General features: G+C 38.5%; 116 protein-coding genes and 1 tRNA gene (2 of these 117 only partly in view). 10 read left to right on the top strand and 107 right to left on the bottom strand.

The features are described 5' to 3' along the window. The 12 genes from E7A03_RS01330 to recG all read right to left on the bottom strand — a co-directional run. Positions 1-763, bottom strand: partial view of an NAD(P)H-hydrate dehydratase gene (locus E7A03_RS01330; protein ID WP_105086746.1) — the start only. It extends 815 nt beyond the left edge of the window; the window shows 763 of its 1578 coding nt (coding positions 1-763); its start codon is at positions 761-763; the stop codon falls past the left edge of the window. A gap of 1 nt (position 764) precedes the next feature. Then, positions 765-1136 (bottom strand): holo-ACP synthase, encoded by a 372-nt coding sequence (gene acpS / locus E7A03_RS01325; RefSeq protein WP_105086747.1) that lies wholly within the window; start codon positions 1134-1136, stop codon positions 765-767. Positions 1137-1204: 68 nt separating this feature from the next. After that, entirely contained in the window at positions 1205-1996 is a 792-nt protein-coding gene (locus E7A03_RS01320) for a hypothetical protein (protein ID WP_105086748.1), read from the bottom strand. Positions 1997-2090: 94 nt separating this feature from the next. Further along, positions 2091-2174, bottom strand: a tRNA-Leu gene (locus tag E7A03_RS01315). Positions 2175-2228: 54 nt separating this feature from the next. After that, positions 2229-2990: a 5'/3'-nucleotidase SurE gene (gene surE / locus E7A03_RS01310; protein WP_004697320.1), complete on the bottom strand. Its 762-nt coding sequence runs from the start codon at positions 2988-2990 to the stop codon at positions 2229-2231. 17 nt (positions 2991-3007) lie between these two features. Continuing rightward, the gene (locus E7A03_RS01305) at positions 3008-4270 is read right to left on the bottom strand and encodes a glycosyltransferase family 2 protein (RefSeq protein WP_227037010.1); all 1263 of its coding nucleotides are present in this window, start codon (positions 4268-4270) and stop codon (positions 3008-3010) included. A gap of 19 nt (positions 4271-4289) precedes the next feature. Then, entirely contained in the window at positions 4290-4961 is a 672-nt protein-coding gene (pssA, locus tag E7A03_RS01300; protein ID WP_105086749.1) for a CDP-diacylglycerol--serine O-phosphatidyltransferase, read from the bottom strand. Next, positions 4954-5595 carry a phosphatidylserine decarboxylase family protein gene (locus E7A03_RS01295; protein WP_004696080.1) on the bottom strand — a complete coding sequence of 214 codons (642 nt, stop codon included), beginning with the start codon at positions 5593-5595 and terminating at the stop codon, positions 4954-4956. The genes pssA and E7A03_RS01295 overlap by 8 nt, the downstream gene beginning before the upstream one ends. A gap of 14 nt (positions 5596-5609) precedes the next feature. Then, positions 5610-6332, bottom strand: a complete 723-nt coding sequence (locus tag E7A03_RS01290; RefSeq protein ID WP_101928340.1) for a WecB/TagA/CpsF family glycosyltransferase — start codon at positions 6330-6332, stop codon at positions 5610-5612. Between the two features lie 15 nt (positions 6333-6347). After that, positions 6348-7802: an IMP dehydrogenase gene (gene guaB / locus E7A03_RS01285; protein ID WP_004696085.1), complete on the bottom strand. Its 1455-nt coding sequence runs from the start codon at positions 7800-7802 to the stop codon at positions 6348-6350. A 76-nt stretch (positions 7803-7878) separates the two neighbouring features. After that, positions 7879-8064, bottom strand: coding sequence for a 4-oxalocrotonate tautomerase (locus E7A03_RS01280; RefSeq protein ID WP_004696087.1), 186 nt, complete (start codon positions 8062-8064; stop codon positions 7879-7881). A gap of 132 nt (positions 8065-8196) precedes the next feature. Next, a complete protein-coding gene (gene recG, locus E7A03_RS01275; RefSeq protein WP_105086750.1) occupies positions 8197-10239 on the bottom strand; it encodes an ATP-dependent DNA helicase RecG in 2043 nt (680 codons plus the stop codon). A gap of 223 nt (positions 10240-10462) precedes the next feature. Between recG and rpmB the strand changes: the two genes are divergently transcribed. Continuing rightward, the gene (gene rpmB, locus E7A03_RS01270; RefSeq protein WP_008601135.1) at positions 10463-10651 is read left to right on the top strand and encodes a 50S ribosomal protein L28; all 189 of its coding nucleotides are present in this window, start codon (positions 10463-10465) and stop codon (positions 10649-10651) included. An 85-nt stretch (positions 10652-10736) separates the two neighbouring features. Here the strand turns inward: rpmB and E7A03_RS01265 are convergent, their stop codons facing one another. The 8 genes from E7A03_RS01265 to tyrS form a co-directional block, all read right to left on the bottom strand. Beyond that, positions 10737-11726: a deoxyguanosinetriphosphate triphosphohydrolase gene (locus E7A03_RS01265; protein ID WP_105086751.1), complete on the bottom strand. Its 990-nt coding sequence runs from the start codon at positions 11724-11726 to the stop codon at positions 10737-10739. Beyond that, a complete protein-coding gene (locus tag E7A03_RS01260; RefSeq protein WP_105086752.1) occupies positions 11723-12544 on the bottom strand; it encodes a pyruvate, water dikinase regulatory protein in 822 nt (273 codons plus the stop codon). Before E7A03_RS01260 ends, E7A03_RS01265 begins: the two co-directional genes overlap by 4 nt. Positions 12545-12554: 10 nt before the next feature. After that, a complete protein-coding gene (locus tag E7A03_RS01255) occupies positions 12555-13184 on the bottom strand; it encodes a helix-turn-helix transcriptional regulator (RefSeq protein WP_233189877.1) in 630 nt (209 codons plus the stop codon). 98 nt (positions 13185-13282) lie between these two features. Continuing rightward, positions 13283-15664, bottom strand: coding sequence for a phosphoenolpyruvate synthase (ppsA, locus tag E7A03_RS01250; RefSeq protein WP_105086754.1), 2382 nt, complete (start codon positions 15662-15664; stop codon positions 13283-13285). Between the two features lie 175 nt (positions 15665-15839). Next, a complete protein-coding gene (locus E7A03_RS01245) occupies positions 15840-16286 on the bottom strand; it encodes a hypothetical protein (RefSeq protein ID WP_008601144.1) in 447 nt (148 codons plus the stop codon). Between the two features lie 3 nt (positions 16287-16289). Next, positions 16290-16532 (bottom strand): Zn-dependent protease with chaperone function, encoded by a 243-nt coding sequence (locus E7A03_RS01240; RefSeq protein ID WP_278617554.1) that lies wholly within the window; start codon positions 16530-16532, stop codon positions 16290-16292. Further along, positions 16529-17146, bottom strand: coding sequence for an NUDIX hydrolase (locus E7A03_RS01235; protein WP_105086756.1), 618 nt, complete (start codon positions 17144-17146; stop codon positions 16529-16531). Before E7A03_RS01235 ends, E7A03_RS01240 begins: the two co-directional genes overlap by 4 nt. A gap of 234 nt (positions 17147-17380) precedes the next feature. Further along, positions 17381-18589, bottom strand: a complete 1209-nt coding sequence (gene tyrS, locus E7A03_RS01230) for a tyrosine--tRNA ligase (protein WP_316073598.1) — start codon at positions 18587-18589, stop codon at positions 17381-17383. Between the two features lie 162 nt (positions 18590-18751). Between tyrS and E7A03_RS01225 the strand changes: the two genes are divergently transcribed. Continuing rightward, on the top strand, positions 18752-20842 hold the full coding sequence (locus E7A03_RS01225; RefSeq protein ID WP_129823097.1) for a transglycosylase domain-containing protein: 2091 nt from the start codon (positions 18752-18754) through the stop codon (positions 20840-20842). A 139-nt stretch (positions 20843-20981) separates the two neighbouring features. Here E7A03_RS01225 and E7A03_RS01220 read toward each other — a convergent pair whose 3' ends face one another. The 40 genes from E7A03_RS01220 to nth all read right to left on the bottom strand — a co-directional run bounded on the left by E7A03_RS01220 (position 20982) and on the right by nth (position 60279). Further along, entirely contained in the window at positions 20982-23360 is a 2379-nt protein-coding gene (locus E7A03_RS01220; protein WP_302858229.1) for an endonuclease MutS2, read from the bottom strand. Between the two features lie 13 nt (positions 23361-23373). Further along, complete coding sequence (locus tag E7A03_RS01215) at positions 23374-25797, bottom strand: U32 family peptidase (RefSeq protein WP_316073596.1); 2424 nt, start codon at positions 25795-25797, stop codon at positions 23374-23376. A gap of 88 nt (positions 25798-25885) precedes the next feature. After that, positions 25886-28330, bottom strand: coding sequence for a phenylalanine--tRNA ligase subunit beta (gene pheT / locus E7A03_RS01210; protein WP_105086760.1), 2445 nt, complete (start codon positions 28328-28330; stop codon positions 25886-25888). 9 nt (positions 28331-28339) lie between these two features. Beyond that, the gene (gene pheS / locus E7A03_RS01205; RefSeq protein WP_004696116.1) at positions 28340-29362 is read right to left on the bottom strand and encodes a phenylalanine--tRNA ligase subunit alpha; all 1023 of its coding nucleotides are present in this window, start codon (positions 29360-29362) and stop codon (positions 28340-28342) included. A gap of 36 nt (positions 29363-29398) precedes the next feature. Then, on the bottom strand, positions 29399-29863 hold the full coding sequence (locus E7A03_RS01200) for a PaaI family thioesterase (protein WP_004696117.1): 465 nt from the start codon (positions 29861-29863) through the stop codon (positions 29399-29401). Positions 29864-30088: 225 nt separating this feature from the next. Further along, a complete protein-coding gene (locus E7A03_RS01195) occupies positions 30089-31300 on the bottom strand; it encodes an ABC transporter permease (RefSeq protein ID WP_004696120.1) in 1212 nt (403 codons plus the stop codon). Continuing rightward, positions 31293-32015: an ABC transporter ATP-binding protein gene (locus E7A03_RS01190; RefSeq protein ID WP_004696122.1), complete on the bottom strand. Its 723-nt coding sequence runs from the start codon at positions 32013-32015 to the stop codon at positions 31293-31295. Before E7A03_RS01190 ends, E7A03_RS01195 begins: the two co-directional genes overlap by 8 nt. A 12-nt stretch (positions 32016-32027) precedes the next feature. Next, the gene (locus E7A03_RS01185) at positions 32028-33110 is read right to left on the bottom strand and encodes an efflux RND transporter periplasmic adaptor subunit (RefSeq protein ID WP_004696124.1); all 1083 of its coding nucleotides are present in this window, start codon (positions 33108-33110) and stop codon (positions 32028-32030) included. Between the two features lie 159 nt (positions 33111-33269). Further along, positions 33270-34184, bottom strand: coding sequence for an ATP-dependent 6-phosphofructokinase (locus E7A03_RS01180; protein WP_060918893.1), 915 nt, complete (start codon positions 34182-34184; stop codon positions 33270-33272). After that, positions 34156-34998: a shikimate kinase gene (locus tag E7A03_RS01175; protein WP_060918894.1), complete on the bottom strand. Its 843-nt coding sequence runs from the start codon at positions 34996-34998 to the stop codon at positions 34156-34158. Before E7A03_RS01175 ends, E7A03_RS01180 begins: the two co-directional genes overlap by 29 nt. A 119-nt stretch (positions 34999-35117) precedes the next feature. Then, the gene (locus E7A03_RS01170) at positions 35118-35525 is read right to left on the bottom strand and encodes a hypothetical protein (RefSeq protein WP_042986426.1); all 408 of its coding nucleotides are present in this window, start codon (positions 35523-35525) and stop codon (positions 35118-35120) included. Then, a complete protein-coding gene (locus E7A03_RS01165) occupies positions 35515-35925 on the bottom strand; it encodes a fimbrial assembly protein (RefSeq protein ID WP_227065274.1) in 411 nt (136 codons plus the stop codon). The genes E7A03_RS01170 and E7A03_RS01165 overlap by 11 nt, the downstream gene beginning before the upstream one ends. A gap of 169 nt (positions 35926-36094) precedes the next feature. Further along, entirely contained in the window at positions 36095-36949 is an 855-nt protein-coding gene (locus E7A03_RS01160; RefSeq protein WP_004696134.1) for a hypothetical protein, read from the bottom strand. A 9-nt stretch (positions 36950-36958) separates the two neighbouring features. Beyond that, positions 36959-37366: a hypothetical protein gene (locus E7A03_RS01155; RefSeq protein ID WP_021148255.1), complete on the bottom strand. Its 408-nt coding sequence runs from the start codon at positions 37364-37366 to the stop codon at positions 36959-36961. Then, positions 37347-37991 (bottom strand): hypothetical protein, encoded by a 645-nt coding sequence (locus E7A03_RS01150; protein WP_120054853.1) that lies wholly within the window; start codon positions 37989-37991, stop codon positions 37347-37349. The genes E7A03_RS01155 and E7A03_RS01150 overlap by 20 nt, the downstream gene beginning before the upstream one ends. Further along, entirely contained in the window at positions 37988-38308 is a 321-nt protein-coding gene (locus E7A03_RS01145; protein ID WP_229039575.1) for a hypothetical protein, read from the bottom strand. The genes E7A03_RS01150 and E7A03_RS01145 overlap by 4 nt, the downstream gene beginning before the upstream one ends. 43 nt (positions 38309-38351) lie before the next feature. Continuing rightward, positions 38352-38813: a hypothetical protein gene (locus E7A03_RS01140; RefSeq protein WP_024061885.1), complete on the bottom strand. Its 462-nt coding sequence runs from the start codon at positions 38811-38813 to the stop codon at positions 38352-38354. Next, on the bottom strand, positions 38792-39334 hold the full coding sequence (locus E7A03_RS01135; protein WP_174892269.1) for a prepilin peptidase: 543 nt from the start codon (positions 39332-39334) through the stop codon (positions 38792-38794). Before E7A03_RS01135 ends, E7A03_RS01140 begins: the two co-directional genes overlap by 22 nt. Before the next feature lie 53 nt (positions 39335-39387). Next, positions 39388-39834, bottom strand: coding sequence for a competence type IV pilus major pilin ComGC (locus E7A03_RS01130; RefSeq protein ID WP_004697182.1), 447 nt, complete (start codon positions 39832-39834; stop codon positions 39388-39390). A 36-nt stretch (positions 39835-39870) separates the two neighbouring features. After that, positions 39871-41046: a type II secretion system F family protein gene (locus tag E7A03_RS01125; RefSeq protein WP_316073594.1), complete on the bottom strand. Its 1176-nt coding sequence runs from the start codon at positions 41044-41046 to the stop codon at positions 39871-39873. An 8-nt stretch (positions 41047-41054) separates the two neighbouring features. Beyond that, positions 41055-42074, bottom strand: coding sequence for a type IV pilus twitching motility protein PilT (locus E7A03_RS01120; protein WP_008601186.1), 1020 nt, complete (start codon positions 42072-42074; stop codon positions 41055-41057). Next, on the bottom strand, positions 42058-43068 hold the full coding sequence (locus E7A03_RS01115; protein WP_039964992.1) for a GspE/PulE family protein: 1011 nt from the start codon (positions 43066-43068) through the stop codon (positions 42058-42060). Before E7A03_RS01115 ends, E7A03_RS01120 begins: the two co-directional genes overlap by 17 nt. Positions 43069-43256: 188 nt before the next feature. Beyond that, positions 43257-44540 (bottom strand): phosphopyruvate hydratase, encoded by a 1284-nt coding sequence (gene eno, locus E7A03_RS01110; protein ID WP_008601191.1) that lies wholly within the window; start codon positions 44538-44540, stop codon positions 43257-43259. 117 nt (positions 44541-44657) lie between these two features. Continuing rightward, a complete protein-coding gene (gene gpmI / locus E7A03_RS01105; protein WP_316073592.1) occupies positions 44658-46184 on the bottom strand; it encodes a 2,3-bisphosphoglycerate-independent phosphoglycerate mutase in 1527 nt (508 codons plus the stop codon). Between the two features lie 13 nt (positions 46185-46197). Beyond that, positions 46198-46968, bottom strand: coding sequence for a triose-phosphate isomerase (tpiA, locus tag E7A03_RS01100; protein WP_060919726.1), 771 nt, complete (start codon positions 46966-46968; stop codon positions 46198-46200). Between the two features lies 1 nt (position 46969). Then, a complete protein-coding gene (locus E7A03_RS01095; RefSeq protein ID WP_038125415.1) occupies positions 46970-48148 on the bottom strand; it encodes a phosphoglycerate kinase in 1179 nt (392 codons plus the stop codon). 13 nt (positions 48149-48161) lie between these two features. After that, positions 48162-49172 carry a type I glyceraldehyde-3-phosphate dehydrogenase gene (gene gap / locus E7A03_RS01090; RefSeq protein WP_155086161.1) on the bottom strand — a complete coding sequence of 337 codons (1011 nt, stop codon included), beginning with the start codon at positions 49170-49172 and terminating at the stop codon, positions 48162-48164. A 67-nt stretch (positions 49173-49239) separates the two neighbouring features. Continuing rightward, entirely contained in the window at positions 49240-50265 is a 1026-nt protein-coding gene (locus E7A03_RS01085; protein WP_287507666.1) for a sugar-binding transcriptional regulator, read from the bottom strand. Positions 50266-50504: 239 nt separating this feature from the next. Then, on the bottom strand, positions 50505-51131 hold the full coding sequence (gene upp / locus E7A03_RS01080; RefSeq protein ID WP_008601199.1) for a uracil phosphoribosyltransferase: 627 nt from the start codon (positions 51129-51131) through the stop codon (positions 50505-50507). Positions 51132-51315: 184 nt separating this feature from the next. After that, entirely contained in the window at positions 51316-52548 is a 1233-nt protein-coding gene (locus E7A03_RS01075; RefSeq protein ID WP_004697326.1) for a serine hydroxymethyltransferase, read from the bottom strand. Positions 52549-52594: 46 nt separating this feature from the next. Beyond that, complete coding sequence (rpiB, locus tag E7A03_RS01070) at positions 52595-53032, bottom strand: ribose 5-phosphate isomerase B (protein ID WP_004696955.1); 438 nt, start codon at positions 53030-53032, stop codon at positions 52595-52597. Between the two features lie 11 nt (positions 53033-53043). Further along, the gene (locus tag E7A03_RS01065) at positions 53044-53490 is read right to left on the bottom strand and encodes a low molecular weight protein arginine phosphatase (RefSeq protein WP_004697098.1); all 447 of its coding nucleotides are present in this window, start codon (positions 53488-53490) and stop codon (positions 53044-53046) included. 112 nt (positions 53491-53602) lie between these two features. Continuing rightward, complete coding sequence (locus E7A03_RS01060; RefSeq protein ID WP_004697150.1) at positions 53603-54634, bottom strand: L-threonylcarbamoyladenylate synthase; 1032 nt, start codon at positions 54632-54634, stop codon at positions 53603-53605. A gap of 1 nt (position 54635) precedes the next feature. Further along, on the bottom strand, positions 54636-55505 hold the full coding sequence (gene prmC, locus E7A03_RS01055) for a peptide chain release factor N(5)-glutamine methyltransferase (RefSeq protein WP_004697198.1): 870 nt from the start codon (positions 55503-55505) through the stop codon (positions 54636-54638). Beyond that, entirely contained in the window at positions 55498-56580 is a 1083-nt protein-coding gene (gene prfA, locus E7A03_RS01050; protein ID WP_004697261.1) for a peptide chain release factor 1, read from the bottom strand. The genes prmC and prfA overlap by 8 nt, the downstream gene beginning before the upstream one ends. A 2-nt stretch (positions 56581-56582) precedes the next feature. Then, positions 56583-57488 (bottom strand): DUF1385 domain-containing protein, encoded by a 906-nt coding sequence (locus tag E7A03_RS01045; protein ID WP_008601206.1) that lies wholly within the window; start codon positions 57486-57488, stop codon positions 56583-56585. Between the two features lie 57 nt (positions 57489-57545). After that, positions 57546-57743, bottom strand: coding sequence for a 50S ribosomal protein L31 (gene rpmE / locus E7A03_RS01040; protein ID WP_004696185.1), 198 nt, complete (start codon positions 57741-57743; stop codon positions 57546-57548). Between the two features lie 79 nt (positions 57744-57822). Next, complete coding sequence (locus tag E7A03_RS01035) at positions 57823-58092, bottom strand: YdbC family protein (protein ID WP_004696187.1); 270 nt, start codon at positions 58090-58092, stop codon at positions 57823-57825. A 104-nt stretch (positions 58093-58196) separates the two neighbouring features. Next, complete coding sequence (locus E7A03_RS01030) at positions 58197-59642, bottom strand: hypothetical protein (protein WP_316073591.1); 1446 nt, start codon at positions 59640-59642, stop codon at positions 58197-58199. Position 59643: 1 nt separating this feature from the next. Then, positions 59644-60279 (bottom strand): endonuclease III, encoded by a 636-nt coding sequence (nth, locus tag E7A03_RS01025; protein ID WP_316073330.1) that lies wholly within the window; start codon positions 60277-60279, stop codon positions 59644-59646. Between the two features lie 123 nt (positions 60280-60402). Here nth and E7A03_RS01020 point away from each other — a divergent pair, with 123 nt between their 5' ends. Next, on the top strand, positions 60403-60672 hold the full coding sequence (locus E7A03_RS01020; RefSeq protein ID WP_316073331.1) for a DUF896 domain-containing protein: 270 nt from the start codon (positions 60403-60405) through the stop codon (positions 60670-60672). A gap of 116 nt (positions 60673-60788) precedes the next feature. On the opposite strand, the gene E7A03_RS01015 is transcribed toward E7A03_RS01020, so the two are convergent. From E7A03_RS01015 to E7A03_RS00860, 32 genes are all read right to left on the bottom strand, one after another. Then, a complete protein-coding gene (locus E7A03_RS01015; RefSeq protein WP_316073590.1) occupies positions 60789-61844 on the bottom strand; it encodes an ABC transporter substrate-binding protein in 1056 nt (351 codons plus the stop codon). An 86-nt stretch (positions 61845-61930) separates the two neighbouring features. Further along, positions 61931-62986 (bottom strand): ABC transporter substrate-binding protein, encoded by a 1056-nt coding sequence (locus E7A03_RS01010; protein WP_316073589.1) that lies wholly within the window; start codon positions 62984-62986, stop codon positions 61931-61933. A 2-nt stretch (positions 62987-62988) separates the two neighbouring features. After that, positions 62989-63789 (bottom strand): ABC transporter ATP-binding protein, encoded by an 801-nt coding sequence (locus E7A03_RS01005; protein ID WP_316073588.1) that lies wholly within the window; start codon positions 63787-63789, stop codon positions 62989-62991. After that, the gene (locus tag E7A03_RS01000) at positions 63789-64793 is read right to left on the bottom strand and encodes a FecCD family ABC transporter permease (protein ID WP_316073587.1); all 1005 of its coding nucleotides are present in this window, start codon (positions 64791-64793) and stop codon (positions 63789-63791) included. Before E7A03_RS01000 ends, E7A03_RS01005 begins: the two co-directional genes overlap by 1 nt. Positions 64794-65076: 283 nt before the next feature. Continuing rightward, complete coding sequence (locus E7A03_RS00995) at positions 65077-66324, bottom strand: aminotransferase class I/II-fold pyridoxal phosphate-dependent enzyme (RefSeq protein WP_316073586.1); 1248 nt, start codon at positions 66322-66324, stop codon at positions 65077-65079. 248 nt (positions 66325-66572) lie between these two features. Next, positions 66573-67142, bottom strand: coding sequence for an outer membrane beta-barrel protein (locus tag E7A03_RS00990; protein ID WP_004696198.1), 570 nt, complete (start codon positions 67140-67142; stop codon positions 66573-66575). Positions 67143-67222: 80 nt separating this feature from the next. After that, positions 67223-68263, bottom strand: coding sequence for a cell division protein FtsZ (gene ftsZ, locus E7A03_RS00985; RefSeq protein WP_004697140.1), 1041 nt, complete (start codon positions 68261-68263; stop codon positions 67223-67225). A gap of 138 nt (positions 68264-68401) precedes the next feature. Further along, positions 68402-68746, bottom strand: a complete 345-nt coding sequence (locus tag E7A03_RS00980) for a small basic family protein (RefSeq protein ID WP_004696202.1) — start codon at positions 68744-68746, stop codon at positions 68402-68404. Beyond that, complete coding sequence (locus tag E7A03_RS00975; protein ID WP_315296847.1) at positions 68743-69438, bottom strand: DUF881 domain-containing protein; 696 nt, start codon at positions 69436-69438, stop codon at positions 68743-68745. Before E7A03_RS00975 ends, E7A03_RS00980 begins: the two co-directional genes overlap by 4 nt. Continuing rightward, positions 69439-70320 (bottom strand): cell division protein FtsQ/DivIB, encoded by an 882-nt coding sequence (locus E7A03_RS00970; protein WP_120055307.1) that lies wholly within the window; start codon positions 70318-70320, stop codon positions 69439-69441. Between the two features lie 28 nt (positions 70321-70348). Beyond that, a complete protein-coding gene (locus E7A03_RS00965) occupies positions 70349-71281 on the bottom strand; it encodes a D-alanine--D-alanine ligase family protein (protein ID WP_316073585.1) in 933 nt (310 codons plus the stop codon). Then, positions 71278-72660, bottom strand: a complete 1383-nt coding sequence (murC, locus tag E7A03_RS00960; protein WP_119563020.1) for a UDP-N-acetylmuramate--L-alanine ligase — start codon at positions 72658-72660, stop codon at positions 71278-71280. Before murC ends, E7A03_RS00965 begins: the two co-directional genes overlap by 4 nt. Before the next feature lie 14 nt (positions 72661-72674). Then, positions 72675-73784 carry an undecaprenyldiphospho-muramoylpentapeptide beta-N-acetylglucosaminyltransferase gene (gene murG / locus E7A03_RS00955; protein WP_021148272.1) on the bottom strand — a complete coding sequence of 370 codons (1110 nt, stop codon included), beginning with the start codon at positions 73782-73784 and terminating at the stop codon, positions 72675-72677. Further along, positions 73784-75154: a UDP-N-acetylmuramoyl-L-alanine--D-glutamate ligase gene (gene murD / locus E7A03_RS00950; protein WP_316073583.1), complete on the bottom strand. Its 1371-nt coding sequence runs from the start codon at positions 75152-75154 to the stop codon at positions 73784-73786. The genes murG and murD overlap by 1 nt, the downstream gene beginning before the upstream one ends. Positions 75155-75237: 83 nt before the next feature. Continuing rightward, entirely contained in the window at positions 75238-76224 is a 987-nt protein-coding gene (gene mraY / locus E7A03_RS00945) for a phospho-N-acetylmuramoyl-pentapeptide-transferase (RefSeq protein WP_008601232.1), read from the bottom strand. A gap of 56 nt (positions 76225-76280) precedes the next feature. Beyond that, positions 76281-77639: a UDP-N-acetylmuramoyl-tripeptide--D-alanyl-D-alanine ligase gene (locus E7A03_RS00940; RefSeq protein WP_004696219.1), complete on the bottom strand. Its 1359-nt coding sequence runs from the start codon at positions 77637-77639 to the stop codon at positions 76281-76283. Position 77640: 1 nt separating this feature from the next. After that, a complete protein-coding gene (locus E7A03_RS00935) occupies positions 77641-79125 on the bottom strand; it encodes a UDP-N-acetylmuramoyl-L-alanyl-D-glutamate--2,6-diaminopimelate ligase (protein ID WP_316073582.1) in 1485 nt (494 codons plus the stop codon). A gap of 55 nt (positions 79126-79180) precedes the next feature. After that, positions 79181-79585 (bottom strand): cell division protein FtsL, encoded by a 405-nt coding sequence (gene ftsL / locus E7A03_RS00930; protein WP_004697156.1) that lies wholly within the window; start codon positions 79583-79585, stop codon positions 79181-79183. 21 nt (positions 79586-79606) lie between these two features. Continuing rightward, positions 79607-80539 (bottom strand): 16S rRNA (cytosine(1402)-N(4))-methyltransferase RsmH, encoded by a 933-nt coding sequence (gene rsmH / locus E7A03_RS00925; protein WP_316073581.1) that lies wholly within the window; start codon positions 80537-80539, stop codon positions 79607-79609. Positions 80540-80548: 9 nt separating this feature from the next. Next, positions 80549-80980: a division/cell wall cluster transcriptional repressor MraZ gene (gene mraZ / locus E7A03_RS00920; RefSeq protein ID WP_004696227.1), complete on the bottom strand. Its 432-nt coding sequence runs from the start codon at positions 80978-80980 to the stop codon at positions 80549-80551. A 403-nt stretch (positions 80981-81383) separates the two neighbouring features. Beyond that, entirely contained in the window at positions 81384-81704 is a 321-nt protein-coding gene (trxA, locus tag E7A03_RS00915; RefSeq protein ID WP_004696229.1) for a thioredoxin, read from the bottom strand. Positions 81705-81713: 9 nt separating this feature from the next. Next, positions 81714-82088, bottom strand: a complete 375-nt coding sequence (locus tag E7A03_RS00910) for a CoA-binding protein (RefSeq protein ID WP_004697233.1) — start codon at positions 82086-82088, stop codon at positions 81714-81716. Positions 82089-82220: 132 nt separating this feature from the next. Beyond that, positions 82221-83195, bottom strand: a complete 975-nt coding sequence (gene gluQRS / locus E7A03_RS00905) for a tRNA glutamyl-Q(34) synthetase GluQRS (protein ID WP_316073579.1) — start codon at positions 83193-83195, stop codon at positions 82221-82223. Between the two features lie 80 nt (positions 83196-83275). Then, positions 83276-86185: an insulinase family protein gene (locus tag E7A03_RS00900; RefSeq protein WP_316073578.1), complete on the bottom strand. Its 2910-nt coding sequence runs from the start codon at positions 86183-86185 to the stop codon at positions 83276-83278. Positions 86186-86325: 140 nt separating this feature from the next. After that, the gene (locus tag E7A03_RS00895; protein ID WP_004696238.1) at positions 86326-86643 is read right to left on the bottom strand and encodes a hypothetical protein; all 318 of its coding nucleotides are present in this window, start codon (positions 86641-86643) and stop codon (positions 86326-86328) included. 7 nt (positions 86644-86650) lie between these two features. Next, positions 86651-87880 (bottom strand): aspartate kinase, encoded by a 1230-nt coding sequence (locus tag E7A03_RS00890; RefSeq protein WP_004696945.1) that lies wholly within the window; start codon positions 87878-87880, stop codon positions 86651-86653. A gap of 319 nt (positions 87881-88199) precedes the next feature. Beyond that, complete coding sequence (locus tag E7A03_RS00885) at positions 88200-88589, bottom strand: class II SORL domain-containing protein (protein ID WP_004696242.1); 390 nt, start codon at positions 88587-88589, stop codon at positions 88200-88202. Positions 88590-88728: 139 nt separating this feature from the next. Then, entirely contained in the window at positions 88729-89271 is a 543-nt protein-coding gene (gene cobO / locus E7A03_RS00880) for a cob(I)yrinic acid a,c-diamide adenosyltransferase (protein WP_004697311.1), read from the bottom strand. 88 nt (positions 89272-89359) lie between these two features. Continuing rightward, a complete protein-coding gene (locus E7A03_RS00875; RefSeq protein WP_316073577.1) occupies positions 89360-90736 on the bottom strand; it encodes a cobyrinate a,c-diamide synthase in 1377 nt (458 codons plus the stop codon). 29 nt (positions 90737-90765) lie between these two features. After that, positions 90766-91473: a precorrin-2 C(20)-methyltransferase gene (cobI, locus tag E7A03_RS00870; RefSeq protein WP_195394683.1), complete on the bottom strand. Its 708-nt coding sequence runs from the start codon at positions 91471-91473 to the stop codon at positions 90766-90768. Between the two features lie 86 nt (positions 91474-91559). After that, positions 91560-92414 carry a sirohydrochlorin cobaltochelatase gene (locus E7A03_RS00865; protein WP_024061918.1) on the bottom strand — a complete coding sequence of 285 codons (855 nt, stop codon included), beginning with the start codon at positions 92412-92414 and terminating at the stop codon, positions 91560-91562. Between the two features lie 206 nt (positions 92415-92620). Then, the gene (locus tag E7A03_RS00860; RefSeq protein ID WP_004696252.1) at positions 92621-93502 is read right to left on the bottom strand and encodes a sirohydrochlorin cobaltochelatase; all 882 of its coding nucleotides are present in this window, start codon (positions 93500-93502) and stop codon (positions 92621-92623) included. Positions 93503-93962: 460 nt separating this feature from the next. Here E7A03_RS00860 and E7A03_RS00855 point away from each other — a divergent pair, with 460 nt between their 5' ends. Further along, positions 93963-94952: a sirohydrochlorin cobaltochelatase gene (locus E7A03_RS00855; RefSeq protein ID WP_004696254.1), complete on the top strand. Its 990-nt coding sequence runs from the start codon at positions 93963-93965 to the stop codon at positions 94950-94952. A gap of 51 nt (positions 94953-95003) precedes the next feature. Next, the gene (locus tag E7A03_RS00850; protein WP_195394682.1) at positions 95004-95945 is read left to right on the top strand and encodes an ABC transporter substrate-binding protein; all 942 of its coding nucleotides are present in this window, start codon (positions 95004-95006) and stop codon (positions 95943-95945) included. A 67-nt stretch (positions 95946-96012) separates the two neighbouring features. Here E7A03_RS00850 and E7A03_RS00845 read toward each other — a convergent pair whose 3' ends face one another. From E7A03_RS00845 to E7A03_RS00790, 12 genes are all read right to left on the bottom strand, one after another. Next, entirely contained in the window at positions 96013-96795 is a 783-nt protein-coding gene (locus tag E7A03_RS00845) for an ABC transporter ATP-binding protein (RefSeq protein WP_008714162.1), read from the bottom strand. Then, entirely contained in the window at positions 96795-97790 is a 996-nt protein-coding gene (locus E7A03_RS00840; protein ID WP_008714164.1) for a FecCD family ABC transporter permease, read from the bottom strand. The genes E7A03_RS00845 and E7A03_RS00840 overlap by 1 nt, the downstream gene beginning before the upstream one ends. 152 nt (positions 97791-97942) lie before the next feature. Then, positions 97943-98608 (bottom strand): precorrin-8X methylmutase, encoded by a 666-nt coding sequence (locus tag E7A03_RS00835; protein ID WP_004696261.1) that lies wholly within the window; start codon positions 98606-98608, stop codon positions 97943-97945. Then, complete coding sequence (cobK, locus tag E7A03_RS00830; RefSeq protein ID WP_128114217.1) at positions 98595-99383, bottom strand: precorrin-6A reductase; 789 nt, start codon at positions 99381-99383, stop codon at positions 98595-98597. Before cobK ends, E7A03_RS00835 begins: the two co-directional genes overlap by 14 nt. Then, positions 99380-100069: a precorrin-3B C(17)-methyltransferase gene (gene cobJ / locus E7A03_RS00825; protein ID WP_004697003.1), complete on the bottom strand. Its 690-nt coding sequence runs from the start codon at positions 100067-100069 to the stop codon at positions 99380-99382. Before cobJ ends, cobK begins: the two co-directional genes overlap by 4 nt. Positions 100070-100098: 29 nt before the next feature. Next, positions 100099-101244, bottom strand: coding sequence for a cobalt-precorrin 5A hydrolase (locus tag E7A03_RS00820; protein WP_195394681.1), 1146 nt, complete (start codon positions 101242-101244; stop codon positions 100099-100101). Positions 101245-101248: 4 nt separating this feature from the next. Further along, a complete protein-coding gene (gene cobM / locus E7A03_RS00815; protein ID WP_012864529.1) occupies positions 101249-102010 on the bottom strand; it encodes a precorrin-4 C(11)-methyltransferase in 762 nt (253 codons plus the stop codon). 1 nt (position 102011) lies between these two features. Further along, the gene (cbiT, locus tag E7A03_RS00810; RefSeq protein ID WP_009351736.1) at positions 102012-102599 is read right to left on the bottom strand and encodes a precorrin-6Y C5,15-methyltransferase (decarboxylating) subunit CbiT; all 588 of its coding nucleotides are present in this window, start codon (positions 102597-102599) and stop codon (positions 102012-102014) included. Beyond that, positions 102596-103222: a precorrin-6y C5,15-methyltransferase (decarboxylating) subunit CbiE gene (cbiE, locus tag E7A03_RS00805; protein ID WP_316073576.1), complete on the bottom strand. Its 627-nt coding sequence runs from the start codon at positions 103220-103222 to the stop codon at positions 102596-102598. The genes cbiT and cbiE overlap by 4 nt, the downstream gene beginning before the upstream one ends. Next, positions 103198-104316, bottom strand: coding sequence for a cobalt-precorrin-5B (C(1))-methyltransferase CbiD (gene cbiD, locus E7A03_RS00800; RefSeq protein ID WP_215675539.1), 1119 nt, complete (start codon positions 104314-104316; stop codon positions 103198-103200). Before cbiD ends, cbiE begins: the two co-directional genes overlap by 25 nt. 70 nt (positions 104317-104386) lie before the next feature. After that, a complete protein-coding gene (locus E7A03_RS00795) occupies positions 104387-104881 on the bottom strand; it encodes a YajQ family cyclic di-GMP-binding protein (RefSeq protein WP_004696277.1) in 495 nt (164 codons plus the stop codon). Between the two features lie 415 nt (positions 104882-105296). Beyond that, positions 105297-106892 carry a WG repeat-containing protein gene (locus tag E7A03_RS00790; RefSeq protein WP_316073575.1) on the bottom strand — a complete coding sequence of 532 codons (1596 nt, stop codon included), beginning with the start codon at positions 106890-106892 and terminating at the stop codon, positions 105297-105299. 224 nt (positions 106893-107116) lie between these two features. Here E7A03_RS00790 and E7A03_RS00785 point away from each other — a divergent pair, with 224 nt between their 5' ends. The 3 genes from E7A03_RS00785 (at position 107117) to E7A03_RS00775 (ending at position 110832) form a co-directional block, all read left to right on the top strand. Next, positions 107117-108091, top strand: coding sequence for an RluA family pseudouridine synthase (locus tag E7A03_RS00785; RefSeq protein ID WP_195394677.1), 975 nt, complete (start codon positions 107117-107119; stop codon positions 108089-108091). Between the two features lie 251 nt (positions 108092-108342). Continuing rightward, the gene (gene fba / locus E7A03_RS00780) at positions 108343-109272 is read left to right on the top strand and encodes a class II fructose-1,6-bisphosphate aldolase (protein ID WP_195394676.1); all 930 of its coding nucleotides are present in this window, start codon (positions 108343-108345) and stop codon (positions 109270-109272) included. A gap of 3 nt (positions 109273-109275) precedes the next feature. After that, a complete protein-coding gene (locus tag E7A03_RS00775; RefSeq protein ID WP_021148291.1) occupies positions 109276-110832 on the top strand; it encodes a putative polysaccharide biosynthesis protein in 1557 nt (518 codons plus the stop codon). Between the two features lie 96 nt (positions 110833-110928). On the opposite strand, the gene E7A03_RS00770 is transcribed toward E7A03_RS00775, so the two are convergent. After that, complete coding sequence (locus tag E7A03_RS00770; RefSeq protein WP_316073574.1) at positions 110929-111972, bottom strand: AEC family transporter; 1044 nt, start codon at positions 111970-111972, stop codon at positions 110929-110931. Between the two features lie 221 nt (positions 111973-112193). On the opposite strand from E7A03_RS00770, the gene E7A03_RS00765 reads away from it, so the two are divergent. Further along, a complete protein-coding gene (locus E7A03_RS00765; RefSeq protein ID WP_302146447.1) occupies positions 112194-112934 on the top strand; it encodes a gamma-glutamyl-gamma-aminobutyrate hydrolase family protein in 741 nt (246 codons plus the stop codon). Positions 112935-112949: 15 nt separating this feature from the next. After that, positions 112950-114257 (top strand): APC family permease, encoded by a 1308-nt coding sequence (locus tag E7A03_RS00760; protein WP_316073572.1) that lies wholly within the window; start codon positions 112950-112952, stop codon positions 114255-114257. 150 nt (positions 114258-114407) lie between these two features. On the opposite strand, the gene E7A03_RS00755 is transcribed toward E7A03_RS00760, so the two are convergent. Together E7A03_RS00755 and E7A03_RS00750 are read right to left on the bottom strand one after the other, a co-directional pair. Beyond that, positions 114408-115247, bottom strand: a complete 840-nt coding sequence (locus E7A03_RS00755; RefSeq protein WP_077708530.1) for a hypothetical protein — start codon at positions 115245-115247, stop codon at positions 114408-114410. Between the two features lies 1 nt (position 115248). Then, positions 115249-115343 carry the 3' portion of a hypothetical protein gene (locus E7A03_RS00750; protein ID WP_316073571.1) on the bottom strand. Its footprint extends 1249 nt past the window's final position, so 95 of the gene's 1344 nt are visible here — the last part of the coding sequence; its start codon lies beyond the right edge, outside the window — the gene reads right to left on this strand; it ends in the stop codon at positions 115249-115251.

The raw sequence follows: 115343 nt of genomic DNA, 5'->3' as shown, positions 1-115343 counted from the left end.
TGACACCTTTATGCGCCATTGGAGTACGATAGTTGATAATTTTTTCTGCTAAATCAGAATCAATGGTTATAGTTCTAACACGTTCACCCAGTACCTGCTGCCAAGGAGCACCCAATGGAGCAACCACAGCGGTTCCTCCTACAGCCTTTCCGGGATATAATAACAAACCTTGTTTGATAGCTCCAAAAGTAACAGTATAATCATAGGTCAGTGTGCCTTCTGCTACATGACCAGTAGTAGCATCCAAACCTGCAGGTACATCAATAGCCCACAAATCAAAATTATACTGACTACGCATAGTATCAATATCATTCAATATATCGATGGTCACCTCTCTTAACCTTCCAGTAAAGCCCGTTCCCATGATGCCTTCCACAGCGATGGCTACGTTGGACCAATCATTGAATTCATCATACATATCGATGCTACAGCCCATAGCTTTGCAGCGCTCAATTTGCACTGCAAAAAGATCACTACACTTGTTTATATCTCCTACTAGTACAATTTGTGCTGGTACGCCTTGCTCCATCAAATGGCGAGCCGCTACAAGGCCATCTGCCCCATTATTACCCGTACCACATATAAATAAAACAAAACTATTTATGGAACGGCCATTATTCAGGGAAAATAAATCGTACTCTCCCCATAAGGCATCTACGATACCACGTCCAGCATTTTCCATGAGGATTTCTAAAGAAATTCCTAATTGCTTAGGAACCTCTCGATCTATAAATCGAGCATCTTCTGTAGTTAAAATATTCATCTTATGCTCCTTCAAGTATAACTGTACTCATTGCATAATCCTTGCAATGACTAATCGATACATGAATATCAGTATAACCTGATGTTTCGTAAATATCTTTGAAAGTATCTTGTAAACGAATTAAGGGTGCGCCCCATTCATCATGATAAATCTCTATATCTTGCCATGATCCATACCTCATCCCTATACCTAAAGCTTTAATAAAAGCCTCTTTTGCAGCATATATACCTGCAAAGGATTCGTAGCATCCTTTATTCCGACTTTTACAATATTCAATCTCATGAATCGTATAAACGCGCACTTTAAATGAACTTGATTTCTCTATAGCTTGACGTATACGGTCAATCTCTATAATATCATTCCCTAATTTCATAATAGCTCCTAAAATACTCTAATACTATTATTATACACTCATAAAGGGGATTAAAACATAGGTAGTATCTAGACATTTACCGAAAATGGTAGGCTAGACAAACTATAAATTTCAACTTTACCTTTGCGATTGACCGCCATATACATTTGACCATTTCGACAATCCATGTCTTCTACTTCCATTCCAGAAGCATAAGGGCTAATATTTTTAACAACTCCCTCTTCATCGACGTATACAAAGGTTGTCAACGTCGTAAATAAAGTATTTCCATTAGTTGCGTAAGCACCGTTATTATTTAAGTTTGTATGATTAGCATCAATTTTATAAGAACGAATACGATTAAAATTGGAGTCGTAATAATTAATTGTCCGTTCAGAGTTTGTTAAAGGCACAATTGATACATATTCATTGCGTACTTTATCATATGCAAAATTAAAAACTTTCTCTTTTAGTTTAATCGGTGCTTCAACAATCATGCTATCCGCTTCAATAGGAGTAAGGTTATATCCATTTACAACAGCATTTGTTGTATAGTAACGATTATTGACAGAATTATAAGTTAAGGTATTCATATGACCTAATAAACTTTTATAACTATACTCATATTTTGCAACAACAGTAAAAGTTTTTGGATTAATTTCATAAATAATTTGCTTCGTATTATCTGAATTAATACAAGCTAAAGCAAAAACGTCTTTTTTGGAATTATAACAAAATCCTTGGCACTGATTTACAGATCCATCTAATGGTATTTCTGCCAAGCGAGATAATGGCAATGGCATCTGTACAGCGCTAACCTGTTGAGTAAGTTTAGGAATATCAAAAATATTTGTAATATAATCAATTATACCTTGATCCATACTGTCACCTCACGAAATTAATAATGTATATTATAGTATATAAATTCATAAATATAAAAATAGGCGGTAAGACAAAAGTCTTACCGCCTAATGTTGGTGCCGGAGGTGGGACTTGAACCCACACGGTGTTACCCGCTTGATTTTGAGTCAAGTGCGTCTGCCATTCCGCCACTCCGGCGTATCGGAACATTTGTTATTATACAGACATCCCTAAGCAATGTCAACATATTTTTTATATTTCATCTAAAATATTTTGAACCCTTTTCATATCCGTATCACATTGTTGTTTCCATGTAAGTGCGACACCTGTAATATAGCCTTTACGGGCAAATTCTACATCTGTAGGAACACTTTCAGCACCATAGTCTAGCTCGCCAGCTAACCAATAATAATCCTGTCCTCTTGAATTAATGCGAGCTTCGATAATATTACTGTAGGTTTGTAAGCCTTGGCTCACCATTTTAAAATGATCCCAATCACATGTGCCACGTAATGGGAAGTTCACATTTAGTAAACCGCTAAACTGACCCGCCACATAAATTTTCTCAATCAATTCATGTATAAATGGATGCATCTCGTCTCCCCGTTCAACAGAATATCTCTCAACAGATAATGCTAAACCGGGAATACCGTAAAAACCACTTTCCATAGCTGCCGAAACAGTGCCGGAATACAATACATCAGAGCCTAAATTAAATCCATGATTAATTCCAGAAATTACAAGATCTGGCATATCATCAGTCAATAAATAACTGAGACCGAACTTCATGCAATCGGACGGCGTTCCCGTTAGAGCATAAAGGCGAGGATTTTCATCCTCGCCATTGCAAGCATCTAATTTCAATGGAACCTCGGTCGTCAATGCATGGGATTTAGCACTTTGCTCATTAGCAGGTGCTACAACGGTAATTCTATAATATTGACTTAAATACGATGCAAGATGACGTAAACCATCTGCTAAAATGCCATCGTCATTACACATTAAAATATGCATAGTCACTCCTACAGATTCTATTTTTCATTCTTATTCATATTGCCCATACGTGTTAATTTAACATCATCTAAGCCCACAGCTCTCGTATGGACTGTATGAGACCATACCTTATTATGACGGCGGAACCACCCTAAAATATTTACTGGAATCCAAGAGTAAACAAATAATGGATATAGTAAATAGTAGAACCAAATCTTTGGTGGTACCTTGATTTTCAACAATACAATTAATGGGAATAGATATTGACCAACACCTATAATTGTCCATACAGACATAGGCATAATTTGATACAAAATATTTGTATAAATTGGAGTATACGCATTGATGTAGGATAACACCAAGTATACGGTTGTCAACAATAAGAAATAAGGTTGACTCACTTGGAATATACCATCCAAAATCATAATATTCCCTGTTTTGATACCAATAGCAAATAATTTAGGAATATATCGACCCGCACAGTCAAATTGCCCCTGAGCCCATCGTAAACGTTGTCTGCAAGAAGCCATCATAGTCGTAACCTTTTCATCGTATACGATAGCATCATGCCCCCAACAAGTACGGATACCATGAGTCAATAGTTTCATGGAAAATTCCATATCTTCGGTTAAGCTATTGCAATCCCAACCGTATTCGCGAATAATAGATGTACGAATACACATGCCTGTACCACCTAAAGCCGTAGATAATCCAAGACGATATTTTGCTAAATGCCACATATGGTTAACCATCCAAAAGGCGATAGAGAACGTACCGGCTACCCAAGAGTCAGTTGGATTTTTAGAGTTCAAGTAACCTTGAATTACAGACTCACCTTTTTCAAGATGATCATTCATTTCTAACATAAATTGAGGATGTACTAAATTATCGGCATCAAAAATCAGGAATGCATCATATTTCCGATCCATTTGTTTTACCCGATCAAACATCCACCCCATGGCATAACCTTTACCTATTTCTTGTTTATTTTCACGTACATGTACATTAGCGCCAGCAGCACTTGCTACTTCCGCAGTCTTATCTGTACAGTTATCGGCAACTACAAAAATATCGTATAGATCATCAGGATAATCTAGGCCACGTAAGTTTTTAACTAACTCACCAACAACAGCTTCCTCATTATGAGCGCATACAACGATGGCAAAGGAATTTTTAGGGGTATAATTTTTATGTACTCGCGATCGCCACATACCTACGACAGCGAGTATAAAATAATAAACCGTATAAATTACGATTATTACCTGCATAGGAATCAGTAATAGATCCAGTAGGTAATTCATACTATTCTCCTCCACACATCTATTTACGTACTATATTTAAAGCCCCGTTAATAAGCCCAAACATTACATAGCCAGCAAAAATCATAACGGCCCATGTATGCCAATCATACACGAGACAAGCTATAACAAATATGGCTGTGAGTACAATAGAAAGTTTATTGATATAAATCTCACTTTTACCTTTAAAATCGGGATATTTAACTTCACTAACCATAAGGAGACCTATACCAATCATACAAACTACCAACACAAATTGAGGTACCGATACGCCACACAATACGTAAGTCGCCGCTAAACATCCAGCGGCTGGAATTGGTAAACCTTCAAAATAGCCATGAACTTCGTCAGTTTTAATATTAAATCGCGCTAAACGAAATGCACCAAGCACTGCAAAGGCTAATAGTGGCACATATGCAATCCATCCTAAACCATATAATTCTTTCATATAAAGCATATACGCAGGCGCTACACCAAATCCCACTACATCAGACAGAGAATCAAGTTCCCGGCCCATTGGTCCTGCAACTCCTAAAGCTCTTGCTACACGCCCATCTAATCCATCTGCTACTAGAGACAATAATATACATATAGCTGCGCAGAAGGTATTATTTGTAGCAGACAACGTAATACCAAGAACACCAAATGCTAAATTTGCACTAGTAAATAAATTTGGAATAATAGATTTATTCATGTCGTAACCTCCCGATAACAGTATCACCGCCTGTAATATGTTGACCTTTTTCAACGAACAACTCTACATCCTTATCCATATAGAGCTCAGTACAGGAACCGAACTTAATCATCCCGTACAACTGACCGCGTTCAAGTACACTATCTAGGTCTGTCCAAGATACGATACGTCTTGCTAAAAGGCCCGCAATTTGCGTTACTAATACGGAAGTACGATCATTTTCAATACAAATAGTATGACGTTCATTTTCAAAACCTACATCATCTTTGAATGCTGGTAGGAAACTACCCATCGTATAGTGACGGTACGTAATTTTACCATCAATAGGCGCACGATTAGCATGCACGTCAAAAACAGATAAGAAAATAGTTACTTTTTTACACTCTTTATGTAAGTAAATATCTTCGTATACATCAGAAATATCCATGATTTTACCGTCCGCTGGGGATAAAATCAAATCTGGATCTTGAGGGATTACACGTTTAGGATTTCTAAAGAAATTAACGAAAAATAATGCCAGAATAAATGAAATAATCGCAATTACATAATGTCCTAAATATCCTAACACCACAGTGATAATGAGCATAGCTCCTATCAGAGGAAACCCTTCCTTAATTATTGGTCCTGTAGGCACGATTCAACACTCCTCTATTTATTTCTAATAACGGTCCACATAAACTTTGGAATAGCCAACATACGGCCAATCCGTTGAGGTTCTAAATATAATCGATACAACCATTCAAGTCGATTTCGTTGCATCCATTCTGGGGCCCGAGGAATATTACCTGCCAAGACATCAAAGGAACCACCAATTCCAATGGCAACTACGCCATCGAGGTGACTCAACTTTTCTGCAATCCATTGTTCTTGCTTTGGCACACCTAAGGCAACAAATACCAATTTTGCCTTAGATTCAGCTATAGATTTAATGATTTCTTGTTCCTCTGCACTATCAAAGAATCCGTCATGAATTCCTGCTATATTTAATGCACCTACCTGAGCAGATACATTATCAATCGCTCGTTGAGCAACACCAGGTGCCGCCCCCAAGCAGTATACAGGAATTTGATGAGTCGCCGCAACTTTAAACAATTCCATAGTTACGTCTACACCTGTTACGCGTTCAGGCACATGTTCTCCTTGACGCTCTGCAGCCCACAAAATGCCAGCCCCATCGGGAACGACGAGACTAGCATTATTCAATATGGAGTGCAATGTAGGATTTTCATTAGCCAACATAACCATTTCTGCATTAGCCGTTGCTACTAAATGTAGCCCCGGCTGTTCAGTTAATTGTAAAATACGTTGGACTGCCTCATCCATTGTGACACAATCGATAGGCACAGATAAAACAGAAATACGTTTATTCAATGTAATACTCCATTATCAACCACTATAATTTGGTGCTTCAACGGTAATGCTTACATCATGCGGATGACTTTCTTTCAAACCAGCCGCTGTAATTTGAATGAATTGAGTGTTTTCAATCATTTCTTGGATGTTATGACATCCACAATACCCCATACTTGCACGCAAACCACCAACCATTTGGAAAATTGTATCGGCCAGCATACCTTTATATGGTACACGACCTTCTATACCTTCAGGAACTAATTTCTTAGCTTCTGTTTGGAAATATCGATCTTTACTACCGAGTTTCATAGCCCCTAGACTACCCATGCCTCGATATACTTTATAAGAACGGCCTTGATAAATCACTGTTTCTCCAGGGCTTTCATCAGTACCCGCTAAAATATTACCCATCATAACTACATTAGCACCAGCCGCAATAGCTTTAGCAATATCTCCAGAATATTTAATACCCCCATCAGCAATGATAGGAACTCCATAACGACGCCCCACTTGAGCAGACTCATAGACTGCTGTAATTTGAGGTACCCCAATGCCAGCAATAACACGAGTTGTACAAATAGAACCAGGTCCTATACCAACCTTAACTGCATCAGCTCCAGCTTCGATAAGAGCCTCAGTGCCTGCTGCAGTTGCCACATTACCTGCAATTACAGGAATGTGAGGATACGCTTGTTTAATGTCCTTCAACGTTCGAAGAACACCTGCAGAATGCCCATGGGCAGTATCAACAATAATTACGTCAGCTTTAGCAGATACAAGCGCATCAAGTCTATCATACAAATCTTGAGAAACACCTACTGCAGCACCAACTAATAATCGGCCACTACCATCCTTTGCTGCATTTGGATATTTAGTCGCTTTTTCAATATCTTTAATCGTAATTAAGCCTTTTAAGTTACCGTCGCCATCTACAAGAGGTAATTTTTCAATACGATGTTCGCTTAAGATAGCTTTCGCCGCTTCAAGAGATGTACCTTCCGGTGCAGTAACTAGGGAATCTTTTGTCATACATTCCCCAATTTGTCGGCTTAAATCAGTTTCAAAACGCATATCGCGATTTGTAATGATCCCTACTAGTTTACCATGTTCTGTGATAGGTACACCAGAAATTTTATATTTTTCCATAAGTTCTGCTGCATCGGATAGTAAATTTTGAGGGCTTAAGAAAATAGGATCAACGATAACACCGTGTTCAGAGCGTTTTACCTTGTCAACTTCATGAGCTTGCTCTTCAATAGACATATTTTTGTGGATAACGCCAAGACCTCCTTCACGAGCCATAGCAATCGCCATCCGTGATTCAGTAACCGTATCCATCCCAGAACTAATCATAGGAATATTTAATGTAATGTCACGAGTTAATTGAGTTTTTAACTCTACTTGATTAGGCAGTATATCCGAAGCTGCTGGTATTAATAATACATCATCAAAAGTTAGTCCACGCATACCGAATTTATCGTCTCTCATATTTCTTTCCTTTCCGTATAATAAAACAAAACTACGACCCGCCTAGTCCCTATGGACTAGGCGGTCAGTCGTAGCCTTAGCGTTCAGACCGCAAAATGCCGCCTTCCATATAATCGTCTTTTTTCATATCTACGAAGATAACTTTTACTGCATCAGCAGGAACATTTACGATATCAACCGCAGCCTTTGTAATTGCTTCACCTAATTGTTTCTTTTGTTCTTTTGTACGCCCTTCGACGAGCTCTACATGAATAATTGGCATATTAACCTCCATAGATGAAAAAATGAAATAAATTGTTTGTTCTATTATACGGTATGAAGGACATATAAACAAGGAAAAAAGCCAGATAAAATCTAATATTATCGATGCTTATATACTTATTAATCCTACCTCTTAATTATACAATATTCTTAGAAATTTTTCACCAAATCTTTTTTCTAATTCTTCTTTCATGATAGATTCTAATTTTTCTATTCCGAATTGATTTGCAAAATCTAGCACATCCTTGCGAGCCTTTACTAAAATCTCAATATCTTTGATGATATTAGCAACACGCAAATCAGGTAGTCCTGATTGAGCTAATCCAAACAATTGTCCTGAACCACGAATCAATAAATCTTGCTCTGCAAGCTCAAATCCATCCTGGATTTGTTCCATCAACTTTAAACGCTCTTGACTTACATCATTTTTAGAATCACTAACAAGAATGCAATAGGACTGATGAGCACCACGGCCTACACGTCCCCTCAGCTGATGTAGCTGAGACAGACCAAATCGCTCTGCCCCTTCAACGCACATAATGGTCGCATTTGGCACATTAACCCCCACTTCGATAACTGTTGTAGAAACAAGTAATGAAATTTCACCCCTATGGAAGGCATTCATCACTTCATCTTTTTCACTTGGCTTCATACGACCGTGAACGAGGCCCACTTCATAGGTCTTATAAAAGTACTCTTTTAATTCTAGATACAATTCCTCAGCAGCTTGCAAGTCTAATTTTTCGGATTCTTCTACAAGAGGGCACACCACATAGACCTGACGCCCTTCCGCCATTTCCTTACCAAAGAAAGTGCGTAATCTCTCTTTATAAGAACTATCTACAGCATATGTTTTAACAGGTTTTCGACCTGGTGGCATTTCTTTAATTAAAGATACTGCTAAATCTCCATATACGGATAATGTCATGGTACGAGGGATTGGTGTAGCCGTCATGATAAGTACATGAGGATATGTTCCCTTCTGTTGCAATCTCGCCCGTTGATCTACACCAAAGCGATGTTGCTCATCAATGATAACAAGGCCTAAATTATGGAAATTAACCCCCTCTTGGATAAGGGCATGCGTTCCAATAATCATTTGGATTCTGCCATCTGCTAAGCCCTCATAGATGCATTCTTTCTCTTTTTTCGTAGAGGATCCCGTTAATAATTCTATGGTAATACCTAAATTAGCACATACAGTTCGTATCCCTTCGTAATGTTGAGCCGCTAGAATCTCCGTAGGGGCCATCAATGCCCCCTGATACCCATTTTCAATAGCTTTTAATAAACTCAAGGTAGCCACAATAGTTTTACCAGAGCCTACATCTCCCTGCAACAAACGTTGCATAGGTCGTTCATCTTCCATATCAATACGAATATCCTCTAACGCTCGTTGTTGATCACCTGTTAAGGAAAACGGTAAATTCTCTATACACTGAGCCATTAGTTCCCCATTTGGTCCCATTTTAGGCCCTCTATGGCATTGTTCTTTATTTCGCAACAAAGCTAGGCCAGCTTGCATGACGAACAACTCTTCATAAGCCAATTGATAACGAGCCTTTTCATAGAGCTCTGAGGAGTCTGGGAAATGCATCATCTTAAAAGCATCATAGCGACTCATATAATGATGATCTTCACGAACCTCCACAGGTAAAATCTCTGGTAATTCATGGTTAGCCGCGAACCAATTACGTACAGATGAACGAACCACAAACTGAGATACCCCATCAGCAAGTGCGTAAATAGGAACGATACCTCGATCTGGTTCACCACCGTCTCCTAAGTTTTCCATTTGCGGTGTATTCATTTGCATGGAACCATATTGAAACTCAGCCTTACCATATGCATATATACGCTGTCCTTTTTTGTAAAAGTTCTTTTTATACCCTTGATTGAACAAAACAATCTTCAAAGGTCCTGTGCCATCTGCAATGACTACCTCTAAAATAGACAATCGAGGGCGAGGGCGTTTCTCTTGTACAGCAATAACAGTACCTACCACACCACCTGTCATACCTGATTTTAAATCACTAATTCTATAAATCGTACGCCGGTCTTCATAGGTTCTGGGAAAGTAAGTCAATAAGGATGTAACATTGGTAATTCCCAATTTATGCAATTGTTTCTCGCGACCAGGACCAATTCCCTTTATAGTCGTCAATCGTTCATCCATAAAAACTCCTTTAAATATACGATAAACACATGAGATATATCCAATTTTTGTATATCCTTGTGTAAAAGTCCATTTATATCTTAGAATATGATATATAGTATACCTTATATTGTAGTATATTTCATAAAAAGAGCAATATATACGACAAAAATACTTGCTTTAAGCTATTCTTTATGATAATATACTTTTGTTATGTTATAGATTAAGCTTGGAGGTGGAAACTATGGCAAACCTTTGCGAAGTATGTGGTAAATCCACATCTAGCGGTATGAACGTGAGTCATTCTCACATTCGCACAAGAAAAACTTGGAAACCGAACATTCAAAGAGTACGGGCGGTTGTAGACGGTGCTACTAAAAAAGTAAACGTATGCACTCGTTGCCTTCGTTCTAATAAAGTTACACGCGCGTAAAATAAAAAGTACATGTACTCTTTGGGGTTCTAGAGCCCCAAAAAAAGCAGTTAGTTCATTTTGAACTAACTGCTTTTTTTGTTATTTATAATGTAATATTTGGAATATAATATTGCTTAAATAACTTAATAGCATATTGATCTGTTAAGCCTGCTACATAATCAACTACATCACGTGTAGAGTAAAACGCTTTACCTATTTCACAACCTTCCATATCATCAGGGTGTTCCATGAAGTGAGTAAATAGATTTTTTACCACATGGGATGCCTTTTTGCGATCCGGAATTAAAGCTGGTGCCAAATATACATGTTTAAACATAAATTGACGGAATAGATTCATCGTCATTTCCACATCAGCAGACATAGATATAGCTGGCTTATCCAAGGATTCGCGTACCATATCCTCTACCATTGCAGTAATCATACTGGATGGAGTCATACCAAAATGTTCGCGCACTTCAAAAGGCAACACCTCTGCCGTCAACATACCTGCTCGCTGTGCATCATCAAAATCATGGCACAAATACGCAATACGGTCTACAATACGAATAATTTGACCCTCTAAAGTTACAGGAATTGTAGCCCCTGTATGACCTACGATGCCATCTCGAACAACGGTGGTTAAATTGAGACCTTGATGATCACCATGTCTTTCTAATACTTCAACCATGCGCAAGCTTTGCTCATTATGATTAAAGTGCCCTACCATATCTCGCAATGCATATTCACCTACATGACCAAATGGTGTATGCCCCACATCATGGCCCATGGCAATAGCTTCCACAAGATCTTCATTTAAACGTAATGCACGAGCCACAGTACGACCGATTTGACCTACCTCAAGGGTATGAGTCATGCGTGTCCGATAATGGTCACCTGGCGCAATATATACCTGTGTCTTATGCTTTAACCGTCTAAAACATTTACTATGAATGATGCGATCCCGATCGCGTTGAAACGCAGTTCTAAGTGGATCAGGCTTTTCTGCTATATCACGGATTGCATCGCGGCTTTTAGCTGCATAGGGAGACAGAAGCAAAGCCTCCCTCTCCTCTATTTGTTCACGTATATTCATTTACCCTCCGACGCGCGATTTTTATCAATCAATTGCATAACAAGGGAAGCTGTTTCTTCAATAGATTTATTAGAAACATCTAACACTTGGCAGTGCAAACGACGCATAATAGCCTTAGCATAATCCAATTCAGATTGAATACGCTCAATAGATGCATAATTTGCTTCGTCTTCAAGACCGATAGCGCGTAAACGTTCACTACGAATATTATTTAATTTATATGGATCTATAATAAGGCCCACGATTTTTTTTGCCGGAATTTTGAATAATTCCTCTGGCAACGGTACCTCTGGAACTAGTGGCAAATTTGCGGCTTTAATCTTTTTGTACGCCAAGAACATGGACAATGGTGTCTTACTAGTTCTAGATACACCAATAATAACTATGTCGGCCTTTTCAAAACCAGATGGATTTTTACCATCGTCATATTTCACGGCAAACTCAATAGCTTCAACCTTTTTAAAATACTCTTGGTCGAGCTTATGAACCATACCTGCTGTCATGCGAGGTTTAGTAGTCGCGATAGTACCAACTGCATCGAGAACAGGGCCCATGATATCCACAGCCGGAATATTATATTCAGCCACCTTCTCATGTAAATACTTACGTAAAGACGCAGATACAATGGTATGGCAAATAACATGATTTCCACATTTTGCGTCGTCTATAACCTCATCAATTTGGCTTTCACTATCAATATAAGGAACACGGACAATTTCAATTTGCTCCTTATCATATTGACTCGCCGTAGCTCTCGCTACAGCCTCAGCAGTTTCCCCCAGGGAATCCGATATTGCATAAATAATTTTTTCTGCCATTCTATCAACCTCAGTGTGTGCTACATTCTAAAAATACTTTTGCTACCGTCGTTTTTGATACACGGCCCACAACCTTTAAACGCTTCTTGTTACCTATATCCTCACGAGCGACGACAGGTAAACAATCTACTTCATAATCTATCATTTTCTGTGCAGCCTCTACCAAAGTATCGGTAGGCTCCACCGCTATAACCTTGCTTACAGGGGTCATAATCATAGATATAGGCATGGTATGCGAATCTGTTTGTCCCATAGAGGCGCGTAGTAAATCTTTTCGAGATACCACACCTACTAGGTATGAACCATCACACACTAATATGGTACCTACATCCTCTGTAAATAATGTGACAATTGTATCATACAAACTCGTATCCCCATTGACCACAACTGCTTGAGATAATACATCACTTACCAGAAATGACTTTAATCGCTCAGCCGTTTGTGTTTCCTTTGAAAGTCCTACATAGTAATAGCCTACGTTTGGACGTGCATCTAACACACCTAACATGGTCAATACAGATAAATCTGAGCGCAACGCAGATCTTGTGACCTCTAAATGTTCAGCAATGGCACTACCTGTTACAGGACCTTCTTCGCGAACGATTTGAGCAATTTGTTCTTGTCGTTTCGACAGTTTCACACGGTAACCCCCTTTCATCTCTGTTTGTATTATATCCTAAGTTACCATTCAGAAAAAGAGGAGACCCACAGGCCTCCTCTTTCACTATAACTATATTATTACCAAATTAGTTCGTCAGATTCTTGACGACCACGACCAGTCATAGCATCGAGCATAATTCGTTGTTCGATTTGAGCCACCATTTTCTTAGTATTAACTACTGCATCTGGGTTAACAGAAATGGAGTCGATACCGCTCTTCACAAGGAATTCGCAAAGTTCAGGGTATACGCTTGGCGCTTGGCCACAGATAGATACAGTCTTACCATCTTTATGGGCCACCTCAATGAGGTGACGAATTGCTCTGCGAACCGCTAAATTACGTTCATCATAGATATGTTGAACTGTTTCGTTATCGCGGTCACAACCGAGTACAAGCATAGTCAAATCGTTAGAACCGATAGAATAACCATCTACGTATTTATTAAATTGATCAGCTAAGATGATATTGGATGGAATCTCAGCCATGAGCCATACTTTAAAGTCTTTGCTGCGTGCAAGACCTTCTTGAGCCATTAAGTTAGTTACTAATTCAGCTTCTTCCACAGTACGGCAGAATGGAATCATAACTTGTAGATTTTTAAAACCAAATTCGTTACGTACTTTTTTGATTGCTTCTAATTCTAATTTGAAAGCAGGTGTGTACTTAGGATCATAGTAGCGAGATGCGCCACGCCAGCCAAGTAATGCACTAGATTCATGTGGTTCATATTTATCGCCACCTTTAAGGTCACGGTATTCACTAGATTTGAAGTCGCTCAAACGAACTACTACTTGGCGAGGGGCTAATGCTTGGCATACTTTACGCATACCTTCCGCCAATGTATTTACAGCGAAGTCACTGCGCCCTGTTTCGATAAGGTGCAATGGATGTTCATGAATAAAGGTTGTCCAAATGAACTCTTCGCGCATGAGACCAATGCCATCACATGGTAGTACACCATATTTTTGAGCCAAATCAGGATCACCTAAGTTCATATAAATCTTAGTGCCTGTTACAGGTACATATTCAGCTGCTACCCCTGTAGAAACTTGAGCTTCAGGCTTTTTAACGATATCTTCTAATACGCCATCGTATACAATACCATTTGTAGCATCAACGGTAATCATTTGACCATCTTTAATAGAGGTAGTCGCTTCATGACTACGACTCTTAGTACCTACGATACAAGGAATACCAAGCTCACGGCTAACGATAGACGCATGACAAGTCATACCACCAGCGTCAGTAACAATTGCTTTTGCCTTTTTCATGGCTGGCACCCAATCAGGAGCTGTCATAGCTGTAACAAGGATTTCGCCTTCTTTGAACTCATCGATATCCTCGGGATTGATGATAACGTGAGCTTTACCTGCTGCATTACCAGGGGATGCTGGCAAACCTTTTACAATAATATCGCGATTACCTGCATCTAATGTGCTAGCTTTTTCGGACGTTTCTGATTTTTCTTTGCGGGACCAAACTGTTTCTGGACGAGCTTGCAAGATCCAAATCTTGTCATTGCGTTCATCTACGCCCCATTCCATATCCATATAGCAACCATAATGCTTTTCAATTGCTTTTGCATATTCTGCAAGTTCCAAAACTTGAGCATCTGTAATAACTTGTTGTTTTGCTTCGTCAGCTGGAACCACTTCTTCAACACAGTCACCATCGGCTTTACGAACAAGGCGGACATGTTTATCGTTAATCATACGGTCCGTAATTTCCATCTTTTCTTTATCCACACGAAAATTATCTGGTGTAACCGTACCTTGTACAACATATTCACCAAGACCCCAAGAGCCTTCAATAAGAATATTGTTATCATTGCCTGTTACAAGGTCAACAGTAAACATTACGCCAGCTGCTTTAGAGAATACCATCATTTGAACTGCAGCACTCAATGCTACTGTCATATGATCGAAGCCTTGTTTTACACGATAATATGTTGCACGATCTGTGAATGTAGATGCGTAGCATTCTTTTACTTTTTCGATAATTACGTCAGCACCGCGTACATTTAAATATGTATCTTGTTGGCCTGCGAAGCTTGCATCTGGCAAATCTTCTGCTGTTGCACTAGAACGAACAGCCACAAATGGATTTTCTTCGTTCACTTTTTTACCAAGTTCTTCATAAGCATGACGGATAGCATCTGCCAAGTCTTTTGGCATTTCTTCCTGACAAATCATGCGGCGAATCTTAGCACACACTTCGCGCAATAATGCAGAATTTTCTACATCATCTAAAGCATCAAGCTCAGCCCGGATTTTATCTTCCAAACCTGTAGCTTTCATAAACTCACGATAACCATGGGCAGTTGTTGCAAAGCCATAAGGTACAGGTACATTAGTGGAGGATGTCAATTCCCCTAAAGAAGAAGACTTGCCACCTACTAAATTAACATCTTCACGTTGTAATTCATCAAACCAAAGTACGTATGCTGTTTCGCGATTCATGTGAGAACCTCCTAGATTAATTAGTGCAACACATTAAACCTTTTACACATAAATAGTATACCTTAATTTAAAATCTGTCAATTTATATGAGGATTATTATACAAATAAAAATGATAAAAAACTAAAAGATGATTGCCTAATACTAGGCAATCATCTTTTAACATGTAGTTATTACTTAATTGTTATTTCTACCTGGCTGTAATAAAAATAGATACATTCCAAGTATCAAGAATTCAAAAATAGTATCATTGATAAAAAGACTTAAAAGTATTAAAGCTATAAAAATTGGATATACCCAAAATGGAAATCCTATATCATAGGCTCTTCTCATACCAGTCATAAAAAAGAATGTAAATCCATAAATGCCAAAAGAATAACCTAAGATTAAATATTTAATCCCTTCAGCAATATCTTTAGATTGTATTACATAACTACCAAAACTAATTAATAAAATACAACACATAAATGAAAATGCATTGCCGAAAAAATAGAATAAACGTCCTAATGGTACCTTTGGATCCAAATATTTAATATGTCTAGTCTTTCCATATATCATTAATAATATTGAAATGATAATACAAATAGGAATCATTGTATAACCAAACAACTGTATTATTTCCATCTGCTACACTCCAAATAATGTTTTCATTATAAACAATACTATTATAATTAATATATTTAACATAAGCTGCAATTCAGGCGAAAGATTATAATAAGTTAATAAAGAAAAACCACCACTAACAATAATTAAACTTATACTAGCTAGTATAAGTATAGATTTTTCTAAATGATTGTTTTCTCTATGTCTCTTATATAATACATACGCTACATATATAATCCATAACCATGGAAAAAATTCAGGTTTCATTTAACCACCCTATATATATCTAAAAAATTCTTCAATACTCGTCCAGTAAGCCCCCATATGGTGTATTGTTTATAGGGATAGAAATAGACGGAATAGTTTTGTCTAATTTTCCAGTCGATATTATATCCTTCTAATAGATGAAATGGAAAATCTTTTAACGGCTTAGTTCCAATGTCTAGGTGACCTACGGTCGGTTCCATATCTAATAGATATTGTAAGGGAACTGTAAATACCTCACCTACTTCATCAGAATTTGGTTTTAAATCACTTGTATGTAGGCGCACGACGACCGCATATAGTTTTACACCAATAGCAGATACTAAACAGTCTAAATTTCCTAGCAGTTCAATTTGATCTAAGTCTATACCAAGTTCCTCAGAGCATTCACGCATGGCTGCATGAGCACCACTTTTATCATTAGGTTCACAGTGCCCACCAGGGAAACTGATTTCACCGGGTTGACGTCGCAATGTATTACTACGCACGGTAAACACCACATGATCTTCTCCATCGATTTCTAATAGAGGCACGGCTACTGCAGCTGTAATAACATCAATATCTGTAAGAACAGAATGTTCTCGTTGTGATAAAAGGTTACTTAATTTCTTGTCCATAAATGGTCCTCACACAAGTTATAATCTATTTTATACAATATTTGTAAAAATCTTTTATGTATCAAATTTGTATTTTATTTTTATATTTATATTGTCTTTGTATATTCATTATACATTAACTTGTAAGTCAATTTCTTGCTTCACAAACAACAGGTTCAGTAGATAAATAATCTTATAAACAAAATAGACAGAAAAAACTGTGATGAGAAATCTAAACCTCATCACAGTTTTTTATTAGTTAAATTTAATTTTTACAAATTTACGTTTCCCAACTTGAACGATCATGCCATCTTCTAGCTTAAGGTTTTCTTCCGTGTATTTTTCACCGTTTACTTTGAAAGCACCGGCTTTAATGGAACGACGTGCTTCACCATTAGAAGCAGTCAAACCAGCATCTGTACAGAATTGTGGAACAAAGATTGGTTCTGTTGGCGCATCCATAGCGTATTCAGGAATATCTGTAGGCAACGCACGTTGTTGGAATACACGTTTGAATTCTTCTTCTGCTTCGAGAGCAGCTTCTTCACCATGGTACAAACGAACGATGGTACGAGCTAATTGCATTTTAGCATCACGTGGATGTAATTCACCACTTTCAAGACGTTTTTCCATGTCCTCTTGCTCTTCGATTGGCATGTCTGTAACGAGCATGAAGTAACGCATCATCAATTCGTCTGGAATGGACATTGCCTTACCGTACATTTCTTTAGGTTCTTCATCGATACCGATGTAGTTACCTAAAGATTTACTCATTTTTTGAACACCATCAAGGCCTTCAAGCAATGGCATTGTGATAACAACTTGTGGTTCTTGACCTTCTAATTCTTGTAAATGACGACCCATTAACAAATTGAAAGTTTGGTCTGTACCACCAAATTCAACATCAGCATGTAAAGCAACGGAATCATGACCTTGCATCAATGGATACATAAATTCATGAACACCGATAGCTCGGCCTTCTTTGAAACGTTTATTGAAATCATCACGTTCCATCATACGTGCTACAGTGTAAGAACTTGCCAAGCGAAGCACATCAGCAAAATTCATAGATTCTAGCCATTCACTATTGTCGCGGACCATAGTTTTTTCAGGATCTAACACTTTAAAGATTTGTGTTTTATAGGTTTCAGCATTTTTCAATACTTCTTCTTTTGTAAGTGGTGGACGAGTTACACTTTTACCAGTAGGATCACCAATACGAGCAGTGAAACCGCCGATAACGATCACTACTTGATGACCAAATTCTTGGAACAAACGTAGTTTACGAAGTGGTACTGTATGGCCTAAATGAATATCTGGCGCTGTTGGGTCCAAACCTAATTTTACAACTAAAGGTTTATTTTCCTTAATGGATTTTTCTATTTTCTTTACAAGATCTTGTTCATTAATTAAATCTGCTACGCCGTGTTTAATTTGGCGCACTTGTTCTTGAGCACTAATCATGATAATCCTCCTCGAAATACTATTGTTTTAGTATACCATTATCTAAAAACTTTCACAATTATATATATAGTATTGGTTTTAACCCTTTTATGATATAATATTTATAACTGCGTAATAGAATTTACGTTATATTTACTAACAAAAGAAAAAAGAGGTGACTCTATGAGTAATAACTCAAATGCGAGAAGCAGCCGCCGTTCTAATAGTAGCGGCTCTACACCGAAGAAAACAAGTCCTAAGCGTCTATTTTGGATTTGTGCCCTTCTCCTTATACTCATCGTAGCCGGAGGTGGCTGTGGTTTCATCAGTGCTACACTGTCTAACCTACCAGATGTATCCAATGTACGTCCTTCTGCATCGTCTCAAATTTACGATGTTCATGGTAATCTCATCACAACGGTTCATTCCACAGAGAACAGATTACCAGTACCTTTAAAAGATGTACCAAAGGATTTACAAAATGCCTTTGTTGCTACTGAGGACTCTCGCTTCTATTCCCATCATGGTATCGACCCTGTTGGTATCTTGCGTGCTGTATGGGTTAACATTGTTCATAGTGGCGTATCTGAAGGTGGTTCTACAATTACTCAACAGTTAGCGCGTAATGCATTCTTATCTCAAGACAGAACATTTAAACGTAAAATTTCTGAAGCATTGCTAGCACTTAAAATTGAACAACATTACACTAAGGATGAAATCCTTGAAATGTACATGAACCAAATTTACTTTGGCCAAGGTGCATACGGTGTACAATCTGCAGCTCATGTATACTTTGGTAAGGATGCTAGCCAATTAACGCTAGCTCAAGCAGCACTCATTGCAGGCTTACCACAAAGTCCTAACTACTACTCTCCATTCAATGATTTGGAAGCTAGTAAAAAACGTCAAGCTGTTGTATTAGGCCAAATGGTTAAATACGGTTACATTACACAAGAACAAGCTGATGAAGCACGTCAAGCAGATTTAGGCTTGGTGGCAAAACAAGAACAAACGCATGAAAAGTCTAATGCATCTTACTTCATCAACTATGTTATTGCACAAGTTTCTGAAAAATATGGCGACGATGCAATCTATAAAGATGGTTTAAAAATTTATACAACTCTTGATATGGATGCACAAAATGCAGCTGTAGCAGCAATGCAAAACTTGCCTAATTACTACACTGATAGCAATGGTTTACATCAACCACAAGGTGCTATCGTAGCTATGAACCCTCATAATGGTTACATTATGGCTATGGTTGGTGGCCGTGGTGATGATGCATTTAACCGTGCTACACAAGCAGAACGTCAACCAGGTTCCGCTATGAAACCATTTGTATATTTAGCCGCTATTCAATCTGGTAAAACTCCTGGTTCTATTGTAGATGATAGCCCTGTTACATTTGGTAACTGGAGCCCTAAAAACTATGAAAATGACTTCGTAGGTAATATTACATATCGCTATGCATTACAACATTCTCGTAACGTAGCTGCCGTAAAAGTTGCTGATGAAGTAGGCATGTCTAAGATTATTAAACTTGCCAAAGAAATGGGTATCACTACCCTTACAGATCAAGATAATAACTTGTCTACTGCACTTGGTGGTTTAACTCACGGTGTAACACCTCTTGAAATGGTTCAAGCTTATGGTGTACTCGCTAATGGTGGTATCAAGGTTCAACCTACGGCAATCGTTAAAATTGTAGACCGCAATGGTCAAGTTGTAGAAGAAAACTCTATTCAAGAAAAACGTGTTGTAGATGAAAAAGATGCAGCAATCATTACTAGCATGCTAGAATCTGTTATCAGTGGCGGTACTGGTGGTAATGCAGCAATCGGTCGCCCTGCAGCTGGTAAAACAGGTACAACAGATGATTCCAAGGATGCTTGGTTCGTTGGTTACACGCCTGATTTAGTAGCTGCCGTTTGGATTGGTGATGACTATGGCTCGGAAACATTACGAGGCATCACCGGTGGTGACACACCTGCTATTATGTGGGGCCAATTCATGGCAAATGCGCTTGCCAATACCCCTGCTTCTGACTTCTCCGTTCCTGCTAGCGCTCAATCAGCTGTTTCTGAAGGTTATTATAATCCTGTAAAAGCACAGCCTAAAAAAGAAGCTTCTAAGGACGAAAAAGCAGACAAAAAAGACGATAAAGACAAATCAAAAGATGAAGCTGTAAAAGATGACAGTGGCTCAAAAGATGATGCAACTGAACAGAAATCTAATTCATCGAAAAGTAAAAAGTCTAGTAAAAAAGATCGTTAATCTCATACGCTAAAGGAGCGGAACATGTGTTCCGCTCCTTTTCTATTTCTATATATGTATATGGCTATACCCCATAACCAATTTGATATACGATAATAATTTACTGTATTATCTATAACTATATCACTATTGTGTAGCTTTATTTCAGAACTACATTGGTAGCCCCTGCACCACCTTCGTCATAGCCTGCCGTTTCAAAATGAGCTACATGAGGTAAGGTACGCAAATATTGATGTACACCTTCTCGTAATGCGCCAGTCCCCTTACCGTGAATAATGCGCACTTGATTAACACCACCAAGTAAAGCTTGGTCAATAAATCTACCAACAGAAACTGTCGCTTCATCTACCGTTTGTCCAAGAATATTGATTTCAGTACGAACCTCTTTTTGGCGTTGTACGGCAGAGCCACCCATACGTTTTCTAGTCTTAGGCATAGCTGCTTTTTGTTCCCGTGCAAGCTTATTTCCTTCTTCACGTGTAGTAGATTGTAATTCGCTAACCTTTACAGTAGCTGTTAGTCCATTAATATCTACATTCACACGATTGCCATTGATAGATAATACAGTACCTAAAGAACGTAGGGACGTAACATATACTGCTTGGCCTACCTTAATAGCATCTGCAGTCAAAGATTTACGATCATCATCTACTGGAGATTCTGGTATATGTACATTAGAGATACCCTTACGTGCTGCATTAATAGCAGATTGACGCTTATCCTTATTCGTTTCAGAGAATTGTGCTTTCAATTGCTTGATAATTGCTTCCCCTTCAACGCGTAAGCTACGTTTCATAGATTCTGCATCAGCTTGAGCTTTGGCTAAGATTTGTTTACGCTTTTCGTTAAACTGTTTCTTTTCCTTCTCTAATTGACCACGCATGCGACGTGTTTCATCAAGCTCTTTCTTTAAGGCTCTTTCCCGTTCAGATGCCTTACGAAGTTGCTCATTCAAATCTGAAAGAACTTCTTCCATTTCATGGCTACCAAATTGAGATTTATACTCTGCAGCGCGCGTTACGATATCTTTTGGCAAACCTAAGCGGGCCGCAATACTCAACGCATGGCTACTACCTGCTACACCGATATGAAGTCGATATGTTGGTTTTAAGGTGCGCTCATCAAACTCTACATGACCATTTTCAATACCTTCCGTATGGTACGCATAATTTTTAAGCTCATTATAATGAGTACTTACCATCATAAGAGCGCCCTTTTTACGGAAGAATTCAAGGATAGATACAGCTAATGCACTACCTTCCTCTGGATCAGTACCAGATCCAAGCTCATCCAGCAATACCAAGTCATTTGGGCCACAATGTTTAATAATGGAAATAACTTGTGTCATATGAGCAGAGAACGTACTAAGGCTAGCCTCAATACTTTGTTCATCCCCAATATCGGCAAAGATATTTTGGAATATAGGCAACATTGAGCCGTGGTCTGCAGGAATAAATAGACCACATTGGTTCATTAAACTCAATAACCCTAATGTTTTAAGGGATACTGTTTTACCACCTGTATTAGAACCAGTAATCAATAAAATACGATACGATGTACCTAATTGAATATTTGTAGGCACTACCACATTCGGTGGGATTAATGGGTGCCGAGCTCTCATGAGATTGACAGTTCTATCAGTACTCAAGATGGCCGGTACACCCTTATAAGAAATAGCAAGGCTCGCCTTACCATATACAAATTCGATGTGGGATACCTTTTCACAAGCATCCATCAAATCATTGCTATGTTGTTTTACAAGGGCTGATAATTCACGGTAAATTCGCAATACCTCTTGCTCTTCACCAATCAAGGCCTCTTGTAATTCATTATTTAGATTCACCAAGCGCATCGGTTCAATATATAAGGTTTGACCCGTTGCAGAACGGTCGTGAATAAGACCATCAAAGTATTGGCGATATTCCTGTTTTACAGGGATTACGTAGCGATTGTTACGCTGTGTAATGATCGTTTCTTGGAAATACTTCTGATTATCCTTATCGTGTAAGATAGCTTGAATATCATTTTTAATCTTTTCACGAGTTTTAATAATCGTATTTCTTAGGCTCGCCAACTTAGGAGATGCTGTATCAAGCAATTCCCCTTTTTCATCAAAAACGCGTTTAAAGCGATTTTCAATGCGATCTGTATTTGGCATATCCTGTACCCATAAGGATAGCAATGGATATTCCATATATTTCGTTCTAAAGAACTTTGTCATGCGTTTATAAGCACCAATGGTCAAGTAAATATCCCACAATGCTTCACGAGTAAGGACAAAGTCTTTACGACTCTTCTTACAGGACTCACGAATATCTCGCGTACCGCCTAACGGTTGTTCTACCTCAGTTTGCAAAGAACGCATGGCTTCTGCCGTTTCATCAAGGTTCTCTTGAATGGCTTTCACATCTGTCATAGGTTCGATGTGCATGGCTAATTCTTTAGCAATGGTAGAACTACAATGTTGTTGTAATTGTTCTTTTATATGGTGAAAGTCTAATACATCTTCGTTAAACAATGTACTACCTCTTTTATAAAATACCTCTAAAATAGTGGCCCCTTGTAATAGGTGTATCATCCTTGCCTACACTCTTTGGCGGAGCCTCTTTTGTTCCATTTTGAATGGATACATAATCTGCTACGATAGTACGTAATCTCTTTGGATCCATATGACGTCCATCAATGCGCAAAATATGTAGCCCTTTTCGATGTAACTCTGGCACATAGGCGCGCATATCCATTTCATGACTATTCATGATGTGCATACGGCAATACGGATCCGTACGCAATGGGAACACTTCCCCTTTACGGTCCTTCAATGCGTAATCTTCCTTTACACACGGCATAGGGCAATTTTCTTTTTTACCAGTCCCTACAAAGCTAGCGATGGCACAGTATTCGGAAATCATCATTTCTGTATAACCGTGTACCATTACCTCTAATGGCAAATGAGCAGATTTTTGTAAGTTTACTAATTGTGCCAAGGTCAACTCTAAGGATGGAGCTATACTACTCATATTAAAATCTTGCCATACTTGTAGTGCAGAGCCATTGAATATGTTAAGACCTGTATCAGCTTCAATAGCACCTGAATATCCTAACTCACGAAGCCATAATAGAGCTTGTGGCATATGAATAGAAATACTATCTGGTTTAGACTCAACTATGGCCTTAAGCGTATTCATGTACGCGTCTACCTCATCATCTTTAACGACGCGAGGCGTAGCAAATACACAAAGCACATTATGCTCTTTACAAAGTTTGGCTACCTGCTCGTAGATGCTAATTTCATAAGGCTTACGTTGCAAACGGTCACCACCAAAGATAATCTTCTTAGCACCACCTTCGATTGCTGCTTTTACACCATCGAGTTCATCAACGCGAGCACTCACCATAGGCTCTGTGTATTGAACCTTACTTTTAGCTACTAATGATGACATATTTCGGGGTTCTACAGCACGTTCTGCCCAAGCTGCTTCATGGTCTGTAAGCAACAAGTTTTCTAGCGCCTCTACAGCATCGCGACGCAATGCATTTAAAACACTAGCGGGCCACATGTACGGTCCATCAGGAATAGACATAGAGCCTAGTGTAAATAATGTATTCCCTAATCTACCTACTTGATCTCTAACCTTCTCTAATGTAGTCGGTTTATTGTTAGCATAAACAGGTTCAAACTCGTTAGATATAGTCACAGTACGACCATCATTCAATACAAAGGTTAGTTCTGTATAAGGTATTTCTCGTTCAGTATTAATAGATAGATAACCATGTACCTCTAATTTAGCGGTAAAGTCTTGTAGTCCCCGTTGCTTTTGAGCTTTAGGGCCTGATGCAAGGAATACTTGCCCCGCAGCAAAGCCTTCATCCGGTTTACCTACAATATGCTTTTCATCCACTAGAGACCAGTTCTGATCGATTTGATAGTACGTAATACTACCAGAACGTTGCATGACCTTTAAGAGTGATCCTTTTTCAATTGGTTCTGTTAGGAATAAATGAACTTGACCCTTTTTGACCTCTGCTTTGCCAATCAATTTCCCTTGATTATTTGGGGCCACCACGGTCATCATTGATTTTCCTACATGGTCTGTTAAATAATCCGTAGAAAATCCACGATTAAATCCAGAAGCTAATGCATCGGCATCAGTAGAATCTATATGAGCCGTATCTAAAATATGACGATAGGTTCCAATAACTTGACGCACGTAGGAAACCTTTTTCATACGCCCTTCTACCTTAAAGGACGTAACACCGGCCGCCACAAGTTCATTCATATATTCACTATAGTTAAGATCCTTTGGACTTAATAGATAGGCTTCGTGTTTTGGCAACAAGCTAGTACCTAAAGAATCCAATAGCTCATAAGGCAACCGACAAGGCTGTGCACAAGCACCACGGTTACCACTGCGACCACCGATGAAAGAACTCATTAAGCATTGACCAGAATAACATACACACAACGCACCGTGTACAAAGACTTCGATTTCAGCTGTACAGTTCTTGCAAATATGTTCAATTTCAGCGAGGCTCAATTCACGAGCTAAAACGACACGTGTAAAACCGAGACTTTCATAAAAACGAACCGCATCGAGCGTAGCTGCAGTCATTTGTGTACTGCCATGTAAGTGTAATTTAGGAGCCACTCGCTGCGCCAATTTAGCCACTGCTAAATCTTGAACGATGATAGCATCCACGCCGATGCGCTCTAAGTCCTTTAAATATGCCTCAAGAGCAGATAATTCGGAGTCACCTATGAGGATATTTACCGTTACATATACAGACACATCTAGAATATGGGCCAAGCGAATAGCCTCGGTTAATTCCTCAATTCCAAAGTTTGCTGCATGAGCTCGGGCATTAAAACCTTTGCCACCAAGATAAATGGCATCTGCTCCAGATTCTAAAGCGGCTATAAAGTTTTCCATCGTACCGGCAGGAGCCAATAATTCCATGGACAGTCCTTTCTACCTAACTAAAGGCATAACTATAGTACTAAAAGGGTTTACCATATGGTAAACCCTTTCAATATACTGCTTAAAATTAACGTAATTTGCAGTTAATTTCTGCTAATGCATCGATAATAGCTTGAATATTACCGTCAATATCCTCATCATTCAACGTACCTTCCATAGAGCGGAATTGTAAGTTGTATGCGAGACTGCGGTAACCTGCTTCGATATGTTCACCTTCATAAACATCAAAGATAGATGCACTTTCTAAATATTCTCCACCATGTTCTTTAATGATAGATAAAATTTCACCACTAGATACGGACACAGGTGCAACGATGGCAAGGTCACGGCTAGTGCCTGGGAATTTACTGAAGGATGTATAACGGAACGGTGGAATCGTTAAGGATAATACGGCTTCCAAATCGATTTCAAACATATATACTTTACCAGGCAAATTAAAGTTTTTGCTCACTTGTGGATGTAATTCACCATATTGAGCAATGATTTTACCATCGACTACATATTGAGCGCTTACACCTGGGTGGAAGTATGGCTCAGTACCACGATTTATTTCATAGCTTGTAACGCCTAGCTCAGCTAACAACGCATCTACAATACCCTTTACATCATAGAAATCTGTAGTACGTTCTGCTTGATTCCAACCAGCTTGGTTTGCCTTCCCCATCAAAATACCACAAGCCATAGGGCGTTCATAAGGTACTTCTGTTAAAGGTAAATCTTTTGGTTCATACACATTAGCCGTTTCAAATAACCAAAGATCCTTATTTTGTTGTGCAATATTGCGTTTTGCAGCTTCAATAACAGCTGGTACCAATGTAGTGCGCATATAAGGGAATTCTTCGGAAATAGGGTTCAAGATTGGAATGGCTGTATAACGGCTATCCCCTTCAGGAAGCATCATATTGGAAAGACCATCTTTATGCATGAAGCTAAATGTAATGATTTGAGTCATACCCAATTTAGCTAATGCATGAGTTACCTCTTTAGTAAGCGCTTTCTTAGGTGTCATACCACCAGAGGACAATACCGCAACAGGGATTGTAGGCGCAATATTATCGTAGTTGTAGATACGAGCCACTTCTTCGGCGATATCAGGCATCACTGTTACGTCACCACGCCATGTTGGAACGAGGGCAGACAATTTGTCTCCGTCTTCGGTTACAACGAACTCAAGGGCTGTCAAAATACGAACCATTTCGTCTTTTTCAATGTTTGTACCCAAGTAATCATTGATTTTTGCTGCTGTGAAAGTAACTGTATGTTGTTCTACAGGATTTTTATATACATCGATAACGCCTACATCAACTTTACAAGTAGGACAGATTTGTTGTAATAATTGCGCCGCTCTGTCGATAGCATAGGCGGTGTATTTATGATTTACACCACGTTCGAAACGACCAGATGCTTCAGAACGCATGCCGAGAGCTTTAGCAGTGCGTCGAATAGATGGACCATTAAATACAGCAGCTTCAAACATAACTGTGGTCGTTTCGTTTGTCACTTCACTATCAAAGCCACCCATGATACCTGCTACACCTACTGGACGTTCAGCATCAGCAATGATAAGCATGGAGTCATTCAATTCGCGTTCAGAACCATCAAGTGTAACAAGCACTTCACCATTTTTAGCACGTCTCGCCACTAATTTATGACCTTTTACATGATCATAATCATAGGCATGCATAGGTTGACCAAGTTCTAACATAACATAATTTGTTACGTCTACTACATTATTAATAGGACGAATGCCGCTATTACGTAAACGGTTTTGCATCCACAATGGGGATGGCTCAACCTTAACATCAGTTACTACACGAGCTGTAAAACGCGTACAAAGGTCATCAGCTTCGATAGATACAGATGCTTTGCCTTCAATGGATTCGCCATTCTCGTTAACCATAATAACAGGGAATAAAGCTTTTTGATTTGTCATGACTCCAAATTCACGGGACAAACCAACCATTGAGAAGCAATCAGCTCTGTTAGCGGTGAGTTCAAATTCATATACTGTATCATTTAAGCCTAAAACATCTTTTACATCAAGACCAATTGGTGTTCCTTCAGGGAAAATGTAAATTCCTTGAGCTTCTTCTGGCAATACTAAGTCGCTAGAGATACCAAATTCTGCAACGGAACAGAACATGCCTTCAGAAACAACGCCACGCAATTTACCTTTTTTAATTTCTGTACCATCTGCTAAACGAGATTTATGATACGCTACAGGCACGATTTGACCTACTGCAACATTAGTAGCAGCCGTTACGATTTGTTTTGTAACAGGTTCGCCTTCTTCTGTAAGGCATTCAACTTGGCATACTTGTAATTTATCTGCATCTGGATGTTTTGTAATCTCCACGATTTTACCAGTATAAATTTTCTTAATGCCATTATCCATAGCAATGACATCTTCTACAGGAATACCAGCTTGTGTTAATTCATCGGCCAATTCTTGAGCAGGACGATTCATATCCACAGGCACGTATTCGTTCATCCACTGTAAACTTGCTTTCATGAGTTCCTCCTAAAATTGTTCCAAGAATCGTACATCATCTTCAAAGAATAGACGTAAATCGTTAATGCCATATAAAAGCATAGCAATACGTTCTACGCCCATGCCAAAGGCGAAGCCTTTAACCTTTTCAGGATCGTACCCATTAATACGCAATACATCGGGATGAACCATACCACAGCCCAAAATTTCAAGCCAGCCTGTATGAGAACATACGCGGCAACCTTCACCACCACACATTACACAAGAAATATCTACCTCTGCAGATGGTTCTGTGAATGGGAAGAAGCTTGTACGGAAACGTACCTTTGTGTCATCACCATACATGTGACGTAAGAAGGACTCTAATGTGCCTTTTAAGTCAGCAAATGTAATATGCTCATCGATGATGAGGCCTTCCACTTGATGGAATACAGGGGAATGAGTCGCATCATAGTCCCAACGGTAAACCTTACCAGGCGCAATCATACGGATTGGGCTATTAGGTTCATGACGTTGCATTGTACGAGCTTGTACTGGAGATGTATGCGTGCGCAATAAGAAGTTTTCTGTAATATAGAAGGAATCTTGCATATCACGTGCAGGATGATCTTTAGGCAAGTTTAAGCATTCAAAGTTATAGTAATCTTGCTCTACTTCTGGACCTTCTTCAACGGTATACCCCATTTTCATGAAGAAGTCTTCAATCATTTCATTAACCTTTGTTAATGGATGGATATGACCAGCTTTTTGTGCACGGCCAGGCAATGTAATATCGATGCGCTCTTTTTCTAAACGAGCATTTAACTCTGCAGTTTCCATACGAGCTTTAACTGTATCAATTTCAGCCTCTAACGCTTCACGAATAGCATTAACGAGGGCGCCAGCCTTCGGACGTTCTTCTGGAGATAATTTACCAAGACCTTTTAGTAAAGCCGTTACCTCGCCTTTTTTACCTAAATATTTAACACGTATATCTTGCAACGCTTGTTGATCAGCAGCGTCTTTGATGGCATCAAGGGCTTCTGCCTTAATACGTTGTAATTCTTGTTCCATTCAAGCATCCTCCTATTTGTAAAAGTCTAACTTATATTATACCAAATCAGGGTTGTCTTCTTCAATAAAACGCCATGGTAAATCAGGTAATGGCTTCTCTTCTAGTACAAAAAATGTACCCCGTGCCAAGTGAACAAGTTCACCTAATTCATTATAAATACGAGCGGTAGCAACCATAGTAGTTTTACCATTGTGCTCTACATTGGCTACACCACGCAATACAGCACCGCCTTTAACAGCTTTCACATAGTTACCATTAAGATCAATGGTGCTAACAGATTTTCCCAATGTAAAACAAGCAGTCCCCATCACACTATCTGCTAAGCCAATACATACGGCACCATGCAAATCCCCTCTAAAATTGCAGTAATCTGTTTCATTTGTTTGCAATGTCATTTCCGCATGACCTGGTTCCACTGCTGTAATCTCAGAATCTTTCACCCAAGAAAATGGGTTTTGATCTCGTAATTCGTTGAAATATTCTAACAATGTTGTAGCCATAAGGTTCTCCATTCTATATACATACCCATAGATTAACTAATCTAAATACTAATTCTATTACATTACCTGTATGAAAATCTTTATAGTTATATGTCAAAATTCAATACAAACATATAAAAATGGTGCGTTACATCATACATATTGTATCATGCAACGCACCATATGCGAATAACTCTATCTAATTATATGGTATGTTCTTAAGAAAACACATTTATAAATTCAAAACTATTCATAATGCAATGCATCGATTGGATTGAGCTTAGCCGCTTTACGGGCTGGGTATATACCAAAAATCAAACCAATAGCCATGGAAAAGGCAAAGGACATTATGATTGTTGGAACAGATACAATTGTACTCATTCCAGATACCATTCCGATTACTTTTGAGGCTCCTATACCGAAAGCAATACCAATAAAGCCCCCCATCAAACTGATTACAACGGCTTCTATTAAGAATTGCGTAACAATTACGCTATACGTAGCCCCCAAAGCTTTACGCACACCAATTTCTCGAGTCCGTTCCGTTACAGATACAAGCATGATGTTCATAATACCAATGCCACCTACAACTAGAGAAATCGCAGCAACAGCCCCCAGGAATAACGTAAATGTTCCCGTCGTCTGAGCCACTGTTTCCATAATAGATTTCATATTTTGAATATTGAAATCATCCAAATTTGTATCTTTAATATTATGACGAACACGCAACAAATTCTCTATATCTGCCTGCAAACGGTCAATGCCCCCATCATCCTTAGCCACAACATACACCCTGCGAAGATAGTCAATGCCCTCTACGCGCTCCATTGATGTTGTATATGGAATTAACACCGTATCGTCTTGGTCATTACCCATGGTTCCGTTCCCTTTACTTTTGAGAACACCAATGACACGGAATGGAATATTTTTAACACGGATTTCCTTGCCTACAGGATCTTCATCAGTAAACAAATTTTTTACTACCGTTTGTCCCACAACCGCTACACGTTCTCGGTTCTGAACATTTTTATCGGAGAAAAATCGACCAGATGTCATAGTCCAATTATTTACGTCCTGAAAGTTAGAATTAACCCCCGCAACAGATGTAGTCCAGTTTTTATTTTGATAAATCACCACATAAGAGCCATTTGTCATAGGACTGGCGGCTTTTACACCTTCTAACTTAGCAATAGCTTCATAGTCAGATATTTTCAACGATTTCATGGACCCCTGAGAAGATCTAGCACCTGGCGTCCGCGGCGCCCCTGGCAGAACTACCAACAAGTTAGAGCCTAAGCTAGAAATAGAATCCTCAATATCTTGCTTCACCCCATTACCGATAGATACCAAGGCAATAACAGCTGCTACACCGATAATGATACCTAACATGGTCAAAAGGGAGCGCAATTTATTAGCAATCAAGGAAGCCCATGCCATTAGAAAACTTTCTTTATACATTAGGCACCTCCTTTATAGGAGTCATATTAGAATTGATCGAATCCTCTACGATTATCCCATCTTTCAAGACTACATTACGACTCGCGTACGTAGCAATATCCGGTTCATGTGTAACTAGAAGAATCGTACGGCCTTCATCATGAAGGCCTCGAAAGATGTTCATAACGTCAATGGTTGACTTGGAGTCAAGATTCCCTGTCGGTTCATCAGCCATGATAATAGCAGGATTATTTGCCAATGCACGAGCAATCGCCACGCGTTGACGTTGCCCACCAGACAACTCGGATGGCAAATGGTCCATACGCTCGCCCAAGCCGACAGACTGTAATAATTGAGTGGCCCGTTCAATGCGCATCTTTTTATTTACACCGGCATAAATCATAGGAAGCGCTACATTTTCTAGGGCTGTCAATTTTGTCAACAAATTAAAGCTTTGAAATACAAAACCTATCTGTTTGTTACGTACATACGCAAGTTCATCATCAGATAAGGTAGCAACCTCGTCTCCATTGAGTCGATAAGAACCAGTTGTAGGTCGGTCCAAACATCCAAGAATATTCATAAAGGTTGATTTACCTGAGCCAGATGGTCCCATAATGGATACAAATTCACCCTTATTGACAACTAAATCAATGCCATGTAGAACAGGTACTGATAATTTGCCATTCACATAGGTTTTTGTAATTCCTTGTATGTCAATTACTGTTTGGTTCATAAGCACCTACCCTTAGAATGGTCCAGCTACATTATTTTTTGGTGCATTCACATCACCGCTTACGATAATTTCATCACCTTCAGATAAACCTTTTAAGATTTGAACATTAGTATCCCCAGTTACACCTGTAGAGACAGCGGTTCGTACTGGTTGACCATCTTTTATAACATATACATACTCACCTTGTTTGTCCGTACGTACAGCAGTAAGAGGAACTACCAATGTATTTTTAATATCTTCACCAAAGATTGTGGCACGAGCCGTCATAGTTGGTAAGAAATTACCTGCAATATTTTCAGGAATTTGAACCTTAACAGTATAGTACACAACGCTACTACTTGTTGTGCCCATATTACCTTTTGTACCTTTTGCAATTTCAGAAACGTAACCGGTGAAAGTTTCACCTGGCTTAGAATCTACAGTAAACTCTACCTTAGCACCTTGTTTGATATTGCCAATATCGGTTTCGTCTACAGTAAGATAAATCTCTAAATTTTTTAAATCTGCAATGGTAGCAATGATCATTTGTGTGGAAATACCAGTACTAATAGTTTGACCGGCTTTTAGCGGTGTACCAACAACAGTCCCAGACATTGGAGCTGTAATAGTAGCATCACTTAAATCTGCGGCAGCACGTTCATAAGTAGATTTAGCACGTTCATAAGATGTTACAGAATCATCATATGTTTGTTGTGCAATAGCATCTTGAGCCGCCAAGGATTTATAACGATTCATATCAAGTTCTGCTTTGGCTAACGCTGCACGAGCATCATCAACAGATGCTTGTAATTGACGTGTATCAATATAAGCGATAACTTGACCGGCCGTAACTTGATCATTCTCTTTAACTAAAACTTTTTCAAGTTTACCAGCAACATTTGTAGAAACATCTACATAATTTACAGGGTTAATAGTACCTGTGGCACTGATACTAGTTTTTACATCACCCTTTTCAACCTTGCCAGTAGTATATAACGTTTGTGCTTGATTTGCATTTAGACTATCCATGTAGTAATATGTGCCGCCACCAAGAACACAAAGAACAACAGCACCTGTTACTATACGTTTACGATGCTTTTGTAAGAACTCTTTCATTATGATCTCCTTTTTTTAAGATGAAGATATATTAAAAAGACATTTATTCTATATCAACACATATAGTATTTTTAAATTATACAGCACCAATTGCTTTTACGCAATATAATTTCATTAATGAATAAATTATGATATATAAAAAATGGCCCTTACGGGCCATTAACTACTCAATATTGACAATAATCTATAATCCTTCTCATCGATTGGAAATTCAAGACGTTCTGCCTCTTCATAAGATAGTGCACGGATATGACCATCTATATAACCTACTAATCGGTTAGCGACACCACTCATCAATAAATTAATACAGACTTCACTCATGCGAGCCGCTAAAATAGCATCAAATGCCGATGGACCACCGCCACGTTGTAAGTAGCCTAACACAGTTAGGCTAGGATCAAATTCTGTATGCTCCTTGATAAAAGCTTTCACCTCACCGCTGTTATAGGCACCTTCTGCAACGAGGATAACACTATATTCTTTACCCCGAATTTGTGTTTCCTTTAAATGACGACAAACCGCATGTAAAGGCATGGGATTTTCAGGAACCAAAACTATTTCTGCCCCACAAGCTAGGCCTGCCTTTAATGCAATATGTCCAGCTTTGCGCCCCATAACCTCCACAATAGCTACACGTTCATGGGAGTTTGATGTATCACGAATACGCCCAACCGCATCAACTACCGTATTAAGAGCCGTATCATAGCCTATCGTATATTGTGTACCACCCATGTCATTATCTATCGTACATGGAATGGTCATAGTAGACATACCAAGTTTAGATAAACTTGTAGCACCACGCATGGAGCCATCACCACCGATAACAACCAAATGGTCAATGTCATAAGTTTTCAAAATTTCATAAGCTTTGCGTTGAATTTCTTCATTCTGAAATTCTGGAAAGCGTGCCGTTTTCAGCATCGTACCACCTTGTGTTATGATGCCACCAACGTCTCGATTCGATAAGGGAAATATCTTTTCCTCAATGATACCTAAATAGCCACGTTCAATACCAAATATTTCAAAACCTTCATGTATAGCTTTTCTAGTTAGCGCTCTTATGGCGGCGTTCATTCCAGGTGCGTCTCCGCCGCTTGTTAGTATTGCGATTCTTCTCATATCCATTACCCCCTTGTGGTGTACGTTGTTTGGATATACTATGTGCCTTACCTTTTTTATTCGTTTGATTAGAAGTCTTTTGTTTATACCGTTTATCATAACGAATTTTATTAGACATTGCTCTTTTTGATACTGCTTCAGAAATCTCTTTTTTCCTACTTTGTTGATTATTAAATTGTATATCTTCAGATGCTTCTTTAGCATCTACATCGTTTATATCATTGGGTTGACGTCTTGCTTTAAATTGCACATCTGAGGCATCTAATTCATCCTCAATACGCTGTATAAAATCATAGGTCCGGCCATTTGTTGTATCTAGTACAAAATCGCACTGCTTATACACGGGCTTCCACGATTGTATCATAGCATGTACAAAGGCATTCACATTACTATAGTCCATGGTAGGCCGTTTCCCAACACGGCGATTCACGCGACTGACAATACGGAATTGTGCAGCTCGGATACCAATAATATAGGAATATTTTTTTAATACCTTTAAGGTGCGATGTTCAATAGGAAAATTCCCACCCACAGAAATCACTGCTTCATGGTATAAGCAAACCTTTTTTAGTACATCCATTTCGGCGCGGCGGAATGCTTTTTCTCCTATCTTTTTAAAAATCTCAGCAATGGGCAACCCAAAACGACTTTCTAATACGCGATCGGTATCTACAAATTGCCAACCCTTGCGTTCTGCAAGGTTCCGTCCAAAGTGACTTTTGCCACTTCCCATAGAACCGATGAGCATAATATTCCGTTTTATTATCATCTATTATGTGCCCCTTATCATTACATATCCTTCATTGTACTATAAAATGGTCCAAAAACAAAGACAGACTATAGACATAAAATCTATAATCTGTCTCTATACAGTACACCCGATTTTCATTAAGGTTTTATAATCGATTTAATTGCACAATGCACATAAACTACATTACCTTTACGTTCTATATCTTCTATTTCTATACGGCGTGAAGGATCCTTTTCTTCAACAGTATTTATCCAGTTAATCATACGCTCTGTACTACCTAATACTGTTAATTCTAGTATACCTTCATGCTCATCAGTACTGACAATCATTAATGGTTCTCCTTGCAAGGAATCAAAAATATTTGTATTAGAACTCGTATTAGATGTCTTGTTCCGTGTAAAAGATTCTAATAGTTTTGCTTCATTAGACACTATATAATCTGACTCAGCATTCATTTGTATATTATAATTATCTTGTTGATTTTTTAAGCTATTATTTTTGTCTTCAAAATAAATATGCCCATACATAGAAAGGCTAATGAGCATCCCCCACAACACTAGGCCCGTTAATATTCTCTCGACCTGATACGTTGTGCTCTCTTTTAGATCCGTCCATATGGAATGTATAAACACCTTTATCTGCTTTAACTGTTCCATGACACTCCATCCCTAGTAATTTTTGTTGGAGAATAGCAATAAATTTACGACACATTTCGTCACTCGTACCTATACCATCTATACTGATACGCCCATCCTTAATGCTAAGATGCTGTAGACTAATATGTTCTGACATAGCGGCATCAAGAATATAAAGGACCATTGTATTGGGTAATATATCTGTTTGATTCTTAAGGATTTTATTCTTTATTATTTTATTTCTTATTTCCATTAATTCACCATATTGTTGATGTATTTCTTGATACTGAGCATTTGCTTGCAATCGCACAAAGTCTATCTTTCGATTTTCATAGCTACGATAGCTTGACCAACAACTATATATAGTAACAAGCCCTACTATAATGTATATAAGACTTATCCCATAAAGAAGGTATCGATAGGTATGCCATAAACTATGCCATCGTAACGAGCGAGGCATTAAATTAATACATCTGTCCTTACCAGCCCAATCCAATCCATTTAAGCCCCCTTGCTGCCATACCGATAGCCATGTCCCAATCTAATTGTCCTTGCTTGCAACGATTACGACCACGACCTAAAAATAATAATGGAATATATTCAGTTTCTCCATACATGGAAATTATACCTTCCATATCTGTCCGTTCTTCATTTGTTATAGATTCTAACCCATACATCCGAATTCCCTGTATCTCATCTATACCAAAGTCTTGTAATCTCACTTCTAACTTATCCATAGCTTCAGCTACATCGCTACTAGTAATAGGTACAATACACTCTTGAATGCATATATCATTCCACCAAAGCCATAAATGCATGGCGCCTTCTTCCACAACACCTGTTACAGTACCGCTGCGCCGCATCAAGCAATAACAAATAGGAATAGGCCAAAAATCAATAACATCAACGGGTGCATAAGTATCTCGTATACCTTGCTTCAAAAGCTCTAGTGAATGCCGATCTACAGCCACCATAAACATATGATAATTGTGTCGTGGATATTCCCGGCGACAAGCATCCATTTGGAAACTATCCCCCTCAAAACTAAAGTAGTCCTCTATATTCCACTTTATAAACTCCTTCATATCAAAATCATGAGGATCATAAGGTGCTACATGCATTTGTGTATCAATATTAGCAACAATACTATAAGCCCCTTCATCTAAATCATACGTTTCTATAAATTTTGTAACGTCTTCATCAATAGGTCCTGTACGCTTCATTTCTAACGCATCAGTAATGACCATTGTTTTATTTTCTATATGAGCGGTAACACATACAATATGTTCATCAGTTATACATACTCCAGAATGTATTCTCTTTTTTCGTTTCATAGAATCACCTCAATAAGGTTTTACCTTTATAACATGCATATGTTTTTCTTTATCTACGGTCACATACATATGTACACGACTCACGATTTCACTATTTTTCAATTTTCCATAACTCATAATATGTCGCGGATTATCTGTTGATTGGTCTGCTTCAATAGTAATCTCTACATTTTCATCATCTATCACAACTAATTTATTTTGAAAGTCCCATACATTTCCTAATTTACAATAGCCCACAAACCAATGAACACCTTTCTGTGCCGCATAATGAGCCTCTTCCAAATGCAATTCGTCTACCACATTACTTTCACATATTTGTCCTATACGCAGCCCCATAAAAGCTAATAATAATAAAAAGGACATTGTAAGTATCGCTATATATGTAATAAAGCCCGCGTTATGGGCTCCTACGTTCATAACCTGTCTCCTCTTTACTTGTATACCAATCATAAATAGTACTCTGTCCAATAGAGACCTCATATATGGATAATCCTCCATAACCACTTGTGTATTTTCTATCATTAACAAAACGATTATTAATATACCAACGTAAATACACGGTCCCATTAGTATCTACACTAAAAGGGTATTCTTGGGTATAGCCCACATTTCTTTTATCTGTAGTTCCTACAATTCGACTACCACTGACAGGTTGCAAGCTACCATCCGTTAATTTTCTGTATAATGCATGACGTTGTACAGTTAAGGTTGTGCGCTTTGTATCGTGAATATATAAACTTGTATTACGATCTTCTACAGTAACCTTCACAGGATTCCATATCATATGAGCCACAACCATACGCCGTGTATATCGACCATCCTCCATCATAGCTACACTATCAAGTAATTTAGCATCCCACATAACTGCATAGAATACGATACCTAACAATAAGGTAAGGACTATGATAGAAATCATCATACTAATAAGCGTAGAATACAAAATAAAACCCATATCATTTCTATTTTTATTTCTATCTGTTATGGGATTCTGCTTGTATTCTTTATTCTTCCCAATTACCGTTTCTATATCCTCGCCCTTCAATGTATCCCCTCCAAATCAACTGATAGAGAATAGACAACAGATTGATTGTCGATGGCATCTACTGTTAATCGTTGTAAAGATACACCTTCTATCACTACAGGCTTTATATGTATTTTATAGGTAATTTTTTCACTGGGACTCATTGTAAATTGAGAATTATATACACCAGTTTCTATTGCTCCATTCTTATAATAAGAAGCTTTAGCCACTTCTAAATACGTTATGGTATCTTGCAATATATGATCCCAATAATACGCCCTATATACCGTAAGAGTAGCCATCCAAAAAATAGATAATACAACCGGTAAAATGAACATGATTATAGCGGCTGATATTAAAGCGTCACCATACATAAATCCTTCAGTGCACTTCTTCCCATCTAATTCGCCCCGTTTGTACAGATATCCATATACGATTTTTCTCACCACTTTCACGATCTTTCAAAATAATTTCTGTCCCATCATAGGGTAAGCCCAAGGCTGAAAAAGAAATAATTGTCATAGACCGTTCATTCTCAATATTTTGCGGTAATGATATGTTTACCGTATGATGATTAACATCTTCCTCTAAGGTATAACTGTCCTTATTTAAAATAAAAAGCATTCTCCCTTTACCATTAGATTTATGCCCTAACATAGACCACAGTTGAACTTTCTTGAGCATATACGCCACCTCTTGCGTAGCACCATTTAAAGTATAACGACTAGGTGTTGTCACAATAGGTAAGGCAATAGAAATGAGCAATAAGATTAAACCAATAGTAATAATCCATTCCGCCAATAAAGATCCACTTTGACGATTTATAAGTTGCACCTTAACCATTGATAAAGCACCTCCATATAGGAACCACCATGTAAGGCACACCATCCGCCAAAGCATAGAAAGGGACCAAATGGGATATATCGATTACGATAACCGGCGAGTAAGAGATAGAGAGAACCAACACAAAAAGTTACGTAAAAGAAACATATAATTTCCCATGGAGTGAGCCATATTGCAATAGCAGAAAACCATTTAATATCGCCTATGCCAAAGCCTTTATGGCTAATCAAACGAAGTCCATATGTAATAGCACCTACGCTGATAACACTTAATAAGGTTACTAACATAGATTGATCATTTATATAGCTATATATAATGCCACCTATTACAAGAACTAATGCCCCTTCATCAGGCAATATATAGTAATGCATATCGATGGTAGCACCTGCTATGATGATGAGTGAAAACACAGCATACAAAGCAATGTGAGTATAAGATATTGCTTTTGATGAAACTATAACAGGTAGCAATATAGATGCTATATATACAAAAAGTCCTATCACATAATTGGTCCCTTTCATACCTTGTCCTTTCATATAACTAACGTATGTAATTCATAATCTATACAAGTTAATTAAGGCTCATTAGGTGCTTTAACAACAACAGATTTTGAAGTCCCACCACTGACAACTTCATAAGTAATAGTGTATTCTTTTCCTTTTGCAGTCTTAACATGTTCAGTAAGATATCCTTCCTTATATAGATTTTCTACTGTTGGAGGTGTATCGACATTTTTGTCAATCATATACAATTGAGTAGCATTTTTTATAATTTGAATATCTGCTGTTTCTTTAGCGTTTCTAGCTTTATCCGCAGCAGATAAGAATTGTGGCATCGCAATAGCCGCTAATATAGCGATAACCGCTACTACAACCATTAACTCAACAAGAGTAAATCCGCCTTTTCTCGATTTTTTAAACCCTTCTCGAACACGAGAAATATGTAGTCGATCTACGACCCATTGACCGCACATTTCTAATCGATGATTCACTCCATGAATCATATGCATAACAGACTTCATAATATTCTCCTTTTAATAGTTAAGTAATAACATTGTCTATTGCCCTCCTAAGTTGGCAATGGACGTAAATAAGGGGTACATAACAGATACAACTAATACGGCTACACCGATTCCCATTATGGTTAGTAAAATTGGTTCCAATAATCGTTCTAAACGAGCAATATATTTTGAAAGTATAGATTCATAGTAGTAGCCACAGTGGTTTAACATTTTTACTAATTCACCACTCTCTTCTCCAATGGACACCATTTGCCATATAAAAGCATTTCCTATCTGACCACTACGTAAACTTTCTTCCAGTGAGTGTCCTGATAATAATCTTGCTTCCACTTGTTTACTACATTCAACACCATATATATTCCCCCACAAAGGGCGAGTAATATTCATGGTTTGAATGATAGAAATACCAGAATCTAGTAAGAGAGCCCAAACTTTTAAAATACTTGTATAATACACACAAGTACTCCATTGGTATCGGTGAGCCAACAGCCAAAGCCAACGATGTACTTTACACTTTATACTATGCTGTTTATAAGCAAATGCTAAGGAACCTATTACAACACAATGTATAGCTATTACCATTAGAGGATGCGATTTTAACCCTTGTCCTAATGCAAAAAGAGCTCGCGTCATCAAAGGTAATGTAATATGCATAGTGGTAAATACCTGTTCAAACGAAGGAATAATAAACAAAATGGTAACTAGAAAAAATATATTCATCATTAAAAGAAGAAATAAAGGGTAGGAAATAGCACTCATAACCTTTTGTTTCAGCTGCCTCTCCCAATCATAGTGGCGGGATATATATTGTAAACTCTCACCCAAAGTGCCCGCTGCTTCACCACTTTCTAGTAAAGCCAAAGCAATAGGAGGACATCCTTCACTTCGTAAAGCCTGTGATAAAGTCTGACCACGCTCTATAGATTCATATAAAGCTGTATAGAGTAGTACTCGTTTCCCCTGGCAGAGCAACTGTAAGGCTCGCCGTAATGGAACACCAGATTCAATGAGTAGACCTAATTGATAAGTCACATCTACCACCATAGTATGATTCCATTTATGTTTCTTTCTTTCATCCTGCAACGATATTCTATAAATTCTATAACCATCTCGTTTTAACCGTATTGCAATTTCTTGTTCTGAATCCCCCCACATCAAACCTTTTTCTGTTTCATTTTGATTATTTTTTACGACATATTCATAAGCCTCCATATATTCACCTACGATAATTGTTGATCAAGCAAGGTATGCAATTGTTGTTGGGCTCCATATTGTGCCTTTACATCTCGCACAGCCATTTCTAATGTTTTCATCGGTAGTTGCGTTTCTTGAATAGATATGATTTGTGGTTCCTTACGGGTCCGTATCAAATTTGCTACTGCATGGGTATTTAGCAAAATATCACGAATAGTAATGAACTTTTTATTCCATCGAAGTAAACGCTGACATATAACGGCCCGTAACACTTGAGATATTTGATTGCGTATCTCTTCTTGTTGCTCCCCAGGAAATAGAGAAATCATGCGGTGAACCGCCATCACTGCACGCTGTGTATGCATAGTTGCCATTACAAGGTGACCAGTCTCTGCCGCATGAAGTGCCGCTTCAAGGGTTTCTCGATCTCGAAGTTCGCCTACCATAATGACATCCGGATCCTCTCGTAAAGCATCTCGAATACCATCTGACATAGTATTAATATCAGCACCTAATTGTCGTTGATGGATCAAAGACTTCTTAGGTGCAAACTCAAATTCAATGGGGTCCTCTAAGGTAATAATGTGGCGCTCCATAGTCTGATTAATATAATCAATACAACAAGCTAAGGTAAAACTTTTACCACTGCCAGTAGGACCACAAACAAGCAATAGACCATCATGTGCTTCGCATAGCTTTTGTAATAACTGACCTTCACTGTTATCATCTAATTTGAGTTGTTGATGACAGAGCAATCGCAATGTACCACATATGGTCTGATTAGCTCGATATAGATGAACACGAATACGCACACCACAACAGGAACAAGCCTCATCAAGAGACTGCCATTCATAGGATGCTATACCGCAACGGCGCAATATATCCTCGATTAATTCTGTAGTACACATAAATGAAGTAGCCTTTAATCCATCACCATGTCGCAAATAGATAGGCTGACCACATTGTAGATGAATATCTGTTGATGATAGTTGTATTGCATTTTCTACAATAGTTTCTAAACTTTCACGTTTACAGCATGAGTCCACAACGATGCACCTCCTCTATAGATGTAACATGCTGAGATACGGCCTTACGAGCAGACTCTTCTAATGACAATAATAAATGTGTTTCCAATTCGTCCCAATGAACCGAATTAGCTGGTATTTCTAAGTATTCAAATAGAGCAGTCCGTCCCTGATATGATGTACCATCAAATTTTCGTACTAGCCGTTGTGCAATAGCCCCCATTAAAGTAGCCCGTATTAAGTACGGCTCTACGCCCATATCCATGAGTCGCGTTACAACGCCTATAGCTGTATTGGTATGTATAGTAGATAATACGCGATGCCCCGTTAAAGCAGACTTAACGGCTAACTCTGCGGTCTCCTTATCCCTAATTTCACCAATCATAATCGTATCTGGATCTTGCCGTAATACAGAGCGAAGACCTTTGGCAAAGGTAAATCCAATCTTTTCATTAATACCAATTTGTATAGCCCCTTTAATTTCAGCTTCTACAGGATCTTCAAGACAGATAAGCTTAGTTTCGTCTAAATTTAACATGCGAAGCATGGCATATAAAGTAGCTGTCTTACCACTGCCTGTAGGTCCACAGATAAGTAATAATCCATAAGGACGTTTTAATAATTGTTCAATGTGCTCAAAGATATCCAGCTGCATGCCTAATTCTTTTAAGTCTTTATGACTCCCTTCATTTCCCATAAGGCGACATACTAAGGTTTCTCCGTATAGGCTAGGCAATGTAGATACACGCATCGTTACAGACTTATTTTTATGACTCCAAGACCAACGCCCATCTTGTGGTAAACGCTTCTCGCTAATATCTAGAGAGCTACAAACCTTAATACGGTTGATAATGAGTTCAGCTTCTTCAAATGATACAGTCATGTAATGTTGCAGCAGTCCATCTTGTCGCAACCGAACATGAGCACCACTTTCAACGGGATCAAAGTGGATATCACTTACATGGTGTTCTAAAGCATACAAGATAATATCGTCTAATGTTACGTCTACATACATGGTCACCTCCAATACCTTGCGGTATGTTTTTACCTCACACTAGCGTATGGCGTTATAGGTTTCGACATCAGCCTCTAAATCCCTCTTTTATTTTTAAAAATCCACGAAGCGAAAACTTTTCTTTTTTTAGACATACAAAAAAGGCGCCCCAAAGGGCGCCCTTATTGGACTATTAGATATAACGTATCTTATTTTAAGTTATAAAAAACGTCATTACCTTTATATTGAGCTGTTTCGTATAACATTTCTTCAATGCGAAGTAATTGATTATATTTTGCTACACGTTCAGAACGAGCCGGTGCACCAGTCTTAATTTGACCAGCATTTACAGCTACAGCAATATCAGCAATGAATGTATCTTCAGTTTCACCAGAGCGGTGAGATACTACGCAAGTGTAACCAGCACGTTTAGCAAGTTCCATAGCATCGAAAGCTTCAGTGAGAGTACCGATTTGGTTAACTTTTACAAGAATGGAATTACCTACACCAAGCTCAATACCACGAGCCAAACGTTTTGTGTTAGTTACAAATAAATCATCACCAACAAGTTGTACGCGGTCACCAAGGCGGTCTGTCAACAATTTCCAGCCTTCCCAATCTTCTTCTGCAAGGCCATCTTCGATGGATATGATTGGATATTTGCCTACTAGGTATTCGTAAAAATCTACCATTTCAGCTGCTGTTTTAACTTTACCTTCCCCAGCAAGGTTATATTTACCACCTTCGTAGAATTCAGAAGATGCAGAATCAAGTGCCAATTTGAAATCTTTTCCTGGTTCATAACCAGCAGCTTTAATAGCTTCACAGATTACTTCTAATGCTTCTTCATTAGATGATAAGTTAGGTGCGAAACCACCTTCATCACCTACTGCAGTACTAAGACCTTTATTGTGAAGTACGGATTTCAAAGTATGGTATACTTCTGCACAGCTACGAAGAGCTTCTGCAAAAGATTTAGCGCCTACAGGCATGATCATAAATTCTTGAATGTCTACGTTATTATCAGCATGTGCGCCACCGTTCAAGATATTCATCATAGGAACTGGCAACTCTTTTGCATTAAAGCCACCAAGGTATACAAATAATGGCAAGTCCAAAGATTCAGCTGCAGCACGAGCTACTGCCATGGATACACCAAGGATTGCATTTGCACCAAGGTTAGATTTATTATCGGTACCATCCAATTGCAACATTAAGTTATCGATTGCCACTTGTTCTGTCGCATCATAACCGATAAGTGCAGGACCGATTTTAGCATTTACATTATCGATAGCTTTTAAAACACCTTTACCGGAATAACGGGATTTATCTCCATCCCGTAATTCTACGGCTTCAAACATACCTGTGGAAGCACCAGATGGAACTGCTGCTGTAGCAATAGTACCATCTTCTAAACATACTTCAACTTCAACTGTTGGATTACCGCGGGAATCTAAAATCTCTCTTGCAATGACTTGTTCAATTACTGCCATTTCTTCACCTCATATAATCTAATGGAATAACTGCCATCTGACAGCCATTATATATATTGAGCTAAACCTTATAGGCTTATAACTCTAATTAACTACTAATATAGTGAAAGCTCCATATTATGCTTTATGTACCAAGCTATGACCTGTCATAGCTTTTGGTTGTTTTATCCCAGCTAAGTCTAATAATGTAGGAGCAATGTCACATAATTTACCAGCTTCTAATGTAGCTGTTTTTAAACTGTCGCTCATTAAAATTAAAGGAACCAAGTTCGTTGTATGTGCCGTATGTACCTTACCTGTTTCATGATTAACCATAAGCTCTGCATTACCATGATCTGCTGTAACTATCAGATGACCTTTCTTGCTACGAATAGCCTCCACGATACGACCTAAACAAGTATCTACTGCTTGAACCGCTTTAACGGCAGCTTCAAAGCTACCAGTATGACCAACCATATCTGGATTTGCAAAATTCAAGATAATCATGTCATATGTTTCATCTTGTATCGCTTGTACAACCTTATCGGTCACTTCATAAGCACTCATTTCTGGTTGTAAATCATAGGTGGCCACTTGAGGGGATTTTACAAGAATGCGATCCTCTCCTTCAAAGGGTTCCTCTTCACCGCCATTAAAGAAATATGTAACATGAGCATACTTTTCTGTTTCCGCAATACGCAATTGGCGATAACCACCTGCACTTAGAACTTCACCTAATGTTTCAGATAATGTATCCTTTTCATACACAATATGTACGGGCAAACCATCCTCGTATTTTGTCATAGTTGCCATATATATAGATAGTGGCTCCCTTTTAAAGCCATCAAAATCAGGTAACACTAGTGCCTTTGTAAGTTCACGACCACGGTCTGGGCGGAAGTTACAGAATATAACCGCATCTCCATCTTTGATAGTCCCTGCAGCATCAATCACCGTAGGAAGTACAAACTCATCTGCCGCATCTTTATCATAAGACTGTTGCACCGCTTCACATGCAGATATAGCTATTTCACCTTGACCATGCACAATGGCATTATATGCCAATTCAACGCGGTCCCAACGATTATCGCGGTCCATTGCATAATAGCGACCACTAACTGTAGCAATTTTACCACAATTGAGATCAGCCATATACGTTTCTAAGTCCTTTAAATAGCCTTGTGCACATTGTGGAGCTACATCACGACCATCGAGCAAAGCATGGACATACACATGCTCGATTCCATTATCATGAGCCCCCTTGATGACTGCCTTAATATGATCTAAGGAACAATGCACATTACCATCTGAAACTAGACCTATAAGATGTAAGCTTTGCTTCTTAGCTACTTCGTATAGTTCCTTCATAACAGGGCGATTATAAAACTCACCAGACTCGACATCTTTAGTAATACGAGTCAAATCTTGATACACTATGCGACCAGAGCCAAGATTTAAATGGCCAACTTCAGAATTTCCCATTTGACCTTCTGGAAGGCCTACCGCAAGCCCTGATGCTTCTAATGTTGTATGTGGATACGTATCCCATAATCGATTAAAACAGAGCGGCTTCGCCTGTACTACAGCATTGGTTGTGTCTGATTTATCCCCCAAGCCAAAGCCATCTAGGATGACTAGCATTACGGGAGCCTCTAATTTAGCCATTTGTAACCTCATATTAAGCGCTTACTTGGTTTGCAGCTTTAATAATATCAATAAATTCATCGACCACAAGTGATGCACCACCTACGAGAGCACCGTCAATATTAGGCTCTCCAAGGATTTCTAGTGCATTTTCTGATTTAACGCTACCACCATACTGGATGCGTACTGCATCGGCAGTTTCATTATCATATAAAGATTGAATGTAATTGCGGATTTCTTTGCATACCTCTTCAGCTTGATCAGCCGTTGCTGTCTTGCCCGTACCGATAGCCCAAATTGGTTCGTACGCAATGATCAATTGACTGACTTGTTCTTTCGGAATATCAGCCAAAGCCCCTTTTAGTTGAGACGTAATCCAGTCAAGTGTATGACCCGTTTCACGATGTTCTAAACTTTCACCAACACAGACAATAGGATTCAAATTATGATGAAATGCACTTTTAATTTTTGCATTAACGGTCTCATCTGTTTCGCCATAATATTCACGGCGCTCAGAGTGACCGATGATTACATAATTAACGCCTACTTCTGTAAGCATAAGTGGTGAAATCTCACCAGTAAACGCACCAGCATCATGATAATCCATAGTTTGTGCACCTACTTCAATAGCTGTATTTTTCGTCAATACTACAGCACGTTCGATAGCTGTAAAAGGCGGACATACAACTACATCACAGGACAATTCCATATCTTGTAACACGCTGTTAAACGCTTCGATCAGAATTGATCCAGATGCAATGGTGCCATTCATTTTCCAATTCCCTGCAATAATGGGTTTTCTCATATTATGCCTCGGACAATGCAGCAATACCCGGTAGGATTTTGCCTTCTAAGAATTCTAAAGATGCACCGCCACCTGTGGAGATGTGGCTAATTTTATCTGCTAAACCACTTTTTTCAATGGCTGCTACAGAGTCGCCACCACCAACGATAGTCATCGCATCAGATTCAGCTACAGCTTTCGCTACTGCATTTGTACCAGCTGCAAAGTTTTCCATTTCAAATACGCCCATAGGACCATTCCAAATAATAGTCTTCATTGGCGCCAATGCTTCTACATAAAGTTCGCGGGTTTTAGGCCCAATATCTAATATCATCCAGCCATCTTCGATTTGATCAACATCAACGATTTTAGTATTAGCATCGTTGCTGAAAGCATCTGCTACTACAGCATCAATAGGTGTTAGTAATTTAGCACCTGCTACACGAGCTTCCATAACAAGGTCTGTAGCGATAACTTCTTGACCTTCTTCAAATAAGGAGCTACCAATATTGCAACCTTGCGCTTTAATGAACGCATTAGCCATACCACCGCCGATGATCATTACATCAACTTTAGGCAATAAGTTAGAAATAACGGAGATTTTATCTGTAACTTTCGCGCCACCAATAATAGCTGCCATAGGTGTTTTGGGATGTACTATAGCTGCACTTAATGCGTCAATTTCTTTTTTGAGCAAGAAACCTGCTGCCATAGGGATATAATCAGCAATACCGACTACAGATGCCGCATTACGGTGAGATACACCAAACGCATCATTGATAGCAACATCTGCAAGAGATGCCAATTGCTTAGCAAACTCAGGGTCATTTTTAGTTTCTTCATTGTGGTAACGCAAATTTTCAAGCATCAATACATCACCAGATTGTAATGCTTTTACAGCTTCTTCAACTTTAGGACCAATACAGTCATCTACGAATGCTACAGGCTTGTTGATAAGGTCAGATAAATGCTTAGCACATGGTGCCAAAGACATTTCTGGTTTGCGTTCTCCCTTAGGACGACCAAAGTGAGAAGCAAGGATAACCTTTGCCCCTTTTTCGATTAAGTAATTGATAGTAGGTAATGCACTACGAATACGAGTGTCATCAGTGATGACACCGTCTTTCATAGGAACATTAAAATCAACACGAACAAATACTGTTTTATTAGCTACTTGTAAACCTTCAATTGTTTGTTTCATCAAAGCCTCCTGATTATAAGCCTTTGCTTGCTACAAATGCGGCCATGTCAATAAGACGTTCGGAGTAACCCCATTCGTTGTCATACCAAGAAACAACTTTTACCATGTTGCCATCCATAACCATTGTCAAATCAGCATCAACAATGGAGCTACGAGAATCAGAGCTGAAATCACAGGATACCAATGGTACATCAGATACACCAAGAATACCTTTTAATTCACCAGCTGCTGCTTTGCGAAATGCTTCGTTGATTTCTTCTTTAGTAGCCGGTTTTTCAAGTTCGCAAACAAGATCTGTAGCAGATACGTCTGGAGTAGGAACGCGCAATGCAAAACCATCTAATTTACCTTTTAATTGAGGCAATACTTTAGCAACAGCTTTCGCTGCCCCAGTTGTTGTAGGAATGATGGACATTGCTGCAGCACGAGCACGGCGAGGATCTTTATGACGTGCATCAAGAATTTTTTGGTCATTTGTGTAGGAATGAATTGTAGTCATCATACCGCGTTTGATACCGAATTCATCACATAATACTTTAGCAAATGGAGCCAAGCAATTTGTTGTACAAGATGCATTAGAGATAATGTGATGTTTTGCAGGATCATACATATCTTGGTTAACGCCCATAACCATAGTTAAGTCTTCGTTTTTACCAGGTGCAGAGATTAATACTTTTTTTACAGTAGGTTGATTCAAATGAACCTTTGCTTCCTCTGCATCACGGTATTTACCAGTACATTCCATAACAATTTCTACGCCTTCTTCAGACCAAGGTAATTTAGAAGCGTCGCGGTCATGGAATACACGGATTTTTTTACCATCAACGTAGATATTTTCTTCATCAAATGTTACTTCATTAGGAATTGTACCGTGTACGGAATCGTATTTTAACAATAATGCAGTACCTTCATTATCACCAGTTGCATTAATTGCCACTACATCCACATCAGGATTATTAATCGCTGCGCGAACTACACATTTACCGATACGACCAAAACCGTTAATACCAACTTTTACTGCCATTGTTAGATCCTCCTAATAACAAAAATTCTAACCAAATTCAAACTAAAATTTATAACTACTAATTCGCCTATAAGGCAGAAATTTGTAACAATTGACGCATACCTTCGGCTGCTTGCTCATCAATAATAAGTATACCTTTCTGGCAAGCTCGCATCACACCTATAATAGCGCTCGCTTTTTCTTGTCCGCCAGCTACAGCAATAACATTGGGAACCTTTACTACATCGGGAAGTGATAAACCAATATTATTAGTAGAATAAATTAACTTACCCTCAATGTCACAATATTGGCCAAGTGCTTCACCTACCGCATGATTATCTACCAACTGCTTACGCACATCATCGGCAATATGGCGCTGATCCGCCATGCGCATTGCAGTACCAATACCAAATAATAGTATGTCAGTCCTACTAATGAGGTCTCCAATTTCTTTAATTTGTGGTTCACAAGTCATGAGCATATGTAATGAGTCTTGTGAAAGTCCATCAGGTAAATGGAGCATCTTATAGGAACCACTTAGTCGTTCAGCAAGCACCGAAGCAATTACATTAGCTTGGTATTCCACTACTTCACCAACGCCACCACGGGCTGGTACCACAGTAGGATTGAAAGGTAAGATAGGCATTTCTTCAGCTATTGCTGCCATGGTACTACCCCCACTGATGGCTACTACTGCATTAGGTTTCAATAGGTCTTGCAATAACTTTGCCGCTGTAAAACCTAACTTTTTAACCATCAAGGTTCCTTCTGTAGGTGTAATAACAACTCTATCGATATGAAGTGCTTCAGTCAATCGATGTTCTAGCTCGTTAATACGATCTAGCTCATTTAAAAAATTTCGTAACTTCGGAACAATTGCATGTCCCTCATCAGTGAGAAAAATCCCTGGTTTATAAATGTCTACAAGACCATTAGCACGCATTAACTCAATATGACTTCGTACGGTTCGCTCTGGAAGATCCGTTGCGGTAGCTAATGTTCTACGGCCTATAGGCTCTTCATAAACAAGGTGGTTTAGTATTTTGTATCGCTCCTTCAATACGCTAACAATTTCAGGAACAATACGTTCACATATCATTAGAAATTCGTTCATCGGGTCCCTCCTTTACCCGTTGGGATTACATGAATCGTTTTTCGTCCCATGTGAACAAAATCCGTCCCACCTAAAATAAAAAAATACTTTTACACTTGTATTGTATACCTTATGTAATTTTTATTCAACCCTAAATAAGAGAAAACGACATACGCCTTAGATAATTTGTTATTATTTCAAATCTAATAATATGTCGTCATGTCCCCTTATTATATTCTAATATGTCGTTTTATTGTATTTTATTTTGTACCGAAGATACGGTCACCAGCATCCCCTAAGCCAGGTAAGATGTAACCATGATCATTAAGTTTTTCGTCGAGGGCCGCTACATAAATAGGAACATCAGGATGTTCTTTATTTACAGCCTCTACACCTTCGGGAGCAGCTACTAAGCACATTAATTTAATATGTTTAGCACCTTTTTCTTTTAGCAATGTAATCGCTGCGGCTGCACTACCACCAGTAGCAAGCATTGGATCAGTTACGATGAAGTCGCGTTCCCCTACGTCAGATGGTAGTTTACAGTAGTATTCTACTGGTTTCAAAGTTTCAGGATCACGGTACAAACCAATATGACCAACTTTTGCAGTTGGAATTAAACTAAGCATACCATTTACCATACCTAGACCAGCGCGAAGAATTGGAATAATACCCAGTTTTTTACCTGCAATTCGTTTGCCAGTCATTTTAGTTAGTGGTGTTTCTACCTCCACATCCTCAAGTGGTAAGTTGCGTGTAATTTCATACCCCATCAACATAGTAATTTCATCAAGTAGTTCTCTGAAATCTTTAGAGCCTGTTTGTACGTCACGCATCAATGTAACTTTGTGTTGAATCAATGGATGTGTCATAACATTAACTTTCATGACTGTCCTCCTATAAAACAATATACATATCCCATTCTAGCGATTAACTATTATATTTACTCTATCACAGATTAGAAAATCATGCCATAAAAATATTGAAAGGGATGTGCCAATGGCACACCCCTTTTACACTACCTATAAACTTATAGGACTATAAATATATATTTAATATTAGTACAATCGATTAGTACAATGGATACGCTTCACAAAGTGCAGCAACACGTTTACTAGCTTCTTCATGGACCGATTTATCCTCAGGATTTTTAAGAACCACTGCAATAATATCAGCAATTTCTTCCATATCTTTCACTTGCAAACCACGTGTTGTAAGAGCTGGCGTACCAAGGCGAATACCACTTGTTACAAATGGGCTAGCGGGATCAAATGGAATTGTATTTTTATTACATGTAATACCTACTTCATCGAGTAAGTGTTCAGCTTCTTTACCAGTTAAACCAGTATTACGAACATCTACAAGCATAACATGAGTATCTGTACCGCCAGAAACAATTGTTAAGCCCTTTTCTTGTAATGCTGCAGCCAACGCTTTTGCATTGTCGATAACTTGTTGTGCATACACTTTGAACTCAGGTTGTAAAGCTTCACCAAATGCTACAGCTTTAGCAGCGATAACATGCATCAAAGGACCACCTTGGATGCCAGGGAAGATGGCTTTATCGATTGCTTTAGCATACTTTTCTTTGCAAAGAATCATACCACCACGAGGGCCACGCAATGTTTTATGAGTTGTTGTAGTAACGATATCTGCATATTCCACAGGGTTTGGATGTAAACCAGCTGCTACAAGTCCAGCAAAGTGAGCCATATCTACCATGAAAATAGCATCTACTTCGTGTGCCACTTCAGCCATTTTCTTAAAGTCGATTTGACGGCTATAAGCACTACCACCAGCGATAATCAACTTAGGTTTTGCTTCCAATACAATTTTACGGAACTCATCGTAGTCGATTTGTTGTGTTTCAGCATCTACACCATAAGGTACTACATTGAAATATGTACCAGATACGTTAACTGGAGAACCATGAGTCAAATGACCGCCATGGGACAAGTTCATACCCACAATAGTATCACCTGGTTGTAATAATGCGAAATACACGCCAAAGTTTGCTTGAGAACCAGAGTGAGGTTGTACATTAGCATGTTCTGCACCGAACAGGCGTTTTGCACGTTCGATAGCCAATGTTTCAATAACATCAACATTTTCACAACCGCCATAATAGCGTTTACCAGGATACCCTTCTGCATATTTGTTAGTCAATACGCTACCTTGAGCTTCCATTACAGCTTGAGAAACAAAATTTTCAGAAGCAATCATTTCTAATTTATCGCGTTGGCGTGCTAACTCTTGGTTGATAACAGCTTGAATATTAGGGTCTTGTTTTTCTAAGAAACTCATGAGTATCCTCCTCATATAGAACAACTATCTATAAAGTAATGATGTATTATTTCTCTAATGCTTTTATTTTCTCTACACGACGTGCATGACGTCCACCTTCAAACTCAGTTTCCATAAAAATGGTTACAATATCGTTAGCAAGGCCTGGTCCAATAACGCGTTCACCCATAGTAAGGATGTTCGCATCATTATGTTCACGACATGCGTGAGCAGAAAATGTATCATGACAAAGAGCAGCGCGAATGCCCGCTATCTTATTTGCTGCAATACCGATACCGATACCTGTACCACAAATCAAAATACCGCGATCTGCTTGACCAGATACAACTGCATTTGCTACAGGTACTGCAATATCAGGATAGTCGCAAGACTCAGCTGAATAACAACCAAAATCCTCTACTTCATGTCCCAATGCACTCAATACTTCTTTAACAGATTCCTTCAGATTTAATCCGCCATGATCACAACCGATTGCAACTTTCATAATTTCATCTCCTACGCCTTCTGAGGCACTGATGTAAGACCGGCCTCTACTAAGTGATAAATTTGTTCCGCACATTGATTATATACGGTTTGGTCAGATCCATATGGGTCCGTAACATCACCATCTAGACCACCCCACTCGGAAATTGTTTTAATTTTACCTTCCTCAAAGGGGAATTGGCGAAGTAGTACAGATTTGTGATCTTTCGTCATACCAAGAATAAGATCTGCTGCATTTACGAGTTCCATCGTTAAGGGTCTCGATTCATGGTTGGAAATATCTGCAATGGAACGGACAGCTACTACGGCTTGTTCAGTTGGTTTTGCTCCATAAGCGGCAAATAAACCAGCTGATACAGTTGTAACATCCTTATGTTTCTCCGCTGCAAGGGCCCGTGTAATACCTTCAGCCATAGGGCTGCGGCAAGTGTTACCGGTACATACAAATAAAATATTCATAATAACATCCTTACTCAATCACATTTTGTGATTACTTTATACATTATAGCAAATCTATCCAATATGTAAAGACATTTTTCTATTATCAGTGGACATCTTTATGCTATTAAATTTACTTATAAATGATATGATGACTCGATGCTTTTTCCATTCGATTCATAATGGCAACACCGAAACCATCATCATCAACACCTTCTGCTAGGATTAGCGTAACATGATTTTCATTAAAATGTAATAGACTTTTATAAAAGTCGTGCCCCAATGCTAACGCATCTCCATGATGGCCAAAACAATGGCACATAAATCGTCCATCCTCTTTAATCAAGTTATACGTTTCATGACTTACCAAACACCCTATGGGACCTTCTATGCCTTCTGAAAGCTCTTTGAAAGTGTGTGCTACACCTTCTGGACTACCTACAACAACCGTCATAGGTGCATCAGGCGCATAATGCGTATACTTCATGCCAGGAGCCTTTGGTATAGTGGTTGCATTAACTAACGCAGTATCATACTCAACAGTAGACACCACACGTTCAAGCTGTGCTTTTGTAATTCCACCAGGTCTTAATATAATGACCTTATCATCATGGACTTCTACAACAGTAGACTCTACACCAATCGTACATGGACCAGCATCTAAGATATAGGAAATGCGACCATTCATATCATTATATACATCTTCTGCAGTAGTTGGACTTGGGCGCCCTGAAATATTGGCACTAGGTGCCGCTATAGGTATGCCTGCACGCTCTAATAATACTCGACATGCCTCATGATCAGGACACCGAAGCGCCACACGAGATAAACCACCTGTTGCACGATCTGGCACTAAATCAGATTTAGGCAATGTAATCGTTAATGGCCCTGGCCAGAATGTATCCATTAAGGCTTGCGCCGTAGCAGAAATTTCTGTTACCAAAGGTTTTATGCTTTCACTATTAGGAACATGCAAAATAAGTGGATTATCAGAAGGCCGTCCTTTGGCAGCATAGATTTTATCCATCGCCTCTGGATCTAGACCATTTGCACCTAATCCATATACAGTTTCTGTAGGAATAGACACCAATTCACCATTGCGCAAAGCACGGGCTAACGTATCTATATCTTGTTCTGATGGATTTGTAATGATTTTAGTATCCATATTAGCCCTCATATACAGCTGTCACTACCCGGTTATGACCACCGAGGTCAGCTATAAATTGAATATTCGAATATTGACCTGTTTCTTGCAATAAAGCACCTACCTCTTTTGCTTGGTCAAAGCCTACTTCAAACGCCACACGGCCATTAGCGTTTAAATAATTTCTACATTCTTTAGCTAAGATTCGATAAAATTGAAGCCCATCCTCTCCACCAAATAATGCAATATGAGGCTCATTTAATACATCTGGAGACAACATCTTTAAATCACCAGTTCGAATGTATGGAGGATTAGAAACAATAAGATCAAATTTCTCCTCTTTTCCATATAAAGTGGAGAACATATCTGATTCCATAAACTGTACTCGGTCAGCTAAATTAAAGGACTCACCATTTTCGCGTGCCACCGGTAAAGCATCTGTGGAGATATCTAAACCAACACCACTAGCATTTGGCAAATAATGTAATAGACTTAATAATATTGTCCCAGGGCCTGTGCATACATCAAGAATACGCACATTACTATCTTTTGGATAAGTACCTAGTACATGCTCAATCAAGGTTTCCGTATCAGGTCGTGGAATCAATACCTTATCATTCACCTTAAAGGTCAACCCCATAAAGTCCTTTTCCCCAATGATAGCCGCTACACAATGCCCCTTAGCCCGTTGTTGAACGAGAGGCCTAAAGGCATCGAGCTCGTCTTGAATAAGCGGTTGGTCATAATGGGTATATAGATAAATCCGATTTTTACCTAAAACGTGAGAAAGCAGTACTTCCCCATCAAGTCGAGGTGTATCCATCTCCTTGCTTTGAAAGTACTGCTCTGTCCACTGGAGAATACGACCGATTGTCCAAATCTCCTTATGCATTTGTATTAGCCTCCTGCATTTTTGCCGCTTGGTCTGCAGCATTTAAGGCTTGAATAATTTCATCAAGATCGCCATTTAAAATAGCATCTAATTTATATAATGTTAAATTAATACGATGATCTGTGACGCGACCTTGTGGGTAGTTATAGGTGCGAATACGTTCACTACGATCACCTGTGCCGACTTGACTCTTACGATCTGCAGCCATACTAGAAATGGCCTCTTGTTCAGCTTGATCCTGTAACTTAGCACGCAATACACGCATAGCTTTTTCACGGTTTTGTAATTGAGATCGTTGATCTTGACACGCTACAACGATACCAGATGGTAAGTGTGTAATACGAACAGCAGACTCAGTTTTATTGATATGCTGACCACCGGCACCACTCGCACGATATGTATCAATTTTTAAATCTTTTTCATTAACTTCAATATCAACATCTTCCATCTCTGGCAATACGGCTACTGTAACTGTAGATGTATGTACACGGCCTTGTGTTTCTGTAGCCGGTACACGTTGTACACGATGTACACCAGATTCAAATTTCATCTTAGAGTATACATTTTCACCATCCACAGAGAAAATAACCTCTTTAAAGCCACCAAGCTCTGGTTCATTAGCATCGATAATCTCACAACGCCAGCCTTGGCTTTCCGCATATTTTGTGTACATGCGAAACAAGTCACCTGCAAATAATGCAGCTTCATCACCGCCAGCGCCCCCGCGAATTTCGATGATAATATTTTTATCATCATTAGGATCCTTAGGCAATAATAGAACTTGCAACTTTTCTTCCAATTCCTCTTTTTGAGGTTTCAACTCTTTCAATTCCTCTTGTGCCATTTCGCGGAATTCTTCGTCCATGGATTTATCTTCAATAACTTCCATAGCTTCATCAATACCAGATAAAACTTTTTTGTAAGTACGGAACGTTTCAACGGTTTCAGATAATTGAGCATGTTGACGGGTCAATTTACGCCATTCATCTTGGCGAGCAATGACCTCTGGGTCACTAATGCGCTGCTCAAGATCCATAAATTTATCTTCAATAACTTGTAATTTATCAACTAACATGTTTATTCCTCTTCATATGCGTCACTCTCAGGCGGACGGACCTCTTCTAAAGCTCGTATAGCAACTTCAATTTGATCATCTTCTGGTTCACGCGTTGTCATATATTGTAACGCAAGACCTGGTTTAATAAGAGCTTTCACAAAAGAATGATCGCTACGTCCAGCAAGACGAATTACCTCGTACGCAATACCAGCTACTACAGGCATAAGGAGTACGCGGCTCACGATACGTTCCAACAAATTGGGCCAACCCAAGAAAGCAAATACAAAGATACTAACTACCATAACAATAAGTAAGAAATTTGTACCACATCGCGCATGCAAGCGACTTTGTTGGCGAACGTTTTCTACAGTTAAAGGCAAATCTAATTCATAAGTATGAATCGTTTTATGCTCTGCCCCATGATATTGGAAAACTCGTTGAATATCCTTCGTAAGACCAATCCCCCAAATATAAAGTAAGAAAAGTACTAAACGAATGACACCTTCAATGAGATTTAATACTATATGATTATCCTGTACACCAGGAATGAATTTTACGATAAATGTAGGCAATGCCAAAAACACAGCTATCGCAAATAGTGTAGAAATAACCATGGTAATGGCGATTTCACTATTAGACATTTCTTCCTCTTCATCGCCAGCAGCCTTAGCAGAGAAGGATAAAGCCTTCATGCCTATCACTAGAGATTCATAGAGAGCTACACAGCCACGAAGAAATGGTTTTTTCAATATTGGATATGTGTCAGCAATGGACTTTGTAGCCTCTTTTTGAACTACAATAGTTCCCGCAGGCTCACGTACGGCAGTTGCCGTATAGCCAGGGCCTCTCATCATGACACCTTCGATCACAGCCTGTCCTCCGACAAACTTTTTTATACGTTCTCTGTTCACAAGATCTCCTCTCATAAACAAATATAGGCAGAGCCAACAGCCCTGCCAATACATGTTACATTACAATACAAATTATTTGCCGTAACGTTTGTTAAATTGTTCAATACGACCACGAGCTTGAGCCGCACGTTGTTGACCAGTGAAGAACGGATGGCATTTGGAGCAAACGTCTACACGAAGGTCTTCTTTTACAGAGCCAGTTTTGAATGTGTTGCCACAACCGCAAGTTACTGTAGCTTCTTTATAGTCTGGATGAATACCTTGTTTCATTCTATACACCTCTTTCCAGCAATCAATATTATTCTTATAGATTATAGCATGACACCTGCACAAATGCAAGTAACCAATACTATTCCTTGGATGCTTGCTTTTCTTCAATAGCCTCAGCTAAAATAGCTTCCAAGTCGCTTTCGTTGAGGATGTCACGCAATGCAATAAGCTCCTCTAAAGAAAGGGTAATACCTTTTTTCATGCTTGTATATTCACTATCCCAAGCACGAAGATCAAACTTAGGATTGTATTTTCCCCAACTAGTACATGTTAATTGTTTTTTCCAACCATCTTTATCTTCAGATAAAGTACCAATAACCTTGAAGATTTCAAAATTAATAACTGCCATAGGTCCTCCTTTCTTACATATTCATATGCTATGTTTCGTATCTACTATATTTAGTAGTTTATATTTTTTAGGATACGATATATTTTAAACCAAAATTATATGATTTACAATTCTTTTTTATAGTCACTATAATCTTCAATATCAATAGAAGCTGTAGGTGGCATAACTTGTGCACCTAATGAATCTACGGTCTCTTTCCAACTCGTTGTAGCCTCCGTAACAGCCTTAATATATGCCTCGTCAGCAGCCTGTACAGATTCAATTAGTTGGGTCTCATCCTTTACATCTAATACGCGACGACGTACGCTACTAAGCATATAGCCAAAGGATTCATCTGTTTGAACGAGCATGGAGATTTCTTGAATCAATGTTTGACCCGTAGTGCTGCAGAAATAGGCATACCACATATATGCTAATTCAGCATCTGGGAGCATCCAGTACATATCATCTACAGGCGCTTCTGTCGCAATATCTACATCAATATGATCAGTATGACGTTTAAAAGTAAGAAAATAAGCTCCACTTTCAATAAGAGCAGTGCGACCTAATTCAGATACACGGCTATCAATGCAATAAATACCATCTTGACCTAAGGCTACGTCCGTTTGACTGCCGGGCAACAAAATAGAACGCAAGGACAAGCCATAATTTAATACCGTAAATACTGGCAATTGCGCAAATACGCCATGAGGTAATGGAATATAATTAATTGTTTTCCACTCATCCCCTACACGTTCACGAAGACCAACACGCATTTTTTTTACATCGTATTTACCATATACGATTTCATAAGCCCCTAATGGAGTCCATTCCCGTATAGCTTCTACTCGTTTTTGGTTCAAGAAAAATTGCAACGCCATATTATTTAAGCCCAATTGATTTTGTGCCATTGTAGCAGGTAAGAATAATTGAGCAGTCCCTTCTGGAACCAAGTTATGTAATCCGTTAGCGACCTCTTCCACAATATCTTCAGAGGATTGGAACATACCAACTGTGCCTGTAAAGATATGGTCAAAATAGCTACGATGAGGCCATTGATTAATGATTTGAGCCATTGGATATAAACGTGTCAAAATGCTATAACACACGGGAGATGCCGTATACAGAACGACTTTTTTATCTTCATAAGATTGAAGAATCTCTTCAACCATGCCTGCATATTCTTCTACATAAGCATACAGAACCAATTCTCCCGTTTTACTATGAGCTTCGATACTTTCACGAACAGGAGTTTCCCAAATAGTTCCTACATCTAGACCTTCTAAAATACCTGTGTCACTAATAAAATCAAACAATTCCACTCTAAAGGATGGTCCATAAAGAGCTTGGAATGTATTCAAATCATATGGTACAGGACCAAAGGATTCTACTGTGGATTTTTCTGCTAACGCATATAAATCATCTGCCGTTACCCCCCACTCACGGGAGCTAGCATTACTAGAAATCAATTGATCTAGCACTTTAAAACGCATTAACTCATTTACAATATCAATTCCCTTAATACCATGATTAGCACAAAGGGCAATAAATTCTTCGTTATTTACTTTCATATTAAACCTTTCCGGCTGAAGGACATAGATGATTTAAAAAACATTCATTACACAAAGGCTTACGAGCCTTACACAATCTACGGCCATGATAGATTAACCAGTGGTGTGCAGCAGCCCAGTCCTCTTTTGGGATTGCCTTTTGTAACTTTTGTTCCATCTCTTCCGGCGTCTTAGCAATACCTAATTTTAATCGATTAGACACGCGGAATACATGTGTATCTACCGCAATGGCAGGTGTACCAAATAAAACGGATACCACAACATTTGCTGTTTTACGCCCTACACCAGGCAATTCAACGAGTTGATCAAACTCACGAGGCACCTCTCCATGATATTGTTCAACTAAAATCTGACAAGTAGCAATTAAGTTTTTTGCCTTGGATTTATAAAGACCGCAATCTTTAATAAGAGTCTCTAACTTCGCAACCCCAATCTCAAGCATCTTTGCAGGATGATTAAGTTTAGGGAACAATCGTTTCGTAACAATATTGACCCGTTCATCCGTACATTGTGCAGACAAAACTACAGCAACTAATAATTCAAATTCATTTGTATACTCAAGGGCAGGTTTTGCATCAAAATAATGTTCTTGTAACAGTTTCAACTGCTCTGCCTTTATCGCTTTTGTTACACGCATACAGTTCTCCTTTCTCACCTGTGAAAGTACAGACGCGTACAACTTATATCTTACCATACGTATTCATTAAGTTCTATGTTATAATAAAACATGCTATTCTAATATAGAATACAGGAGGCGCATATGAGTAATATTAACGATACATTAAATCGAATAAATGAACTAGCTGCAAAGAAAAAATCTGGTCAAGAATTAACACCAGAAGAATTAGTAGAAAAAAAAGAACTATACGAAATTTACTTAAGCTTCATTCGTGGTCAAATTACAAGCACCTTAGACCGCGTTGAATTTGTAGACCCAAAAACAGGTGAAAGAACCGCTCCTAAACGAGCTCTAGAAGATTTAGCTAAAGAAGCTGACCAAGATATTAAAGAACATAAAGATATTCACTAAGACTACAAAAGCGTACGCATGAAGGATATTTCCTAATGCGTACGCTTTTGATTTTTATTTTTACTATTTTCGCTTCTAAATAAATAAAATATATTACTAGACTAGTATCAATATTTCTATTGAGGTCCTTCTCCAGCAATAATACGTTGTGCCTCAGCATCAGATAAATCATAGTGTAAGAAAGTCTTATAGAATAATTTTGTTTCTTTTGCTAAATCAATATCATTAAATAATTGAGGTTGTATGATTTGACCTGCCCATAAGATTTGTAATGCAGACTCAGCACTGTAACGGTCCCATTTAAAGGTCCCTACAGGATTGCTATATATGCGACCTGTATGAACAGCTTTGATACCACTCCATTGAGGATCACTCATAATCTTCTCAATGGCTGCTTTGGAATTCACATCACCTACAATAATGATATCTGGATTTGCCTTAATAATTTCTTCCATAGTAAGCGTCAAGCCACGGCCCTTTTGTTCAATAGCATTCTTACCACCAGCATAACGGATCCATTCATCAATAATTGTTTTTGTACCATCAACCTTTAAAAGGTTCTCGCCACTCGCTATATGCATAACAGTAGGACGTTCAGCATCGGATAAAGACTTAGTTTTAGCTTCTGCAATACCGATATTCTTATCTAAATAAGCAATGTACTCTTTAGCAATACCAGGTGCTTTATCGCCGAGGATATCTGCAGTCATAGTTACTACATCACGAAGCCCTTTATAGTCTGTAAATTCCATTTGTACAGCTGTAAAACCACCTTGGCGAACTTGTTCAGCTTGTTTTTTACTATTTACAATAATGACTTCAGGTTTCACCTTTTGTAGTTCTTCTAATTGTACATCAAAGCCAAAGCGATCTGGTGCAGCAATATCTTTAATACCAGGATAAATATGAGAAAACCATGGTAATGTTTGAACATATTGAGTCGTAGCTACTAGCTTATCCGCGCCACCTAACATTAGTACAACTTGGTTGTTAGCTGGCCATAAATCTGCAATACGCTTGACCTCAGTAGGTAATTGAACCTGTGCTCCCCCAATATCCGTAATGGTATGAGTTTCCTGTTTTGTACCTTGGAAAGCATTCTCTGTGCCACAGCCTGTGATAAGTCCTAAGGACATGATCAGTGTGAGCAATACATAAACTATACGTTTCATTCGTTCTCCTACAGAAAAGGTCCAATTTGACATTGGACCTTTTACTTAAAATATAACTAACTATTTACAGTCTAGATATAAACGATTTATTTAGCTGGTGCTTCACCGTTGATAATACGTTGAGCATCATCAGCAGATAAATCATAATGTAAGAATGTTTTGTAGAATTCTTGAGTTTCTTTTACAAGATCAACATCGCTGAACAATTCAGGGTGAATTAATTTTGCAGCCCATAAAATTTGTAATGCAGATTCAGCACTGTAACGATCCCAGTTGAAAGTACCTACAGGGTTACTGTAAATGCGACCATTTTGTACTGCTTTAAGGCTTGCCCATTGTGGATCATTCTTAATCGCTTCAATACCTTTGCGGGATTGTGTACCACCAATGATGATAATATCAGGGTCAGCTTTAACAATTTCTTCCATAGTTACGGTAATTTGTGGACCATCTGCTGTAATAGCATTTTTACCGCCGGCATAACGAATCCATTCGTCGATAATAGTTTTATGACCATCAACCTTTAATAAGTCATCGCCACCAACGATATGTAATACAGACGGACGATCTGCATCAGCTATATTTTTAGTTTTATCTTCAGCAAATTTAATTTTTCCATCTAAGTATGCAATATATTGTTTTGCAATTTCAGGAGCTTTACCACCTAGAACTTCAGCCGTAATAGTTACTGTTTTACGCAAGCCATCATAATCAGCAAAATTTACACGAACAGCAGGAATACCAGCATTACGTGCCATTTCAATTTGGTTTTTATTACTTGCTAATACAACTTGAGGTTGTACCTTTTGGATTTCTTCCATTTGTACATCTGTACCCTTTACAGGCGCTGGAATTTCCTTAATACGTGGATACACTTGTGCAAACCAAGGCAAACCTTGAACATTCTTAGTAGTAGATACTAAAGTATCTGCACCACCAAGCATCAATACAACTTGGTTATTGGCATGCCACAAGTCGGCAACCTTTGTAATATCTTTTGGAATTGTTACATCAGTCCCATCGATATCTTTTACAACACGCGTAGCAGATTGATTACCTTGGGAGGCATTCTCTGTGCCACAACCAGCCAACATAAATATGGCTGTCATAAGAGCTAACAAAAATACAACAATACGCTTCATACTTACATTCCTTTCTGACCTAATTGAGGGATAACGCATACAGTACGATTAACTGTATCGCTATAGAATAAGCTTAATCTGGTCTTATAAACCTCCTCAAGAGCTTCTAAGGTCACATCACTAACAGAATCATAAAAATCTATAGATCCACCACGACATAAACCGACACGGCTATTTAACAATAATGCCTGCTCAGGTAAATGTGTAGTGAAAATAATAGCATAACCTTGGGCACGTAATTGATCAATTGTTTCTAACACAATCACCTGATTACGTATATCTAAAGCAGATGTAGGCTCATCCATAAGTAATAAACGTGTATCTTGTAACAAGGCACGACCTATAGCAACTAATTGCCGTTGACCACCACTTAAATCACGGCATGGTTTGTCCTTTAACGCCGTAATACCAAGCATGTCCATAATGGAATCAGCTTTTTCAAATTCCTCTTTACCTGGAGATGAGAACATACCGGTTCGCAAGGTAGCACCAAAGGAAATATAATCTCGTACCGTATAAGCTATATCTGCCCCTATAATCTGTGGTACAAAAGCAATTAACTTGGCCCGTTCCTTGATGGATGCCGTCATTAAGTCCACACCATTGCAATAAATATGGCCTTGTTGAACATGATTAAAGCACATTAAACAGCTTAATAAGGTAGATTTGCCTACCCCATTTCTACCTAGTAACGCCAATGCATCACCAGCTTTTACAGAGAAGGATAAATCACTAAAAATATTAGGTTGGTTCTTATCATAGGCAAATGATATAGAATCAACGACGAGTTCAAATGAATCCATTAGAAGTACCTCCGTTGTTTATATAATACCCATGCAAAGAACGGTGTCCCAATAAAACCACATAAAATCCCAAGTGGAATCTCTGCAGTTGTTAAGGAACGAGCAAATAAATCAGCAATCATCAAAAAGGAAGCACTCACTAAAATCGTAGCAGGAATTAATTTTTTATGATCATTACCTACTAACATTCTAGATAAATGTGGTATAACAAGACCAACCCAGCCAATAGTGCCGCTAAGACATACAGCAGCAGCTGTAAGAAGCGTAGAAATACCGATGATAACAAGTCGTTCACGATTTACATTTACTCCTAAGCTTTGAGCCTCTTGATCAGAAAGAGACAAAATATTAAGTCTCCATCTTAAGGCTAACACTGCGATTGTGCCAATGATAATAATAGGCAATACATAGAGTAAATTATCCCTTGTAACCTTTGCTAAACTCCCTAATTGCCAATATACAATATCTTGTAATTCTGTATCAGGATCTGCAATATATTTCAGCAAACCAATTATAGCAGCCATAAATCCGGAAACGATAATACCACATAATACTAGAACGATACGCGATTGATTCTGAATCAATTTAGGCAATAATAGAGTTAAGCAAACTGCGAAAATACCACCTATAAAGGCTAGTATAGCAACGCCATATAACGAAAAGTGTAATAGTATGCCTATACATGCACCTACACTAGCGCCATGTGACACACCTAATAAATCTGGAGATACTAAATCGTTACGGAATACCCCTTGGTAGGCGGCACCAGAAACGGCTAATGCAATGCCTACAGCAATAGCACCTAACACACGAGGTAGTCTAATTTCCATTACTACATTATACATAGATGCATCCCATGTTATAGGTAGTACTAGAAATTTGGAAGATAAGATATTCATCACTTCATTTATAGGAATAAAGAAACGGCCTATCACGAGGGAGGCCAAAAAAATACCAATGCATATAGCTAAGGCTATACCCATTGTCCGTACATAATGATGCATAAAAAACCTCAATAAATCACAAACTACTACAATGCTATCCAATGCAATCAAACATACATCCCAATACATAAACTATATATTTTCCGTATATTCAGATGTCTAATATAAATATTCTATATCATCATGTTCCATTAAAATATGATTTTTAACATATGAAATCACTACCTTTAACTATACAGTATTTCATATATAAGGAATAATTAGTATTAATAATATACGTGCAAAAAAAAAATCCGCTTGATAAATATATCAAGCGGATTTTAGTATTAGTAAAACTTATGCATTATAGTTTACCAAGGCGTTTCATGGCATTATAAATTTTTTCTGCCAAACCTGTCATTTGATGTTTTGGAATACCACAGGCAGCTATACGAATACCATTTGCTAATGCAATAATATAAATATGTTCTTTCTTCAACTCTTCACAGATAGCATTTGCAGAGTCTGTAGGAATTGTAATAAAGAAACCACCGCGGTAAGGTAACATGGGAAGTCCCACTTGCCCTGCTTCTTGTTTAAAGATATCAGCACGATCGCGAATTAATTGATAATAGCAATTGCGTTCAGCTTCATATTCTTTAAACTTAGCTTGATCAGCCACAATATTAGCCATTGTACGCATTGCGGGACGACAAATATTGGACCATGTGGCACGACTTGTAGATTTGTTAACTTCGAAAAACTCATCAGCTATTTCTTCATCGTCAGAGATCCCAATCATCGCACCAACGCGCTGACCATACATAGTGAATCCTTTAGATAAGCTATAACACACACAGGTGAGTATTTCTTTTGGTAAATGACTAAATTTATTGAAGAACGCACGTACCTCATCTTTTTCACCAGAGTAATCAAGATATGCTACATCAATACCAATAATCACATTATTTCGACCAATAGCAACTAAATCCTTCAGGAAATTAAGGATAGAATCCCAATCTTTATCCTCAATAGAGTAGCCAGTTGGGTTATTACCAGGTGTATTAAAGATAACAACCACATTTGTTTGTTTAGCCGCCAATTCGTTTACACGATTTTGGAATGCTTCATGATTAAAGTTATTATGTTCATCAAATAAGGAATACGTAACTAGTGTACGTCCAGTATCACTACAAATAACACGGTATGCACCCCAGTACCAATCCGCTGTTAATACTTCATCACCAGGCTCTGTATAGTTATGAATCAAATGATGAATGCCACCAGTGCCACCTGCGGTAGCAATGCTACGAATATGACCTTCTGGACGGAAATTTCCAAAACATTCTTTTTCAGCAGCACACAAAAAATCTGGAATACCCGCAATTGGTGCATAACCAACATGTTCAGAATCCGAAAGACTCAAATATTCTTCTTTAACGGTCTTAAGAAAAACTAAGTTTCCCTCTTCATCATGAATAGCACCCAACGTACCATTTACAACATTCTCACGGCCATTTTCTTTAGCATCAGCTTGAGCTTGACCAGCAGTTACGAAGATCACATCTTTTAATTTTTTTCCTTTTGCATGCTTTGCAGCAACACTTGTCATAACTAGCACCATCCTATCTGAAATGAAAATTACATATTTATCATACCTAAACTAATTTAAATATACAACGTATATTCAGTAAATATATTGTATACATAGAAGATTTAACTAACTATTAGTAACTCAACACTTATTAAATATATATAGAATATATTAAGTACCTTATTTAGGAAAAATAATTAACAAATATACAATAAAACAGTAAATATATAAAAAAAGACCACTCAAAAGAGTGGTCATCATCATCCTTAGAAGGAATAGCCTACACCAGCGTGTAAACCTTTTGCAGTTTTATCATTGCTATCTACACTATATTTATCATAGCCATAGTATACATTCAAATCTACATCAGGGCGTACTTCATATTGAGCACCTACTTGATAAGTTTGCTTAATATCATTACCCCAACCAGCCTTAGCAAAGCCGTTTACTTTATTAGTCAAAGGTACATGACCGATAACACCAGCTTGGAAACCAAGTTCAGTATCATTTGTACGAATCGCAGTACCTGCACCATATAAATTTACATTTGGATGTACTTTATAAACCAATGCTAATTGATGATCTTTAATATCACCATTTTTTGCATTTAATTTATCGTAAGAGTATTGTAATGCGGCTTTATTGGAAAGGTCGTGTTGTAAAGAAACACCGAAACCATCATTACTATTGCCGCCACCGTTAGATACGTGTTGTTTAAAAGCATAATCAGCTTGTACCTTAGTGGATCCATCACTAATTTTCGTTACAGGAGCTGCAGCAAATGCACTACCGGCTACAACTGTAGCTGCTAAAGTTAATAATACTAATTTCTTCATTTCTACCTCCTATACACATACCAACGGTATGTCTTAATAAGTTACTAATCGATAGGTATAGTAATTATACAATCTATAAATTAGCGTTTCATGAATACAGGGATATCAGGGATACCACTGTTAGTATTTGTAGTGGATGCCGGACGGGATGTAGTTGTTGTTTTACCGAATTCAGGTACATTCTTAGTATTTGAATTAAAACCAGTTGCCACAACAGTAATTTGAACTGTATCGCCTAAGCTTTCATCGATAACGGAACCGAAGATAATATTTGCATCAGGATCCGCTGCTTCAGAAATAATTTCGGCAGCTTCATTAATTTCAAACAAGCTTAAGTTTGCACTACCAGAAATATTGAGTAAGATGCCTTTTGCACCATCGATAGATGTTTCCAACAATGGGCTATTAATAGCCATTTTAGCTGCGTCAGCAGCGCGGTTTTCACCTTCGCCAACGCCAATCCCCATCAATGCTTCGCCTTGTTCAGTCATGATAGTTTTAACATCTGCAAAGTCAAGATTGATCAAGCCAGGAACTTGAATCAAGTCTGAAATGCCCTTGATACCTTGGCGAAGTACATCATCAGCTGTACGGAATGCATCGCTTAAGGAACATTTTTTATCTACAACTTGCAACAATTTATCATTAGGAATAACGATAATAGTATCTACTTTTTGAGTCAAGAATTCAATGCCTTTTTCCGCTTGTGCACGACGGCGTTTACCTTCAAAAGCGAACGGTTTAGTAACGACACCGACTGTCAATGCACCGATTTCTTTAGCACATTCTGCAACGATAGGAGCAGCACCTGTACCAGTACCACCACCCATACCAGCAGTTACGAATACCATATCAGCACCTTCAAGAGCTTTTATAATTTCTTCGCGGCTTTCTTGAGCAGCCTCTTCACCGATTTGTGGATTTGCGCCTGCACCAAGACCTTTTGTAACCTTCTCACCAATTTGAATCGTTACATCCGCTTTAGATAATTCAAGCACTTGGCTTTCAGTATTAGCGGATAAAAATTGAACACCTTTAAGATCGCTATCTACCATGCGATTAACAGCGTTATTACCGCCGCCACCAACACCGATAACTTTAATATTTGCAAAATCAGACATTGAACTTCCTCCTCTTATCGTTATCTATCGTATCAATATACGTCCCAATGTATCGATTTATATACTGACAATCTTATAACAATTACATTTATTTTACACTAAAATTTAAAAACTTTCCACTATATAGAATGTGATTTATTAGAATCGCTTAGTCATAATAATCTTACGTATAGCTCCTACATTAATAAATACATGCAATCCAAAGCCAATAAGAGCTACGTAATATAGGTTAATGCCTATGAGGTCACCTACATATACAAGAATAACAGCTAACACAACATTTGAAAAGAACCCAAGCACAAAATTACTAAGATCAAAGGTTCGTTCCAATGCAGCTCGGCTACCACCAAATACAGCATCTAGTGCAGCCAAAACAGCGACTGATGTGTAATTTGCATAACTTATAGGTATATGAAATGGTGAAAGCCACCCTAATGTAGTACCTACAATTAAACCAACAATGGCAAAGATATAAATATTCATTCTTTACCTCCTGTTTCATTAGGCTTTATATGCTCTTCTCTGAAGGTTCCTGTAAAAGCTGGAATAGCTATTTCATTTTCTTCCTTTATGGTTACCTTTATGCCCCAGTGTTTCAAGGAATCTACCACACCGCCTCGCATGGTGAGCGCAGAATTTAATGTTTTTGGATCACCAATCGCTTTAACTGTAAAAGGCGCCCCAAAAACCTTACCATTTACAGTAATAGTCGGTCCAGAACATCGTATTTCAGAAGTCCCTATGAGACGTTGATCATTGATAGCTATCGCCTCAGCCCCACCAGCTCGCAATTCATTAACAATACGTAAAATATCTTCATCATGAATTACATATAAATTAGGATTTTCACCACTTTGAATTGGTTTTAAGCTATCCTCGATTAATACACTAACACCCGTACCTTTAACATTAGTTAACGCAGCTTTCATCATCAACTGTTCGTCTGCTTTAACATTGCCAGTAGCACCAGACTGTTTAAGCTCTTCTATTTGTTTTAACAATACATCACGTTCACTTTGGGCCTCTCGCAATTGTACAGCTAAATCACCAGCTCGTTGTAAACGGATATTTTCTTCTATATTATCTTGAGTCATCTTATATTGGGTGACAACCATGAAACCCAATATACAACTGACTAAGGCTATTGCCCACCGTTCGTGTCTCACGACAATCATCTACCTTTTATCTTCAACATGACCTTGCTTATCTTGTTTTTTATCATCCTTCTTAGTAGATGAATCTTCTGTATTCTTTGTTCCAGGCTGATGCTTTTTAACTTCCGGTATTACATCAGTTTTTATATATGGCGATGAAACATTAACATCTATATATTGTACATTGCTATGTGTTGTCTTAATATCTTGTAACATGGACTGAGTTAACTCGGCTTTTTTGGGTAAATCTTTACTATCCCCTAATCTAATTTGCACCCCCGATACGGTATAAGCCATTATTGCATCAGGATCTCCTATATTGACTTCTGCAATATTCTTGAAGGTGCTCTCATCAAGAGAGTTCAAGTATTCAAGAGCCGCCAAAATGGGCTTATCCACAACGGTATCACCTAACAAAATATTTCCCGCCTTAACGCCTGATATCATTGGTACCGACGTATCTTGTATGGCTGGCTCTGATGCAATCACTTGACCTTTACTGTCAAGTGTTAAATAACCAAACTGAGCTGGTACAACTGCAACAGCCTTGCGTTCTATGACACGTACAACCATTGTAAATGGCAATTGATAACTAATTTGGGCCTCTTCAACCCGTAAGTCTTTCGCCAATCTAGTTTTTAATTTCTCTGTACTAATTTGCAATATATTTACAGGTTCATGAATATCCCCTGCTACCATTACATCTTGTACAGTTACCTTATCCGATCCTATAATTTTTAAGGATCCAAAAGGAATAGGTAGTGTAAACAATCCCACCAACACGAGAGTAACTGCACCACCGATTTTTAACACTCGTTTTCTAAATACAGCCCGTTCATCTTGAACAGGTGTAGAAGACTGCATCTCCCCAGAGTTGGATGGATGGTATTGCTTATCATCCATAGATAACTCCTTATGTTCTATTCAGCCCTTAAAATTTCCCTATACTAGCTGTTAATAGAATCTTTTCACATAATGTTGGAAAGTCAATTCCCATTTCTTTAGCTGCCTTTGGTACTAAAGACGTTGCCGTCATACCTGGCACAGTATTGTATTCTAGAACATACATATTATCTGCATGATCTGTCATAATATCAACACGAATAACCCCTCTGCCTTGTACTTCACGATACACAAGTTCCCCTATGCGTTGCATCTCAGCAGTCATTTCTTCACTAATAGGCGCAGGTACTAAATATTCTGTAGCACCTACAGTATATTTACTGGTATAGTCATACTCCCCAGAATGTGGACGGATTTCAATTACTGACAATGCCTTTCCGTCAAGAACGGATACTGTAAATTCGCGACCATCAAGAAATTGCTCTACTACAAGAATCGGATCATATTTTAGCGCTTCTGTAACAGCATCCTCCAATTGTGCCCCATCACGAACGATGGTAACGCCAATACTAGAGCCTTGAGTAGCAGATTTCACCACTACAGGAATCGTAAACTGTTTACGAATATGTCCTATAATAGCTTCTGCAGATTCTAAATTACCATTAAAGGATTCAGAAGTAGCTGTTGGAATATTAGCCCCTTTGAAAACATCTTTGCTTACTTTTTTATTCATTCCTACCGCATGAGCCATGATGCCCGATCCAGTATATGGAATTTCTGCCATTTCAAGTAAGCCTTGTAATGCACCATCTTCACCATAACGACCGTGAATTGCATTAAATACAATCTCTCCACCTAAGGATTCAATGTCTTTTAAAACCGTACGAGGATTAAGTTCTAATGTTTGGGCATTATACCCTTTACTTTCGAGTGCTTCCGCAATAGCAGCGCCAGTACGGCGAGATACTTCAGCCTCTTTGGAAGGGCCACCCATCAATACGATTATTTTTCTATCTTTCATTGTAAGCCTTCCTCCAATATAGCTAATAATTTAGGTCCATATTGATTAATAGAACCAGCACCCATTGTGATAACTAGATCATTAGGTCGCACAATTTTTGCCAATACAACCGGTATATCATCAACAGATGGTACATAATGTACAACCTTATGTGTAGCAGCTTCAACAGCGTCAGGAATAGTACGTCCATCGATACCTGCAATCGGATCTTCACCAGAACTGTAAATATCTGTCATATATATTTCATCAGCACTTGTAAAAGCAGTGGCAAATTCATCTTTCAACAAGCTTGTACGTGTATACCGATGCGGTTGAAACACACAAATAACGCGATGTTTTTCAAGTTCTTTTGCTGCTCTTAAGGTCGCTTTAATTTCTGTTGGATGATGTGCATAATCATCGACAACCCAGACGCCAGCAACATGACCTTTTGTTTCAAAACGTCGTTTTGCACCGATAAATTTACCTAACGCTTTTGTAATAAAGCGATTCTCTACACCGCAACATTCATGAGCCACAATAAAGGCTGCCAATGAGTTTAATACATTATGTTCTCCAGGCACGCGCAAGCTGATACGGCTTATATTAATACCTTTATGATATACATCATATACCAAGGAAGAGTCCACATAATGAATATTTTTTGCTACATAATCATTATTATCTTCTAAGCCATATGTAATAAAAGTACGTTTTACGCGGCTCATAACATAACGAATATTTTCATTATCACCACATACGATAGCCTTGCCCGCTTCTGGTAACGTTTCGACGAACTCACAGAAAGCGTTTAACAAGTTATCCATAGTCTTATAATGATCCATATGATCATCTTCAATATTAGTTATAACGATAGTATGTGGATGCAATTTTAAAAATGAACCATCGCTCTCATCCGCTTCCACAACTGAAAAATGGCCTTTCCCAAGGCAACTGCTACCTTTGAGATAATCTACTTCGCCACCGATAATTACCGTAGGGTCCGCATTAGCCTCCACTAAAATTTGTCCAATCATTGAAGTTGTAGATGTTTTACCATGCGCACCAGCTACTGCGATACCATCTGTTACATCTAATACAGCCTTTACAATATCAGAACGATGTAAAATGGTAATCCCTTGCTCTTTAGCGGCAACAATTTCAGGATTGTCTTCACGAATCGCTGTAGAACGAACTATGGCATCAACACCATTTACATATTCTTTATTATGACCGATATGCACCGTGGCACCCATATCTCTAAACTTAGAAATCACTGCAGATTCAGCAATATCTGAACCAGATACATCATAACCTTTTTGAATCAAAATATTCGCTATCGCACGCATACCAGATCCACCAATACCGATAAGGTGAATTTTGTGAATACCGTCTAACATAAAATCTCTCCTTGTTACTTTGCAATAGATAAAGCTAATTTTGCAATATCATGAGCCGCATTCGGTTTTCCCAATTGCAATGCTCGGTCTCCCATTTGTGCCAACAAATCACGGTTGGCCATAAACATCTCGATTTCCCCTATTAAATCGTGAGCACTCAACATTTTATCTACAATCATATGCGCCGCCCCTTCTTGTACAAAGATACGTGCATTATAGGTTTGATGATCTTCCGCTGCGTATGGATACGGTATCAATACGGATGGAATACCGCGAACTGCTAATTCTGCAAGACCTATAGCACCAGATCTAAATACTGCTAAATCGGCTGCTGCTAGTGCTTTTGGCATATCATGTAAATACGGCAAAATCAAAGATGAACTACCTAAACCATCCCCATCGGTAATGCCCAATTGGGATAAAACAGATTCATATTCTCCGTTTCCCGTAATATGGATTAATTTAATACCTTTCACACCTTGGAAGTGTTTATGTACATCTATCATAGCATTGTTAATAGTTCTCGCCCCTCGAGAACCTCCAGCTATGAGTACTGTAAAGGTATCATCACTTAAGTTGAAATAGTTACGTCCCGCTGTTCTCGAATCAACTAGCACATCTGGACGAACAGGATTCCCTGTATAGACTACGCGCTTTGCTTTAGAAAACGATGCTTCTGCATCCTTATAGCCTAGGGCTACCACATCAACAAAACGACTCAGAATTTTATTAGTAATGCCTGCTATGACATTCTGTTCTTGAATTATAGTAGGAATATTATGTAATGCTGCAGCCAAGAGAACAGGGCCACATACATAACCCCCAGTACCAATAACCACATCAGGTTTAAACTTACAAACTATAGCATTAGCTTTTACAATGCCTAAAGCAGTTTTACCTAATGTGACTAATGTACCTAACGATAATTGACGCTGCAAGCCTTGCACAGGAATCGTAGTAAACTCTATCCCTTCTTTAGGAACTAATGTAGCCTCAAGACCTTGCTTGGTGCCAACATATAACACCTTTGCATCAGGATTTTGTTTCATAATTTCCTTATATATAGTTATTGCTGGATATATATGTCCACCAGTGCCACCACCTGAAATAATAACACGTTTCATTAATGGTGTCCTCCCTCTTGCAACATATGAACACAACGTTTAAAGTCATCTCCACGCTCTTCAAAACAGCGGTACCAATCAAAGCTTGAGCAAGCCGGAGATAATAGCACAATATCGCCAGTCTCTGCCAATTTATAGCCTTGTTCTACGGCTTCTTTCATGGATAAAGCACGATAAATCGGCTTTACACCAGCCTCTTTTGCAGCCGTCTCAAAACGATCTGCTGCTTCCCCCATGAAAATAACAGCTTTAGTCTTCTCCTTAACTAACTCCATGAAGTCTTCTAAAGGCGTCATTTTATCATGACCACCAGCTAATAGAATAACTTGTTGATCAAAGGATTCTAATGCTTTAACCACAGAATCTACATTAGTCGCTTTAGAATCATTATAAAATGTAATACCATCAATCGTCTTAACGCGTTCTAAACGATGTTCAACGCCATGGAACTCACTAATAATACGATGAATTGTTTCTACAGGTACGCCCAATGCATGAGATAAAGCAATAACGGTCAATATGTTTTCAATATTATGACTGCCTGGAATATGAATATCTTCATTTCCAATAACAAATTTTGCTACCCCATCTTTAGCAATATAACATTGCCCATCAGCATAATAAGCGCCATTCTCTACGGCTTTTTTTTGACTAATTTTTAGAATATGACTAGGCGAACGATGTTCCATATCAGCTACAACGGGATCATCTATATTCAACACTAAATAATCTGTACTTAATTGATTTTCAAAGATGCGTTCCTTCGCAGCAATATAGTTTTCCATCGTCTTATGACGAGCTAAGTGATCTGGAGTAATATTGAGCATAATAGCCCCAATAGGCCTAAAATACTTGATTGTCTCTAATTGATAACTAGATAATTCAGCTACCAAAAAACCGCCTGCAGGCATAGAATACGCCACTTCACTAAGGGAATCCCCAATATTTCCACCGACGTGAACTGGTTTTCCAGAGCCTTCTAGTACTTTAGTTAATAAGGTTGTTGTCGTAGTCTTACCATTTGTACCAGTAACAGCTACGATAGGTGATTTAGATACTTCATAAGCTAATTCTACTTCACTGACCACGTCAATACCACGGGCATGTGCTGCTTTTACAATCGGAATGTCTAAAGAAATACCTGGAGAAATAACGATACGATCCACGCCATCTAGCAAGGATTCATCTTGACGTCCTGTAATAATATTTACCCCTGCCGCAACGAGTCGTTTCTCCTCAGCCGTAGGCAGTGTCATAGGCTTATAATCATTTAACACAACATGCGCACCCACTTGGGCTAATACCCAAGATGCACCTATACCGCTGGCTCCAGCTCCAAGAACAAGTATATGTTTATCTCCATATTCCATCTATATCACCTAAACTATTTATAAAATTAATGTATCCTATCTAATAAGCATACCATTATTTACAACTTCCGTTAAGTATTATCTTATAAAGTTATAGTCGCTAAAAGTACACCAATAATGGCTAAAACAGCTCCACCAAACCAGAAGCGATTAACAACTGTTTGTTCTGCCCATCCGGAAAGTTCAAAATGGTGATGAATAGGACTCATCTTAAAAACACGCACACCACGTGTTTTGAAAGAAATAACTTGAATAATAACAGATAATGCTTCCATAACAAAAATGCCACCAATCACCACAAGTAGCAATTCTGTTTTAGTTAAAATAGCCATTGCTGCAAAGGCACCACCTAATGCCAAAGAGCCTGTATCCCCCATGAATACTTTTGCAGGGTTCACATTATATACCAAAAAGCCAAGACATACAGCTGCTATTATAGCGCCGAAGTACGCAACACTTTCAGCACCAATAGAATTTGTCATCGATGCAGCCATCAGACCAATAACAGAGAATGCTATCGCCGCCACTGCTGATGTACCACCAGCAAGACCATCAAGACCATCGGTTAAATTTACTGCATTTGTAGCTCCTACAATAATCAAAAATGCCAATACATAATAACCCCATCCCAATTGTAATTGTGTATCTACAACAGGAATCCATAATGTGGTAGGAACAACCATAATCTCAGTAATGCAATAACAGAATACGGCAGCCAATATAAATTGTCCAAGTAATTTTTGCTTCGCTGTTAAACCAAGATTGCGTTTTTTTACAGCTTTTACAAAATCATCAAAAAAACCTAATAAACAATGACCCAGTGTTAAGAATAATAACATTCCTGTGCCCACATTCCATGGTGCAAACAATGCCACGCCAATAATAAGGGCCACCATCATGAAAGCACCACCCATTGTTGGCGTACCGGCTTTTGCTTGATGACTTTCAGGGCCTTCTTCACGAATACTTTGTTGTGCGTGCAAAGAACGCAACATAGGAATAGCAATTTTACCTAGCACTACCGTAATGATGAAAGTCGCTACGAAGGCTAATAGAATGTGATTTATCATATGAATCCTCTACTTATTAATAAATAGGACGGCTAGATATAACTAGCCGTTACCTATTATTCTCGATCCTTTAATTCTTCAACAACGCGCTCCATTCGTAAACCACGAGAACCTTTCACAAGGATAACATCCCCTTTTTCACGAATATCACTATATGCGTTGGCCATTTCTAAATGGCTGTTACAACGGAATGTAGTTAAACCCGCTTTTTTTGCTTCCTTTGCAATGAAGGCAGCAGCATCACCAAAGGTGAATACAACACTATACCCCTCTTCAGCAAGCAAATGGCCGATTTCACGATGTGCTTCTTCAGAGAAGTCGCCGAGCTCGAGCATATCGCCTAGCATCGCAATTTTACGCTTACCTTCTAATTGACCAAGTGCTTTAATAGCTTCTGCCATGGATGAAGGGTTTGCATTATAAGCATCATTTAAGATAACAATATCTTCAAACGGAACGATTTCTTGACGCATTGGAGTTCCACTAAATTCACTCAAACCTTTGCGAATTGTGTTAGATTTAATGCCTAGCACTCGACCTGCAACAATAGCCGCCAATGCATCATATACATTGTGTTCACCAATCATAGGCAAGAAGATATCAAAAACTTCATCATAACACTTACAAGTGAACTTAATACCGTCTTTTTTATAGCGCAGATGGCTACCAATACAAGTAGCATTCCGTTCAATACCATAGGTAATTGTTTTACCCTTAGCTAAACGATCCATAGCTTTTACATATGGATCATCTTCATTAAGGATAGCCACGCTGTTTTCAGGCAAGCAACGAATCAATTCACCTTTCGCTTCGGCAATGGCTTCTCGAGAACCTAAAAGCTCGATATGACTAGTACCAACATTAGTAATAATCCCCATCGTTGGTTCTGCAATCAAGGCCAGTTCTTCAATTTGTCCGAGCCCACGCATACCCATTTCAACAACACAGGCTTCATGCTCAGCGGTCAAACGTAACAAGGTTTTTGGCAAGCCAATTTCATTATTAAAATTTTTCTCAGTTTTTAATACATTAAATTCTGTGCCAAGTACGGCTGCCACCATTTCCTTTGTCGTAGTCTTACCAGAGGAACCAGTAATAGCAACTACAGGAATATCAAAGCGGCGACGATGATATCGTGCTAAGTTTTGATATGCTACCAAAGTATTGTCTACCTCGATGCAAGCAATACCTTCTACAGAACGTCCTTTTTCAACGATAGCCCCTGTAGCACCTTTTTCGATAGCCGCATTGATAAAATCATGGCCATCAAAGGTATCACCTTTTAAGGCTACAAATAAAAAGCCTGATTCAATAGTTCTTGTATCAGTAGACACATCTAAAAACTTAATATTATCGGTATGTGCACTCGTCCCCTTTGTGGCCTCCAGTACTTGAGACAATGTAAATTCTGCCATATTAGATCTCCTTGAGGGCTGCTCGCGCCTCTTCACGATCATCAAAATGGATCGTTTTATCCTTTAAGATTTGGTAATCCTCATGCCCCTTACCTGCAATGAGTACAATATCCCCAGATTTTGCATGTTGTATTGCATGTTGAATCGCTTCTCGACGATCAACGATAACTTCATAGTGAGTTCCTTCTCGAAGACCGTCTTTAACGCCTACTTCCACATCTTTAACAATTTGTACAGGATCCTCTGTACGCGGATTATCAGATGTAACATACACAACATCACCGTATTGTGCCGCAATACGTCCCATAATAGGGCGTTTCGTTGCATCTCGGTCACCGCCACAGCCAAAGACTACAATAATACGATTTTCTTGAATAGCCTTTGCTGTTTGCAAAATATTTTCTAACCCATCTGGTGTATGTGCATAGTCTACAACAACGGCAAATGGTTGACCTTCTTCAATCAACTCAAACCGACCAGGTACAGCGCTAAATGTTTTCAACGCTTTATCGATATCTTCCATGGAAATACCTTCCAATAGGCAGGCACCAATAGCTGCTAATGTATTATACACATTAAACAAGCCAGTCGTATTCATTGCAACTGTATAGTCATGGCCATCATAAGATACCGTGTATCGGCTAGACTTTGGCGTCATATCAACGTCATGAGCATTCAATGTACCGTTACCATCAATACTATAGGTAATGATAGGGGCTGTAGTTTTTTCAACAACCCGATGTCCATAGGCATCATCAATATTGATGACAGCACCCTTACCAGATTTTACTTGGTTTGGTTTGCTAACCTGTTCAAATAGTTTACATTTAGCTGCCAAGTAATTCTCAAATGTTTTGTGAAAGTCTAAATGATCTTGTGTAAGATTAGTAAATACTGCCGTATCATACTCAACACCAGATACACGTCCTAAAGCCAACGCATGGGAAGATACTTCCATTACACAATGTGTAACACCCTCTTCCACCATTTGATGCAAAATATGTTGTAAATCTACTACGTCAGGGGTCGTATTATGAATCGGATATGATGTATCACCAATCATGATATGAACAGTACCAATCACACCGACCTTATGACCTTGAGCTTTCAAAATATGACGAATCATATGAGTTGTAGTCGTTTTACCATTAGTACCAGTAACACCAATCATGCGCATGGAATTGGCTGGATAATCAAAAAAGTATGGCACACAGGACATCATAGCCACACGTGTATCTTCAACAGTGATAACACAAACATCACTATTTACCTCAACAGGTTTAGATACTAATACAGCTACTGCCCCAGCCTCAACAGCTTTATTAACATAATCATGTCCATCGACAGTAGCACCATCTAAAGCAATAAATAAACTACCTTCTTTTACAGCACGAGAATCAGCGGTAACATCTAAAATTTCAACAGCTGTATTACCTTCTACATGCGGTGCATGTAAGGTTTTTACTATATCTTGTAAGTGTTTCATATACAATCTCCTTTACACGCAAAGGAAAGCAGCCCAATACGAGCTGCTTCGCCTGCTAGTCTATAATTTGCTGTTTCTCTTGTACATTACGTTCAGTAACAGCGCTTTTTGTGCTATAAACAAAAGAATCAGGCAAAACCATTCCTAGTTGTTCTTCTGCGATTTGTTGGATACGTACAGGAGACTTCAAGGAAGCCACTTCAACGTCCAATGCATCGTTATCTTTTGTTAATTGTACTACAGCTTGCTGTGTTTTAACTACCTCATAGCCCAACTTTGTACTGTATGCATTCATAACCATCATGATAAGTAAGCATGCAACTAATGCAGCAATACCATATACAACTTGCCACATCATAGGGCTTAAATCTAAAGCTACGTTTGCACTACGTCTTCTCCCTTGTGCAATAACCAACATATCACCTTTTACTTGGCCCACAACAGCCTTTCTCGCTAACATAACACTTAACCCCTTCCAAATCTACAACTTTACTGCTACGCGCAATTTAGCGCTTCTAGCTCTCGGATTAACTTCAATCTCCCCTATACTTGGCTCTATAGCCTTATTCTTTGCCTTTACAACTGCCTTGTGATTACAAACACACACAGGCAATTGTGGAGGACATATACATGCAGTACTTAACTCTTTAAAAGTTTGCTTTGTAATTCGATCTTCCAAGGAGTGGAATGTAATAACTCCAATCTTTCCCTTTGGTTTTAACATTGATACAGCATCTACAAAACTATCATACAAAATTGCTAATTCTCTATTTACTTCAATACGTATGGCCTGAAACGTCCGTTTTGCCGGATGAGGTCCATCTTGTCGCGCCTTTGCAGGTATTGCATTCTTAATAATTCTAACTAACTCACCAGTAGTAGTAATTCTTTTTTCTTGACGTGCTTCAACAATAAACTCGACAATTCGTTTAGCCCATCGTTCCTCCCCATAATCATGGATAATTTGCAGTAATTGTTCGCTGTCATATTCATTGACAATTTCCTCTGCCGTGAGAGGTGCATCTTTATCCATTCGCATATCAAGAGGTCCATCATTCATATATGAAAAACCTCGTTCAGGAGTATCTAGTTGATAGCTGGATACACCAAGATCAAATATAAAACCATCGACTTCATAAATGCCTGCATTTTGGAGGGCTTCTTTTAAGTTAGAAAAGTTTGTAGGTATCGTTAACACCTGACATTTCAAATCAGATAAACGCTGTCGAGCTACACTCAAAGCATCTTCATCCTGATCTAAACCTATAATCATGCCTTCTGGATCTAGCATCTCACCCACTGCGTGAGCATGTCCTGCCCCACCGAGGGTACAGTCCACATAAATGCCTTTTGGATTAGTTACGACGGAGTCCACCGTTTCACGTAAGAGTACGCTAGTATGATTAAATTCCATCATAGCCTCCTATAACATAATCCCTTCAAGCCCTTCAACTAATTCTTCCATACTTTCAGCCACTTGCTCATCATAGAAATCGTATTTTTCACGGCTCCAAATTTCAACGTGGTCTCCAGCACCTACAATAACAGCCTGTTTATCAAGGCTTGCATATTCACGTAATGGTACAGGAATGAGGACACGACCTTGTTTATCATATTCAAGCTCAGCAGCACTACCAAAAACAAAACGTTTTAAGGCACGCACGCTAGCTTTAGTGGAAGATTGTGATTGTAAAGCAGTGGAAATTTTCTTCCACGCCTCTTCGGTGTAAATAGCTAAGCAGTTATCTAGGCCTTTTGTAACGATGCACAAATCGCCTAGTTGTTCACGTATTTTCGCAGGTATAATCATCCGCCCTTTTGTATCAATGGTGTGATTATATTCGCCCATGAACATACGTATCACCGCCTTTCTCTATTTCTTATCCACCACTATATGGTAAATTCTACCACAATTCCCCACCTTTCACAACAAAAAATCCATTTTTATCCCACTTTTTTATATTTTTCTTGTTTAATCTCTATTTTCCTCCTCTTTTCTACAATACATATGTTCGATTAAATATTCAAAAATAAATAATTTAAACCACTCTCCACCACAATTGCGTAATACCACTCCTTAAATGGACATAAACCCCACTTTTAGATGTTATTATGTTTAGGAACTCAATGTATTATGTTTAGCAACGCATAAACGTTAAATATATTTAGGTCTATATTAAAAAAGCAAAAAACCTCATCAATGTACAACACATACATTGATGAGGTTTTCCTCTATTTATATAATTTTAATTATAGTATTAGAATTTAGATTCGATAGCCGCTTGAAGATCGCCTTTAGGCAAGAAACCAATTTTACGGTCTACTACTTCACCATCTTTTAAGATAACGAATGTAGGCAATACTTCAACTTGTAAGTTACGTGCTAATTCTGGTTCTTCATCAGCGTTTACTTTTACAAAGTTAGCTTTACCTTCAAGCTCACCTGCAATTTCTTCAATGATTGGCATCATACGTACGCAATAACCGCACCATGGAGCCCAGAAGTCAACAACAGTAACACCACCTTGGTTTACTAAATCTTGATATTCAGCAGTTTTTAAATCTTTTAATTCGCTCATTGTACCCTCCTACGGTAATTGAACTAATACACAATCTTGAATGACATGCAGATCTAAAGCATGTGCTTTTTCAACAACAGATGGTTTATCCGCCCCCGGTTGCAACCACACAACAGGAATGCCAAGTTCTTTGCATTCATCAAGTGCAGCTAACCCTACTGCTTCTGGTACAACAAAATCTACCACAGCAGGCACAACGGGAAGTGCAGAAAGACTAGAGTAACAAGTGTCTCCATCTATTTCTGCAATATTAGGATTGACTGGATATACTTCATATCCGTGATCTTTAAGACATTTATAAATCTTATAACCGAACTTTTCGGTTTTATGGGTAGCTCCAATAACGGCCCATACTTTTTGATCTAAAGCTTGTTGAATTGTCATTTCGACCACCTCTTATATACTATTATAAATGAATATCGAACATTGTCAATATATTATATCGAATTATATAGTTAAAGAATTATTCTCTTTTAGCAAACATTCTATAACATAAAGCAATACTATTTTCTTACGTTATTCTTTGATTTGTATCTCAATCGTTTTCTGACTAAGACTAGGTAAATTTAAATCAATCTCAATTAATTCAGATAAACTGATTTCTCTACGACTTAATGTATGAGCTTCAACTAAGCCCCCTACAATAGCCAGCTCACCTAAAATTCTATTAGGAGACCACTGATTTTCACGCAATTCTCGAATAGTAATACTCTTTTGTCGCTTAGACAATCTATGTCCTTCAGAATCAATTAATAATGGAGCATGCCCATAAGAAGGTAGTTGTATATTTTTAGAATTGAAACTGGTTTGTAATGTTTTATATAAATATATTTGCTGCCCCGTAGTCTCTAGTAAATCATCTCCACGAATGACCTCCGTTATCCCCATAATAATATCATCCAGTACGACAGCTAAATTATAGGCATACATACCATCACCACGACGCAATACATAATCATCTAATTCACCTTCTAAATGAATATGTTGAAAGCCTTGCCAACGATCCACGAAATCTAAATCACAAGAATTAACGGCTAAACGCAAAGATGGCTCCTTAGACATCATAAATTCTTTTATCAATTTATCCTCTAGATGACGGCAATGGCCATCGTAACGATGAATTACATCGCCGACATGGGGTGCCGAAGCAATAGACTGGAGCCTTGTACGATTACAAAAGCAAGGATAAATTAGTTTTTCTGATGCAAGATGTTCTAATATTTCTCCATAATATGTTTGCCGTTCACTTTGCCAATACGTTGATTCTGGTCCGCCAACACGAGGCCCTTCATCCCATTCAAATCCTAGCCACTCTAAATCATCTAATAGAGCTTCCCCTAACTCACGTTTAGAGCGTTGGGTGTCTATATCCTCCATTCGCACAACATACTGCCCTTTTTGTTGCTTCGTAGAAACATAAGATAAGAGGGCTATCCACACATTGCCGAGATGGATATATCCTGTGGGGCTTGGAGCAAATCGACCTTTCATGATGCCCTCCTACAGTACAAAACAAGTGGCATATCCCGTAAATTTACACAGAATATGCCACTATAAATAATATAAAACGATTATCCTAGAGAAATAATGTTATCGAATACCTTACCAGCGTCTTTAATTTTTTGTTCGTTCCCCATTGTACAAATATGATTATCCTTCAATACAGGTTCAACCACATCTGCTAAAGCAACGATATCCTCTGGCTTACAAGCGATAACTTGTTTACGGAAATTCACTTTATCCTCTAGTTTAGCACCGCTAAAATACATGCCCATCGCACGTGGACCACGCAATGCAGGAGTCATTGGTAAATCTAAAGAACTCATAGTACCGATAATATATTTACGCATCTCACGATCAGTCAATGTGAACTCACGAAGGTATTGAGGTAACTCTTTATATACATTTAATGTTTCTACCAAGTTTGGATCGCGATAGCTACAGAAAATCATATTACCATCGTCGTAGAAGTTTGCAAAGGCCCCGTAAGCACCGCCTTGTACACGAATACGAATCCAGAGATATTCATAACGTAAAATTGTTTCCAATACACTCATTGGACCTACATGTTTATACCCATGGTCTATAAAGTTACCACCTTGAGCTACATATTGAACCTTACCAGCTGTAACGATACCATCATTACCAGACAAACGTGTAATCTTTAATGTATCATTACTTAAGTCAGTAGTATCCCAAGTTTCAATCAATGGTTTCATGAGATTTTCAAAGGCTTCTAATTCGCCTTCTTCACCAACGAACATGATATCTACATTATTAGCACGGAAAATCTTACGAGCCACATCAGCTAATTTTTCTGGCAATAATGGTAATGCCGCAGGATTAGAAGCCAATTCGCTAATCTTTTGATAATAACCAAAGTTACCATTATCTCTAAATTTACCAACTGCAGATACTTGTGCCATAACACGTTGACTTACAATGGAGTTGCCACGACGAAACGCTTCATTATCCCAAATAGCTTTGCTTTCTTGAACAAGTTCAGTCAAGCGTCTATGGTCACTATAATCTGCTTTTTGTACTACTTCATTAATCAAACGGCATAAGTCAGGTAATTTAGAATGCAAAGCTTTAGCTCGAACAATCATGAGAGGTGTAAATTCATCTCGCTTACCATCTTTGCTAATAGCCGTAATATCTGAGCTTAAACCACCAAGATTCATATTGATATCTTTCGCCAATGCTTCATAGCCACGTTCAGATGTGTTGATACGACCGATAATATCACTTAGAATATCGGCATAGAACAACTCATCTTCTGTAAGACAACTTAAATTAAAGTAAAGACCTACATAGTTGATGCCTTTTGTGAAAGTAGGTACAAAATGTACTGTAGTATTGCCAATTTTACTTTCACGACGTTCTACTTCTTCAATATTAGGATTTAAATCTGATAATTCAAGCAATGGAATCGACGCTAATGCTTCGTCGCTATCTGGAGCCTCTTGACGAAGTTTAAGTCGTTTTGTTTGCTCTACAATCGCTTCGATTTCTTCTGGAGTCATCTTAGCTTTTACAGAAGCTAAATATTCTTTAACCTCTGCATCCTTGCGCTCTTGAAGACCACGTTCAGGATAAATAGAAACAAGCACTTTATGATTGTTATTTAAGATAGATTGACGAATTAAATCTTCAAAGTACGTACCGGATAAGCCCTTGCGAATATTCACTAATGCTTCTTCGTAGTGTAATAACTCAAGTGGGTCATTGTCATATAGCCAATTATCCATCATACGGATAACATAAGCAAGACCAATTGGGCGACCACCAAAGTCGCTTTCACGAAGTGCAAACTCAATGCTATTCAAGGAAGCTTCTAATAATTCTTTATCTAAACCGTTATCACAAAGTTCTTGCAATGTAGATTCCACAATACGCTGCAAGTCAGCTTGTTTATCGAGATTAGAACCAGTTGCTTGCACGGTCCACAAAGGTTGACGAATGCTATCAAGATAATAACCACTCACATCAGAGCCGATACCGGCTTTCACCAAAGCCTGTTTAAGAGGAGCCGCAGGAGATGTCAACAATGCATGTGTTAATACCTCAAAAGCCAAGCTATGCTCAGGAGTTACATCAGGTAACACATAGGCAAAGGAATGTAAAGTTCGGTTGTCTGTTGGCTCTTCAGAACCAACGCTATATGGATAACTTACCACTTTACCTTCCGTAAATGGCGTTTGTATACCAACCTCTGTATTAACCTCAATAGCATCAAAATGACTTAAGTACTCATCATTCAAAAATGCCAATTGCTCTTCAATATCCATATCACCATAAAGGAAGATATAACTATTGGACGGATGATAATGAACTCGATAGAACTCTTGGAACTCTTCATAAGTTAAGTCTGTAATATGGTCAGGATCTCCACCAGAATCAACACCATAAGTGGTATCTGGGAAAAGTTCACGCATCATTTGGCGTTCTAGAACGGAATCCGGAGAGGAATAAACCCCCTTCATCTCATTAAATACAACACCTTTATAGGTAAGTTCATCGTCCGCACTATCTAATTCATAATGCCAACCTTCTTGCATTACGATTTCCGCATCTTCACGAACGTGTGGATACAATACAGCATCAAGATATACGTCCATCAAGTTGTGGAAATCTTTATCATTCTTGCTGGCTACAGGATACATTGTTTTATCAGGGTAAGTCATAGCGTTTAAGAACGTGTTCAAAGATCCCTTAACAAGCTCAACAAATGGCTCTTTTAAAGGAAACTTACGAGAACCACATAAAACGGAATGTTCCATAATATGTGCAACACCAGTACTATTATGTGGTGTTGTTCTAAAAGCGATATTGAATACTTTATTAGAATCTGGTGAATCAATATAAATTAAACGAGCACCAGACTTTTCATGTTTCATTTCATAAGCGGTACCATTGATCTCATCAATGCGCTCAATGCGGTCAAGGCGAAAGCCAGAATAAACCTTATTTATTTCCATGCTGTCCCTTCTTTCTATACTAATATAATGATTTCTCTCTGAATAATTTATTATATCATATCGATGACTCTATATATAGATGTTAAGAATAATTATCGAATTATAAAACCCCATAGGCAAGTATTCCCATGGGGTTCATATTATTTATTATGTTGCATCTGCCACTTTTGATTGCGACGCAAGGTTAATAAGCCTTCTAACACGGCTTCGAATTGTATAAAACTCAATGTATATGGTTGATACATATCTGGTACAACCTTGTAAGTAATAGTAACCTCAGACTTATCGTAATCATAGAAGATACCATGTAAATTACTCATTGTTGTGTAACCAGTTTGAGCTTGTTCCAATGTTGGAATAGGCTGATTTTTTAGATTTCCTAGTAGATCGCTAATGAAACCTTCCTTACGACCTTGGTCATTGAGCATTTCATCCATAAAACTACGTAGACTATCCATGCAATGATTAACCTCGTTGATCTAACAATAAGCCATTATGAATTACACGAACAGCATCTTTTACACGATCTTCAGCAACAAGGCAAGAAATACTAATTTCAGAAGTAGAAATGATTTCAATATTGATACCTTCTTGGCTCAAAATATCAAACATTTGCGCAGCTACACCAGGCTGTCCTAACATACCTGCACCAATAATGGAAACTTTCGCCATTTTTTCGTCAATATTAACAGCTTCAATATCTACTGCTTTTTGTAATTCTTCTAATACTTCTCGAGCTAATACCACATCATCCATAGCTACTGTAAAGATAAGATCAGTTTTTGGTTCTCCTACGGAACGGATAGATTGAACAATCATATCTACGTCAACGTTTCTAGCAGCTAATGCTTTGAATACAGTCGCTGCAACGCCTGGTTTATTTTCAACACCTACAAGGGCTACTTTTGCTGTATTTGTATCATCAGCTACGCCAGTAATTACGTGTTTATTTGCTTCCACAGTATAATCCTCCCGAATAATAGTACCTGGTTTATCACTAAATGTAGAACGTACATGAATAGGTACACCATAACGGAAACCCATTTCTACGGCACGCGGTTGCATTACACCTGCACCAAGGCGTGCCATTTCAAGCATTTCGCCATACGTTACTTCTTCTAATTTGAAAGCTTCCTTCGCCACGCGAGGATCTGTAGAATATACGCCGTCTACATCCGTAAAAATCTCACATACATCCGCTTTCATAGCACCTGCCAATGCAACAGCTGTTGTATCAGAGCCACCACGGCCTAATGTCACCATATCACCATATTCAGTTATACCTTGGAAACCAGCAACTACTACAATTTTACCTTCATCCAAAGCTTCAAACACACGATTAGGATCAACGCCCAAAATGCGACCTTTATTAAACGTATCACTACTTGTAATACCTGCTTGATCACCTGTTAAGGATACAGATTCCTGACCACGTTCGTTAAAAGCCATTGCCATCAATGCAATTGTTACTTGTTCACCGGTAGACAACAAGCGGTCCATTTCACGACCATACGGCTTGGATGTAACTTGTTTAGCTAAGGCCACCAAGTCATCAGTTGTATCACCCATAGCGGATACAACAAGAACGATTTTATCGTCAGCTTGCTTCTCACGAAGAACGCGATCAACAATATTAAATATTTTTTCTGGTGTAGCTACGGAACTACCACCAAATTTTTTAACGATTAAGGCCACAATAATCCCTCATTTAACTATGTTTACTAAATATCAATATGCATATACTTTACCACAAACAAATAGCACTGTAAAGGGATGTACAGCAATTAATCCACTGGAGTGATACAAAACTCCTTTTTATGCGGACATTAAAAATCAAATAATATGTCTATAATATTATGAATATGCATTAAACAATCCTAACATGTATTAGCCATAATGCCATTAAATATCTACTATTAAAAGTTTAACTTTGCCTCATTATTAAACTATGTGAACACATAGATATACAAAAAGACCAGCCCTAGGACTGGTCTTTATTAGTTGTAATAGTTAATTAAGCAACTACGATATCTTTTTCGGATTCCCACAAACCGTGGATATTGCAGTAGGAAACAGCGATCAATTTACCAGATTTTTTCAAAGCTACTGCTAAAGTACCTTCAGAAACTGCTGCTACAGGACCTTCGTTTGCAGTTGCACCGTCACCATGAACGTTGAACTCGATAGCGCCAACTTCGAATGGTAATTGAGTACCTTCAGCTACGAAGTACAATTTAATCCAATCAATGTGATGTTCTACAGTGTTTGGATGTGCAATGTCTTTACCTACGGATAAAGTAACGTGGAATGTTTCACCTGCTTTTACAGTGTCAACTGTTTCGATAACAGGAACGTGTTTTTCAGTAGCGAAATCGCCAGATTTAATGTAATCATGTACAGCCATAGTTAACCTCCTGGTTAGTCTTATATACATACTTAATGTCAAGAATATTGAGCACCTCTGTGCTTATGACTATATTATACATTTTCGATATAGTTTTAGCAAGTTCTTTTTCGATTTTTTTCGATTTTTTTGAATTAAATCAAAATTCTATTCCTTTAGCAGCTTTTATGCCCTTTTCATAAGCATGCTTTACTACCTTCATTTCTGTTACAGTATCCGCCATATCAATGATTTCAGGTTTAGCATAACGCCCTGTCAAAACAACATGAAGTCTTTTTGGCTTATTGTTAAGCATTTCCACTACAGAATGCACATCGATAAGCTCATAATTAATGGCATTATTTATTTCATCCATAACAATTAGATCCCATTTATCGGAGTTTACTTCCTCTACTAATGTACGCCAAGCGGCTTGTGCTGCTTCTTTGTGGCGAGCAAGCTCAGCTTCCCCTACTTCATCCCGTTTATAGTAAATAAAGCCTTTTCCCATAGAGCGAATTTCAACTTGATCACCTAGTTTAGCGAGACCTGCCAATTCACCATAGCCATTGCCGCTCTTAATAAATTGTAATATAAGAACCTTAAAACCTTGTCCAACAGCACGTAGAACAACGCCTAATGCTGCTGTTGTTTTACCTTTACCATTCCCTGTATTAACTAGAATTAATCCATGTTCTTCCATAATAGCTCCTTTAATACGAACTGTCCTGCAGAATGTAATTATGATAACACATAGTCATATAAACCTATTAAATACATTTATACATCTATTACTTTTGGGCTTTATAAGCAGCACATGTATCAACAAAATGTTGTGCCCCTTCATCAGAGCCAGCAAAGTTCAAATGTAAGTAAGAAGCTAATACATTTTTTGTTGCATAGCCGCCGTCATACGATTGAGGTTTACGGCCTCCTTCTAAATGAAAAGCCCATGGGAAGTCATCTATAGTTGGCTCCATTGTAGAGAAATGGAACTCATGACCACGAATAGCTGTATTCATAGCGCCTAATAAAGTATCTCTCTTTGCAGTTGCTGTAACATACCCCACCTTTTGAAGCTTTTGTTGCATCACACAATTGGCAGGTACAATACCTACAGTTTTATATACAGAGCCTTCAAAGTCATGAATGCTTTCACAAAGATACATAAGGCCACCACATTCGGCATAAATAGGCATACCTTGTGCATTAGCTTGGCGGATAGATTCCTTCATAGACTCATTGCTAGATAACTGGAATAAAAACATTTCTGGAAAGCCACCCCCAAATACAAGTCCGTCTACATCGGGAATTACCGAATCATTAAGCGGACTAAAGTAAACAAGCTCAGCCCCTTTTTCCTCTAACGCAGCAAGACTAGCTGGATAATAAAAAGAGAATGCCTCATCATAAGCTACACCGATTTTCACACGTTTTTCAATGGATTTAACATCTATAGCATCTGGTAGTTCGATAGTTGGTGCATTGGTAGCAATTTCCAATAGTGCATCGAGATTTACCATCTTCTCAACAGCTTCTCGAATCGTATTAATTGCCTCTGTTGGATCGATTTCAGTAACTGGTGTAAGTCCTAAATGACGCTCTGGAGAATGCATACGATCATCACGATAAATGGCACCAATAACAGGTACACCGATTTTATCCATCCCTTCACGAACCATACGCTCATGATTGGCTGAGCCTAAGCGGTTCAAGATGACACCACCAAAGTTTACCTCTGGGTCATAGTCACGGAAGCCTTTTGCAATAGCAGCTGCACTTTCACCCATAGCCTTGCAATCGATAACAAGCACTACTGGTGCATTTAACTGTTTAGCAATTTGAGCAGTAGAACTCACACCTTCTCGACCACCATCGTAAAGGCCCATAACACCTTCAATAATAGCAAGGTCTACATCATGTGCCATTGTAGCAAAGAAAGGAGTCAACTTGTGAGGTGGCACAAGCCACGTATCTAAATTATAGCTGTCACGGCCGGATGCAATTTTATGAAAGCCCGGATCAATATAATCCGGGCCCACTTTAAAAGATTGCACCGTACGTCCACCATTTGTATAAGCGGCCAATAAGCCCGCTACGATAGTTGTTTTACCAACACCAGAATTGGTGCCTGCAATGACAACACGTGGAATCTGTACTGTGTTCATAGATATTACCTCGTAATACGACGTATTTGTTAACGATCCTTGCGTTTTGCAAGAATTGTAGATAAGTAGTTGAGTCTAGTATCTTTTGGTATATTATCTAAACCTACGAATACTTGCTCATCAGGCAAACCTACACGGCTAATCATAACCGCATCATCTGCCATATTATGTTTAATCAAGGTTTCTTGTACTTCATCAAAGTTTTTATATACCTTCATGATAACTGCATCATCTGCAACAGCCAATACAGCATCGATTTTTTCTTTAGGCGCTGTAGCTGGAACGATGGCCAATACCTCTTCCTTCTCTACAATTGGGTAGCCAAGATGAGATCCGATTGCACAGAATGCAGTCACGCCAGGAATTGTTTCAATTTCATGACCTGTATTTTCAATCAAACGGTATACATACATATATGTGCTGTAGAACATAGGATCACCTAATGTTAAAAATACAACACTTTTACCTTCATCTAAGTAAGACAAGATAACGCGTTTAGCCTCTTGCCAGCCTTCCTCTTGCGTAGAATCATCCAACACCATTGGGAATACTACGGGAACGATTTCTGTATGTTCTTGGATATATGGGGATGCGATATCAAGGGCTACGGAACCATCTTTTTTTTCTGTTTTAGGTGTGATGATAATATCTGCTTCACCTACGATGCGAGCAGCTTTCACAGTCATTAATTCAGAATCGCCAGGGCCTACGCCAATACCATATAATTTACCTTTCATGGGTATCTCCTATTCTTATAGTCACACTTTATTTATAATTGCAATATCTTTTATTATAACCAATTTATACAATATATACAAAGATACTATTTAATATTTGGAATTGCAGGACGATGTGGGCTACGTTTGCCATACAAATCATCGATACAATCTTGCACATGTTGACGGAAAATATCATGAATCGCTTCATATTCACCTAGAGCACTATGAATTGGTTTAACCGCATATCCTGCTCCAGAAAGTTCATTAACAACACTATCCTCTTCGTCACCAAATAAATCATTTTGTGCATGATCCCCGAGTACCAATAATAAAGGATGTACATAAATTGTTTTTGGACGTTTACCATCAAGCCATTCCCAAGGCATTGCTACATCTGACACATATGGTGCGTTTTCAAGTACAGCAATACGCACATTCGTAAGTCCATTACGGATTAGCTTAAACTGTAAATTACCATATGAAGAATTGCCAGAACCAAGACCTCCATGACCGACCAATAACAAACCATCATCTTTGGAAATATTAAGAGATTTAATGAAACGGTCAATCAAGATTTGGTAATCATCTGGGTGCTCTTCTTGTCCCATATAGTATACGAGAGGTCTACCTACACGCAATACTTCGAGTTGACCTTCACCTTCATGAGCAAGGATATTATTTTTCAATTTATCGAACTCTTCACCACCGGTGAAATGAAGTGGCTGCACATATACATGTGTATAACCTTCTCGAATTAGTTTTTCTAACGCCCCTTGTTCAGTAGGAATCTCAATACCACGCTCACGTAAGCGCTTAACGATGATACGAGAGGAAAAAGCTAATTCTACAGTATAATCCGGATACGATTTACGAATATGTTCTACTACGGAATCGATATTATGTTCACGAGCACTGTCCACAGTGGATCCAAAGGCAACAACTAAGATAGCTTGTTTCATGAATGTCTCCTTATATTAACTAATAATGTATCTTAATCATACCATAGACCATTCTATAGGGGCATACCGTGGTACGTATAAAATAGAAATTATTCTTATCTTTCATGGTAAATGTAAAAATCCTCCTCATTGGATGTCCAACAAGGAGGATTTTTATTAATGTGAAAGAGTGGAGTGTTGTATGTCTAATTATGTAATAGCAAATATCAAGAAATCAAACCTTGCGCTTCCAAGCGAGAATTTGTCATGACAGGTTTTACGGATTCTCTAGGCATGGGCCGCTTCCGATCAGACATGCGAATAGCTTGACCTAAATGTTTCAAGAATAAATCTTGTACATGTGGGTTTTCCCCGAGTCCTTCATTCCAAATGTCAACATTGTAGCCTTCCTCAGCGAGTAAAGCATAAATGGAATCGGAGCGTTCACCGCCAAGGTAATCCATTAAATGTGTAGAACCTATGAGAGCCAATGGTACAACTAATAAATCTTTATGCCCCATACGATCCAAGAAAGTAAGAGCTTGTTTGAATGTAGGGAAACCATTTGTAGTAAATACTACTACGTTTGGCGCTGCTCCATACATAGCTTTTAATTGCAATGTACTGAACTCTAATTGATTTTGACCATTCGCCATGAGCACAACAGATTTATTAAGTGCTTTTGTATTAACGTGACGAACTATGCTTTCTAATGTTGCTTCATAATCATCGGCATAATTTTTTACACCTAAAGAGGTAAGCAATGGTTTACCAATATTTACCTGGCTAAAACCATATTCATTGCTATGTAAAAATTTTAATGCTTGTTTGCGCATTTGTTGGTAGCACTGATCTGCCACCAAGGTAATAGGTTGAATGTACACCTCATCAATACCCATACGAGCGAAATCTTGCATAGCCTCTGTGAAAGAAGAAATCTTATCTTCGTATTTCTCATTCCACTTCTCTACTAATGCATCAGATAAGAATACGCGGCGTACCTCCATATCACTATACATGGAACGTACTTTTTTCTCTATACTGCCAATGGATTTCTCCACAGCATCTTGGTAAATTGATCCAAAGGATGCAATAATTATGCCTTTCATATGTGACCTCCATATTACTCATACATGAAACAACTTTCACAATTGAAAATTGTTATCAACTACTATGTAATAATAGTACAAGATTAATCTATAGAAGTCAATGAGAAAAAATATCAAAATTAATATTTATAACGATTAATTTAATTGTAGTAATATTATGGGGCCCCATCAAAATAATCCTAAATAAAATTACTTATATATTCACATATTCATATCCTTATAACCAACAAGAATATAATTATAAAATGTACTATCATACTTTATTCATCACATTAATTTATTAATAATCTCTCAAATCCCTTATACTTCTAGGGGTATAGGGTTTATTGACACCTGTTTTCCGCTTTGTTACGATTGAAATAAGGTTATATATATGCGATGAATCCATAGTTTTCAAATAATAGAACTATGTAAATAATTGCATATTAGTGTAGTTATAGTTATAGATAGGAGTATAGAAATGAAAAAACAATTAGCTTTAGCATCCGCTATTCTAGGTCTTGCAGTATCCTTTGGTGCACCAGTTGTATCTAATGCTGCATATCAATTAAATGAGGAAGTAAAAGATCCTACACCAGCATTGAAAGAAGCCGCTGCAATTGGTGTTCGTACACATAATACAGAAGCTTTACAAAACTTGCCAAACAAAGATGCTATGGTTGTTATGAGCTTTGGTACAACTTATAAAGATACTCGTGTGAAAACAATCGATGCTACTGTAGATGCTATTAAGGCAGCACACCCAAATACTAAAGTGATAACTGCTTTCACAAGCCATATTATTCGTGATCGTATCCAACAAAAAGAAGGTATAACATACCCTACACCTGAAGAAGCTTTAGCTGAACTTAAAAAAGATGGTTACACTCGCGTTGCATTGGCATCTCTAGATGTAATTCCTGGTATGGAATATAACTACGATGCAGCAGTATATAATTTATACAAAAATGATTTCAAAAAAATGACACTCGGTACTTCTCTTATGTACTGGATGGGTCAAGAAAACCAAACTGACCAAGTTATTGAAACATTAAAAGCTGTTCAATCCCAATTCCCTAAATTAGGTAAAGAAGATGGTCTTCTTATCATGGCTCATGGTACTCCAGATCCTTCCAATGCATACTATTCTGTAATTCAAGACCGTATCCATACTCTTGGCATGAAAAATGTATTCATCTACACAGTAGAAGGTACACCAAATCTTGAACAAGTTATCCCTCAATTGAAATTACATGGTATTAAACATGTTACATTGATGCCTTTCATGATGGTTGCTGGTGACCATGCAAACAACGACATGGCTGGTAACGAACCAGATTCCCACAAATCCATTCTTGAAAAAGAAGGCTTCAAAGTTGACACTTACATCCATGGTTTAGGTGAAAACCAAAACATCCGTAACTTATTTGTTGAACGTGCTAACGAAGCTTGGGATGCATTAGAAAAATAATCAATATAACTAAGATCGTTATTGCATATATAACATTCATAGGAGTACATCATGAAAAAACTACTACTCGGTAGTATCGCTTTGGTTATGATTGTACTAGCACTAGCTGGGTGTGGTAAAACCACATCCAGCTCTTCTGCTACTACGAAGGAATTGACCTTTAATGGCCAAACCTATACTGTACCAAAGGATCCACAAAAAATTGCTGTATTATCTAATTCTGTTTTATCTATGATTTATGCTGTCGATGGTAAGGCTATTAGCCGTGCCAATACAACGGATAAACTAGCACCAGAGTTAGAAGCTCTACCAGCTCTTGGTCAAACTGCAAATATCAACATGGAACAATTATTAGGCTTGAAGCCAGATGTAGTATTGGGTTTAGTAAATCAACATAAAAAATATGAATCCCAATTACAAGCTAATAATATTCCAACCGTACTTTTTGATTACGATGGTATTAAAGATAATGTACCAATGTTAACATTTCTTGGTGAATTAACTAATCATCAAGATAAGGCTAAGTCTGTTATTACTACCTATGAAAACAATATTACCAAGGTAAAAGATGCAGTTAAGAATCAACAACCTGCACGTGTTGCCGTGTTACGTGCCACAGGAAAGGGTGTAACTGCCGAAACTGATGAAGCAGTTACTGCATCAATGGTAAAAGAACTAGGTATGACAAATGTTGTCTCCTCTCACCTAGATGGCACAACCAAGGACAAAACGGTCCCTTACTCTCTTGAAACATTGACAGCAGATAACCCTGATATTATCTTTGTTGTTACAATGGGTAAAGAAGAAGAAATTACCAAAGCTATGAAACAAGCTATGACAGATAATCCTGCATGGGCTAATTTAAAAGCCGTACAAAATAACCGCGTAATATACTTACCATCTAAACTATTCCTATTAAACCCAGGTCTACAAACACCTGAAGCTATGGCACGTTTAGTTAAAGAAGCATACGGTATTAATGTTACATTCTAATATATTACGTCATGCGAAAGAGGGCATCCCCCAAATAGGGAATGCCCTCTTTTTTATTAGTATCAAGCTACTCAACTAATCCTTTTACGCGTACATATTTTTTATTATCAAATGTATCAAGTTGTACATCTACAGAGAATACATCTCTAAACAATTCATCCGATATAATTTTACTTGTCTCTCCTGACGTTACTAAATGACCCTCTTTTATAATAGCCATATAATGTGAATATTGAACCGCCTGTGTTAGTTCATGAAGTACCATGAGAACGGTTAAATCTTGTTCCTTATTTAATCGTTTCAATAACTCCATAATTTCTAATTGGTGATTAATATCTAAATATGTTGTTGGTTCGTCTAAGACTAATAATTTTGGTTGCTGTGCTAGCGCCATAGCAATCCAAACGCGTTGCCGTTCACCACCAGATAGGGATGGGATTAATTGTTCTCGCAAATGATTCGTTTTTGTGATATCTAATGCATAATCAACGATTTCACGATCTTCTTTAGCCGTGTTTTTCCACCATGTTTGGTATGGATACCGTCCGCAATATACCAATTCTTCTACAGTCATATCCTTTGGCATATTCGGTACTTGTGGCAAAAATGCCATTTGCCGTGCCAGATGATTTTGAGAATATGATTGTAACGGTTTATCAAATATGGTAATACATTCATGAGGACTATGGATATAACCAATCATAGATCGTAAAAGCGTACTTTTACCACAACCATTAGGCCCTATTAATGTCGTAATTTTACCAATAGGTACCGATACATTAATATCATGTAGAATATGACGATTACCAAGAGTTACGGATAACTGTTTTACATCAATAGCAGTATTCATTAGTTATCCCTCCTCAAGAGATACAAGAAGAACGGCGCTCCAAAGAATGCCATAATAATACCCACTGGTACCTCTATAGGGCTCCACATAACACGTCCTATTGTATCACTGACAACAAGAACTAGGGCGCCTAATAATGCGGATCCAGGCAGTAAATATGCATAGTCGTTACCGATTATAAGACGTAACATATGGGGAATAACCAAACCTACAAATCCAATAAGCCCAGCTATACTTACAGCACCAGCCGCTAAAAGAGCCGCCACTGCAGTCATAATAAACCGTGTTTGTTCTACTTTAAGGCCTAATCCCTTTGCAGTTTCATCACCTAAACTTAAAATGGTAAGTCGTTTAGCTCCTAAACAGGCAAACATAAGGCCAACTATGGCATATGGAAACAGCACTTCTACTTGAGGCCAACTGCGTGCAGCGAGTCCTCCTACCATCCAAAGCAATGCCCCTTGTACACGATCACCGTAGAATACAAGTAGTGCTGAAATACCTGAGCCTAAAAAGGCTGCGACCGCAACACCAGCTAAGATAATACGACTAGGTCGCACTCCATTTTTCCATGCTAATGCATACACCATGAGTGCTGCAGCCATAGCACCTAAAAAGGCCACTAAAGGAACTATATAATCATATCCAGGAAATAAAATAAATATGATAACACCAGCTAGTCCTGCACCAGAGGATACCCCTACAATCTGTGGATCTGCTAGGGGATTTTTCATAACTGCTTGCAAAATTGCACCAGATACAGCTAGACAAGCCCCCACTAACGCGGCTACAATATTGCGAGGCAATCGAATATTCCAAATAATTTGTGAAGATGTGTCAGTTAGCTCACTAGACCATAATGTATGCCAAATCTCAGCTAATGATACGGGTGTTGATCCCCAAATAAGAGATATAATCATGCTCATAATAACGGCGATGATTAAGATACAAATCACTGATACACGAAATAATTTTCGTTCATTACTAGATGCCATATGAACCCCCTCTCAAAATTAACTATATTATAAGAAATTTAATATAGTATAATTATCGTGTTTAGCTAATTTATGTTTAGCTAATTATTGTGAAAAATATATACAGTAAAACCCGAATCGCAAAACTACTAAAACACGATTCGGGTTTTGTATTATTTAGATTCTTTACCTTCTACAAAAAGCATGTCATTGCGTTTTACGTCTGTGTAAAGCAATGCATTACATACGGAGGCAGCTATTGGGCTACCCCCTTTGTTGCCTTTTACAGTGATGTAAGGAACTGGAGATACTTCCATTAAATAGTCTTTGGATTCTGCAGCGCCTACAAAGCCTACAGGGATACCAATAATAAGAGCTGGTTTAATGCCTTCTTCAAGAGCAAGGCGCAACACTTCATACAATGCAGTTGGTGCATTACCGATAGCAACGATTTGTCCTTCTAGTTGTTTACCAAAGGTACGCATAGCCGCAATGGAACGAGTTACACCTAATTCTTTAGCCATTTTAGCTACATTTTCGTCTTTAATTAAGCAGTGCACTTCATTGCCGCGAATTTTAAGAGCTGGCTTAGAAATACCTGTGCGAACCATTTCTACATCTGTATAAATGTCTGCACCATTATCCAATGCTTCAATACCTTTTTGAACAGCATCAGGGCTCATTTTTACGAGTTGAGCATATTCGACATCACCAGACGCATGTACTGTACGAGATACTACGCGCACTTCATCATCTGTTAAGCCTAAATCCTTTACATAATCATAAATGATTTCCATGCTTTTATCTTCAATAGCTTTAGGATTTTTAACGTAATCCATTCGTTTCCTCCCATAATTTAAAGAATTCATCATTTGATGATACCACGTGACTTTCAAGTTTAACACGCGGACGATCGATAACAATAACATGGATACCAAGATCCATAGCAGCTTGTAATTTTGTATCTGCACCACCTACAAGACCAGAGTTTTTCATAACTACAACACTAGCCTTTGTATCGTGGAACATGATGCGGTTCATATCATAAGAAAATGGACCTTGGACAGCAACAATGCGCTTAGGGCTCACGTTGAGGTCTTCCATCATTTGTAACACCTCTGCGGTCGGCAAAATACGTGTCCATACTTCACAATCTTGTAAAGCCTCAGATTTAGCAAAGATGTGCATTGTCTTACTACCTGTGGTCAAATACACATGTTTGTTATTTTCCTTTGCCAGTTTACCAGCTAAATTAGCTGCTTCTACCTCATCAACTACAATATGCAATTTATCATAGTCTGGTAATGGTACCTCTTTGCGTTCAAAACGAACAAAAGGAATACCTTCAGCTTTTGCTGCATCTTGAGCCGTAGCTGTAACAATAGCAGCATACGGATGACTTGCATCGATTAATAAACGTACATTATGTTTCTTAATCAAATCCTGCATAGCCTCTTGGTCAAGACGGCCCGTATGAACAGTAATTCCCTTATGGGCGGCAAGCTCTGCCCCATACTGACTCACAACAGTAACGAGAACCTCTTCACCTGTCCGTTCTTGAATATCTACCGCTAAGGTACGACCATCTAAGGTACCGGCGATGACCCAAATCATAATTTGTAGCCTCGAGGTGTAATCATGCGGCCATTTTCAACATAGGTTTGGCTATTACCGATAATAACAAGTGTTTGCATATCCACTTCTTCTTTTGTAAAGTTTTCAAGGTCAGAAATTACCATATGTTGACCTGGGCGTCCTGCTTTTTGCACGATGCCAACAGGTGTTTTTGGGTCGCGGTATTTAAGAACGATTTCACGAACTTCATCTAAGTGAGTAACACGTTTTTTACTGCGCGGATTGTACAAGGAGATAACCATGTCACCTTGTGCACAAAGATCAGCGCGTTTTTTAATTAAATCCCATGGAGTCATCAAGTCACTGAGAGAAATAACCGCAAAGTCATGCATCAAAGGTGCACCCAATACAGATGCTGCTACATTTACAGCACTAAGGCCAGGTACGATATCTACGGAAGGGCGTTTTTCTGCTGGTACCTTATTAGCAAGTTCCAACACAAGACCTGCCATGCCGTACACGCCAGAGTCACCAGAGGATACTACAACTACTTGATGGCCTTCTACCGCTAAATCAACGGCTTGTTGGCAACGATCGACTTCTTGCATCATGGCAGTACCTACAGTTTCTTTACCTTCAATGAGGTCTTTGATCAAGTCAAGATAAGTCAAATAACCTACTACGCGGTCAGCTGCTAAGATGGCTTCGCGTGCTTGCGGTGTCATAAACTCTTCATCGCCAGGGCCTATGCCGATTACTTTGATGTTACCTGTGCAATGGCTACCGTTGTTTTGGGATAAATTGTTTTGTGCTGTATTAATGTTCGGCTCTTGGCCGCTAGTAATGCTGTTGTCTCGCATACGTTTCCTACTCCTATAGTTCCTTTTACAAAATTAGATTCTTTTAATTTTTCTTCTTCAATAAGTGGTGCCATCTCGTCCTGTGTATAGAACACGATAGGCCACCCCATAATTTCCATAGCCTCCAAGAGGCCTACTTCATCTTGTTTAACAATTACCGATGCTGCCGTTACAAGGCTTTTAGGTGAAAGTTTATGCGCTGCTAGTGATTGTTGTATGGCGTCAAGAATCAATTCCTTTGGCGTATCTCGGCGACAGCCAATGCCCATCGTATACGTACGAGGACGCAAAATCAATTGATGTCCATACTCAACAATTACTTTATCTGTAATTACAACTCGAGATGATCCCTCTTCGGAGCTTTCATTCTTACATGGCATAGAATCAAGTTGCTCTAACGAAACAACATGAACCTTACCATGTTCACCAATATGATCTTTCGCAGATTCTTTTAAATGCTCTGCATTAGATAAGCTCTCATCAATGTAATAATCAACCCGCTCGCCCCCAACAATGGCAGAGTTCACATTGATTAAGGTTTGAAAATCATCTACCAACAGATGCTCGTGGCGCGCTAACACATCAGGCGCTGGCAATCCGTTTACATCCGTTGCAGTTGTAATAACAGGGTCCGCATCGATGGCCAGTGAAATGGACTGTGTCCATTCGTTGGCACCCCCAAGGTGACCAGATAATAAACTGATTACATGGTGCCCTACTTCGTCCATTACGACTACCGCAGGATCCTTAGATTTATGCTCAATATACGGTGCAATCATGCGCACTACAATACCGAGTGCCATGATGCATAATACTTGATCGTAATCCTTAAAAATCTGTCCGATATGGCTTTTGAGGGAATCAAAATAAATAGCCTCACCACCAGAAGGACGGTTTTCTTTTTCAAAGCAATCTGCATGAGGTGCCACCAAAGACTTGATGCGTTGACCTAGCTTTGCACCTCGTTCAGATACAGAAAGAATAGCCGTTCTATTCTTCTTAGCTCCCGTCGTAGGCACAACAGTTTCTAGTTCTTTCATTATACTAGTCCTTAGCACTGCGGTACATATGAGCAAAGCCTTTATCATAGAGTTTAGACAATTCGTATTCACTATCTAATACATGGCTTACAACGATCATAGCTTGGCGCAATACGCCTTCTTTAGCTACGATGTCCGCAATAGTTTCCAATGTGCCACGAATAATACGTTGGTCTGGCCAAGAAGCTTTTACCACGATAGCCACTGGAGTCGTTTTGTCATAACCGCCCTCGATGAGTTCAGCTACAACCTTATCTAACATTTGAACGCTAAGGAAAATACACATTGTCGCTTCATGAGATGCTAACATGCGCAATTTTTCCTTTGGAGGCATCGGTGTACGACCTTCCATACGCGTAATAATGACTGTTTGAGATACATTTGGCAATGTATATTCTTGTTTCAATGCCGCAGCTGTAGCAAGGAAAGAGCTTACACCTGGTACGACTTCATAAGAAATCCCCATGCTAGCAAGTGCATCCATTTGCTCTTGAATAGCACCGTAAATAGCAGGGTCACCTGTGTGAAGGCGAACTACGCTTTTACCAGCCTCAACAGAAGCTTTCATAACAGCCAATACCTCATCAAGGTTCATAGTAGCACTGTTATGAATTTCACAGCCTGGTTTACAAGCCTCTAAAATGGCAGGGTTTACCAAGGAACCCGCATAAATTACAACATCTGCCTCTTGCACTAAACGATACCCTTTGCGAGTAATTAACTCAGGATCCCCAGGGCCTGCGCCTACAATATATACGTCAACCATATTACTCTCCTTCTGCGATACGCGTTGCAGATACAATGAAAATTGGACTCAATGGGTCTAACAAATGGTAGGGACCAGCCTTGCGGTAACGACTGATGGACATTTGGTAACCTTCATACGTGAAAGGACGACCTTTCAACTCTTTAAGGATTGTATAGCCAGTTTCCATCGTTACAGCAGTTACAACTAGACGGCCACCTACTTTTAACAGACGTTGCGCCTCGTCCATGATGCCTGTCATGCCACCAGCGCTACCACCGATGATAACCGCATCAAGCTCAGGCAATTCTTCCATGCCTTCAGGAGCTTTAGACTTGATGACAGTCATATTATTAACATTGAATTTCTTCATATTCTCATTGATAAGATCGATGCCTTTATCAAATCGCTCAATCGCATATACATGCCCTTTAGGAGCCGCCAAGGCTGCTTCAATAGAAATAGAGCCCGTACCAGCGCCTACATCAAGGACAATGCTATCCTCCTCGATGCGTGCCTCGTTCATAACGGCTTTGCGAATCTCGCATTTTGTCATCGGCACGTCGCCGCGGATAAATTCCTCATCGGGAATTCCGAAAAAATGTCTCATCCTAGTACCACCATTACAGAATGACCAAAGCCTTCAAGCTCAGTTAACACCTCTAGCGTGGAGTCTACAATTTTTTCATCATCATAACTCAAACGCTCTAAGGCTGCTGCTCTCGTTTCTTTTGGCCAACCTGCATCTATTAAAATACGCGCAATATGCGCTGGATTATATTCAGGATCCGTCAAGAATCCCATCTTTTTACCTGCTTCATATACGAGTTTTTCGGGCGCCGGTTGACGACCGTGAAAGCTCATTAAATCCGCATCATGCCATACCTCATTAAGACGGGCAAAAGCAAAGGTCATAGAGCTAATGCCTGGCACCACCTCAATAGGGTTAGCAGTAAATTTTTTCTTTAAATAGGGCAATAAGCTATAATAGCCTGTATCGCCACTAACCATAACTACAACGTCATGGTTGTTGAGCTCACGCTCAATTTGCTCCGCTAATACGCTGAGCTTACCTGTTACAGGATATGTAGTTTGGCCAGGCTCTTGAAAGTCCTCTAAAGAACGTTCACTGCCTACCAATACTGTAGCATGTTTAATTAAATTAAGGCCTCTAGGCACCACATAATCAGGATTACCCGGACCAATGCCTACGATATACAAGGTATGTGCCAATGTTCAAGTTCTCCTATCTCTTTTGCATGCTTATCCATTGCCAAAATCTCGCCTTTTAAGGTCGTAATGATGATCCCTACCTCAGCTTCGTTAGCAATATAGCGCTCACTACGTAGAGATGCACGATCTACAACTCGTTGGTATACACCAGTCAATCCTTCTCGCTCCAAGATAGGAAATGTAGACTCTGTGGTTTGGCAATTAAATAACTCTTCACACACCTCTTGGGATGCTCCTTCTAAAGCAGCATAGGCCACGATACTTTCCATACGGCCATCACTCATGCGATTATGAGTATGGAAGCTACCACTAGCTAGTTTGATTAACTTACCGATATGACCGATAATTAAGATTCGCTTAAATCCAATCTGTACAGCCTTTTCAAGCATAAATCCGATAAAGTTACTCGTTTCTGCCATTTGGTTCTTATGGATACCCAATACTTGCTCTGCAAGATCTTGACCAATACGCCCCGGTACGAGAACAGCTGTTTCACATCCGTTAGCCTTCATAACTTTCAACTGTGGCACTAACGAGTTCTTAAACCCTTCTTCACTCATAGGCTTAACAATACCGGTGGTACCAATAATGGAAATGCCACCTTCGATACCAAGTGTATGATTTAATGTTTTCTTGGCTAATACCTTACCATTAGGAACACTAACGGTTACCGTTACACCTTGACCATGGACACAATGTTCTTCAAAAACTATTTTCATCATTGCCCGGGGCCCTGGATTGATAGCCGGTTCTCCTGGCGGCATAGCAAGACCTGGTTTCGTTACAGTACCTACACCAAAGCCAGCTCGAAATCGCAGTTCACCAGTATCATCAAGGGTCACTGTCGTTTCCACATCATTACCATGAGTTACATCAGGATCGTCACCGCCGTCTTTCATGACGGTTACCTTCGCCTCTATATCAGATATAACCTCTACCGCTTTAATAGGAACCTCAATATATTGACCTTGAGGGTTTTCGATGACCACTTGGTCCACAATATTCTTATCTAAGAGGGCCAATAAACCAGCTTTCATACCTGCCGTAGCACATGAACCTGTGGTATATCCACCCTTCATGTCCTCCACTTTCATAAGGCCTCCTACACTGATAGTATTAGAAACTCAAACGAGTCTAACTAACCTATCCTATGGACATATAGTATTAAGAACGGAAGTTAACGAATTGCAATTCTACAGGGATATCCAATTGTTTTAACATTTGGATTACTGCTTGCAAATCATCTTTATCCTTACCAGATACGCGCACTTGATCCTCTTGGATAGATGCTTGTACCTTAATTTTCATGTTTTTAATTGCTTTTACTACTTCTTTAGCATTTTCTTTTGTAATGCCTTTTTTGATAGTAATGATTTGACGAACTGTTGCACCTGCTGCTGGTTCAACTTTTCCGTAATCAAGATTTTTAATCGCTACGTTACGTTTAACCATCTTGCCTTTTAATACATCGATAATGGCATTCAATTTGTATTCATCATCACCGATGATTTTGATAGTGTCGCCTTCAAGACTAATTTCCGCTTTAGAGCCACGGAAATCATAACGCGTACCAATTTCTTTTTTTGCTTGGTTTACCGCATTATCTACTTCCTGCATATCCACTTCAGACACAACGTCAAAGGAACAATCTTTAGCCATTTTATACCTCCTACACCTGAACCTGTTGGGCATAAGGTTCATAGCATTACTTTCATCATCCTCATATTCCAAGTGAAAGTGTAAAACTACACCAAAACGGAATACATCTCTATAATTATACCTTAAAACAGGCTTATTTTCTAGGTAAATCGATTTTCTTAATTATAATTGTTAGCTATGTATTAATGAAGCTTTTATAAGTATAGTGGAAGTTCTCTAATACGGTTATGCAATACAATACACAAGGCAAATAATATAAAAAACTAGCAACATACATAATACATGTACATTGCTAGTCTCTGTATAACGATATTATGTTGTATTTAGTTTATAGCTAAGAACTATAACTAAACAATAATAATTAAGCCAAAACTAAAGACAATACAAATTCAAAAGAATTCTACAACCAATTATATTATAAAACGTTTACCGCATCATATGTAGGTTGTATAAGCCATTCGCCTTTGGAGTTCATAATTCCCCATTTGCCTTTAGACTTAACAGAACTAAAACCATGATTAAAGGACTTAGCATCTTCAATAAGTTTGTTGGTATCTCTAAATAAAATATGACCATTATTATCTATGATTGTATAGCCCTCTTTACCAGTATGAACCCATGTTACAGTATCGTTGTTGAACGGTTCAATAGTTGCTTCTGTTTGAGCAGAGTACAAGGATTTACCACTATTCATATCGATAAGGTTTTTAACATGATCTTTCACAACTACTAAACGATCAGTCCCTGCAAAGGAAATAGAATCATATTTAAAAGATACCACTTGCTTACCTGTTGATACATCGAAAATGCCCCATTTCTCAGTCTTATTGTCTCTTAATGCTAATAGACCATTTAATTTATCCATTTCACCTGCATCGTAATCGCCTGGTTGAATAACAACTTCACCTTTACGGTTCACAAAGTATAAGTTACCAGCATCTTTGATTACTGTACCATAAGCTGTGATAGGCCATACTTTATCTTTTTTGCTATCGATTACAATATTACCAGAACGATCAATATAGCCACGTTTTGCACCATCATAGGCAAAACCACCTACGTGATAATGTTGACCACCTAAAAGTGCACCTCCAAGGATACCGCCCACGATGAAGCCACCTACAAGACCACCTAAGTTAAACCCACTTACGGAGCGACGATATTCAGCAAGACCATTGCGGAATGCATATACCTCTTTAGAAGGAGCATTAAATAATTCTTTACCAGTACCATCAATAGCTACGATTTTACCTTTAGCATTCTTAACAAAAGCACGGTCTTCGCTAAAACCAGTCACAATTTGACGGAATTGTGGAGCAATCACTACTTTGTCGTCAGTAGTCTTAAAGCCGTATTTTCCTTTTTCTTTAAACTCTACATAGGAATCGCTTGGATACTCTTGAGTTGCTTCTTGTTTAACACGTTCTTTTAAAGCTTCCTCTTCAGAGATTTCCACACCCTTAGGTGTAACCCAAGTTTCTGTTTTCTTATCTACTTGAGCTAAGACATTGCCTGTTTTATAATCAACATCTTTAATTTCTTTGTACTTAGGTTCAATAGCAACAGTACCATCTGGACGAATAATACCCCATTTACCTCCTTGTTTCATAGATGCTAATACACCATGCTCAAGAACTTCATCATTTTTGAAAGTAGTACCTTTACCAGATTTCAAAGATTTTGGTGCATCACGATAAGGGTTTAATGCACTTGATACATCAGCCGCGATATAACCAGAAAGTGCACTACGTTCTTCAAGTTTTTGAGGAGTCATTACGCCTACACTAGCTTTAGTGCTTTTAGTGGAGCTAGAGCTTTCTGTGCGCACAGTAGAAGTTGATGTAGTTGTTGTATGTTGCTCACGGGTTACACGTGTACTAGTCGATGTTGGTGTATCGTGGTTTGTTACCGTTGTACTACTAGTAGATGTTGTAGTAGATGCCGCGAAAGTTGTTGTAGACATAGCCGCTAACACACATGCAACTAATAAAGATTTCTTGTTAATATTCATAAACCTCTCCTTTTATAGAATAAGCTATAACCATACAGTCATTAACATACATATATAGTTCATAAAATATACTGTTAGAACTAAACACACAGTATTATAGTAAAAAGTTCACACATAAATAATGTATAAAATTCAGCAATTCAAATTATACTATATCGACCTTCACAAATACAACGAATTATGAAAAATTCTTCATTTTTATTTTATTTGCTATAATAATACGTATGAAAACAGCAACAATAATCGACTTAATTGTAGATTCTGATGTACACACACAATCTATAAATCATATTATAAAACAACAGCATATCTCCCAGCGCATGAGACGCCGTTTACGAAATGAAGGCATCATAACAGTTAATGGTAAATTTGCTACCTGGAATACGCTCATTCACGGTGGCGATCATCTCGTTATGAAGTTAACTCCAGAGCAAGAGTTTAGCCTAAGCCCTATGAGTTTAGATATCATATATGAGGACGAATATATTTTAGTCATTAATAAAGCGGCTGGTATTCTTATGCACCCTACTTCTATCGTCCGAGATCATACGCTGGCAAATGGTGTACTTCATTACTACCAAGAAACAAATCAGCATTATGATTTCCATCCTGTACACCGATTAGATAAGGATACCTCAGGTATTGTCATCATTGCTAAAACATCGGTGGTCCAACATGCTTTTGATAAAAAACACACCCATTTTTACAAAATCTACGACGCCATTGTAGAAGGGCATCTCCCTTCTATGCGTATAAGCATTAACTGGCCTATAGGTCGTAAACCAGGCAGTATCATTGAGCGCTGTTGTACAGTCCAAGGAAAGCCGGCTCGCACGGATATAACTATTATTAGTAAAAATACAAGCAAAATCAGTAGTGGTAAGATTAATTCTGATGATGTAATTACGATGAATAATAATAGTAATGTATGTTCAACTGACAGCTCGCTTACATCTTATAATCAGTTTACCCATGTACGGTGCTTATTGCACACAGGACGCACCCATCAGATTCGAGTTCATTTATCTCAACTAGGGTATCCACTAGCTGGTGATGACTTATACGGTGGTCATCTAGAATCTATTCAACGTCAAGCACTGCATGCATCGCGCATAAGCTTTTATCATCCCATAACAAATGAATGGCTCGAACTGCATGCAGAAATGCCAGAAGATATGAACGTATTGCTAAACGATTGAGCTGATATAATACCCTAAATAAATGCTCCTACACAGAAATAACCCACATGGGTCACAAAACAAGACGAAATTTATGCATAAGTTATACAAAAAATATTGGCCCTTTATAGTGTTTCTTGATATACTTAACTTGAATTGATATATGATTGCAATAACACTAGTTTTTTTATCTAGCTCATATGCGCTAGAAATACTAGCAGTCACAGTATTAATAACATGATATGACAGGCTCTAGAGCCAAGGAGGACAACATGCCATTAGTTACTACTACAGAAATGTTCAAAAAAGCCTATGAAGGCGGCTATGCTGTTGGCGCTTTCAATGTAAACAACATGGAAATCGTACAAGGTATCGTAGATGCAGCGAAAGAGGAACAATCCCCTCTTATCTTGCAAGTATCTGCAGGTGCTCGTAAATATGCTAAACATATTTACCTTGTTAAACTCGTAGAAGCAGCTCTTGAAGACAGCAACTTACCAATCGCTCTTCACCTTGATCACGGCGATTCCTTTGAAATCTGTAAAGACTGTGTAGATGGTGGCTTCACATCCGTTATGATCGACGCATCTCACTATGATTTCGATGAAAACGTAAAAATCACTAAACAAGTTGTTGAATATGCTCACGCTCATGGCGTTGTAGTAGAAGCAGAATTAGGCCGTTTGGCTGGTGTTGAAGATGATGTAAACGTATCCGATGCAGATGCTCGCTTTACAGACCCAGAACAAGCTGCTGAATTCGTACACCTAACTGGCGTAGACTCCTTAGCAATCGCTATTGGCACTAGCCATGGTGCTTACAAATTCAAAGGCGACCCTTACCTCGACTTCAATCGTTTGAAAAAAGTTGGCGAATTATTGCCTAACTTCCCTATCGTATTGCATGGGGCATCCTCCGTATTGCCTGAATTCGTAGCAAAATGTAATGAATTCGGTGGCAACATTCCTGGTGCTCAAGGAGTTCCTGAAGAAATGCTTCGCAAAGCAGCTCAAATGGCGGTTTGCAAAATCAACATCGATACAGACCTTCGTCTTGCTATGACCGCATCTGTACGTGAATACTTGGCTCAAAACCCATCCGAATTTGACCCTCGTAAATACTTAGGACCTGCTCGTGATGCTATTAAAGGCATGGTAGCTCACAAAATTAAAAATGTATTGGGTTCTTCCAACAAACTATAATCAATGGCTAGTGGATTTTTAAAAGGAACCTTAATTTTAACCATTGCCGGTTTCGTAGTAAAAGCCATCGGTAGTATCAACTGGATTCTTCTATCTCGCATCTTGGGTGGTGAAGGCATCGGTATCTACCAGATGGCCTTTCCTATCTATTTGTTACTATTACAAATTTCGAGCGCAGGTGTGCCGATTGCCATCTCTATTTTGACGGCAGAACGATTAGCCTTACACGACTTTGGTGGCGCTAAGAGAGTATTCAATATTTCTTTTACAATGTTGACTATAACAGGTTTTATCGCCAGTCTTGCCATGTACTTTGGTGCAGATTGGTTAATCTCTAGTGGTCTCATTGCTGAAAGCCGTGCCTACTACTCTATCATCGCGCTCGCTCCGGCAGTATTCTTTGTAACATGGATTTCCTGTTTCCGCGGGTATATCCAAGGCTATGAAATGATGACGCCTACAGCGATTAGCCAAATTGTAGAACAATTGCTACGGGTTATCGTTATGCTTGGTGCTGCTGCTATTTTATTACCTTACGGCTTACCGGCCGCGGCAGGTGGAGCTAGCTTAGGTGCTGGCGTAGGTGCCTTTGGTGCCTTCCTAGTGCTCTTGTACTACTACTATAAATTACCTAAGGCAAGTAGTACTGGTGAAAGCTACGATGGGCCTCGTGAATCAGCTAAAGAAATTTTGTCACGACTCTTAACCTTGTCCATTCCAATTTCCTTAGCAAGTATCATGTTACCGTTGACGGCGAATCTCGACTTACTTATCGTACCACGTCGCTTATTAGATGCTGGGTTCCCAATGAACGAAGTAACAGAACTCTTCGGTTACCTTACTGGGATGGCGGTACCGCTCATCAACTTGGCTACCATCATTACCGCAGCCCTTGCGACAAGCATTGTACCAGCTATCTCTCATGCCTTTGCAAAACGCGATCATCAAGGTATATATGATCGCACTGCTGGCTCTATGCGACTAACATTTATGGCAACCGTACCATTTACAGTGCTATTATATGTACTTGCTGCCCCAACTGTTACACTGATTTACAATGCGCCTAAGGCAGAACTAGCAACGCAAATCACGGCATTCTCTATATTCTTCCTAGGTGTACATCAAGTAACAACAGGTATTCTACAAGGTCTCAACAGACCACGTATTCCAGTCATAAATATGGGGATTTCCCTCATAATCAAGGTCATCCTTAACTGGACACTGACTGCTATTCCTTGGCTTGGCATCGGCGGTGCCGCTTGGGCAACCGTTGCTGACATAGGCTTTGCCGCATTACTTAACTTGATTTATATCAAAAAATACACAGGCTACTTCCTTGATATTTCCCTGCTTTGGAAAAACGTGGTCAGTGCCGGTGTTATGGGTATACTTATTTTCATGAGTTACCATTACTTAATAGACATCCTACCAATGTGGGCTAACTTTATACTCACAGGTATTGAAGGATTACTACTATACGTAATTATCATGGTTCTTTTAAAAGGCCTTAATAAAAACGATGGTGCTAGCATGCCACTCGTTGGTAGATTCTTTAGATAAGCTGTATATACTTACATAAAAATAGGTTCCTAATAGTCACCTATATGACCATTAGGAACCTATTTTTTATTTACTTATTTTAATCTTTTTCTTATTTTAAGCTTGTATACCTATCATTGTTAAAATTTCCATTATGATTGGAATTACTACAACAAATAATATGGTACTAATCATAACTAGACCTGTAGCAAATGGCAAATCAGCTTTTGATTCATTAGCTACAATTGGCAATACTGCAATGACAGGTCCTGCTGATTGTACAACAAAGGTAATGATTGCAATTGGTTCTAGAACTATGCCTGCTCCATATTGTAAAGCCATAATCAAACAGAACATGATAATCGGGGAAATGACAAATCGTCCTACAATCCCACCGATGGAGTCTTTATTTAAACGCATGCTTTTTAAGCCCGCATCATGAAGTACAATACCTATATAAATCAAGGATAATGGGGTTACCATATCACCTAAGTAATTCAAGGTAGTATGCAAAATTGGAAGTAAAGGAATTTCAAAAAACAAGAAGATTAAGGCCACAAAAAAACCTATCAATGGTGGTGGTAATAACTTCTTCCAATCAAATTTAGGTTTCTTGCTTTTACCTTCAGTAGATTCTGAACTATTATTTATACTATCAATCTTATAGGAGCCATTATTAAAATCTACTTCAGAATTTGGCAGCGGATCTAGTTCTATAAGGAATACCCCTACCATCCATACGGAAATAGTGTTACCGATGTAATATAACAGAAAATACGGCAGCGCCTCTTGCCCAAAGAGTGCAATTTGCACTGGTAACCCAATAAACAAGCAGTTATCATTTACTACCATATTGATGAAAATACCACGTCGTCCTTTAGGAACTTTCAACATTTTCATCATAATGAACGCTACGATATATGCAATAACATATGTTAGGACAACTACTAACATGCCATATCGTAAATTCCATATATCTGAAGTATGTAGGTGATGTAATACAGATACAAATACTCCCGCTGGTAATGCAACCGACATGATAAATCGCGATAAATTACCACTAAAGGTGGGGTTAAACATGCCCCGTCCTTTTAATATATATCCTAACAAAATAAGTAGCACAATAGGTATGATACTTTGCAAAGATGTTAGAAAAACCATAGTAAACCTCCCGTACAGTTCATTCGTAGTTTATCATATCATGTTTCGCAATAAACTTATACAACTATATCTTGAAAGAAAATATAGTAAAATGTATCAACTTTAACATATTTTCTCAATTATAAGGCTTATAATTATATCTATTAGTAGTGTTTTTATCCATAAAAATCTGATACACTAACATCAGGTTGTACAGATTTTTACACATATGAGGTGATATTATGACGAAACCATTTATTGGCATATCTGGCAATATCTTACGAGATAATGGTGGTCCTTACGTAGATTTATTGCGTTCTTACGTAAACCAAGACTATCCTCGTTCTATTGAGGAAACTGGCGGCATTCCTGTTATAATTCCATTTACCCAAAATCTTGATGTAGCTCGCGAAACGGTAGCAAAGCTTGACGGCTTACTATTATCCGGTGGCCATGATGTATACCCGCTCCACTATGGAGAAGAACCTTTGCAAGGTCTTGGTGATGTATTTCCGGAGCGCGATCAATTCGACTTTGCTTTAATCAAAGCAGCAGAAGAAAAACAAATTCCCATCTTTTGTATCTGTCGTGGCTTACAAATCTTAAATGTATATCGTGGTGGTTCTTTATTCCAAGACTTAAAATATGATCAAAACTGTACAATAAAACACTCTCAGAATCAAACACCTTCTCTTGGCACCCATACGGTAGAAATTGATTCCAAATCAAAACTAGCTAGTGCTATAGGTTGCAATACTTGGATTACGAACTCCCATCATCACCAAACAGTTAAAAATGTCGGTAAAGGATTACAGGTTGTAGCAAGAGCTAAGGATGGTACCGTAGAAGGTTTAGAGGATCCATCCTATCCTTGGTTAGTCGCCTGTCAGTTCCACCCGGAAATGATGTCTACAAATGACGAAAATGCAAAGCGTTTATTTACTGCATTCGTAAAAGCAACTCAAGAAAATGTAACTAAATAGTAGGAAGATTGTATCATGAAAGAAACAGGAAAATTTGGCTTTTGGAGTATTGTACTCCTTGGCATCAATGGTATTGTAGGGACAGGTATTTTTCTATTACCTAATAAAGCATATTCCATAATTGGTTCAGCTAGTTTAGGTGTACTCTTATTTGACGCCGTTATCGCAGGTTGTATCGCCCTTTGCTTTGCAGAGGCAGCTAGCCTATTCACACGTAATGGCGGTCCTTATCTATATGCAAAACATGCATTAGGTGACTTCTGGGCATTTGAAGTGGGCGTTCTAAAATGGATCGTAACCGTTATTGCATGGGCGGCTATGGCCGTTGGTTTTGCTACCGCATTAGGTGCTGCAATACCAGCTTTAAGTGGTGATTTTGCAAAGGATGTCATTTCATTTATCTTAATTGTAGGCCTTACCATTGTGAATATATTTGGTGTTAACGTATCAAAATTCGTTAATAACTTAATTACTATCTCTAAATTGGTTCCTCTTGGCCTATTTATTGCAGTTGGTATCTTCTTTATTAATGGCGCTAACTTTACGCCTGTATTTCCACAGGATACCTATGTGGACGGTTCTTTTGCACAAGCTGCGGTTCTTCTATTCTTTGCCTATACAGGGTTTGAAGTTATTGCCATTGCTGCAGAAGATATGAAAAATCCTAAAAAGAATTTACCACGTGCTATTATCATGTGTATGCTTCTTGTATCGGTTCTATATATGGCAATCCTTGCCGTATCCATTGGTGTACTTGGTACAGATTTAGCAAATACTAAGGCTCCAGTACAAGATGCATTCAATGTGATCGTTGGTCCTATTGGCATGTATATCGTATTAATAGGCACCTTAATCTCTATGGGCGGTATCAACTTTGCTGAAGCTTACTATGCGCCTCGTGTGGCAACATCCATGGCGGAAGATGGTATGCTACCAAGTGCTTTAGCAAAACGCAATCGTTACAATGCACCATATGTAGCAGCCATCGTTACTGCCATTGCCAGTGTATTACTTGCCTGGTCTGGTTCCTTTACAACACTAGCAGCCATCAGTGCGGTATCTCGTTTTACACAATACCTACCAACTTGTTTGGCTGTTATTATCTTCCGTCGTAAATGGGCAGACAAAGCACGTTCCTACACAATCCCTGGTGGCTACTTAATCCCAGTCATCGCTATCGGCACATCCCTATGGATGCTTGCCCAGGCTCAAACTAACCAATTATTATGGGGTCTAGGCGGCTGTATCGTAATCTTGCCATTCTACTACTCCTACTGGAAAAAGAAAAAAGCTGGTCTCATTAAAGACCATGACGAAATGTAAATAATACAAAAAACTACCAGTTATTCACAATATCTAGTGACTTATCCTTTCATAGTAGAAGGTCTGTTTAAAAGATATATGTTTAACTGGTAGTTTTTATTTTATCTATTAATCGTAATTAAATTAGCTCTATCAAAAGAGTCGTATCGACTAATATAGATCCTCTTCAATAATAGTGTCCTTCGTTAAGTCCTCTTCGATATAACCAACTTCATCGGTAGCTTCGTCTTCGTCACGTGTATCGATATAGATACTAATAAGGGCTAATGCGCCTTCTTCATTGAGGGTTGCAATGGTACTCATAGGCCCATAGGTTAAAATAAGACCATCTTCTTCATCGCGAATGATATGAGGCACCGCATCAAAGTGTTGGTTCATTAATTGATCAAAGTAATCCTCTACATCTAGGCCGCTTTCAAGGGTTATAGATTCAGCATCGCCTTTTTGGAATACAACGCGTGTGTCTTCATCGATATATTGATAGAAATCGTCTACATCAACATTCGCGGTTTCAAGCCATATACTAAGGGCTGTAGTCCAGTCTTTCACAGTAGTAGGCGCAGAAATAAAGGCATATTCGCTTTCATCAGTGCCAAAACGAAGATCATCATACTCGATACTATAATTTTCTTGGCTTGAAACGATACGATCTACAAGTCCTTCATCATTTACGTCTACAAAAATCATGTACACGTAATTATCGTTACTTTCATAGGAAACGGTTAAACCATGACGCCCCTCGTGAAATAACGCATCCTCCTCATACACATCAGTAATATGCATGACCTTGCAAGTAACAGGTACATTATCAGCCTTGATGGACTCAGTCATAGAGGACAAAAACTCAACAGTTTCATTGCGGTTTCGTCCAATGATGCCACGGCCTGTAGACAGATACTCACAATCTTCACTTAACATATGTTCAATACCGTGAATATCTGCGGATTCAAGAATAGATTTTATCAATAAAAGAGCTTGTATTTCAGTCATTCTACTTCTCCAAATGTTTTTTAACTATATCTTCAATATTAGCAAGATCAACATTGCCCTTGAATTTCTCAGGAATAGTAACTAACTTAACATCAG

The sequence above is a fragment of the Veillonella parvula genome, from assembly GCF_032472435.1.
Taxonomy (GTDB): Bacteria; Bacillota; Negativicutes; order Veillonellales; family Veillonellaceae; genus Veillonella; species Veillonella parvula_N.
Note: the sequence above shows the minus strand (reverse complement) of the source record. Positions and strands in the feature narration are given on the sequence as shown.

Coding starts and splice junctions, on each gene's coding strand:
- acpS (WP_105086747.1), bottom strand. CDS start 1,136: ATGAAATTAGGGAATGATATTATAGAGATTGACCGTATACGTCAAGCT.
- E7A03_RS01320 (WP_105086748.1), bottom strand. CDS start 1,996: ATGGATCAAGGTATAATTGATTATATTACAAATATTTTTGATATTCCT.
- surE (WP_004697320.1), bottom strand. CDS start 2,990: ATGCATATTTTAATGTGTAATGACGATGGCATTTTAGCAGATGGTTTA.
- E7A03_RS01305 (WP_227037010.1), bottom strand. CDS start 4,270: ATGAATTACCTACTGGATCTATTACTGATTCCTATGCAGGTAATAATC.
- pssA (WP_105086749.1), bottom strand. CDS start 4,961: ATGAATAAATCTATTATTCCAAATTTATTTACTAGTGCAAATTTAGCA.
- guaB (WP_004696085.1), bottom strand. CDS start 7,802: ATGAGAGACGATAAATTCGGTATGCGTGGACTAACTTTTGATGATGTA.
- E7A03_RS01280 (WP_004696087.1), bottom strand. CDS start 8,064: ATGCCAATTATTCATGTAGAGCTCGTCGAAGGGCGTACAAAAGAACAA.
- recG (WP_105086750.1), bottom strand. CDS start 10,239: ATGGATGAACGATTGACGACTATAAAGGGAATTGGTCCTGGTCGCGAG.
- rpmB (WP_008601135.1), top strand. CDS start 10,463: ATGGCAAACCTTTGCGAAGTATGTGGTAAATCCACATCTAGCGGTATG.
- E7A03_RS01265 (WP_105086751.1), bottom strand. CDS start 11,726: ATGAATATACGTGAACAAATAGAGGAGAGGGAGGCTTTGCTTCTGTCT.
- E7A03_RS01260 (WP_105086752.1), bottom strand. CDS start 12,544: ATGGCAGAAAAAATTATTTATGCAATATCGGATTCCCTGGGGGAAACT.
- ppsA (WP_105086754.1), bottom strand. CDS start 15,664: ATGAATCGCGAAACAGCATACGTACTTTGGTTTGATGAATTACAACGT.
- E7A03_RS01245 (WP_008601144.1), bottom strand. CDS start 16,286: ATGGAAATAATACAGTTGTTTGGTTATACAATGATTCCTATTTGTATT.
- E7A03_RS01240 (WP_278617554.1), bottom strand. CDS start 16,532: ATGAAACCTGAATTTTTTCCATGGTTATGGATTATATATGTAGCGTAT.
- E7A03_RS01235 (WP_105086756.1), bottom strand. CDS start 17,146: ATGGACAAGAAATTAAGTAACCTTTTATCACAACGAGAACATTCTGTT.
- tyrS (WP_316073598.1), bottom strand. CDS start 18,589: ATGATTAGTGCTCAAGAACAAGTGCGCCAAATTAAACACGGCGTAGCA.
- E7A03_RS01225 (WP_129823097.1), top strand. CDS start 18,752: ATGAGTAATAACTCAAATGCGAGAAGCAGCCGCCGTTCTAATAGTAGC.
- E7A03_RS01215 (WP_316073596.1), bottom strand. CDS start 25,797: ATGGAATTATTGGCTCCTGCCGGTACGATGGAAAACTTTATAGCCGCT.
- pheT (WP_105086760.1), bottom strand. CDS start 28,330: ATGAAAGCAAGTTTACAGTGGATGAACGAATACGTGCCTGTGGATATG.
- pheS (WP_004696116.1), bottom strand. CDS start 29,362: ATGGAACAAGAATTACAACGTATTAAGGCAGAAGCCCTTGATGCCATC.
- E7A03_RS01200 (WP_004696117.1), bottom strand. CDS start 29,863: ATGGCTACAACATTGTTAGAATATTTCAACGAATTACGAGATCAAAAC.
- E7A03_RS01195 (WP_004696120.1), bottom strand. CDS start 31,300: ATGTATAAAGAAAGTTTTCTAATGGCATGGGCTTCCTTGATTGCTAAT.
- E7A03_RS01190 (WP_004696122.1), bottom strand. CDS start 32,015: ATGAACCAAACAGTAATTGACATACAAGGAATTACAAAAACCTATGTG.
- E7A03_RS01185 (WP_004696124.1), bottom strand. CDS start 33,110: ATGAAAGAGTTCTTACAAAAGCATCGTAAACGTATAGTAACAGGTGCT.
- E7A03_RS01180 (WP_060918893.1), bottom strand. CDS start 34,184: ATGAACGCCGCCATAAGAGCGCTAACTAGAAAAGCTATACATGAAGGT.
- E7A03_RS01175 (WP_060918894.1), bottom strand. CDS start 34,998: ATGATAATAAAACGGAATATTATGCTCATCGGTTCTATGGGAAGTGGC.
- E7A03_RS01170 (WP_042986426.1), bottom strand. CDS start 35,525: ATGCTCATTAGCCTTTCTATGTATGGGCATATTTATTTTGAAGACAAA.
- E7A03_RS01160 (WP_004696134.1), bottom strand. CDS start 36,949: ATGAAACGAAAAAAGAGAATACATTCTGGAGTATGTATAACTGATGAA.
- E7A03_RS01155 (WP_021148255.1), bottom strand. CDS start 37,366: ATGAACGTAGGAGCCCATAACGCGGGCTTTATTACATATATAGCGATA.
- E7A03_RS01145 (WP_229039575.1), bottom strand. CDS start 38,308: ATGTTCATTTTACCGGTTGTATTATCTATTTTTTGGATGGCTACTCTT.
- E7A03_RS01140 (WP_024061885.1), bottom strand. CDS start 38,813: ATGGTTAAGGTGCAACTTATAAATCGTCAAAGTGGATCTTTATTGGCG.
- E7A03_RS01135 (WP_174892269.1), bottom strand. CDS start 39,334: ATGAAAGGGACCAATTATGTGATAGGACTTTTTGTATATATAGCATCT.
- E7A03_RS01130 (WP_004697182.1), bottom strand. CDS start 39,834: ATGAAGTCTGTTATGCATATGATTCATGGAGTGAATCATCGATTAGAA.
- E7A03_RS01125 (WP_316073594.1), bottom strand. CDS start 41,046: ATGGAGGCTTATGAATATGTCGTAAAAAATAATCAAAATGAAACAGAA.
- E7A03_RS01115 (WP_039964992.1), bottom strand. CDS start 43,068: ATGTATGTAGACGTAACATTAGACGATATTATCTTGTATGCTTTAGAA.
- eno (WP_008601191.1), bottom strand. CDS start 44,540: ATGGCAGTAATTGAACAAGTCATTGCAAGAGAGATTTTAGATTCCCGC.
- gpmI (WP_316073592.1), bottom strand. CDS start 46,184: ATGGCTAAATTAGAGGCTCCCGTAATGCTAGTCATCCTAGATGGCTTT.
- tpiA (WP_060919726.1), bottom strand. CDS start 46,968: ATGAGAAAACCCATTATTGCAGGGAATTGGAAAATGAATGGCACCATT.
- E7A03_RS01095 (WP_038125415.1), bottom strand. CDS start 48,148: ATGAAACAAACAATTGAAGGTTTACAAGTAGCTAATAAAACAGTATTT.
- gap (WP_155086161.1), bottom strand. CDS start 49,172: ATGGCAGTAAAAGTTGGTATTAACGGTTTTGGTCGTATCGGTAAATGT.
- E7A03_RS01085 (WP_287507666.1), bottom strand. CDS start 50,265: ATGAACGAATTTCTAATGATATGTGAACGTATTGTTCCTGAAATTGTT.
- upp (WP_008601199.1), bottom strand. CDS start 51,131: ATGAAAGTTAATGTTATGACACATCCATTGATTCAACACAAAGTTACA.
- E7A03_RS01075 (WP_004697326.1), bottom strand. CDS start 52,548: ATGAGTTTCTTAGAAAAACAAGACCCTAATATTCAAGCTGTTATCAAC.
- rpiB (WP_004696955.1), bottom strand. CDS start 53,032: ATGAAAGTTGCAATCGGTTGTGATCATGGCGGATTAAATCTGAAGGAA.
- E7A03_RS01065 (WP_004697098.1), bottom strand. CDS start 53,490: ATGAATATTTTATTTGTATGTACCGGTAACACTTGCCGCAGCCCTATG.
- E7A03_RS01060 (WP_004697150.1), bottom strand. CDS start 54,634: ATGGATACTAAAATCATTACAAATCCATCAGAACAAGATATAGATACG.
- prmC (WP_004697198.1), bottom strand. CDS start 55,505: ATGCATAAGGAGATTTGGACAATCGGTCGTATTCTCCAGTGGACAGAG.
- prfA (WP_004697261.1), bottom strand. CDS start 56,580: ATGTTAGTTGATAAATTACAAGTTATTGAAGATAAATTTATGGATCTT.
- E7A03_RS01045 (WP_008601206.1), bottom strand. CDS start 57,488: ATGAGAGGAGATCTTGTGAACAGAGAACGTATAAAAAAGTTTGTCGGA.
- rpmE (WP_004696185.1), bottom strand. CDS start 57,743: ATGAAACAAGGTATTCATCCAGACTATAAAGAAGCTACAGTAACTTGC.
- E7A03_RS01035 (WP_004696187.1), bottom strand. CDS start 58,092: ATGGCAGTTATTAATTTTGAAATCTTCAAGGTTATTGGTACTTTATCT.
- E7A03_RS01030 (WP_316073591.1), bottom strand. CDS start 59,642: ATGAAAGTAAATAACGAAGAATTTATTGCCCTTTGTGCTAATCATGGT.
- nth (WP_316073330.1), bottom strand. CDS start 60,279: ATGCGTGTAACAAAAGCGATAAAGGCAGAGCAGTTGAAACTGTTACAA.
- E7A03_RS01020 (WP_316073331.1), top strand. CDS start 60,403: ATGAGTAATATTAACGATACATTAAATCGAATAAATGAACTAGCTGCA.
- E7A03_RS01015 (WP_316073590.1), bottom strand. CDS start 61,844: ATGAAACGTATAGTTTATGTATTGCTCACACTGATCATGTCCTTAGGA.
- E7A03_RS01010 (WP_316073589.1), bottom strand. CDS start 62,986: ATGAAGCGTATTGTTGTATTTTTGTTAGCTCTTATGACAGCCATATTT.
- E7A03_RS01005 (WP_316073588.1), bottom strand. CDS start 63,789: ATGGATTCATTTGAACTCGTCGTTGATTCTATATCATTTGCCTATGAT.
- E7A03_RS01000 (WP_316073587.1), bottom strand. CDS start 64,793: ATGCATCATTATGTACGGACAATGGGTATAGCCTTAGCTATATGCATT.
- E7A03_RS00995 (WP_316073586.1), bottom strand. CDS start 66,324: ATGACAAGTGTTGCTGCAAAGCATGCAAAAGGAAAAAAATTAAAAGAT.
- E7A03_RS00990 (WP_004696198.1), bottom strand. CDS start 67,142: ATGAAGAAATTAGTATTATTAACTTTAGCAGCTACAGTTGTAGCCGGT.
- ftsZ (WP_004697140.1), bottom strand. CDS start 68,263: ATGTCTGATTTTGCAAATATTAAAGTTATCGGTGTTGGTGGCGGCGGT.
- E7A03_RS00980 (WP_004696202.1), bottom strand. CDS start 68,746: ATGAATATTTATATCTTTGCCATTGTTGGTTTAATTGTAGGTACTACA.
- E7A03_RS00975 (WP_315296847.1), bottom strand. CDS start 69,438: ATGATTGTCGTGAGACACGAACGGTGGGCAATAGCCTTAGTCAGTTGT.
- E7A03_RS00970 (WP_120055307.1), bottom strand. CDS start 70,320: ATGGATGATAAGCAATACCATCCATCCAACTCTGGGGAGATGCAGTCT.
- E7A03_RS00965 (WP_316073585.1), bottom strand. CDS start 71,281: ATGAAAGATAGAAAAATAATCGTATTGATGGGTGGCCCTTCCAAAGAG.
- murC (WP_119563020.1), bottom strand. CDS start 72,660: ATGTTAGACGGTATTCACAAAATTCACCTTATCGGTATTGGTGGATCT.
- murG (WP_021148272.1), bottom strand. CDS start 73,784: ATGAAACGTGTTATTATTTCAGGTGGTGGCACTGGTGGACATATATAT.
- murD (WP_316073583.1), bottom strand. CDS start 75,154: ATGGAATATGGAGATAAACATATACTTGTTCTTGGAGCTGGAGCCAGC.
- mraY (WP_008601232.1), bottom strand. CDS start 76,224: ATGATAAATCACATTCTATTAGCCTTCGTAGCGACTTTCATCATTACG.
- E7A03_RS00940 (WP_004696219.1), bottom strand. CDS start 77,639: ATGGCAGAATTTACATTGTCTCAAGTACTGGAGGCCACAAAGGGGACG.
- E7A03_RS00935 (WP_316073582.1), bottom strand. CDS start 79,125: ATGAAACACTTACAAGATATAGTAAAAACCTTACATGCACCGCATGTA.
- ftsL (WP_004697156.1), bottom strand. CDS start 79,585: ATGTTAGCGAGAAAGGCTGTTGTGGGCCAAGTAAAAGGTGATATGTTG.
- rsmH (WP_316073581.1), bottom strand. CDS start 80,539: ATGGAATTTAATCATACTAGCGTACTCTTACGTGAAACGGTGGACTCC.
- mraZ (WP_004696227.1), bottom strand. CDS start 80,980: ATGTTCATGGGCGAATATAATCACACCATTGATACAAAAGGGCGGATG.
- trxA (WP_004696229.1), bottom strand. CDS start 81,704: ATGAGCGAATTAAAAGATTTAAAAACTGCTGAATATCAAGATTTAGTA.
- E7A03_RS00910 (WP_004697233.1), bottom strand. CDS start 82,088: ATGACAATTCAACAAGCTTTAGATCAAAAAGTATGGGCCGTTATTGGA.
- gluQRS (WP_316073579.1), bottom strand. CDS start 83,195: ATGAAAGGTCGATTTGCTCCAAGCCCCACAGGATATATCCATCTCGGC.
- E7A03_RS00900 (WP_316073578.1), bottom strand. CDS start 86,185: ATGGAAATAAATAAGGTTTATTCTGGCTTTCGCCTTGACCGCATTGAG.
- E7A03_RS00895 (WP_004696238.1), bottom strand. CDS start 86,643: ATGGATAGTCTACGTAGTTTTATGGATGAAATGCTCAATGACCAAGGT.
- E7A03_RS00885 (WP_004696242.1), bottom strand. CDS start 88,589: ATGGCTGTACATGATTACATTAAATCTGGCGATTTCGCTACTGAAAAA.
- cobO (WP_004697311.1), bottom strand. CDS start 89,271: ATGGAAGAACATGGATTAATTCTAGTTAATACAGGGAATGGTAAAGGT.
- E7A03_RS00875 (WP_316073577.1), bottom strand. CDS start 90,736: ATGAACACAGTACAGATTCCACGTGTTGTCATTGCAGGCACCAATTCT.
- cobI (WP_195394683.1), bottom strand. CDS start 91,473: ATGAAAGGTAAATTATATGGTATTGGCGTAGGCCCTGGCGATTCTGAA.
- E7A03_RS00865 (WP_024061918.1), bottom strand. CDS start 92,414: ATGAAACAAGCTATCTTAGTTGTTGCCTTTGGATCCACTGTGGACAGT.
- E7A03_RS00860 (WP_004696252.1), bottom strand. CDS start 93,502: ATGAAAGGCATAATTATTGCATCCTTTGGATCAATTTACCAAGATGCT.
- E7A03_RS00855 (WP_004696254.1), top strand. CDS start 93,963: ATGAAAAAACAATTAGCTTTAGCATCCGCTATTCTAGGTCTTGCAGTA.
- E7A03_RS00850 (WP_195394682.1), top strand. CDS start 95,004: ATGAAAAAACTACTACTCGGTAGTATCGCTTTGGTTATGATTGTACTA.
- E7A03_RS00845 (WP_008714162.1), bottom strand. CDS start 96,795: ATGAATACTGCTATTGATGTAAAACAGTTATCCGTAACTCTTGGTAAT.
- E7A03_RS00840 (WP_008714164.1), bottom strand. CDS start 97,790: ATGGCATCTAGTAATGAACGAAAATTATTTCGTGTATCAGTGATTTGT.
- E7A03_RS00835 (WP_004696261.1), bottom strand. CDS start 98,608: ATGGATTACGTTAAAAATCCTAAAGCTATTGAAGATAAAAGCATGGAA.
- cobK (WP_128114217.1), bottom strand. CDS start 99,383: ATGATTTGGGTCATCGCCGGTACCTTAGATGGTCGTACCTTAGCGGTA.
- cobJ (WP_004697003.1), bottom strand. CDS start 100,069: ATGACACCGCAAGCACGCGAAGCCATCTTAGCAGCTGACCGCGTAGTA.
- E7A03_RS00820 (WP_195394681.1), bottom strand. CDS start 101,244: ATGAAAGAACTAGAAACTGTTGTGCCTACGACGGGAGCTAAGAAGAAT.
- cobM (WP_012864529.1), bottom strand. CDS start 102,010: ATGGTTGACGTATATATTGTAGGCGCAGGCCCTGGGGATCCTGAGTTA.
- cbiT (WP_009351736.1), bottom strand. CDS start 102,599: ATGAGACATTTTTTCGGAATTCCCGATGAGGAATTTATCCGCGGCGAC.
- cbiD (WP_215675539.1), bottom strand. CDS start 104,316: ATGAAAGTGGAGGACATGAAGGGTGGATATACCACAGGTTCATGTGCT.
- E7A03_RS00795 (WP_004696277.1), bottom strand. CDS start 104,881: ATGGCTAAAGATTGTTCCTTTGACGTTGTGTCTGAAGTGGATATGCAG.
- E7A03_RS00790 (WP_316073575.1), bottom strand. CDS start 106,892: ATGAATATTAACAAGAAATCTTTATTAGTTGCATGTGTGTTAGCGGCT.
- E7A03_RS00785 (WP_195394677.1), top strand. CDS start 107,117: ATGAAAACAGCAACAATAATCGACTTAATTGTAGATTCTGATGTACAC.
- fba (WP_195394676.1), top strand. CDS start 108,343: ATGCCATTAGTTACTACTACAGAAATGTTCAAAAAAGCCTATGAAGGC.
- E7A03_RS00775 (WP_021148291.1), top strand. CDS start 109,276: ATGGCTAGTGGATTTTTAAAAGGAACCTTAATTTTAACCATTGCCGGT.
- E7A03_RS00770 (WP_316073574.1), bottom strand. CDS start 111,972: ATGGTTTTTCTAACATCTTTGCAAAGTATCATACCTATTGTGCTACTT.
- E7A03_RS00765 (WP_302146447.1), top strand. CDS start 112,194: ATGACGAAACCATTTATTGGCATATCTGGCAATATCTTACGAGATAAT.
- E7A03_RS00760 (WP_316073572.1), top strand. CDS start 112,950: ATGAAAGAAACAGGAAAATTTGGCTTTTGGAGTATTGTACTCCTTGGC.
- E7A03_RS00755 (WP_077708530.1), bottom strand. CDS start 115,247: ATGACTGAAATACAAGCTCTTTTATTGATAAAATCTATTCTTGAATCC.